This is a genomic window from Pseudomonas sp. Irchel 3E13, from assembly GCF_900187455.1.
GTDB lineage: Bacteria > Pseudomonadota > Gammaproteobacteria > Pseudomonadales > Pseudomonadaceae > Aquipseudomonas.
On the sequence record NZ_FYDX01000001.1, the window covers coordinates 172588 to 285397 of the forward strand.

At 63.9% G+C, this 112810-nt stretch carries 108 protein-coding genes, 1 pseudogene and 2 riboswitches (2 of these 111 running past the window's edge); of the genes and pseudogenes, 54 read left to right on the forward strand and 55 right to left on the reverse strand.

Translation table 11 applies throughout. The features are described from left to right. A protein-coding gene (locus tag CKW37_RS00720) for a carbohydrate deacetylase (RefSeq protein WP_095153830.1) crosses the window boundary here: on the forward strand, window positions 1-320 show its final stretch. Its footprint begins 448 nt before the window's first position; the window shows 320 of its 768 coding nt (coding positions 449-768); the start codon falls outside the window, past its left edge; its stop codon occupies window positions 318-320. Here CKW37_RS00720 and CKW37_RS00725 read toward each other — a convergent pair. Then, window positions 317-511 carry a hypothetical protein gene (locus CKW37_RS00725; protein ID WP_095153517.1) on the reverse strand — a complete coding sequence of 65 codons (195 nt, stop codon included), beginning with the start codon at window positions 509-511 and terminating at the stop codon, window positions 317-319. The genes CKW37_RS00720 and CKW37_RS00725 overlap by 4 nt on opposite strands. A gap of 110 nt (window positions 512-621) precedes the next feature. Between CKW37_RS00725 and CKW37_RS00730 the strand changes: the two genes are divergently transcribed. After that, window positions 622-4734, forward strand: coding sequence for a dermonecrotic toxin domain-containing protein (locus CKW37_RS00730; RefSeq protein ID WP_095153518.1), 4113 nt, complete (start codon window positions 622-624; stop codon window positions 4732-4734). Window positions 4735-4767: 33 nt separating this feature from the next. On the opposite strand, the gene CKW37_RS00735 is transcribed toward CKW37_RS00730, so the two are convergent. Then, the gene (locus CKW37_RS00735; protein ID WP_095153519.1) at window positions 4768-7011 is read right to left on the reverse strand and encodes a bifunctional diguanylate cyclase/phosphodiesterase; all 2244 of its coding nucleotides are present in this window, start codon (window positions 7009-7011) and stop codon (window positions 4768-4770) included. A 153-nt stretch (window positions 7012-7164) separates the two neighbouring features. Here CKW37_RS00735 and CKW37_RS00740 point away from each other — a divergent pair, with 153 nt between their 5' ends. The 4 genes from CKW37_RS00740 to CKW37_RS00755 all read left to right on the forward strand — a co-directional run bounded on the left by CKW37_RS00740 (window position 7165) and on the right by CKW37_RS00755 (window position 11100). Beyond that, entirely contained in the window at window positions 7165-8784 is a 1620-nt protein-coding gene (locus tag CKW37_RS00740) for an NADP-dependent glyceraldehyde-3-phosphate dehydrogenase (RefSeq protein WP_095153520.1), read from the forward strand. A gap of 145 nt (window positions 8785-8929) precedes the next feature. Then, on the forward strand, window positions 8930-9391 hold the full coding sequence (locus CKW37_RS00745; RefSeq protein ID WP_095153521.1) for a VOC family protein: 462 nt from the start codon (window positions 8930-8932) through the stop codon (window positions 9389-9391). Between the two features lie 96 nt (window positions 9392-9487). Next, entirely contained in the window at window positions 9488-10684 is a 1197-nt protein-coding gene (locus CKW37_RS00750; protein WP_095153522.1) for a hypothetical protein, read from the forward strand. A 92-nt stretch (window positions 10685-10776) separates the two neighbouring features. Beyond that, window positions 10777-11100 (forward strand): hypothetical protein, encoded by a 324-nt coding sequence (locus CKW37_RS00755; protein WP_095153523.1) that lies wholly within the window; start codon window positions 10777-10779, stop codon window positions 11098-11100. Window positions 11101-11158: 58 nt separating this feature from the next. On the opposite strand, the gene CKW37_RS00760 is transcribed toward CKW37_RS00755, so the two are convergent. From CKW37_RS00760 to CKW37_RS00770, 3 genes are all read right to left on the reverse strand, one after another. Continuing rightward, window positions 11159-12586, reverse strand: coding sequence for a sigma-54 dependent transcriptional regulator (locus CKW37_RS00760; protein WP_095153524.1), 1428 nt, complete (start codon window positions 12584-12586; stop codon window positions 11159-11161). Next, window positions 12552-14045 carry a sensor histidine kinase gene (locus tag CKW37_RS00765; RefSeq protein WP_095153525.1) on the reverse strand — a complete coding sequence of 498 codons (1494 nt, stop codon included), beginning with the start codon at window positions 14043-14045 and terminating at the stop codon, window positions 12552-12554. Before CKW37_RS00765 ends, CKW37_RS00760 begins: the two co-directional genes overlap by 35 nt. Window positions 14046-14374: 329 nt before the next feature. Further along, window positions 14375-15829, reverse strand: a complete 1455-nt coding sequence (locus CKW37_RS00770; protein ID WP_095153526.1) for a sensor histidine kinase — start codon at window positions 15827-15829, stop codon at window positions 14375-14377. Window positions 15830-16064: 235 nt separating this feature from the next. On the opposite strand from CKW37_RS00770, the gene CKW37_RS00775 reads away from it, so the two are divergent. The 5 genes from CKW37_RS00775 to CKW37_RS32740 all read left to right on the forward strand — a co-directional run bounded on the left by CKW37_RS00775 (window position 16065) and on the right by CKW37_RS32740 (window position 22064). After that, window positions 16065-17411, forward strand: coding sequence for a hypothetical protein (locus CKW37_RS00775; RefSeq protein WP_095153527.1), 1347 nt, complete (start codon window positions 16065-16067; stop codon window positions 17409-17411). Window positions 17412-17446: 35 nt separating this feature from the next. Next, window positions 17447-19678 (forward strand): Ig-like domain-containing protein, encoded by a 2232-nt coding sequence (locus CKW37_RS00780; RefSeq protein ID WP_095153528.1) that lies wholly within the window; start codon window positions 17447-17449, stop codon window positions 19676-19678. Window positions 19679-19694: 16 nt separating this feature from the next. Next, window positions 19695-20162 carry a curlin gene (locus CKW37_RS00785; protein WP_095153529.1) on the forward strand — a complete coding sequence of 156 codons (468 nt, stop codon included), beginning with the start codon at window positions 19695-19697 and terminating at the stop codon, window positions 20160-20162. 17 nt (window positions 20163-20179) lie between these two features. Then, on the forward strand, window positions 20180-21625 hold the full coding sequence (locus CKW37_RS00790; protein WP_095153530.1) for a curlin: 1446 nt from the start codon (window positions 20180-20182) through the stop codon (window positions 21623-21625). A gap of 154 nt (window positions 21626-21779) precedes the next feature. After that, window positions 21780-22064: a hypothetical protein gene (locus tag CKW37_RS32740; RefSeq protein WP_159985189.1), complete on the forward strand. Its 285-nt coding sequence runs from the start codon at window positions 21780-21782 to the stop codon at window positions 22062-22064. Between the two features lie 89 nt (window positions 22065-22153). Here CKW37_RS32740 and CKW37_RS00795 read toward each other — a convergent pair whose 3' ends face one another. From CKW37_RS00795 to pedF, 11 genes are all read right to left on the reverse strand, one after another. Then, complete coding sequence (locus tag CKW37_RS00795; protein WP_095153531.1) at window positions 22154-23194, reverse strand: Rieske 2Fe-2S domain-containing protein; 1041 nt, start codon at window positions 23192-23194, stop codon at window positions 22154-22156. A 181-nt stretch (window positions 23195-23375) separates the two neighbouring features. Further along, window positions 23376-24764 carry a DUF1329 domain-containing protein gene (locus CKW37_RS00800; RefSeq protein WP_095153532.1) on the reverse strand — a complete coding sequence of 463 codons (1389 nt, stop codon included), beginning with the start codon at window positions 24762-24764 and terminating at the stop codon, window positions 23376-23378. Window positions 24765-24914: 150 nt separating this feature from the next. Next, window positions 24915-26504 (reverse strand): glucan 1,4-alpha-maltotetraohydrolase domain-containing protein, encoded by a 1590-nt coding sequence (locus CKW37_RS00805; protein WP_095153533.1) that lies wholly within the window; start codon window positions 26502-26504, stop codon window positions 24915-24917. Window positions 26505-26731: 227 nt separating this feature from the next. Continuing rightward, window positions 26732-27940, reverse strand: coding sequence for a helix-turn-helix transcriptional regulator (locus tag CKW37_RS00810; RefSeq protein ID WP_095153534.1), 1209 nt, complete (start codon window positions 27938-27940; stop codon window positions 26732-26734). A 136-nt stretch (window positions 27941-28076) separates the two neighbouring features. Continuing rightward, window positions 28077-29051, reverse strand: coding sequence for a YCF48-related protein (locus tag CKW37_RS00815; RefSeq protein ID WP_095153535.1), 975 nt, complete (start codon window positions 29049-29051; stop codon window positions 28077-28079). Window positions 29052-29228: 177 nt separating this feature from the next. Further along, window positions 29229-30437, reverse strand: a complete 1209-nt coding sequence (locus CKW37_RS00820) for an acetyl-CoA C-acyltransferase (RefSeq protein WP_177454385.1) — start codon at window positions 30435-30437, stop codon at window positions 29229-29231. A gap of 11 nt (window positions 30438-30448) precedes the next feature. Beyond that, complete coding sequence (locus tag CKW37_RS00825; protein WP_095153536.1) at window positions 30449-30913, reverse strand: MaoC family dehydratase; 465 nt, start codon at window positions 30911-30913, stop codon at window positions 30449-30451. A 10-nt stretch (window positions 30914-30923) separates the two neighbouring features. Then, entirely contained in the window at window positions 30924-31709 is a 786-nt protein-coding gene (locus tag CKW37_RS00830; protein WP_095153537.1) for an SDR family oxidoreductase, read from the reverse strand. 80 nt (window positions 31710-31789) lie between these two features. Continuing rightward, window positions 31790-32716 carry a quinoprotein relay system zinc metallohydrolase 1 gene (locus tag CKW37_RS00835; RefSeq protein ID WP_095153538.1) on the reverse strand — a complete coding sequence of 309 codons (927 nt, stop codon included), beginning with the start codon at window positions 32714-32716 and terminating at the stop codon, window positions 31790-31792. 8 nt (window positions 32717-32724) lie between these two features. Further along, window positions 32725-33480: a quinoprotein dehydrogenase-associated SoxYZ-like carrier gene (locus CKW37_RS00840; RefSeq protein ID WP_095153539.1), complete on the reverse strand. Its 756-nt coding sequence runs from the start codon at window positions 33478-33480 to the stop codon at window positions 32725-32727. Between the two features lie 4 nt (window positions 33481-33484). After that, window positions 33485-33922, reverse strand: a complete 438-nt coding sequence (gene pedF / locus CKW37_RS00845; RefSeq protein WP_095153540.1) for a cytochrome c-550 PedF — start codon at window positions 33920-33922, stop codon at window positions 33485-33487. Between the two features lie 315 nt (window positions 33923-34237). On the opposite strand from pedF, the gene exaA reads away from it, so the two are divergent. Together exaA and CKW37_RS00855 are read left to right on the forward strand one after the other, a co-directional pair. Beyond that, complete coding sequence (gene exaA / locus CKW37_RS00850) at window positions 34238-36067, forward strand: quinoprotein ethanol dehydrogenase (protein WP_256587670.1); 1830 nt, start codon at window positions 34238-34240, stop codon at window positions 36065-36067. Between the two features lie 191 nt (window positions 36068-36258). Further along, entirely contained in the window at window positions 36259-36918 is a 660-nt protein-coding gene (locus tag CKW37_RS00855; protein WP_095153542.1) for a pentapeptide repeat-containing protein, read from the forward strand. Window positions 36919-36960: 42 nt separating this feature from the next. Here the strand turns inward: CKW37_RS00855 and CKW37_RS00860 are convergent, their stop codons facing one another. After that, a complete protein-coding gene (locus tag CKW37_RS00860; RefSeq protein WP_095153543.1) occupies window positions 36961-37617 on the reverse strand; it encodes a response regulator transcription factor in 657 nt (218 codons plus the stop codon). A 158-nt stretch (window positions 37618-37775) separates the two neighbouring features. On the opposite strand from CKW37_RS00860, the gene CKW37_RS00865 reads away from it, so the two are divergent. The 13 genes from CKW37_RS00865 (at window position 37776) to CKW37_RS00925 (ending at window position 51766) form a co-directional block, all read left to right on the forward strand. Continuing rightward, window positions 37776-38324: a PQQ-dependent catabolism-associated CXXCW motif protein gene (locus CKW37_RS00865; protein WP_177454386.1), complete on the forward strand. Its 549-nt coding sequence runs from the start codon at window positions 37776-37778 to the stop codon at window positions 38322-38324. Between the two features lie 46 nt (window positions 38325-38370). Beyond that, the gene (locus tag CKW37_RS00870) at window positions 38371-39036 is read left to right on the forward strand and encodes a response regulator transcription factor (RefSeq protein WP_095153544.1); all 666 of its coding nucleotides are present in this window, start codon (window positions 38371-38373) and stop codon (window positions 39034-39036) included. Between the two features lie 539 nt (window positions 39037-39575). Then, entirely contained in the window at window positions 39576-40658 is a 1083-nt protein-coding gene (locus tag CKW37_RS00875) for a 3-deoxy-7-phosphoheptulonate synthase (RefSeq protein ID WP_095153545.1), read from the forward strand. Between the two features lie 112 nt (window positions 40659-40770). After that, window positions 40771-41052, forward strand: coding sequence for a peptidylprolyl isomerase (locus CKW37_RS00880; RefSeq protein ID WP_095153546.1), 282 nt, complete (start codon window positions 40771-40773; stop codon window positions 41050-41052). Window positions 41053-41118: 66 nt separating this feature from the next. After that, the gene (locus tag CKW37_RS00885; RefSeq protein ID WP_095153547.1) at window positions 41119-42966 is read left to right on the forward strand and encodes an extracellular solute-binding protein; all 1848 of its coding nucleotides are present in this window, start codon (window positions 41119-41121) and stop codon (window positions 42964-42966) included. Further along, the gene (locus tag CKW37_RS00890; protein ID WP_095153548.1) at window positions 42963-44015 is read left to right on the forward strand and encodes a microcin C ABC transporter permease YejB; all 1053 of its coding nucleotides are present in this window, start codon (window positions 42963-42965) and stop codon (window positions 44013-44015) included. The genes CKW37_RS00885 and CKW37_RS00890 overlap by 4 nt, the downstream gene beginning before the upstream one ends. After that, window positions 44015-45037 carry an ABC transporter permease gene (locus CKW37_RS00895; RefSeq protein ID WP_095153549.1) on the forward strand — a complete coding sequence of 341 codons (1023 nt, stop codon included), beginning with the start codon at window positions 44015-44017 and terminating at the stop codon, window positions 45035-45037. Before CKW37_RS00890 ends, CKW37_RS00895 begins: the two co-directional genes overlap by 1 nt. Before the next feature lie 27 nt (window positions 45038-45064). After that, window positions 45065-46459, forward strand: a complete 1395-nt coding sequence (locus CKW37_RS00900) for a sigma-54-dependent Fis family transcriptional regulator (RefSeq protein ID WP_095153550.1) — start codon at window positions 45065-45067, stop codon at window positions 46457-46459. Between the two features lie 277 nt (window positions 46460-46736). Beyond that, entirely contained in the window at window positions 46737-48128 is a 1392-nt protein-coding gene (locus tag CKW37_RS00905) for a GntP family permease (RefSeq protein WP_095153551.1), read from the forward strand. A gap of 10 nt (window positions 48129-48138) precedes the next feature. Further along, complete coding sequence (hbdH, locus tag CKW37_RS00910) at window positions 48139-48909, forward strand: 3-hydroxybutyrate dehydrogenase (protein ID WP_095153552.1); 771 nt, start codon at window positions 48139-48141, stop codon at window positions 48907-48909. 67 nt (window positions 48910-48976) lie between these two features. After that, window positions 48977-49456 (forward strand): serine protease inhibitor ecotin, encoded by a 480-nt coding sequence (gene eco, locus CKW37_RS00915; RefSeq protein ID WP_095153553.1) that lies wholly within the window; start codon window positions 48977-48979, stop codon window positions 49454-49456. Between the two features lie 34 nt (window positions 49457-49490). Continuing rightward, window positions 49491-51452, forward strand: a complete 1962-nt coding sequence (locus CKW37_RS00920) for an acetoacetate--CoA ligase (protein WP_095153554.1) — start codon at window positions 49491-49493, stop codon at window positions 51450-51452. A gap of 38 nt (window positions 51453-51490) precedes the next feature. Next, entirely contained in the window at window positions 51491-51766 is a 276-nt protein-coding gene (locus CKW37_RS00925; protein WP_095153555.1) for a peptidylprolyl isomerase, read from the forward strand. Between the two features lie 24 nt (window positions 51767-51790). Here CKW37_RS00925 and CKW37_RS00930 read toward each other — a convergent pair whose 3' ends face one another. From CKW37_RS00930 to CKW37_RS00980, 11 genes are all read right to left on the reverse strand, one after another. Continuing rightward, window positions 51791-52045: a DUF1652 domain-containing protein gene (locus CKW37_RS00930; RefSeq protein ID WP_371864248.1), complete on the reverse strand. Its 255-nt coding sequence runs from the start codon at window positions 52043-52045 to the stop codon at window positions 51791-51793. A 163-nt stretch (window positions 52046-52208) separates the two neighbouring features. Further along, a complete protein-coding gene (locus tag CKW37_RS00935; RefSeq protein ID WP_256587658.1) occupies window positions 52209-53321 on the reverse strand; it encodes a hypothetical protein in 1113 nt (370 codons plus the stop codon). A gap of 199 nt (window positions 53322-53520) precedes the next feature. Then, window positions 53521-54147: a LysE family translocator gene (locus tag CKW37_RS00940; RefSeq protein WP_095153557.1), complete on the reverse strand. Its 627-nt coding sequence runs from the start codon at window positions 54145-54147 to the stop codon at window positions 53521-53523. A gap of 94 nt (window positions 54148-54241) precedes the next feature. Further along, the gene (locus CKW37_RS00945; RefSeq protein WP_095153558.1) at window positions 54242-56686 is read right to left on the reverse strand and encodes a TonB-dependent receptor; all 2445 of its coding nucleotides are present in this window, start codon (window positions 56684-56686) and stop codon (window positions 54242-54244) included. Between the two features lie 75 nt (window positions 56687-56761). Then, on the reverse strand, window positions 56762-57589 hold the full coding sequence (locus tag CKW37_RS00950; protein ID WP_095153559.1) for a FecR family protein: 828 nt from the start codon (window positions 57587-57589) through the stop codon (window positions 56762-56764). Further along, window positions 57586-58107: an RNA polymerase sigma factor gene (locus CKW37_RS00955; protein ID WP_095153834.1), complete on the reverse strand. Its 522-nt coding sequence runs from the start codon at window positions 58105-58107 to the stop codon at window positions 57586-57588. Before CKW37_RS00955 ends, CKW37_RS00950 begins: the two co-directional genes overlap by 4 nt. Window positions 58108-58227: 120 nt before the next feature. Further along, the gene (locus tag CKW37_RS00960) at window positions 58228-59169 is read right to left on the reverse strand and encodes a LysR family transcriptional regulator (RefSeq protein ID WP_095153560.1); all 942 of its coding nucleotides are present in this window, start codon (window positions 59167-59169) and stop codon (window positions 58228-58230) included. After that, a complete protein-coding gene (locus CKW37_RS00965) occupies window positions 59166-60140 on the reverse strand; it encodes a quinone oxidoreductase (protein ID WP_095153561.1) in 975 nt (324 codons plus the stop codon). Before CKW37_RS00965 ends, CKW37_RS00960 begins: the two co-directional genes overlap by 4 nt. Before the next feature lie 133 nt (window positions 60141-60273). Beyond that, a complete protein-coding gene (locus CKW37_RS00970) occupies window positions 60274-61701 on the reverse strand; it encodes a hypothetical protein (protein WP_143501851.1) in 1428 nt (475 codons plus the stop codon). A gap of 15 nt (window positions 61702-61716) precedes the next feature. After that, a complete protein-coding gene (locus tag CKW37_RS00975) occupies window positions 61717-63177 on the reverse strand; it encodes a DUF4105 domain-containing protein (RefSeq protein ID WP_095153563.1) in 1461 nt (486 codons plus the stop codon). Next, entirely contained in the window at window positions 63174-64064 is an 891-nt protein-coding gene (locus CKW37_RS00980) for a PEGA domain-containing protein (RefSeq protein WP_095153564.1), read from the reverse strand. The genes CKW37_RS00975 and CKW37_RS00980 overlap by 4 nt, the downstream gene beginning before the upstream one ends. On the opposite strand from CKW37_RS00980, the gene CKW37_RS32280 reads away from it, so the two are divergent. Together CKW37_RS32280 and CKW37_RS00985 are read left to right on the forward strand one after the other, a co-directional pair. Continuing rightward, a complete protein-coding gene (locus CKW37_RS32280; protein ID WP_143501853.1) occupies window positions 64063-64263 on the forward strand; it encodes a hypothetical protein in 201 nt (66 codons plus the stop codon). The genes CKW37_RS00980 and CKW37_RS32280 overlap by 2 nt on opposite strands. Window positions 64264-64361: 98 nt before the next feature. Continuing rightward, window positions 64362-65156 carry an alpha/beta hydrolase gene (locus CKW37_RS00985; RefSeq protein ID WP_095153565.1) on the forward strand — a complete coding sequence of 265 codons (795 nt, stop codon included), beginning with the start codon at window positions 64362-64364 and terminating at the stop codon, window positions 65154-65156. Here the strand turns inward: CKW37_RS00985 and CKW37_RS00990 are convergent. Continuing rightward, entirely contained in the window at window positions 65135-65833 is a 699-nt protein-coding gene (locus CKW37_RS00990; protein WP_095153566.1) for a metallophosphoesterase, read from the reverse strand. The two genes, CKW37_RS00985 and CKW37_RS00990, sit on opposite strands and share 22 nt — an antisense overlap. An 86-nt stretch (window positions 65834-65919) precedes the next feature. Here CKW37_RS00990 and CKW37_RS00995 point away from each other — a divergent pair, with 86 nt between their 5' ends. Both CKW37_RS00995 and CKW37_RS01000 read left to right on the forward strand, forming a co-directional pair. Then, on the forward strand, window positions 65920-66417 hold the full coding sequence (locus CKW37_RS00995; RefSeq protein ID WP_095153567.1) for a DUF3016 domain-containing protein: 498 nt from the start codon (window positions 65920-65922) through the stop codon (window positions 66415-66417). Between the two features lie 87 nt (window positions 66418-66504). Continuing rightward, window positions 66505-66732 (forward strand): hypothetical protein, encoded by a 228-nt coding sequence (locus CKW37_RS01000; RefSeq protein WP_095153568.1) that lies wholly within the window; start codon window positions 66505-66507, stop codon window positions 66730-66732. A 12-nt stretch (window positions 66733-66744) separates the two neighbouring features. On the opposite strand, the gene CKW37_RS32905 is transcribed toward CKW37_RS01000, so the two are convergent. Both CKW37_RS32905 and CKW37_RS01005 read right to left on the reverse strand, forming a co-directional pair. Continuing rightward, window positions 66745-66918, reverse strand: a complete 174-nt coding sequence (locus CKW37_RS32905) for a hypothetical protein (RefSeq protein WP_177454387.1) — start codon at window positions 66916-66918, stop codon at window positions 66745-66747. Window positions 66919-66972: 54 nt separating this feature from the next. Then, window positions 66973-67479: a GNAT family N-acetyltransferase gene (locus tag CKW37_RS01005; RefSeq protein ID WP_095153569.1), complete on the reverse strand. Its 507-nt coding sequence runs from the start codon at window positions 67477-67479 to the stop codon at window positions 66973-66975. A gap of 205 nt (window positions 67480-67684) precedes the next feature. Between CKW37_RS01005 and CKW37_RS01010 the strand changes: the two genes are divergently transcribed. Then, window positions 67685-67969: a hypothetical protein gene (locus tag CKW37_RS01010; RefSeq protein WP_095153570.1), complete on the forward strand. Its 285-nt coding sequence runs from the start codon at window positions 67685-67687 to the stop codon at window positions 67967-67969. Between the two features lie 4 nt (window positions 67970-67973). On the opposite strand, the gene CKW37_RS01015 is transcribed toward CKW37_RS01010, so the two are convergent. Further along, window positions 67974-68324 carry an SH3 domain-containing protein gene (locus tag CKW37_RS01015; RefSeq protein ID WP_218241179.1) on the reverse strand — a complete coding sequence of 117 codons (351 nt, stop codon included), beginning with the start codon at window positions 68322-68324 and terminating at the stop codon, window positions 67974-67976. 34 nt (window positions 68325-68358) lie between these two features. After that, on the reverse strand, window positions 68359-69447 hold the full coding sequence (locus tag CKW37_RS01020) for a PDZ domain-containing protein (protein WP_095153572.1): 1089 nt from the start codon (window positions 69445-69447) through the stop codon (window positions 68359-68361). A gap of 166 nt (window positions 69448-69613) precedes the next feature. Between CKW37_RS01020 and CKW37_RS01025 the strand changes: the two genes are divergently transcribed. Beyond that, a complete protein-coding gene (locus CKW37_RS01025) occupies window positions 69614-69940 on the forward strand; it encodes a DUF2388 domain-containing protein (RefSeq protein WP_095153573.1) in 327 nt (108 codons plus the stop codon). Window positions 69941-69942: 2 nt separating this feature from the next. On the opposite strand, the gene CKW37_RS01030 is transcribed toward CKW37_RS01025, so the two are convergent. The 3 genes from CKW37_RS01030 to CKW37_RS32750 form a co-directional block, all read right to left on the reverse strand. Beyond that, the gene (locus tag CKW37_RS01030) at window positions 69943-70317 is read right to left on the reverse strand and encodes a hypothetical protein (RefSeq protein ID WP_095153574.1); all 375 of its coding nucleotides are present in this window, start codon (window positions 70315-70317) and stop codon (window positions 69943-69945) included. Between the two features lie 69 nt (window positions 70318-70386). Then, window positions 70387-70563: a hypothetical protein gene (locus tag CKW37_RS32745; RefSeq protein ID WP_159985191.1), complete on the reverse strand. Its 177-nt coding sequence runs from the start codon at window positions 70561-70563 to the stop codon at window positions 70387-70389. A 116-nt stretch (window positions 70564-70679) separates the two neighbouring features. Beyond that, a complete protein-coding gene (locus tag CKW37_RS32750) occupies window positions 70680-70841 on the reverse strand; it encodes a hypothetical protein (protein ID WP_159985193.1) in 162 nt (53 codons plus the stop codon). Between the two features lie 106 nt (window positions 70842-70947). On the opposite strand from CKW37_RS32750, the pseudogene CKW37_RS33480 reads away from it, so the two are divergent. From CKW37_RS33480 to CKW37_RS01045, 3 genes and pseudogenes are all read left to right on the forward strand, one after another. Further along, window positions 70948-71298 (forward strand): annotated as a pseudogene (locus CKW37_RS33480) (integrase). 32 nt (window positions 71299-71330) lie between these two features. Further along, window positions 71331-72917: an ABC-F family ATPase gene (locus tag CKW37_RS01040; protein ID WP_095153575.1), complete on the forward strand. Its 1587-nt coding sequence runs from the start codon at window positions 71331-71333 to the stop codon at window positions 72915-72917. A 164-nt stretch (window positions 72918-73081) separates the two neighbouring features. Then, window positions 73082-74272 carry an MFS transporter gene (locus CKW37_RS01045; protein WP_095153576.1) on the forward strand — a complete coding sequence of 397 codons (1191 nt, stop codon included), beginning with the start codon at window positions 73082-73084 and terminating at the stop codon, window positions 74270-74272. Here CKW37_RS01045 and CKW37_RS01050 read toward each other — a convergent pair. Next, the gene (locus tag CKW37_RS01050; RefSeq protein WP_095153577.1) at window positions 74266-75297 is read right to left on the reverse strand and encodes a dienelactone hydrolase; all 1032 of its coding nucleotides are present in this window, start codon (window positions 75295-75297) and stop codon (window positions 74266-74268) included. The two genes, CKW37_RS01045 and CKW37_RS01050, sit on opposite strands and share 7 nt — an antisense overlap. 134 nt (window positions 75298-75431) lie before the next feature. Beyond that, the gene (locus CKW37_RS01055; RefSeq protein ID WP_095153578.1) at window positions 75432-76043 is read right to left on the reverse strand and encodes an FMN-dependent NADH-azoreductase; all 612 of its coding nucleotides are present in this window, start codon (window positions 76041-76043) and stop codon (window positions 75432-75434) included. Between the two features lie 119 nt (window positions 76044-76162). Here CKW37_RS01055 and CKW37_RS01060 point away from each other — a divergent pair, with 119 nt between their 5' ends. Further along, window positions 76163-77071, forward strand: coding sequence for a LysR substrate-binding domain-containing protein (locus CKW37_RS01060; protein ID WP_095153579.1), 909 nt, complete (start codon window positions 76163-76165; stop codon window positions 77069-77071). Next, window positions 77064-77426 carry an MmcQ/YjbR family DNA-binding protein gene (locus CKW37_RS01065; protein ID WP_095153580.1) on the forward strand — a complete coding sequence of 121 codons (363 nt, stop codon included), beginning with the start codon at window positions 77064-77066 and terminating at the stop codon, window positions 77424-77426. Before CKW37_RS01060 ends, CKW37_RS01065 begins: the two co-directional genes overlap by 8 nt. A 21-nt stretch (window positions 77427-77447) precedes the next feature. Here the strand turns inward: CKW37_RS01065 and CKW37_RS01070 are convergent, their stop codons facing one another. Next, a complete protein-coding gene (locus tag CKW37_RS01070) occupies window positions 77448-77822 on the reverse strand; it encodes a DUF1294 domain-containing protein (RefSeq protein ID WP_095153581.1) in 375 nt (124 codons plus the stop codon). Next, complete coding sequence (locus tag CKW37_RS01075; RefSeq protein WP_095153835.1) at window positions 77822-78652, reverse strand: undecaprenyl-diphosphate phosphatase; 831 nt, start codon at window positions 78650-78652, stop codon at window positions 77822-77824. The genes CKW37_RS01070 and CKW37_RS01075 overlap by 1 nt, the downstream gene beginning before the upstream one ends. 295 nt (window positions 78653-78947) lie before the next feature. Between CKW37_RS01075 and CKW37_RS01080 the strand changes: the two genes are divergently transcribed. After that, complete coding sequence (locus CKW37_RS01080; RefSeq protein WP_095153836.1) at window positions 78948-80582, forward strand: methyl-accepting chemotaxis protein; 1635 nt, start codon at window positions 78948-78950, stop codon at window positions 80580-80582. A gap of 55 nt (window positions 80583-80637) precedes the next feature. Here the strand turns inward: CKW37_RS01080 and CKW37_RS01085 are convergent, their stop codons facing one another. After that, the gene (locus CKW37_RS01085) at window positions 80638-82047 is read right to left on the reverse strand and encodes a DUF2599 domain-containing protein (RefSeq protein WP_095153582.1); all 1410 of its coding nucleotides are present in this window, start codon (window positions 82045-82047) and stop codon (window positions 80638-80640) included. A 265-nt stretch (window positions 82048-82312) separates the two neighbouring features. Next, window positions 82313-84043, reverse strand: a complete 1731-nt coding sequence (locus CKW37_RS01090; protein ID WP_095153583.1) for a DUF2599 domain-containing protein — start codon at window positions 84041-84043, stop codon at window positions 82313-82315. Between the two features lie 219 nt (window positions 84044-84262). Here CKW37_RS01090 and pnuC point away from each other — a divergent pair, with 219 nt between their 5' ends. The 8 genes from pnuC (at window position 84263) to CKW37_RS01130 (ending at window position 90621) form a co-directional block, all read left to right on the forward strand. After that, the gene (gene pnuC, locus CKW37_RS01095; protein ID WP_095153584.1) at window positions 84263-84829 is read left to right on the forward strand and encodes a nicotinamide riboside transporter PnuC; all 567 of its coding nucleotides are present in this window, start codon (window positions 84263-84265) and stop codon (window positions 84827-84829) included. Then, window positions 84826-85377: an AAA family ATPase gene (locus CKW37_RS01100; RefSeq protein WP_095153585.1), complete on the forward strand. Its 552-nt coding sequence runs from the start codon at window positions 84826-84828 to the stop codon at window positions 85375-85377. The genes pnuC and CKW37_RS01100 overlap by 4 nt, the downstream gene beginning before the upstream one ends. Before the next feature lie 297 nt (window positions 85378-85674). After that, window positions 85675-86133: a hypothetical protein gene (locus tag CKW37_RS01105; RefSeq protein WP_095153586.1), complete on the forward strand. Its 459-nt coding sequence runs from the start codon at window positions 85675-85677 to the stop codon at window positions 86131-86133. Window position 86134: 1 nt separating this feature from the next. Continuing rightward, window positions 86135-86707 carry an adhesin gene (locus CKW37_RS01110; RefSeq protein ID WP_095153587.1) on the forward strand — a complete coding sequence of 191 codons (573 nt, stop codon included), beginning with the start codon at window positions 86135-86137 and terminating at the stop codon, window positions 86705-86707. A 52-nt stretch (window positions 86708-86759) separates the two neighbouring features. Further along, the gene (locus tag CKW37_RS01115) at window positions 86760-87743 is read left to right on the forward strand and encodes a heme utilization protein (protein ID WP_095153588.1); all 984 of its coding nucleotides are present in this window, start codon (window positions 86760-86762) and stop codon (window positions 87741-87743) included. A 57-nt stretch (window positions 87744-87800) separates the two neighbouring features. After that, complete coding sequence (locus CKW37_RS01120) at window positions 87801-88490, forward strand: C39 family peptidase (RefSeq protein WP_095153589.1); 690 nt, start codon at window positions 87801-87803, stop codon at window positions 88488-88490. Between the two features lie 33 nt (window positions 88491-88523). Continuing rightward, window positions 88524-89267, forward strand: coding sequence for a hypothetical protein (locus CKW37_RS01125; protein WP_095153590.1), 744 nt, complete (start codon window positions 88524-88526; stop codon window positions 89265-89267). Between the two features lie 49 nt (window positions 89268-89316). Beyond that, window positions 89317-90621, forward strand: coding sequence for a transporter (locus tag CKW37_RS01130; protein WP_095153591.1), 1305 nt, complete (start codon window positions 89317-89319; stop codon window positions 90619-90621). A gap of 72 nt (window positions 90622-90693) precedes the next feature. Here CKW37_RS01130 and CKW37_RS01135 read toward each other — a convergent pair whose 3' ends face one another. Further along, window positions 90694-92019: a sigma-54 dependent transcriptional regulator gene (locus CKW37_RS01135; protein ID WP_095153592.1), complete on the reverse strand. Its 1326-nt coding sequence runs from the start codon at window positions 92017-92019 to the stop codon at window positions 90694-90696. A 325-nt stretch (window positions 92020-92344) separates the two neighbouring features. Here CKW37_RS01135 and CKW37_RS01140 point away from each other — a divergent pair, with 325 nt between their 5' ends. After that, window positions 92345-92611, forward strand: a complete 267-nt coding sequence (locus CKW37_RS01140) for a hypothetical protein (RefSeq protein ID WP_095153593.1) — start codon at window positions 92345-92347, stop codon at window positions 92609-92611. 70 nt (window positions 92612-92681) lie between these two features. On the opposite strand, the gene CKW37_RS01145 is transcribed toward CKW37_RS01140, so the two are convergent. From CKW37_RS01145 to cobW, 4 genes are all read right to left on the reverse strand, one after another. Next, window positions 92682-93272: a VWA domain-containing protein gene (locus CKW37_RS01145; protein WP_256587660.1), complete on the reverse strand. Its 591-nt coding sequence runs from the start codon at window positions 93270-93272 to the stop codon at window positions 92682-92684. A gap of 95 nt (window positions 93273-93367) precedes the next feature. Next, window positions 93368-94378, reverse strand: coding sequence for an ATP-binding protein (locus CKW37_RS01150; RefSeq protein ID WP_095153595.1), 1011 nt, complete (start codon window positions 94376-94378; stop codon window positions 93368-93370). Between the two features lies 1 nt (window position 94379). Then, a complete protein-coding gene (gene cobN / locus CKW37_RS01155) occupies window positions 94380-98141 on the reverse strand; it encodes a cobaltochelatase subunit CobN (protein WP_095153596.1) in 3762 nt (1253 codons plus the stop codon). Between the two features lie 3 nt (window positions 98142-98144). Next, the gene (cobW, locus tag CKW37_RS01160; protein WP_095153597.1) at window positions 98145-99212 is read right to left on the reverse strand and encodes a cobalamin biosynthesis protein CobW; all 1068 of its coding nucleotides are present in this window, start codon (window positions 99210-99212) and stop codon (window positions 98145-98147) included. A 96-nt stretch (window positions 99213-99308) separates the two neighbouring features. After that, a riboswitch (cobalamin riboswitch) is annotated at window positions 99309-99517 on the reverse strand. Window positions 99518-99573: 56 nt separating this feature from the next. After that, a riboswitch (cobalamin riboswitch) is annotated at window positions 99574-99761 on the forward strand. A 97-nt stretch (window positions 99762-99858) separates the two neighbouring features. Here cobW and CKW37_RS01165 point away from each other — a divergent pair. The 5 genes from CKW37_RS01165 (at window position 99859) to CKW37_RS01185 (ending at window position 102261) form a co-directional block, all read left to right on the forward strand. After that, a complete protein-coding gene (locus CKW37_RS01165; RefSeq protein WP_095153598.1) occupies window positions 99859-100041 on the forward strand; it encodes a CbtB-domain containing protein in 183 nt (60 codons plus the stop codon). Window positions 100042-100052: 11 nt separating this feature from the next. Beyond that, window positions 100053-100745 (forward strand): CbtA family protein, encoded by a 693-nt coding sequence (locus CKW37_RS01170; RefSeq protein ID WP_095153599.1) that lies wholly within the window; start codon window positions 100053-100055, stop codon window positions 100743-100745. After that, window positions 100745-101170 carry a cobalamin biosynthesis protein gene (locus CKW37_RS01175; protein ID WP_095153600.1) on the forward strand — a complete coding sequence of 142 codons (426 nt, stop codon included), beginning with the start codon at window positions 100745-100747 and terminating at the stop codon, window positions 101168-101170. Before CKW37_RS01170 ends, CKW37_RS01175 begins: the two co-directional genes overlap by 1 nt. A 28-nt stretch (window positions 101171-101198) precedes the next feature. After that, window positions 101199-101945, forward strand: coding sequence for a precorrin-4 C(11)-methyltransferase (cobM, locus tag CKW37_RS01180; protein ID WP_095153601.1), 747 nt, complete (start codon window positions 101199-101201; stop codon window positions 101943-101945). A 70-nt stretch (window positions 101946-102015) separates the two neighbouring features. Beyond that, complete coding sequence (locus CKW37_RS01185) at window positions 102016-102261, forward strand: DUF1272 domain-containing protein (RefSeq protein WP_095153602.1); 246 nt, start codon at window positions 102016-102018, stop codon at window positions 102259-102261. A gap of 116 nt (window positions 102262-102377) precedes the next feature. Here the strand turns inward: CKW37_RS01185 and CKW37_RS01190 are convergent, their stop codons facing one another. Then, window positions 102378-102674 carry a hypothetical protein gene (locus CKW37_RS01190; protein ID WP_371864249.1) on the reverse strand — a complete coding sequence of 99 codons (297 nt, stop codon included), beginning with the start codon at window positions 102672-102674 and terminating at the stop codon, window positions 102378-102380. 168 nt (window positions 102675-102842) lie between these two features. Further along, window positions 102843-103265: a homoprotocatechuate degradation operon regulator HpaR gene (gene hpaR / locus CKW37_RS01195; RefSeq protein ID WP_095153604.1), complete on the reverse strand. Its 423-nt coding sequence runs from the start codon at window positions 103263-103265 to the stop codon at window positions 102843-102845. A gap of 378 nt (window positions 103266-103643) precedes the next feature. On the opposite strand from hpaR, the gene CKW37_RS01200 reads away from it, so the two are divergent. Further along, window positions 103644-104456 carry a gamma-glutamyl-gamma-aminobutyrate hydrolase family protein gene (locus CKW37_RS01200; RefSeq protein WP_095153605.1) on the forward strand — a complete coding sequence of 271 codons (813 nt, stop codon included), beginning with the start codon at window positions 103644-103646 and terminating at the stop codon, window positions 104454-104456. Between the two features lie 236 nt (window positions 104457-104692). Here the strand turns inward: CKW37_RS01200 and CKW37_RS01205 are convergent, their stop codons facing one another. The 3 genes from CKW37_RS01205 to CKW37_RS01220 all read right to left on the reverse strand — a co-directional run bounded on the left by CKW37_RS01205 (window position 104693) and on the right by CKW37_RS01220 (window position 109089). Beyond that, on the reverse strand, window positions 104693-105718 hold the full coding sequence (locus CKW37_RS01205; protein WP_256587661.1) for a hypothetical protein: 1026 nt from the start codon (window positions 105716-105718) through the stop codon (window positions 104693-104695). 491 nt (window positions 105719-106209) lie between these two features. Beyond that, entirely contained in the window at window positions 106210-107769 is a 1560-nt protein-coding gene (locus tag CKW37_RS01215) for a methyl-accepting chemotaxis protein (protein ID WP_095153607.1), read from the reverse strand. Window positions 107770-108384: 615 nt separating this feature from the next. After that, window positions 108385-109089: an alpha/beta fold hydrolase gene (locus CKW37_RS01220; RefSeq protein WP_095153608.1), complete on the reverse strand. Its 705-nt coding sequence runs from the start codon at window positions 109087-109089 to the stop codon at window positions 108385-108387. A 107-nt stretch (window positions 109090-109196) separates the two neighbouring features. On the opposite strand from CKW37_RS01220, the gene CKW37_RS01225 reads away from it, so the two are divergent. Beyond that, complete coding sequence (locus CKW37_RS01225; protein WP_095153609.1) at window positions 109197-109901, forward strand: SDR family oxidoreductase; 705 nt, start codon at window positions 109197-109199, stop codon at window positions 109899-109901. A gap of 33 nt (window positions 109902-109934) precedes the next feature. On the opposite strand, the gene CKW37_RS01230 is transcribed toward CKW37_RS01225, so the two are convergent. From CKW37_RS01230 to CKW37_RS01240, 3 genes are all read right to left on the reverse strand, one after another. Further along, the gene (locus tag CKW37_RS01230; RefSeq protein WP_095153610.1) at window positions 109935-111833 is read right to left on the reverse strand and encodes a M14 family metallopeptidase; all 1899 of its coding nucleotides are present in this window, start codon (window positions 111831-111833) and stop codon (window positions 109935-109937) included. Between the two features lie 76 nt (window positions 111834-111909). Then, on the reverse strand, window positions 111910-112539 hold the full coding sequence (gene ureG / locus CKW37_RS01235) for an urease accessory protein UreG (protein ID WP_095153611.1): 630 nt from the start codon (window positions 112537-112539) through the stop codon (window positions 111910-111912). Between the two features lie 10 nt (window positions 112540-112549). Beyond that, on the reverse strand, window positions 112550-112810 hold the end of the coding sequence (locus CKW37_RS01240; protein ID WP_095153612.1) for an urease accessory protein UreF. It continues 414 nt past the right edge of the window; only the last 261 of its 675 coding nucleotides appear in the window; the start codon falls outside the window, past its right edge; the stop codon is at window positions 112550-112552.

Here is a 112810-nt window from a genome sequence, read left to right on the forward strand (position 1 = left end):
GCGAGGGCGTGCCGGTCAGGCTGGCGCGCAACCTGGGGCGCAACATCGGCCCGGCCAAGCGCGTGTTCAAGACCTTGCTCAACCGCCGCTTGCGCCATTTGGCCGGGTCGACCGCCGATTACGTCTGCACGCCGGTCGACCTGCGCGACGGCCTCGCGCCGCGCCACGGCTTGCTGGAAGTGGTGGCGCATCCCAGTGCCTTGGGCAGCAATGATTTTGGCGACGCCTACCTGAGCGCCGGGGAATCGCTGGCGGGGTTGCTGGAACAGCAACTGCGAGCGGCGCCGCGTGTTGGCTATCGGGTGTTGGCGGAGGGCTAATCACCCTCGCCGGTCTTGGGAAAATGCCGGCAACTCTTGCGCTCGGCCATCTGCCGGTCGGTGGGGCGCTCATCGACGAAACGCGGCGGCCCATCGCTATGGATTTCCAGGAAACCCCAACGCAGGTCGGCTTCGGTCTGCCCGGGCTTGGGCGGTTCGAACCACCAGACTTCGCGGCTGATCAGGGCCATGGTCGATTTCCTCGGGTGACGGTCTGTTGCTCAAACCATAGATAACTATTTGCCACCGCTCCATTCGCGCTTCGCGGTGTGCTTGCGCTCCCTTACATGGAGCGCCCGTTATGCCACAACTACCTCACCCCGCTGCGCCCGCCGCCGACGTCCACCGGCAGCTCATCAAGGAGCGCCTGCCGGGCTGGATCCGCCACCTCAACGCCGAGCAGATCGATAGCCTGGAGTACCTCGCCGATGCCAGCGAACAGCCCTGGCTGCGCAACGCCCTGCCGACGCTGCGCGAAGCGTTCGAACAGGCGCAACGCCGGTTACACCGCTCGACCGTGGCCCTGGCCAACGCCATGCAAGACCTCAAGCCCCTCGCCGACTTCGCCACCCCTTTGCTCGAAGAGCGCCTGCACACAGCCTTTGGCCTGCAAGGCGATATGCGCCGGCTGAAACTGGTGCGTTTCAGCCGCGACTGGAACTGGATGTCGATGCAGGCCGAGCTGAACCACGAGGCGGAGCCGCTATTGCAGGCGGCGCTGCAAAACTTCCCGCGGGACCTGGAGTGGCAACCGGAAAGCGTGGCCATCGACGGCGAGTTCGTTGTCGGTTCGCACCTGGGTTACCCGCGCTATCACTACACCGGCCTGCCCTTCACCGCGCAGCAATTCGCCAGCGAATGCCATGCCCTGGACCTCGGCCAACGCTACCAGCAACACCTGGACGGCGTGCTCGGCCGGACGCAGGTCCGCGCCCTGGCAATCGAGGTGCGCAAACAACAACTGCACCTGGACCTGTTGCTCGCCCGCATCTGCTACAACCTTCGCGATGATTGCGAGCGGGTCCAGAGCCTGATCGTCGACAGCACGCCCAACATCAGCCCGCACTCGCCGCGTTGTCACCGCCTGAGCCTGTTCGGCATCGACATTCTCGACGCCGTGCTGATCTACCCGGCCCCCGACTCGACCGCCGTGATCTTGTACCTGCCCGGGGTCAAGGATGGCGCGCTGACGCGCTACCCCACTCCCGGCGCCTGCCAGCACGACCTCGCGCGACGCCTCTGCGAACCCGCGCTCCGCCAGCGCTTCATGCGTTTTATCCAGCATGACAAGGCCTACCATTTCGCCAGCGTGCTGCAACGCACGCTCACCGGACAAAGCCTGCCCGGCGATCGCGATACCTCGTGGCAGGCGGCTCCCGACGCGGACCTGCACTGGAACGAAACCGCGATTGACGGCGAACTGTTCGGCTACCTGCAAGACCGCCATCACCGGCGCCTGCTCAACGAAGCCCGGCAACTGGCGGTGCCCAGCGCCGATGCCGACGAGGCGGCGCGCCAGCAACGCCTGCGCCACTGGGAGGCGCTCGGGCTGGACCTGCTTGGCGTCGCCGCGTTCTTCATACCCGCCGCCGGGCAATTGATGACGCTGGTGTTCGTCGCGCAAGTCCTGGACACCATTTATGAAGGCGTGGAGTCCTGGCGACAGGGCGACATCGATGCCGCGCTGAACAGCATCAAGGCCGTGGCCATCGATGGGGTTACGGCGGTGGGCGGCGGCGTGCTGTTTCACTATGTCAGCCGCTTTACCGGCAAATGGATCGAGGTCATGCGCCCAGACGGCAGTCCCCGTCTGTGGAACGCCGACCTGGCGCCCTATGAAGTGCCTGCGCCGCCCGCCGATACCGTGCACAACTCGCTGGGCCAGCGGGTTGTGGACGGTCGTCCGCTGCTGCCGCTGGACGGCGCGCATTACCCGATGACCGCGCATGCCGACGGCCAGCGCTGGCAACTCGTCCACCCCGACACGCCGCGAGCCTTCCAGCCGGTCTTCGAACACAACGGCCAGGGCGCCTGGATCGGTGCCCACGAGTCGCCGCTGGACTGGCCGCGACACACGTTGCTGCGGCGCATCGGCCATCAAGTTGGCGCCTACAGCGATCAAGAGCTGGAAATCGCCAGCCGGATCAGTGGCGTCAACCGCGATGAACTCCTGGATATCTACCTGCGCGGACGCCCCACCCCCGTCAAGTTGATCGACACCTTGCAGCGCTTGCGCGGCGACGTGCCGGCCGAAGACCGTCTCGACGCCGCGCTCGACGGGCTTTACCTGCCGCGGCGGCGCTGCACGGCCAGCGACCGCCTGGCGTTATGGAGCCTGCCGCGGGAAAGCGCCTGGCCTGCCAACACCCGGCTCGAGTTGCGCGGCGGTGGCGTCACCGGTCCGTTGCTGGAGCGCGCCGGCGAACGCCACGCCAGCGACCTGCGCCTGATCCTCAAAGCCGCCGATGGCTACCGTGCCGTAGTCCGTGATCAACCCGGGGCCGTCACTGAAGACGTGTTCGAGGCGCTGGCCCAGGTCATGCCCGAGTTCAACGGCGATACCGAGGCGCTCAAGGCCCGGATGGCCGAACACGCCCTGCTGGACCGTGAAAGCACCCAGCGCTGGCTCTGGTCCGGCCACGAATACGGCTGGGCTGATGACGGCCGTCTTCTCGGCGGATCCGACCGGCCGGAGGTCTACCCGTCGTCGAGCACCCACGGCAATCCGCTGATCGCCCGCTACCGTCGGTTGTACCCGCGGGCCAGCGTCGCATCTGCGGAGATTCAACTGGATCAATGGCGGGCCGCTGACCGGCCGCCGCACCTGGAACTGCGCGCCCTGGAGCGACAGCTCGAATACCTGCGCACCACGCTGGGCCAATGGGCGGAAGACCGGCCCGCACGCAACCGGATCCACGACAGCCTGTTGTCCAACTGGCATCGCCAGTCGGACATCCCGTCGGTCCTCGACCTTTCGGCGTTGAACCTCGTCGACAGCGACTTCAGTGACTTTCCTCACCTGGCCGATGCCTTCACGCATATCACTGAGCTGAGCGTGGACAGCAACGAGCTTCAAGGCATGCCCCTCCTGCTGATCAACCAGCTACCCGCGCTACGCTGCCTATGGGCCGCGTCCATGCGCCTGCAACACATGCCCGAAGGACTCGGACCGCAATTGACCACCCTGGAAATGACCGACAACCAGATCACCTGGAGTGCGGCCTCGCAAGCCACCCTGGAACAATGCACCGGGCTGCAGGTGCTCAACATGGCCGGCAACCCGCTCGGTATCCCGCCGGATATCAGCCGGCTACCGGAGATACGCGACCTGGGGCTGTTCGACGCTGACCTGCACGAGTTCCCGGCGGGCCTTGACCGGGCGGAACACCTGGAACACGTCGAGCTGGCGGCAAACCTGATCACTGATCTGCCCGAGCCCTTGGGCATGACCCGCGCGGCGCAACTGGCCCTGAACATTGAGCAAAATCCGCTCACCCCGGCCGCGCAGGAGCGGATCCAGGCGCACTTCAGCGCAACCGGCATCGACCTGATGGTTCCGGATGTGGATTACGCGGAACTGCTGCTGGAGGCCGATGAACCGACCCTGGCGTGCTGGGAGCGGGTCAGCCGCCAACTGCCCTTGCAGTACCGCCGCGACTTGCGGGAATTGGCCGCGAGCACGCTGTTCCAGGTGGCCCCGGCCACCACCCGGCGTCGCTTCTGGGTCATGTTGCGCTGGCTGGAGACGCCCCTGGCAATGGCATCGGCGACCATGATCGATGCGCGCGCCCTGCTGGCGTTCGAGCTGGCCGCCGACCTCTGCGAAGCGGTCGCGTTTCCCGGGGAGGAGCTCAGTGCCCGGCAGCAGACCGAGCACATACTGAGCGTGGCGGTGGCCGCCATTCGCTACCAGGCGGTCAACGATGCACTGCGCCTGAAATTCCCGGTCATCACCGAGCTTGAGTTCGAGATCTTCCGCGCCCGCACGCTGCAACGGGTGGCTGTCGACATGCAGATGCGCCTCGCGCCGACACCGACCGAAACCGTCTATACCCGGCTCGGCGGCGGACGGCTGCAGTCGCTCGACGCGCAGTGGACCACGCAACTGCATGAGCAACTGCGCGAACTCGGCCCGAGCACCGTGACCGGGCGCAGCGCCCTGTGGAGCGAGCTGCCGGATGGCGAATATGCCTATTCTTTCTGGGTCAACCACCTGCGGCTGCGCTATGCCACCGACTTCGAACAGTTGCAGGAACAGGCCGATGCGCTGCTGGAAGCCGCCGAAGCCGAGATGAACGAAGGTGATTACCTGATCGAAGCCAATCGCTTGCGCCTTCAATACGAAGCCGATCAGCGGGCGCTGCTCGATGACCTGACCCGCCGCATCGCCGACGGCACCCAGACCCGCTGGTAACCCACCCCCCGGCCAGCCGCGCTGGCCGGGCACTCAATACTCCACGGCGGTAAAACGCTCTCCCGCGAGCCAGTGCTCGAACAGGTCGGCCGGCATCGGCCGACCGAGCAGGTAGCCCTGGCCATGATCGCAGCCGGCATTGCGCAGGAACTGGTACTGGGCGTGGGTCTCGATGCCTTCGGCGGTAATGCGATAGCCCAGGGCATGGCCGAGGTCGATGATCGCGCGGGTGATCGCCACATCGTTGTCGCCGTGGGGCAAGTCCTTGATGAACGCGCGGTCGATTTTCAGGTGGTTGATCGGCAACGATTTCAGGTACGCCAGCGACGAGTAGCCGGTGCCGAAGTCGTCCACCGCCGTGGCTACGCCAAGCGCCTGCAAACGCGCCAGGACATCGCAGGCATGCTGCTGGCTTTCCATCAGCAGGCTCTCGGTAATCTCCACTTCCAGCAGATTCGGGCTCAGGCCGTGGCGTTCCAGGGACTCGGTCAGGCTGCGCACATAGTCGCTGCGCTCGATCTGCAAGGCCGCGACGTTGATCGCGATCGGCCCGGGCAGCAGCTCGCGGTCGCGCCACTTGCGGACCTGCGCGCAGACCAGCTCCAGCACGTGCTCGCCCAAGGGAATGATCAGGCCGGTGCGTTCGGCCAGGGGAATGAAATCCAGCGGCGAGATCAGCCCTTTCTGCGGATCGCGCCAGCGCAACAGCGCCTCGGCGCCTTCGACCCGGCCACTGAACAGGTCAATACGCGGCTGATACCAGACCTCGAATTCGTGCTGTTCCAGCGCGCGGCGCAATGCCCGCTCCAGGGCCAGGCGTTCCTGCAGGCGCGCGGTCATGTCGCCGTGGTACAGGCGCCAGGCATTGCGCCCGCTTTCCTTGGCCGCGTACATCGCAGTGTCGGCATGGCGCAGCAGGCTTTCGGCGCTGTGCCCGTGCTCCGGGCCCAGGGCGATGCCGATGCTGCCGGTGACCAGCGCGGCGTTGCCCTTGAGGTCGAACGGCTGCTGCAAGGCACGCAGCAGGCCATCCACCACCTGGCAGGCCTGCTGGGGCGTGCTGATGCGGGTGAGGATGAAGGCGAACTCGTCGCCGCCGAGGCGGCAGACGGTGTCTTCGGCGCCAACCCCGTCTTTCAGACGCTGCGCCGCCTGCGCCAGCAACAGGTCGCCGAGGGCATGGCCGAGGCTGTCGTTCACCAGCTTGAAGCCGTCGATGTCCAGCACCAGCACCGCCAGTTGCACCTTCGGCGCGGCCAGCGCCTGTTGCAGGCGGCGCTGGAACAGCACGCGATTGGGCAGGCCGGTGACCGCGTCGAAATGCGCCAGGTGCTCGAGTTGCGCCTGGGAATGCTTGAGCTCGCCGTTGCGCAGGTTGATCAGGCGATTGCTGCGGTTCAACTGGGCGACGAACAGGCTGAACAGCCCGGTGGTGGCCAAGGCGAACAGAAACAGCGGCGAGCTGAACAGGCTCATCGACGACCCGCCTTCCCGCGGCGTCGCCGCCAGTTGCCAGATGCCACCGGGCACATCGACGTTGAGCGTCACCGACGGCTGCTTGAACATCGCCGGCTCGCCCCAGATCATCGCCCCGGCCGCGCCTTCGCCGTCACCGCCACGCAACGCCAGGTGGAAGTTGGCGTCCTCGCCGACCCCGGCCGCGCGCAGCAGGCTGTCGATGTCCGCCACCACCGAGACATTGCCCCAATACAGGCGCACGCCCTTGTGCCCCTTGAGGAAAACCGGACGCCGGTAGATCAGCGCCCGCCCACCCTGATAGAGCTGCACCGGGCCCGCGAGCACCGGCTCGGCGCTGTCGCGCGCGCGCTGCACCAGCGGGTATTGCGCCGGCAGCGTGCGGTAATTCAGGCCGAGGATGCTTGCGTTGTTGTGCAGCGGGTAGACATCGGCGATGACGTCGTTGGGCGCCAGCGAGACGTGGCGGATATAGCGCACCGACTCCATGGCCTGGCGCGCCATGTCATGGAAATGCGCGGCAGAAATATCGCCGTCGGCACTGAGCAACTGTGCTATGCCTTCAGTCTCGCCAAACGCCGAGCGCATCTGCGCCTCCAGTCCGGCGCGGATGCCAGACAGGCGCATGCTTGCCGTCGCGATCATTTCGCTTTCCTGGCGCTGCATGTCCAGGCGGCCAAGGGCCACGGACAGTCCGATGCCAATCACGGCAAAACCGATGGGAAGCAGGCGGTAAGCGGTGGAACGCACGCTGGTGGGTAGGCTGCGGGGGGCTTCGAGGGCGAAAATTCTTATAGTCATACGCCGAGCTGCTGGCATCGAATTACTCGGGTTATCGGCGGACGAACGGCAATGTTGAGGCGGGCTGGCTTTTTTTTGCGGCGCGGGTTTATTCTCGACTGAAACGTTTCATCTATCTGTTTCACCATTCGAAGAACAAAGAGGTGTCGTGCCATGGATCGTCTGCTGGATACGCTGTTTCCCACTGCCGAGGAGATTCCCGAGGCGTACCGCCTGGGTGAGCCGCTGGAGCAGCGCGATTACCTGGTCAACGGCGAATTGCGCCGCTGGGACGGCCCGCTGGCCACGGTGCGCAGCCCGGTGTGGCTGCGCGAAGGCGATGAAGAGCACCAGGTGCTGCTGGGCAGCGCGCCGCTGCTCGATGCCGACACCGCCCTCACCGCCCTGGACGCCGCCGTGCATGCCTACGACAAAGGCCGCGGCGCCTGGCCGACGATGCGCGTGGCCGAGCGCATCCGCCATGTCGAAGGGTTCCTCGGACGCATGCGCTTGCAACGCGAGGCGGTGATCAAGCTGCTGATGTGGGAAATCGGCAAGAACCTCAAGGACGCCGAAAAAGAATTCGACCGCACCTGCGATTACATCGTCGACACCATCGGCGCGCTCAAGGAACTGGACCGCCGCTCCAGCCGCTTCGAACTGGAACAGGACACCCTCGGCCAGATCCGCCGCACCCCGCTGGGCGTGGCGCTGTGCATGGGCCCTTACAACTATCCGCTGAACGAGACCTTCACCACCCTGATCCCGGCACTGATCATGGGCAACACCGTGGTGTTCAAACCGGCCAAGTTCGGCGTCCTGCTGATCCGGCCGCTGCTCGAAGCCTTCCGCGACAGCTTCCCGGCCGGGGTGATCAACGTCATCTATGGCCGTGGCCGCGAGACCGTCAGCGCGCTGATGGCCAGCGGCAAGATCGACGTGTTCGCCTTCATCGGCACCAACAAGGCCGCCAGCGACCTGAAAAAACTCCACCCGCGCCCGCACCGCCTGCGCGCCGCCCTCGGCCTGGACGCGAAGAACCCGGGCATCGTCTTGCCCGACGCCGACCTCGACAACGCGGTCAGCGAGTCCATTACCGGCGCACTGTCGTTCAACGGCCAGCGCTGCACCGCGCTGAAGATCCTCTTCGTCCACGAACACGTAGTGGACAGCTTCCTGGAAAAATTCCAGGCCAAACTCGCCGCCCTCAAGCCCGGCATGCCCTGGACCCCGGGCGTGGCACTGACGCCGCTGCCGGAGCCGGGCAAGATCGATTACCTCAATGGCCTGGTCAGCGACGCCGTCAGCCAGGGCGCGCAGGTGCTCAACCCCGGTGGCGGGCAGAGCCGTGGTTCGTTCTTCTATCCGGCGCTGCTCTACCCGGTGAACCCGGCGATGCGCGTCTACCACGAAGAGCAGTTTGGCCCGGTGGTGCCCGTGGTGCCGTATAGCGACCTGCAAACGGTGGTGGACTACGTGCTCGATTCGGACTTCGGCCAGCAACTGAGCCTGTTCGGCAATGACCCGGAAGCGATCGGCCGGCTGGTGGACACCTTCGCCAACCAGGTCGGGCGGATCAACATCAACGCCCAATGCCAGCGCAGCCCCGACACGTTCCCGTTCAATGGCCGCAAGAACTCCGCCGAAGGCACGCTCTCGGTGCATGACGCGCTGCGGGTGTTTTCCATCCGCACGCTGGTGGCCACGCGCTTCCAGGACAGCAACAAGCAGTTGATCAGCGAGATCATCCGCAACCGCCAGTCGAGCTTCCTGACCACCGATTACATCTTCTGAAGACCGTTCGGCGCGTCGCATGCCATCCGTCCCGCGCAAGCGGCGACGGATTTGCGCTTTTGCCATTCCTGTACAAACATACAGCGATACGCCCGGGCATCGTGCCCGGGTGCTCCGTTGGCATTGGCTACAGGAGGAACACGCAATGACCGCAAAACCCATTCCCGAAGGTGCCCACAGCATCACGCCGTATCTGGGCATCAAGGACGCGCATAAAGCCATCGATTTCTACAAGGCCGCCTTCGGCGCCGTCGAGATGTTCCGTCTCGAAGGCCCGGACGGCCGCATCGGCCACGCAGAGCTGAAGATCGGCGACTCGTCGATCATGCTCGCCGAGCCCTGCGACCAGGCCGCACTGGTCAGCAGCCAGTCGCAACCCGGTGTTTCCGTGGGGCTGCACCTCTACGTCGAAGACGTCGACGCCCGTTACGCCCAGGCGATCAAGGCCGGGGCCACCGAGGTCAATCCGGTGCAGGACCAGTTTTACGGCGACCGTAGTGGCACCTTGAAGGATCCGTTCGGTAACCTGTGGTTCATTTCCACCCACAAGGAAGACCTCTCGGTGGAAGAAATCCGGGCCCGGGCAGCCAAGTTGTTTGGTGGCTGATCGCCGGCTTTTTGATAGTGTGCCGGGACCGCTTCAGCGGCCCATCGCGACGGTTCGGCGCGATGGGCTGCAAAGCAGTCCCTCATGGAATGGGCAATGCGAATAATCGAAAAAAGCGCCACCCTGGTGCGCACCCTCACTCCCGCTGAAGACGATCTTCTGCGCGGTTTCAACCGCGGCACCCTGGAAGGCCCGCGCCTGTTGCAGGCCAACCAGTTGCTGATTAAGGTCCGCGCCGCCGGTCACTGGCTGGCCTGTGACTGTCAGGCCAAAGCCATGCCGGTGCTCAATGTCACTCTCAACAGCCACACCGGCACGCTGTTCCTGAAGAACAACCCCGGCACCGCCGAGCACGCCGCTGACTGCCCGTTCAGCAAGGACGAGCGCGAAGCCGGCGACACCGACGCCCAGGACACCCCGCCCGCCGCCTGGCTGGCGCCGGACACGCCGCTGCGGCTGATTGGCGATTTTCGCCGCGCTGGCAGCGATGAGTCCACAAGCGCCGGTGCCGGCGCGGGCGACAAGCGCGAACAGCACCGCCTGCTGTCGCTGCTGCTGACCCTGATCGAGGCCAGCGGCCTGAACGTCTACGCCACCCACCTGAAAAAGGACCTCACCGGCCAGTTTGCCGAGCTGCGCGGTGTGGCCGGGCGTTACCCGCTGATCGAGCGGGTGCCGGCCAGCAACTACCTGGAAACCCGCCTCGACATGAAGCACATGATGATGCTCAAGGCGCGCCTGCGGGAATCCACGGTGTTCGGCAACCATCGCCGCCACGGCCTGTTGCTGGACTGCGTCAGCCAGATCAAGGCGCGCAAGGTCTACACCGAACGCAGCGAGGACGGCTTCGACTTCCAGGGCCACCACCTGCTCTGGGGCGGCAGCCGCACGCCCGGGCCGTTGCTGGCCCTGGCGATCTACTCGCCGGCCAGCGCCGGCAGCCATTTCTACGAACTGATCCATGTCGCCAGCGTGCCGGTGCTGTCCCGCGGCCATCTGTTCCCGGTGTACCGCGATGAAGAGCGCGAGCCGCTGAAAATGCTCGTCTCGCTGATCGACTGGATGGCCAGCAAGGGTGTGCGGGTGATCATGCGCAGGCCGGTGATCGGCGGCCAGGTAATGGACGAACTGCTGCTCAGTTCCGACCAGGACCGGGTGCTCTCGGTGTCCCTGACCGAACAGCCGCTGGGGCCGGAGCCGGAGGTGGAGAATTTCCGCCGCTATGCCGACTTCAAGAGCCTCGAAACCTTCCGCAAATACGTGGCGGGCTTTTTCATGCGCGGGCGCGAGTAAGCGCCGCTGGTCGCCGCGGGGAGTATCCGGATCGCACCCTCATGCGAGGGCACGGCCCAATACCAGGTATACCCGCGAAAAGGAGTTTGACCATGAAGCGTTCTGCCTTTGCCGTACTGCTGTTCAGCGCCCTGCTCGGCACCCATGCCCTGGCCGACAACGGGCCGACCAATCCCAATCCGCCGTCCTCTGGCGCCGGCGCCAACGCCACTGACGTGCCAATGCCCAACGGCACCGACCCGCGCACCCAGGGCAGCGACCCGGGACGCCAGGGTGGCGCGACCACCGACGGCACCGACCGCAGCAAACCCAACGCCATCGACGGCACCGGCGCGGAAAACGGTGTGGGCAAAGGCGGGATCAACGGGACCGGTGGCAGCAATACCGGTGGCGGTGGGTCCGGTAGCGGGCAGTGAGGGTCCGGTTCTTCGGTAGCAGCGAGCTTGCTCGCGAAAGCCGCGAAACCGGCTCACCTCACCACTGCCGCTTATCCGGCCGGGTCAGCCCCAGTTTTTCGATCCGGTAACGCAACATGTCCCGGCTCAACCCCAGCAGCCGCGCCGACTTGGTGACATTCCAGTCGGTGCGGTCGAGCATCTTGCGCACCATGTCACGCTCCACTTCCGGCAGGTTCATCGACTCCAGCGGATCCGCCGGCGGCCGCGCAGTGAAGGTCGGCGCCGTGGGCATCGCCAGCGATTCTTCCACCAGGCTCGGGCACACATTCAGTTGCTGCGGGCCAATCACCTCGCTACCCGTCAGCAACACCGTCTGCTCCAGCATATTGCGCAGCTCGCGCACGTTCCCCGGCCAGCCGTAACTGAGCATCAGGTCCTCGGCTTCCGCACTGAAGCGCAACGGCCCCTTGCCGTAGCGCTTGGCGTGCTGGGCGAGGAAATGCCGGGCCAGAATCAGGATGTCTTCGCCACGGTCATACAGCCGCGGCACCTTGATCGAGATGATCCGCAGGCGAAAGAACAGGTCACGGCGGAACTTGCCCTGCTGCACCATCTGCTCCAGGTTGCAGTTGGTGGCGCTGATGATCCGCAGGTTGACCTTGCGCTCCTTGACCGCACCGATACGGCGGATGGTGCGGTCTTCCAGCAGTTTCAGCAGCTTGGCTTGCAACAGCAGGTCCATTTCGCCGATCTCGTCGAGAAACAGGGTGCCACCATCCGCCGCTTCGACCAGGCCGACCCGGCGCTCGCGCGCGTCGGTAAAGGCGCCTTTCTCATGGCCGAACAGTTCGGCTTCGAGCAGGTTGGCCGGAATCGAGGCGCAGTTGAATTCGATGAACGGCCCCTTGCTGCGCGGCCCGTCGAAGTGCAGGGCGCGAGCCACCAGTTCCTTGCCGGTGCCAGTTTCGCCTTCCACCAACACGGGCGGCAGGTCGCCGCCGGTCATGCGCTGTTCGGCATCGAGCAACTGCCGCACGGTGTGCTTGAGCCCGAGCATCGTCGGCGATTCGCCGATCAACGCCTGGATTCCCGATTTCGACGCCTCGCGCTCCTGATAGAACGACAGGGTTCGCTCCATCCGTTCGGTGGCCAGGGCCTTGTCCAGCATCAGTTTGAGTTCGGCCAGGGCCACCGGCTTGGTCAGGTAGTGGAAGGCGCCCTCCTTCATCGCCGCCACCGCGTCTTCGACGTTGCCGTAGCCGGTCATCATGATGACTTTCAGCTCCGGGGCCTGGGCGACCAGGGTGCGCAGCAACTCGTGGCCGTTCATCCCCGGCAGCGAGTTGTCGGTCAGCACCGCGTCGGGCTGGATATGCTGCAAACGCTCCAGAGCGTCTTCGGCGCTGTGGCAAACGGTCACCTCGAACTGCTTGCGCTCAAGGTAGGTCTGGATGTTCTGCGCAAGGAGTTCATCGTCCTCGACCAGCAGGATGCTGTGTTCCATGGTCCCCTCCGGCAACATTGAAAATCAGGCTGACACGGGTTCCTTCCTCCTCACGGCTGGTCAGGCTGACCGAACCACCGAATCGTTCCATGATGCGTTTGACCAGTACCAGGCCGACCCCGAGGCCGCCCTGCTTGGTGGTGAAAAACGGCTTGAAGACCATCCGCTCCTGTTGCTGGCTCATGCCCTTGCCGCTGTCGCTCACGACCATTTGCCACTGCCGCCCGCCCTGCTCCGGGCTCACTTCAATACCCAGCCGACCGCCCTTGGGCATGGCTTCCAGGGCGTTGGCGAACAGGCTGTTGAGGATCTGCGTCAGCAGCATCGGCTGGATCGACACGCTGGCGGCGGCGGGCGTGTCGACCCGCACCTCGACCCGCGAACGCTCGATCTGCCCGGCGAAACTGACCAGGGCATCGTCGATGGCGCCCAACAGGTCCACTGCCTCGGCCTCGTCGCTGGCCGGGCGCAGCGACACCAGCAACTCGCGCACCCAGCGCGACATGCGATCGACCTGGCCGATGATGTCGGCGATGTTCTTCTGCGCCGGCTCGCTGGCAACCTCGTGGGCCAGTTCGGCGCTGGAACGGATGGTCGCCAGCGGGTTGCGCAGGCTGTGGGCCACCGCCGAGGACATTTCGCCGAGCGCGGCGAAGGTCTCGCTGATCACCAGCCGGCGTTGCTGCGACGCGAGCATGGCGGCGCCGCGACGGACGATCCAGAACAGCCCGAGGTAGATCAGCACGCCACCGATGATGCTGCTGCTCCAGATCAGCACATAGCCGCGCTGGATCCGCCGCACCAGATCCTGCGGCTCCTTGTACACCTCGACCATCGACACCACCTGGGTGCCCGAGGCGTCGAACATCGGGATGTAGTTTTCGATGAACAGGTAGCGCGGCTCGCGCTCGAACTGCTGTTCCTCGCGCTCCTCGGCGGCCTTGTGGTAGCTGGCCGAGACCGGCGTGCGCGAGGCGAAGGATTCATCGAGGTCATCATCGCCCTCGATCTTGCGGCCGATCAGTTGCGGATTGGTCGACCAGACGATGGTCCGGTCCAGCGCGTAGACATTCGCCAGCAGCGTGTCCGGCAGGTGCTCGACATGATCGAGGAACTCGATCCGCGCATCCGCCACCACCGAAGCCTCCAGGCCCGGGTGCAGGGCGTCCAGTCGCGGGTCGAGCAACTCGCCCATGGTCACGCTCGCGGGGATGCGCGCATGGCGCACCTCGGCCTGGGCCATGGCCTGGATGAACTGGGCGGTGAGCATCGCGTCGCGCTCGACGCTGTCGTTGACCACGAAGCGGGTGGAGACATAGCCCAGCGCGGCGGCCACCGAAGCGATGATCAACAGGCTGACCAGGGAAAACCAGCGCAGCAGATTGAACGGCTGCTGATTCCGGGCAAGGCGTGCATCGGGCTGGCCGGAAACGGCCGCGTCATCGCTGTTCAGCACCATCGGACCGCTTCCTCGCAGGATGCCCGTGTCAGGAACTTATAGCCCAGCCCGTCCGTGGCGTGAGTCAGCCGTGCCGCCTGTGCGACGCACGGTGATGCCATTTCGCCTTTCCGCCCCCCTCCGCCCCCCATTCCCTGAACCCCTGAACCCCTGAACCCCTGAACCCCTGAACCCCTGAACCCCTGAATCCCTGAATCCCTGAATCCCTGAATCCCTGAATCCCTGAACCCCTGAACCCCCGAACCCCCGAATCCCGTAGGAGCGAGCTTGCTCGCGATGGGGCCGGTGGGGTCATCGCGAGCAAGGGGTTCAGGGACAAGCCTCAAAAATCACGCCTTCACCCGCCGCAACGCCACCGTCACCCACGTGCCCTGCCCCTCGCGGCTGCCCAGCTTCACCGTTCCGCCAAAGCGCTCGACAATCCGCCGCACCAGCACCAACCCCACCCCCAGCCCACCGCGCTTGGTGGTGAAGAACGGCTTGAAGGCCATCCTCAATTGCTGGCTGCTCATGCCCTTGCCGGTATCGGCCAGACGGATGCTTACCAAGCGCCGCGTGCGGGCCTGCACCCGCACGCTGAACCGCCCGCCCTCGGGCATGGCTTCCAGTGCGTTGCTGATCAAGCTGTTGAACACCTGCGCCAGCATCACCGGCTGGCCCAGCACGCGAATGCCGGCCAGGTCGTCCAGTTCCACCTCGACCCGCGCCCGGATGATCTGCGCGGCATGCGCCTGCACGCAGTCGCGCACAATGCCGTCCAGCGCCACCGGCTCGGCCTCGTCGCTGAGCGGGCGCAGCGATTGCAGCAGTTCGCGGACCCAGTGCGACATGCGATCGACCTGGCCAATGATGTCATCGATATTTTTCCGCGCCGCGCCGTCATCGAATTCCTGGGCCAGCTCGGCGCTGGAGCGGATGCTCGCCAGCGGGTTGCGCAGGCTGTGGGCCACCGCCGAGGACATCTCGCCCAGCGCGACGTAGGTTTCGTTGTTCACCAGTTGCTTGTGCTGCGCCGCCAGCACCCTGGCCGCACGCCGCACGATCAGGAACAGCCCGCAGTAAACCACCGTGGCCCCCAGCGCGGTGCCGAGCCAGAGCAGCAGCAAACCACGCTCGATCCGCGCGATCAGGTCGCGGGGCTCCTTGTAGATTTCCACCATGGCGGTGACCTGCTCGCCGCTGGTGTCGAACAAGGGGATGTAGTTTTCGATGAACAGGCGCTGCGGCGGCACCAGGAATTTCTGTTCGGAACGGGCGTCGTCGATGTCGTGGTAGCTGGCCGAGACGCGCATCTTGTAGTCGAAGGCCCGCTCCAGGTCGTCATCGGACTCGATCATGCGCCCCACCAGCGCCGGGTTGCTGGACCAGATCACCATGCGGTCCGGCGCGTAGATATTGGCCAGGAGCATGTCCGGCAGGTGGGCGATATGGTCGAGGAATTCCCAGCGGGCCATCTGCCGGACCTGCGCCGGGACGTCGCTGAACGAGGCGTCCAGCCGCGGATCAAGCAGTTCGCCCATGGTGCGGATGTTCGGCACCGCGACGTGGCGCACCTCCGCCTCGGCGATGGATTGGATGAACTGCGCGGTAAGCAACGCGTCGCGCTCGACGCTCTCGTTGATGATGAAGCGGCTGGACACCAGCCCGAGGCCGATCGCCACGCTGAGAATCACCGCCAGGCTCACCACCGCGTACCAGCGCAGCAGGTTGAATGCCGGGCGCTCGCCTTCGCCGTCGAGGGCGGCAGTTTCCAGCGATTGGGCGGCAGGCGGCTGCAGGGTCATGGCGAATCCCCGGGCGGATGCCTTTAGGTATAGCGCAATGCCATGAATGCGGAATCTGCCCCACGCCACATTCCCCAATGCTGGGGCCAGTGCCCCGCCAGACGGCAGTGGGGAAAACCGGGGAAATCCGCTGCAGGCCAAGCCTGGCAAGGCTTTCGCCGCGCTGGTACGGATGTTGCCGATGCTCGTGCAGACGACCCAATTTCCTGGGCCCGCTTGCAAGAGGAATACGCTCATGCACCGTCCAACGCCCCATCCGCTGGCTTTGCTGGTTCTGGCCGGCCTGCTCCAGGCGCCCGCCCAGGCGGCGCTGTTCGATGTCGACCCGGGCCCTTATCTGCATGCCACCGGCGGTTTCGCCGCCTGGTATCAGGACAGCCATGGTCGGGTTCTCGACCTGTGCCTGTCCAAGGCCGTCAGCTCGCGGGTGCCCGGCACCGCCGCGGCGCCTTCGTACATGTGCACCCTGCTGCCCACCCCCGGGGTGTTCGACGACACCCAGGCGATCAACTTCCCCAGCAATTTCCCCGATGAAGCCTTCTGGTTTACCGCCGATGCTGCCCTGGTCGATGCCGCCCGCGGTATCGACCTGAGCTTCGGCACGGCGATCGAAGCCGCCTTTGCCGCCGAAGAACCGGTGGACGGCGATCAGGTCAGCTTTGCCCGGGTGCGCATCCGCGTCGATGTGGCCGCGCCGGGCACCTACGTGATCACCCATCCCTACGGCGTCGATGTGTTCGACGTGCCCGTCGCCGGACGCCGGGCGATCAACATGACCCGGGATATCGGCATCGGCGCGCCGCAGACCTACACCGGCGCGCTGAAAGGCGATGTCGGACCGTTCCTGCGCAGCGTCAACGGCCCCTACAGCGAAACCAACCCGCTGACCGGCGCCAGCGAGCGCTACATCGGCGACCCGAATCTGGAAGAAGCCGTCACCGGCAGCCCGTTCAACACCAACTACGTGCGCATCGAAGGGCCCAACGGCCTGGACCTGCGCACCGAGGTGTTCTCGGTGTCCGGCAAGCTGTCCAGCGTCAACCGGCCAACCCCGCTGATCCCGCAGCGCAGCACCTACTCGCGGCGCACGGTCAACGGCAACCCGGTGGCCCAGCAGGACGTGTTCGTCCAGGCCCCGCCGCAGCCGGCCACGGTCACCCTGACCAGCCAGAGCCCCAACCTGCCGCTGAGCGAGGCCAACCACACCGGCGCCTGGTATGCGCAGTCGGCGCTCAACCCGACCCTGCCGGCGCTGCTCACCGTGGCGGCCGACAACACCCCGGCGATCCCCAGCAGTACGCCGAGCACTGCCAGCCTGCCGCTGGTGGACCTGGTCACGATCCAGCGCGCCGAGTACAGCCTCGGCTCCGGGCAACTGACCCTGATTGCCGCGACCAGCGATGAAATCACCCCACCCACCCTCACCGCCCACACCGGCCATGGCGCCGCCATCGGTGCGCTGGGTGGCGAAGGCGCGGTGAAAACCCTGACCACCGGCCTGTCGCCGATTCCGCCAGCGACCGTCACGGTCACCAGCAGCAATGGCGGCAGCGACAGCGAAGAAGTGGTGATCCTGCCATGAACGCATTCACGCCAAGACCCGCCGCAGGAGGCAACATGAACAGATGGCCCCGCCTGGCGCTGTGTGCCGCCGGACTGACCCTAACCCTCGGCAACAGCGCCTGGGCCGGACTCGCCGCGGTCGATCCCGGCCCTTACACCCTGGCCACCGGGCGCTACCCGATGTGGTACCAGGACGACGGCGACCTGTCGCTGGAGCTGTGCCAGTCGCGCGCCGCCAGTTCACGGCTGCCGGCGGCCACCCCGCCCAACTACATGTGCACGCTGCTGCCTGAGCCGGGCATCTACGACGACGCCCTGCCGCTGGTGTTCCCCGACAACTGGCCGCCGGAGATGTTCTGGTTCCTGGCCGAGACCTCGATTCCCGCCGTGGGCAACAGCGGTTATGAACTGGAGGTCTACGTCGCCGGTATCGAAGCCGCGTTTGCCGCCGAGAATCCGGTGGACGGCGACCAGCAGAGCTTCGCCCGCATCCGCATCCGCGCCTCGGTGCCCAGCGCTGGCACCTACACCGTGACCCACCCCTACGGCGTCGAAACCGTCACCGTGGCCAACGGCGGGCGCCGCGCGATCAACATCACCCGCGATATCGGCATCGGCGCGCCGGGCGATTTCAGCGGCGCCTTGAACGGCGCGCTCGGGCCGTTCCTGCGCAGCGTCAACGGGCCGTATACCGAGATCAACCCGGACACCGGGGCGTCGGAAACCTATATCGGCGACCCGAATCTCACCGAAGCGGTGACCGGCAGCCCCAACAACACCAACTTCGTGCGTATCCAGGGCCCGGCCGGGACGATCCAGACCAACCTGTTCAGCGTCTCCGGCAAAGTGCTGGACGCCCGCACCCAGACCGCCGCGGAACTGGACCGCGCCACCTACCGGCGTACCGCCGCCGGCAGCCGCGTCGAAGTGTTCGCCCGCTCCGCCAACAGCGCCAGCCTGTGCCTGCGCGAAAGCGTCGCACTGGTACCCGGCACGCCGCCGTCGCCCTGCCAGTACAACCTGCTCGCGGACAACAATGGCCTGTTCTTCGCCCAACGGCTGCTGCCCGGCGCGCCGCCTGCCGTGGTGGTGCTGACCGCCAGCAGCCCGACCGGTGCGACCCGGCCGACCTCGCTGTCGAGCAAGCTCAGTGACGTGGTGAAGATCCAGACCGCGCGCTATGACTGGGCCAACAAACGCCTGACCCTGCAGGCCAGCTCCAGCGACGAAGTGCTGGTGCCGGATCTGGTGGCCCAGGGCTACGGGCGCCTGTCCAAGTCGGGCACGGTGCAGACGCTGACAGTCAACGACCTGGCGCAACCACCGGCCAGCGTGACGATCAAGTCCGCCGCCGGCGGCAGCGACAGCGAACCGGTGCAGGTGCTCGGCAGCGCACCGGCGCCGGTGGCCAATCAGGCGCCGATAGCGGTGGCCGACAGCGGCAGCACCAGCTTCGGCGTGCCGCTGACCCTCAATCTGGTGGCCAACGACAGCGACCCGGACGGTGACCTGCCGCTGAGCGTCGCCGACCTCACCCAGCCGGCCAACGGCCAGGGCACGGTGGCGCTGAATGGCAGCACCTCGGTGACCTACACCCCGCCCGCCGTGGTCAACGCGCCGATGCAGGCCACCTTCAGCTACCGCGCCCAAGACAACAAAGGCCTGAAATCGGCGGTGGCCACGGTGACCGTCACGGTCGCGCCGAACCAGCCGCCGGTGCCGGTCAACGACAGCGTCGCCACCCTCGGCGTGCCACTGGCTATCGACGTACTGGCCAACGACGGCGACCCGGAAGGCAACCTGCCGCTGGACATCGCCAGCGTCACCCAGCCACCCGCCGGGCGCGGCAGCGTGGCGATCACCGGCAATCAGGTCACCTACACGCCACCGGCCACCGTCACCAGCGCGTTCAGCACCAGCTTCGGCTATGCCATCCGCGATTCGCTGGGGGCGCTGTCGGGGCAAGCGACGGTGAGCGTGCAGGTGTCGCCGCGACCAGCCCAGGAAACCTTCGCGGTCACCGCCGCGGTGGTCCAGGCCCGCTCCAACAACCGCTTCAATTGGGATATCTCGGGGACCTCCTCGGTGACCACCGGCAACACCATCACCGTGCAGGTGACCACGCCGGGCGGCCTGGTGACCCTCGGCACCACCACGGTGCCGGTGACCGGACGCTGGCGGCTGGTGGTGGCCAACAGCACCACCGTCGTGCCGAGCGCCAACCCGAGCGCCACGATTCGCAGCAGCCAGGGCACGGTGCGTACCGTCCCGGTTGTCGTGCAGTAACAAGGAGGATCGCCGCATGCCGCGCCTGACCCCACTGCTGCTGTGCCTGGCCCTGCTCGGCCAGGCCACGCAGGCCGACGACCTGATGGACAACGCCGACCTGGCCCCCGGCGTCGACCTTGGCGAATCGCTGCTGCCGCAGATGGCCCAGTCAGGCCAGCATGCGCTGATCGAGCAACACGGCCAGGCCAACCGCGCCGTCATCGAGCAGAGCGGGCAGAACCTGCTGGGCACCATCGTCCAGTCCGGTAGCGCCCAGGAAGCCTGGATCCTGCAACAGGGCGCCGACCTGATGGCTGCCATCAGCCAGCAGGGCCAGGGCAACCAGGCGGCCATCGTGCAGAACGGCAGCCACAACCGCGCCGAGATTTCCCAGGCCGGCAACAGGAACAGCGCGACCATCCAGCAGACCGGCACCGGGCTCTCCAGCACGGTGATCCAGGCCGGCAATGGCCAGAACGTGTCCGTCAACCAATACCGCTAAACCCTGGAGGCATCACCATGTTCAAGCTCGCTCCCCTAAGCGCCGCCATTGTCCTGGCGCTTGCCGGCCAGGTCATGGCCGATGACAGCGTGTCGAACCAGAACCAGCTCGGCACCGAGAACATCGCCGAGGTCAAACAACTCGCCGCACCCAACAGCACCAGCAACCAGCAGCAAACCGGCCTGGGCAACAACGCCGCAAGTCTGCAGGACGGCGCCACCGCGCAAATCCTGCAACAGCACCTGGGCGAGTACAACGCCGGTTACGCCGAGCAGTTGTTCGAATCCGGCAGCCAGATCAACCAGCAGCAGACCGGCAGCCTCAACACCACCCACGCCAGCCAGTCGATCGGCTACGAGAACCAGGCGACCCAAATCCAGTCCGGCAGCGGCAACTTCGCCTTCATCTACCAGGACACCCAGGAAGGCAGCCAGGCCCTGACCCAGCAGTTCGGCGCCGGCAACAGCGCCTTCGCCGAACAACTGTTCGGCGGCATCGCCAACCAGTCGCAGACCCTGCAACAGGGCAACGACAACTACAGCGCCGCCGAACACATGCTTCACGAGAACGGCCAGATCACTATCCAGCAGTCCGGCGAAGGCAACTGGGCCTACGGCGAGCAGAGTTCGGGACAAGGTGGCGAGGTCAACATCGGCCAGAGCGGCGGCTGGAACAGCGTGCAGGTCTGGCAGGACACCCAGGTTTCCAGCCAGGCCAACGTCGCCCAGTACGGCCAGACCAACGAAACCGTGGTCGACCAGACCTTCGGCGAAAACAACCTGGCCAGCGTGATCCAGGCCGGCGACCTCAATGCCTTCTACGTCGATCAGTTCGAATCGCTGCAATCGGTGGCGACCCTGTACCAGACCGGCTCAGGCAACGTCGGCTTCAGCTACCAGAGCGGCGACGGCCACCAGCTCAGCGTCAACTCCACCGGCAGTGGCAACCGCATTCTCGCCAGTAACTGGAAAGGCGAGCGCCTGGGCGGCCAGTTCGGCACCCAGCAACGGGCCCAGCTCAACCAGAACGGCAGCGGCAACAGCGCCAACCTGACCCAGAACGGCGGCAACCAGTTGGCCCGCCTCAACCAGAACGGCACGGACAACGAAGCGCGGATCGACCAGGCCGACAGCAACAACGAGCTGTATTTCGAGCAGAACGGCAGCGACAACCTGCTGATCGCCGAGCAGCGCGGCACGCTCAACTACGCCACCGGCAGCAGTACCGGCAGTGGCAACAGCGTGACCCTCGAGCAGAGCGGCAGCGGTAACCAGAGCTACACCTGGCAGCTTTATGGGCAGGGCAACGAGGCGAGTATCAAGCAGACTGATGGGGTCAATGTGGCCTATGTCACCCAGGGCGGTACGGCCAACCAGGCTACGGTGGACCAGAGCGGCATGAACCAGACCGCAACCCTTCAGCAGTTCGGCACTGGAAACCAGGCTAGCGTGCTACAGCAGTGAGATTCCCGCTTGGCCGCGGCTGGCGATGGGCTGGTCGCGGTCTTTTTTTGCCGTGTGGTGGGTGGAAGGCGCTAGCCGGAAGTTTTCTAGCGTTCTCAAGATCGAGCGCCGCCCGGGCGGCGCTCGATCTTGAGAGCGCTGAAAAACTGTCGGCATGCACCTGGTCGCCATAACCCGGTCTCACGGCCGCCGCCAGACCGAACAACATCGTTGCCCATGCCGGCCAATTCGCTGGCAAGCCAGCTACCACAGTGTTCAGCTCACCACTCAAACACCCAAAACAACAACCTATCGCAAACTCGGCCACCCCTGGAACGACGCCACCACACTGACGCAACCCGGCATCTGTCGGCAGGCCTTGACGCTGCGTGGTTCCGGCGGCACCGAAACCAGCACCGTCAACACCACGAAAAACAAAATGGACAGCGGAACACTGTAGGCAAGAAGGCTTTTTATTTTCATTGTCGGCATTCTCCAAACCCGTGGTTCGGTCGGGGCCCGCCGGCATGGCGCCGGACCCCGGGTGTCTCAACGCTCGTCGACGGTGACGATCTCGCGGCGCGAGGCCATGCTCGCCGGCACTTGGTCCTCGTCGGTAAAGAACTGCTCGTACCACTCGCGCAACTGATAGACCGGGCCATCGGTCTCGGCCAGCACCGGTTTGTCGATGCGGATCTTGTGCTTCCAGATGTCCACGTCCTGGTAGAACGAGGCGCGGTTGCCCATGACGTAGGCCTTGGCCACTTCCTGGTTCTGCTCCTCGGTCCAGCCCGGCACGCGCTGGACCATGCAGCCGAAACGCAATTCAAAGCTGTTGGGGCCGACGGGAACGTGGCTGTTGAGCAGGATGGCGTGGATGCGCACGTCGCCGAACATCGAGCTGAGGTGGGTGAAGTGGGTCGCCGGGCCGTAGTAGGCCGACTCGGCGATCAGGTCGCCCCCCAGACGTTCGGAGTCACCGTGGAAGATCTGGTGGCCGATATGGCCTTCGAAGATGTTGGAGAAAAACTTGGTCGGAGTGCCGTGCACCGGGCCGAAGTGCTGGGCATCCACCAGGTTGTCGACCAGCTCGCGCGGGTTGGTCTCGATCAGCATGGTGTCGATGTTCCAGTCGTGGATCCAGTCCGGGCTGTCCATCACGGCCAGGTGCGGGATGACCACGCCTTCGCTCGGGGCCTTGCCTTCCGGGTTGTTCCAGATGAACAGCAGGTTGTTTTCCACGCAGGTCAGCCAGGCACGGGTCTTGGCTTTCGGCGGGATGCGCTTGCAGTACGGGATCTCGACGCACTTGCCAGCGGTGTCGTATTTCCAGTGGTGGAACGGGCAGACCACGCGGTCGTTCTCGATGGTGCCCTGGGACAGGTCGGCGCCCATGTGCGGGCAATAGGCATCGAGGATGCTGATGGTGCCTTCGCTGGTAGCAAAGGCCACCAGGCGGGTGCCAAAGATGTTCAGCGTGTGCAGCTTGCCATCGCGGTAGTCGGCCGCGTTGCCCAGGCAATGCCAGCCGCGGGCGTAGCGGTGAGTGCGCTGGGCATTGTCGAGGGAGATTTCAGCGAGTTTGGTCATTTTGTTGTTGTCCTCGGGTGAAAACCTGGGGGGCGGCTAATACCCCCTTTCTGAATGGGTGAATTCATGACCGCCATGATTGGGCAGATGCGCCAGGGCTTCATCCTCCAATTGGACTAGGCGGTTTTGCAGCGTTCTCATCGCCGGCAAACCGGCGATGAGGCCCTTGGAAATCAGGCGATCACTGACCGAAACGCCGCGCCGCCTCCGGTCCGAAATCCTTCGGACTGAAGCCCGGCTTGTTCAACTGGTAGCCGTTGCGCTGTTCGTTGATCAGGTTGAACGCCAGGTAGCTGCCGGCATTGAGGTCGTGGTACAGCCCTACCCCGGCCTGCTGGCCGAAGGACTCGTAGGCGTAGAAGTAGTTGACCATCGAGGTGCGCCACAGCTCGCCACGGTTGTCGTAGTTGTCGGCGAGCATCGGGAACCAGGTGTCTTCGTCGATGTACAGCTTGCGTTTGCCGTACAGGTGGCGATAACCGGGCTTGAGGGTGCCTTCCAGTTCCCACACGCGGTGGCGCTCGTAGCGCATGGCATCGGGGTTGATATGCCCCGGGGTCAGCAGGTCGGCGTATTTGAGTTGCGGCGAATGCAGGCGGTAGGCGTTGTAAGGGATGTACATCTCGCGCTTGCCGACGATCTTCCAGTCGTAACGCTGGCCGGAGCCGTTGAACAGGCGCACTTCGTCCACGGTGATCGAGCCGCCGCTCCCCGGGAACGACATGTCGAAACCGTAGCCCGGCGACTGGCGCACGCGACGGGTGCCGGGGTCATAGCGCCAGGCCTGGCGTGGCTCGGTCTTGTCGTTCCAGAACTCGGTGCCGGTGTTGATCTCGCCCTTGTCACGCTGCGGCAGCAGGGTTTCGTTGAGGTAGAACGAGGAGTTGCCGGTGGTGTCGCCGATCTTGCCCGGTTCCAGCGACGGCGCCAGGTTGCGCGAGTGCACGCGGCCCCAGTTGATGTTGCCGTCCTTGAGCACGTAGGCGTTGTCGGAGATGTATTCCTCGGTCCAGGCGCGCAGAGTGAAGGTCGAGGCGTTCTTCAGCAGTTCCAGGCCGCTGCGCGGTACCGGGAACGGCGTGCCGCCGGTCTTGCCGACCACGCCTTCGCCGTCGTCCACCAATTTTGCGATGGCGGCGTTCTCCTTGGTGGCCTGACACACCGTGTCGCTGGGGCGGAAATCCCGGTGGCTGGGGTAGATCGGCATTTTGAAGGTGGTCGGGTACAGCTTGAACAGCGCCTTCTGGCCATCAGACAACTGGTCGGCGTACTGCGCCAGGTTGGCCGCGGTGATGACGAACAGCGGCTTCTCGTCCGGGTACGGGTCGATCGGGTGGTTGCCGGTGCCTTTGAAGTCGACCTGAGGCGGTACGCCCAGCCACTTGCCGGAATACGCTGGAATGCTGCCATCGGCGTTACCGCTCTTGTCGGCGCCCAGGCAGGTCAGCTCGGCGCCCAGGCGTGGCACGTCTTCAGGGGCGGCGCTGGCGGGGGCGATGGCGGTGCAGCCAAGCAGGGCCGCGAAAGTCCACGAAGCCAGGCCACGGGGGGCCAGGTTACTGCCGGTCATTGTTGTTCTCCTTGGAATACCGATAGCGGGGAGCCCAGTATCGGCAGGCGCCGGAGGCGGCAGCATCGTCCGTGCGGACTAACGCATTTTGGGAGGTTCGGTGGTGGGGAGCCGCCCCTGTGGTGGGGCAGCCCATTTGGCATTCATCGCTCAAAAGCTGCCGGTGCTGCTGGCGCCTTCCCCAACCTTCAGCACATTGTTGTTACCCGGTTGCCAACGCGGCTCGCTGTTGGCGTCGGCCTCCCGGCGCACGATGCACTTCCATTCCAGCGTCTGTTGATCCGGTACACGGACTACCCCCTTCCAGCTCGGGTATGCACTTGTGTCCGTCAGGCGAATGGCATGCGCAGGCTTCCACTCACCCAGTTCCGCACTACTGCCCACTACGTAGACGCTTTCCCCTGGTTGAGTGATGCTTTGATTGCAGGTAAAGGTGACCTCAACGGAAGCCTGGGACTGCGCAGACCGCCACACCCGGATCTGACCGTTGTCGGCATCGAGCACTGAGGTGAATCCAGCACCGGCAGTGCTGAGGTTTGACCCCAGTGCGATCAGCAGCGTGCCTTTGCCTCCGGTGGTCCGTGCGACCAACCCGGAGTAGTTGCCCAGAAACGAAATAGCCGAGTCGGCTTTGACACCGGCGTCGCGACGAATCCTGATCAACTTGCGAATCAGCTCGCCCCGTGGCCAGTCGTACATGTCTGGCCAGTACACGGTCGGTGTGCCGGGGCTGGTCAGGATGTACGCATACGCTTGATTGCGGCGCTCTTCAGGCAGAGCCCAATGGTGCTGCCCGCCATTGGGCCCTGGCGAATAGCCCGTGTCGTGGTTGTCGACGAACGTGACGGCTACCTCCCTCCAGCGTGGGTCAGGATTGCCGTTGAGCCCATGGCGCCAGTCGGCGATTGCGCCATTTTGCATGCGCTCCTTCAAGGCAAAGTCGAACACCGTGCAATGGGCGCGATCCGACCAGTCCTTCAAGGCATCCTGCCAACTGGCCTTGCTACGCCAGTCATCGCTGGCGTATTCGTTCGGTGCCTTCCACAGCTCGCCCACGCAGAAGCCTTGGGTGCCGAACCCTTGCATCCAGCTGTCGACACGCTCGGCCGCGTAGCCTTTGACAAAGTCAAAGCGAAGCCCCTGCGCACCGTAGTGATCCCGCAGGTTGGCGAACTCATCCTTGAACATCTCGAACACACGCGGATTGGCGGTATTGAGGTCGGCGTCTCCCGTCATGAACCCCTCGCCGTCATCACATTTGCTGACGGGCTGGCAATCGTCGCGCCAGAAATTCTGCCCTTTGGGTAGCTGAACTTCCTGGCCCGGAAAATTGCCGTTCATGTGATTGGGAACCACGTCATAGATCGGCTTGACGTGGACCTTGTTCAACGCCGCGGCGGCTTGCTTGAGCTGGTCATCACTGCCGTATTGACTGTTTTTGTTGAAGTCTTGCCAGAAGTACCCTTCGCCGCCGCCCGAGGTACCCGACGCGGCATCAGCCCACTTGGAGCCATCTCGCCAGGGCGGTGGCATCCAGATCGCGGTGAAGCCATCCTGCGCGATGGTTGCAGCCTTGGCCGCCAGGATCGTGTACCAGCTTTCGCCCGAAACACGGCTGGAGTTCCAGTGAAACCCCTGCAGGATGATTTCATCACCACCGTCGTTACGTACTGAGCCGACGGTATTGCCTTGAAGGTCCTCTCTTGCCAGTGCAGCGTTGTGAGTACCCAGCAAAGACATAAGCAACAACGAGCAAATCGCAGCCTTCATGGTGGCCTCCCAGGTGCCATGGCCTTAACCAGACAAAACCAGACAGCGCGCCAATGGACGCTGTCCGCTGGTAGACGAAATCAATATGGGAGATATCCAGACACTCAACTACTGGCAAAAATGATAGTTCTCAGCGGTATTGGTTACCGCTGATCTGCTTTTTTCAGGCGATCACCTGAAATCCGCAACAACACCCCTCACACCGCGCTAGCCGGCAACGGCAGCGTCCCCGGCTGCCCAAGGGCAACCACGCTGTTGAGCATGATCCGCACCAGTTCGGTCTGCCGTCGCACACCGGTCTTGGAGAAGATCGACCGCAAATGCGCCCGGGCAGTATTGCGACGGATATTGAGCAACTCCGACGCTTCTTCCAGCGACAGACCATTGGCCAGCTCCAGCGCCAGTGCCGTTTCCGCCGGGGTCAGGTGATAGAGCTGCGAGGTCACCACCGTGCTGACCAGGGATTTGCCCACCGCATCGCGCACATAGACCATCACCGTCGGCTTGCCCTTGCCCTCCAGCAATTCCTGCGACGGAATCAACTCCACCACCACGCCCAGGTTGACCTGCCCGGACGGCCGCGACACCGACATGGCCTCCGCGCCCTGGCGGTCGCCCTCCCCTTGTTTGGCGCGGGTGAAGGCATTGCGCACGAGTCGGCTGAGTTCCCGATTGTCGCTCGGGTAAGTCGCTTCCAGCCGGCCGCCCACCAGTTTGAGTCCGTCATTGCTGTCGAGGATTTCCCGCGCCACCGGGTTGAGTTGCAGCACGCTGCCGCTTTCGTCGAGCACGATGGTGGCGACTGCCAGGCGGCTGATGGTCTGGCAATACAGGCTGCCCAGCGACTCGCTGCGGTCCAGCAGCGAATGCATGTGCAGGGCCCGGCGCAGGTGCGGGATGAGCATCGCGCACATGGCCCGCTCGGTGTCGCCGAAGCGCGCCTGCTCGCGGGTGCGGTTGATGCGCAGGCGCAGGATGCCGCCGTCCGGCATGCTGATATCGACGCCGAGCATCTGGTGGCAACCGTAGGGTTCGCAGTACAGCAGGTAGAACGACGAACCCAGCCATTCGGCTTCGGTCATCAGGTCGTCGATGGTGAACACCTGGTCGGAGGGCAATCGGTCGAACAGGGTCGATTTGGCGTAGTAGGCGTAGTGGTTGACGCCGCCCTCGCCCAGCTCGATGTCGCCGGCGACCATCATCGGCGACAGGAACGGTTCGTCCGCCACCCGCAGGATCAGGGTGACGAAATTGGCCTGGAACAAGGCGCGGACCTGTTGCAGCGACTCGGTCATGCAACGGGTGTCCATCGCCGCGTCGTACATGTTGCCGATCAGCCGCTCGTACTCGGCCAGCTCCAGTCCCATTGTTTCCAGGACACGGGCGTTGGGCATCACGGTTTGCATGGTCAATCCCCCACGGGCCCGGCCCCCCGGAGCCCGCAACATTGTTTTTATTGTGGTGGAGCATCCGGGCGAGGTCGCCCGGCAGCACGCCGGCCCTGGCGCACGGGAAACGCCAGGCGGTTCATCAACAATCGTCTTACTTCACGGCGGCCAGCGCGCTGTCGCCACTGCCCTGGAACACGCCGCGCTCGCCGGCCACCAACAGGTGGCGGGCATTGAGCACCAGCGCCGAGGTCAGGGTGCCCAGGCCCATGCGCTGCGAGCTGTCGAGCAGAGTGCCTTTGGCATCCAGGCGGATCAAGCGACTGCCGGCACCCACCAGCACCAGGCCCTGATTGTCGGGTAACAGCGCGTGGCCGTAGATCGGTTGGGTGCTGCCGACATCGACCGGCTTCCAGCTCTCGCCGAAGTCGGTGCTGAGAAACACGTTGCCGCGCATGCCATACGCCAGCCAGCGCTCGGCGGACAAGCGCACCACGCCAAACAGCGAGCCGCTGTAGAACGGCGTCAGGCTCTGCCAATGCTGGCCGGCATCGCTGGAACGCAGCACCAGGCCCTGTTCGCCGACGAGCATCTGCCGGCCATCGGCACCGCCGTCCAGGCCGTTGAAATGCGCGCCGTCGCCGGGCATTTCGCGCGCGCTCCAGTGCTGGCCGGCGTCGCTGGACTCCAGGTATTTGCCGTAGCTGCCGTAGGCCACCACGTGTTGGCCGTCGCTGCTCCAGACACCCAGCAGCGGCTCGCCCAGTTCGGCGTCGTAGTGCATTTCCTGCCATTGCTGGCCGCCGTCGGTGGAACGCAGGATCCAGCCGTCGTGACCGACCGCAATCAGCAGGCCGGGAGCCAGGGCGGTGACCGCGGTCAGCGTCGCTTCGCGCTCGCCGCCGACCTGGCGGGTCTGCCAGGACCGTCCGCCGTCGTCGCTGGTGAGGATCGTGCCGCGTTCGCCGACGCCCAGCAGTTGCGGGCCGTCGGCCACCAAGGCGTTGACCTGGACGCGGTCGGCGTTGATCTGCGAGACCGCCAGCGGCGCCGGCTGGCGAGGAGAGAAGGCCAACGCGACGGCGGCGATGACGATGGCGCTCATGGCGTATCCGATCAGATTGCGCATGACGGACTCCATGACGACAGGTGCGGGCACGGTGCAGGCTTCATCGGGTGATCCTCTGGTTTTTTCTTGTCAGCGGATCATCTGACCGGGTGGTCGCGGAGGCATCGTCCAAATGGGGTAGCTGGTTGTTCCAAGGGCCGTCATCGCTGGCTCGCCAGCGAGGACGGCCGGTAAAGATCAAGGAAGCTCGAACAACCCCGCCGCCCCCATCCCGCCACCAATGCACATGGCGACCACCACATACCGCACGCCACGCCGCCGCCCTTCCAGCAGCGCATGCCCGACCATCCGCGCCCCGGACATACCGAACGGATGGCCAATGGCGATCGCGCCGCCGTTGACGTTCAGCCGCTCCGGCGGGATCTCCAGGGCATCCCGGCAATGCAGGACCTGGCAGGCAAACGCTTCGTTGATTTCCCACAGGCCGATGTCCGCGACATTCAAGCCAAAGCGCTTGAGCAGTTTGGGGATCGCCACCACCGGGCCGATGCCCATTTCTTCCGGCGCGCAGCCGCCCACGGCGATCCCGCGGTAGATGCCCAGCGGTGTCAGCCCGCGACGCTTGGCCTCGGCGCTGCTCATCAGCAGGCTGGCGGCGGCGCCGTCGGAGAACTGCGAGGCGTTGCCGGCGGTGATGAACTCGCCCTGCCCGATCCATTTGCCGTCCTTCCACACCGGCTTGAGCGCGGCGAGGTCGTCCAGGGTGGTGGCGGGCCGGTTGCACTCGTCGCGTTCGACGATCACCCGCTCGTGGCCGGCAGGCTGGCCTTCTTTGTCGAACAGCAGGCGGTCGGCGGCGAGCGGCACGATTTCGTCATCGAACAGCCCGGACCGTTGCGCTGCCGCGGTGCGTTGCTGGCTTTGCAGGCTGTAATCGTCCTGGGCGGCGCGGCTGATGCCGTAGCGGCGCGAGACGATTTCGGCGGTTTCCAGCATCGGGATGTAGGCGGACGGCATCACCTCCAGCACCGCCTGGGACTGGGCGCGGTAGGTGTTCTTGTGTTTGGTCTGGGTCAGCGACAGCGATTCCACACCGCCGCCGATGGCGATGTTCATTTCTCCGGCCATGATGCCCTTGGCCGCCACGCCGATGCTCATCAGGCCGGACGCGCACATGCGGTCCAGGGCCATGCCCGGCACGCTGTCCGGCAGGCCGCCGGTGTAGGCGCACAAGCGGCCGATGTTGTAGGCCTGGGTGCCCTGCTGCACCGCCGCGCCCATGATTACGTCTTCCACCGCGTCGGCTTCGATGCCGGCGCGCTCCACTACCGCCCGCACCACATGGCCGCCCAGCACCGGGGCCTCGGTGTCGTTGAAGGATCCACGGAAGGATTTCGCCAGGGCGGTACGCGCCGTGGCAACGATTACGACTTCATTCAGGCTCATGACGGGCTCTCTCAAACAGGATTGAAGGTGTAGCGGCTGATGGTGTCGACCACGCAGCCCGGGCGGCTTTCGCCCTCGATTTCGACGCTGACGCGGACCACCGCCTGCACCGCCTCGCCCAACGACTCGACGCGCAGGATCAGGCCATGCCCGCGCACGCGCGCGCCGACCCGCACCGGGGCCGGGAAGCGCACGCGGTCGGAGCCGTAGTTGACGCCCATGGCCATGTTTTCCAGGGTCATCAGTTGCGGCAGGAACAGATTGGCCAGCGACTGGGTCAGGTAGCCGTGGGCGATGCACACGCCGAACGGCCCGCTGGCGGCGCGCTCGGGATCGACGTGAATCCACTGGTGATCGCCGGTGGCTTCGGCGAACAGGTCGATGCGCGCCTGGTCGATCGTCAGCCACTCGGTGCGGCCCAGGTCCAGGCCCTCGGCATCGAGCAGCGCCCGGGCGCTGCTGAAGGTTTGGCTCATGGCGGACTCCTCAGGCCTGTTGCGAACTGACGGACAGCACTTCGCCGACCATGTACGAGGCGTAGTCGCTGGCGAGGAACATCATCACGTTGGCCACTTCCCAGACTTCCGCGGCCCGGCCGAAGGCTTCGCGCCCGGCGAGGCTGGCCAGCAGTTCTTCGCTGGAGGCTTTCTTGAGGAAGTCATGCAGGGCGATGGACGGCGACACCGCGTTGATCCGCACGCCGTGTTCGGCGGCCTCGAGTGCGCTGCAGCGGGTCAGCGCCATGACCCCGGCCTTGGCCGCGGCGTAGTGGGCCTGCTCCTTTTGCGCACGCCAGCCAAGCACCGAGGCGTTGTTGACGATGGCGCCGGCGCCGCGGCGCTGCATGTGCGGGAGGATGGCGCGGGTCATGCGGAAGGTGCCGGTGAGGGTCACGTCGAGCACCCGCGACCATTCTTCGTCGCTCATCTCGACCACGGTTTTCTGGCCACCGAGGCCGGCGTTGTTGATCAGCACATCGACGCCGCCGAGCTGGTGTTCGGCGGCGTCGACCAGGGCCTGGACCTCGGCTTCGACGGTGACGTTGCACAACTGGCCGTAGATTGCCTGCAGACCGGTTTCCGACTTCAAGCGCTCCACCGCTTCTTCCAGTCGGCGCGGGTGGATATCCGAGATCATCAACGCCCGGCAGCCTTCCTCGGCGCTGCGCCGGGCCGCCGAATAACCGATCCCGGCGCCGGCGGCGGCGGTGATCAGCACCGATTTGCCGGCCAGCAGCTGATGGCCGGGTACATAAGGGGGAGCTTGTTTCACAGCGGTTACCTCCAGGTAAATAACCCTGAGAGGTATACGGGGGCGGGATCAGGTGGGCATCGTCAAAACGGGGTATGGAATCACTGCTCCACCCGACTCATCACCGCCTGCTCATACCGCGGATACAGGTGCGTCACGCTGCGAATCAACTCGTACTTGCTCAACTTGACCGACGCAAAGCGCTCGGGAATCGGCGTCGCGATCACTTCGTTCATGTCCAGGCCATGCACCGCGCTGTCGCGCAGCAGGTCGTCCAGCCAGCCGAGGTAGTCGACCATCTGGTCGAACGGCGCGCGATCGTGGCTGACCGGGCCATGCCCCGGCACCAGCACCTTCCACGGCAAGCGCTGCAACTGTTGCAGGTCATCGACCCACTGGTTCAAACCCGGGCTGTGCGGCGTGGTCAGGGCGCGCTGGTAGAACAGCAGGTCACCCGCAAACAGCACGCCGGTCTTTTCGTCGAGAATCGCCAGGTCCGCGCCGCTATGCCCGCTGAACGCCAGTAGCTTCAACGGATGCGAACCGAAGGTCTTCACCCCCGGCTGCAACACCTGCTCCGGCAGGCGCACCTGGGTGCCGCGCATCCAGTCGCCGACCATGCGGTACATGTTCTCGCTGAGGGCATCGCCCTCTTTCTCCAGTTGCTCGCGGGTGCCGGGCAAAGCGCCGATCGGCACGTCGGCGAACGCCTGACTGCCCAGCGCGTGGTCGGGGTGGTGATGGGTGATCAAGACCTGCACCACCGGCTTGTCGGTGACTTTGCCGATGGCCTGGCGCAGGGCCTGGCCGTAACGCAGCGACGGCCCGCTGTCGATCACCACGACACCGTCCTCGCTGACGATGAACCCGGTGTTGACGATGTTGCCGCCGTTGTCGCGGGAGAAGTTGTCGGTGCTGCCTTCCAGCACGTAAGTGTCCGCCGCCACCTGGCGCGGTTCGAGTCGGTAGTCCAGCTCCGCCAGGCTCGGCAGGCTGACAAGGCTCAACAGGCACAACAAAGCACGCATCAGCGACCTCATTCGATAGCGGCGTCGAACGCATTGCCGTTGTTGTCACGCAGGCTCAGGCGTACCGGGCCCGGACGGCGCAGGTCGAACGACAGGCTGGGGTTTTCGCTCACGGCCGGGAACAGTTCCAGGGTCGCCAGCGACTGGCCCTGGGCGTCGAACAGTTCGGCGTGCTCGATGAAGAATTCCGGAATCCCGGCCATCAGGCCGTTATCCATGGGGTGCGAGACCGACAGGCGCAGGCGGCTGTAGTCTTCGCGCGGGTAGCGGCCACCGAGCACCTGGCCCAGCCGCTGTTCCCAACCGGGCTGGCTGCGCGCCACGCTGGGCGCGGTGCAACCACCACCGGCGGCCTCGATCAGCGTCGAGCCGACATGCCAGACGCCCTCCTCGGTCTGCACCGCGGCCCGCAACGCCGTGGCCTGTTCGATACGCACGCGGATCGCCAGCCAGGGCAGTACTTCGGGACCGGGAGCGAAGTCGACGATGCGCGGAATCGGGTTCAGTTCGGCCCATACCAGCATGCGTTTGACCTTCCCCGGCAGGCCGCGCGCATCGATCTGCAGCGGAACCTGCCGGGCGTCCTCGGCGAACGGCGGCGCGATGACCTTGATCCGCTCGTCGAAGCGGTAAGGCTCATCGCCAATCCATTGTTTTCGGTAAAACTCCCACATCACCGAGGGCACCGGGTCGGGGCCCGGATCCAGGGCGTATGCCGGGGCGCCGACGAGCAGCGCCATCAGCAGGAACGGCACCCGGCCCATGGCATCACTCCTCGACGTGCACGCTGTCGAGGTAAGTACGGATCGCCCAGAGCGCTTCCTGGCTCAGGTAGTCCGCCATTTTCGGCATGTACACGCGACCGTCGCGCACCGAACCGTGCCGCACGCGCTCGACGAACCACTCATCGCCCACCGCGCCTTCGTCCAGCATGCGCAGGTCCGGGGCGATACCGCCGGACTTGGCTTCCAGGCCATGGCAAGCCGCGCAGTTCTGGTTATAGGCCGAAGCACCGATGCTCAACGCTTCGTCGTGATTCTTGCCCGTGCGGTACGGGTTTTCCGTACGCCATTCCTCGCCGAGCTTTTCCAGGTTGCCGGTATTGACCGCCGTCGGCGTCACGTTGCCGTGGGCCATGACCGCCCCTGCGCTCATCAGGCCAGCCATAAAGATGGCGCTCATCCAGGCGTTTTTCACTGTTGTCATTGTTTTGCCCTCGACTACTTCAGGTTGCACGATTTGCACGCGAAAACCTCTCTGGCGAAAGGTTCTGCCGGCCATCTTAGGAAGCGCGTCGTACAGCCCCCATGCTGCTTTGGTGGTCGCGACCCAGTGCTTTGGTAGTAGCGCTTGTGGGGCAGTGCCAAATCATGTCCGAACCGGGAAGTTTTCCCGGCAAGGGCGGGAGTTTTTCCGTTTCTCGAAGGGCGTTGGCGTTCCAGTCTATGCAGGCCAAAACCTCCATTGGGAAACACCAACATGACAATAAGATCGTTACCCGCCGCTCTCTCTCCTCTGTCCATGGCCGTCCAGGCCGTGCTGCTGGTCAGCACCCTGGCCATGGCGCCTGCCAGCCAGGCCAAGCCTGTGACCTGGGAAGACATCGCCGACGACCACAAGACCACCAACAACGTGCTGCAATACGGCATGGGCACCAACGCCCAGCGCTGGAGCCCGCTGGCTGTGGTCAACGACAAGAACGTGTTCAAGCTGACCCCGGCCTGGTCGTACTCGTTCGGTGACGAGAAGCAGCGTGGACAGGAGTCGCAAGCGATCATCCATGACGGCGTGGTCTACGTTACCGGTTCCTACTCGCGGGTCTTCGCGCTGGACGCCAAGACCGGCAAACGCCTGTGGACCTACAACCACCGTCTGCCGGACGACATCCGTCCATGCTGTGACGTGGTCAACCGCGGCGCCGCCATCTTCGGCGACAAGATCTACTTCGGCACCCTCGACTCGCGCGTCATCGCGCTGAACAAGGACACCGGCAAGGTCATCTGGAACAAGAAATTCGGCGATCACAGCGCCGGCTACACCATGACCGGTGCGCCGACCCTGATCAAAGACCAGAAGACCGGCAAGGTCCTGCTGATCCACGGCAGCTCCGGTGACGAATTCGGCGTTGTCGGCCAACTGTTCGCCCGCGACCCGGACACCGGTGAAGAAGTCTGGATGCGTCCGTTCGTCGAAGGCCACATGGGCCGCATCAACGGCAAGGACAGCACCCCGACCGGCGATGTGAAAGCTCCGTCCTGGCCGGATGATCCGACCACCGAAACCGGCAAGGTCGAGGCCTGGAGCCACGGCGGTGGCGCCCCTTGGCAGAGCGCGAGCTTCGACGCCGAGACCAACACCATCATCGTCGGTGCCGGCAACCCTGGCCCATGGAACACCTGGGCACGGACCTCGAAAGACGGCAACCCGCACGACTACGACAGCCTTTACACCTCCGGCCAGGTCGGCGTTGACCCAACCACCGGTGAAGTGAAGTGGTTCTACCAGCACACCCCGAACGATGCCTGGGACTTCTCCGGCAACAACGAGTTGGTGCTGTTCGACTACAAGGACAAAGACGGCAAGCAGTACAAGGCCACCGCCCACGCTGACCGTAACGGCTTCTTCTATGTGGTCGACCGTACCAACGGCAAGCTGAAGAACGCCTTCCCGTTCGCCGACAACATCACCTGGGCCAGCCACATCGACCTCAAGACCGGTCGCCCGGTCGAGAACGAAGGCCAGCGTCCGCCGAAGCCAGAGCCAGGCGAAACCCGCGGCAAGTCGGTCGAAGTCTCGCCGCCGTTCCTCGGTGGCAAGAACTGGAACCCGATGGCCTACAGCCAGGACACCGGCCTGTTCTACGTGCCGTCGAACCAGTGGAAAGAGGAATACTGGACCGAGACCGTCAACTACAAGAAAGGCTCCGCGTACCTCGGCATGGGCTTCCGCATCAAGCGCATGTACGAAGACCACGTCGGTTCGCTGCGCGCCATGGACCCGACCACCGGCAAGATGGTCTGGGAACACAAAGAGCGTCTGCCGCTGTGGGCTGGCGTACTGGCGACCAAGGGCAACCTGGTGTTCACCGGCACCGGTGACGGCTACTTCAAAGCGTTCAACGCCAAGACGGGCGAAGAGCTGTGGAAATTCCAGACCGGTAGCGGCATCGTTTCGCCACCGATCACCTGGGAACAAGATGGCGAGCAGTACATCGGCGTGACCGTCGGTTACGGCGGCGCTGTTCCACTGTGGGGCGGCGACATGGCCGAGCTGACCAAGCCAGTGGCACAGGGCGGTTCGTTCTGGGTATTCAAGATCCCTGCCTGGGATACCAAGACCGCACAACGTTGATCTGAGCTGAACGAGGGGGCCTGACAGCCCCCTTTCGCTTTCGACTTCAGGGCTCGCCACCCGCCCCCCTTGTAGGAGCGAGCTTGCTCGCGATGGCGATCGACAGACAGCCACGGTGGTGGCGTCTGACGCCATCGCGAGCAAGCTCGCTCCTACAAGGAAGGCACGGCACGCCTTCTAAGGAGCTATCCATGAAATACCTCCCGCTACTTCTCGCCATTGCCATTTCCCCTGCCTTCGCCGCTATCGCCAATGACGACGGCGGCGACGACCAGCCACTGACTATCAATGGCTGCGTGATCCAGCCGGGCAGCCAGTGCCCCAACGCCAACCTCGAAGGCGCTGACCTGAACAACCAGGACATGAGCAAGATGAACCTGGCCGGCGCCAACCTGCGCAACGCCAACCTGCGTCACGCCAAGCTCGACCTGGCCAATCTGGAAAAGGCCCAGTTGCAGGGCGCCAACCTCAACCGCGCCAGCCTGCAACAGACCAACCTGCGCATCGCCGACCTCACCGGTGCCAGCCTGGTGGCCGCGCAAGCCTGGGGCATGTTCGCCCAGGGCGCGAAATTCAACGACGCCAATCTCAGCGCTGCCTACCTTGAATTCGCCCGCCTTTCCGGGGCCAAGATGCACAACACCAACCTGCAAGCCGCCGACCTGGAAATGACCTGGCTGAGCCGCGCCGACATGAAGGGCGCGATCCTCGCCGACGCCAACCTGCAAGAAGCCAAGTTCGGCGAGAGCAACCTGGAGAAGGCTGATCTGCGCGGAACCCGCAAGCATTACGCGAACTTCCAGGATGCCAACATGGAAGGCTGTGAAGGCTGTCCGAAGACCTGGGACTGACGGCAACTTCAAGCTGCAAGCGACGCGGCTCGCCGAGCGCGCTTAACTTGCAGCTTGCAGCTTGAAGCTTGTCACGTCGCGAAGCAGCCCCGTCTGGATCGCCAGGTGCACCATCTCCGCATGGGAACTCACCTGCAGCTTGCTCTTGAGCAGGGTCAGGTAGTTGGAAACCGTCTTGCCGCTCAGGCACAGGTGTTCGGCGATCACCCGCATAGGCGTGCCCTTGGCGAGCATCAGAAAGATTTCCGTCTCGCGCTGGGTCAGGCCATTCAGCCGCGCGTCCTTGTCCTGTGCCCGCTGCGGCTGGGTTGCCAGTTGCGTGGCGAGGGCCTGTTCGATGTAGGCATGGCCGGACAACACCCGTCGCACCGCTTCCAGCAGCGTGGCAGGCGCCACCGACTTGGACAGGAAGCCGCAGGCGCCAGCGTCCAGCGCCTGGCGCACCAGGCCCAGTTCGGTGTGTTCACTGAAGAACAGCACGCGCAGTTGTGGCAGGCGCTGGCGCAGGCGGCGGGTGGTTTCCAGGCCGCTGATGCCGGGCAGGTCGAAATCCATCAGCACCAACCCCGGCACCTGTTCGTGAACCCGTTGCAGGGCTTCTTCGCCCGAGGCGGCTTCACGCACCGGCAGTTCCTCGGCGAGCACGGCACTGAGGCCCAGGCGCAGCATGGGGTGATCGTCAACCAGCAGGATGTCCATCGGCGTGGTTCTCGTTGTTGTTCGCCAAACCCCATGCTAGAGCCCTGCCCGGCCTGCCCGGCTACTACTTTGGTAGCGCTTTTGCTGTCGATGGTCGCATTCACAAAGCCGCGCTACTGACCTGTAATACCGGCATAACAAAAATGAGACTGCCGACCATGCTGCCCCGCGTCCTGTCCGCCCTCGCCTGCCTGACGTTTTCAGGCCTGCTCGCCAGCACTGCCCTGGCCGACACCCCGTTGTTTTCCGCCGACGGCTACCGCACCACCCTCTACCGCAGCCCGACTCCGGCCAGCGCCGAGGGCGCGCAAACCCTCGACACCCCCGGACTCCAGGCACTGCTCGCGGCCCAGCCGCAGCCGCTGCTGATCGACGTCTACAAACGCCAGTGGCTGCACGGCCAGTTCATCGACAGCGAAGCCCACGCCAACCTGCCCGGCAGCCACTGGCTGGCCAACACCGGCGACGGCGAGCTGAACCCGCAGTGGTCGGAGTATTTCAGCCGCCACCTGCAACGCCTCAGCAACGGCGACCGGCAGCGGCCGATCGTCTTCTATTGCCGCTCCGATTGCTGGCTGAGCTGGAACGCGGTCAAGCGCGCCACGGCGCTGGGCTACACACGCCTGTACTGGTACCGTGACGGCCTGGATGCCTGGGAAGCCGCCGGCCTGCCCGTGGTTGCCGCCACGCCCGAGGTCTTTCCCTGAACGACGATTCCTTGCGGTCAACGCCAAAACAATAAGGTGCAAAGCCATGTACAAGATTCTGATCGCTGACGACCATCCGCTGTTTCGCGAAGCCATCCACAACGTCATCAGCGATGGTTTCCCCGGCAGTGAAGTGATGGAAACCGCCGACCTCGACAGCGCCCTGGCGCTGACCGGCGAACACGACGACCTCGACCTCATCCTGCTCGACTTGAACATGCCCGGCATGCACGGCCTGGGCGGGCTGATCAACCTGCGTAACGAAGCGCCGACCATCCCGGTGGTGATCGTTTCCGCCGAACAGGACAAACAAGTGGTGCTGCAGGCCATCACCTACGGTGCGGTGGGCTTTATCACCAAATCGTCGCCGCGCTCGCAGATGACCGAAGCCATCGAGCAGATCCTCAATGGCAACGTCTACCTGCCACCGGACATCATCCGCACCCAGAAGAGCGGCAGCCGCCGTAGCCAGAACGAAACCCAGGGCTTTGCTCCGGAACTGCTGCAAGCGCTGACCCGCAAGCAACTGCTGGTACTGGAACGCATGACCAAGGGCGAGTCGAACAAACAGATCGCCTACAACCTCGATATCGCCGAAACCACGGTCAAGGCCCACGTTTCGGCGATCCTGCGCAAGCTCAACGTGCACAACCGGGTTCAAGCAATCCTCAGCGCCGGCGATATCGACTTCACGGCCTACCTGCGACGTTAGGCGTAATTAATCGTTTCGATTGAAATTAATCGTTGAAACACGCAGTTACGCTGAAGTAAGCTCGAACGCATTCAACTGGAGCACACCATGCAATCCACCCCTCACAACCACGCACAACACACCGGTCGCCTCGCGCGCGCCGTCGTGTCCGTGGCTGCCTGCGGGACGGCTGCTCCAGTCGGCTTTTATTTTGGGTATTGGTTTAGCCAAAGGCGCCGCTGATACCCACACCGGCGCCCACTCAAAGGGGCCGCCGAATACGAGAATACTCAAACCCCCGGTCGGCCCCGCCCTCCGGGGGTTTTGTTTTTTTGGGCCAGACCACACCGACACCATTGAGGAACGACAGATGAACACCACCACTGACTACCGTTACCAACGCTCTGCCTGGCGATTTAGCCACTTCCGTTCGGGCCAGCCAGCCGCCTCCGACCGGTCCAGTACAGGTGGCAATCACACACTTACACGTATCTGTCGAACACAGCGATAGGGCCGAAGGCGCGGGACAGAACCCGCCTTCCGCCCAGGGAAATCCGAACATGCAAGCGTCCAGCCAAGCACTGCCCCTGAACACCAACGCCGCGGCCAACACTCCGGTCAGCCTGCGTCTGCCAAGCCCCATGCAACTCAAACAGCAGTTGCCGCTTTCCACGGCCCTCACGGCCCAGGTCCAGCACCACCGCCAGGCGGTGAAAAACATCCTCGACGGCAACGACCCGCGCCTGCTGGTAATCGTCGGCCCCTGCTCCCTGCACGATCCCCGCGCCGCCCTCGAATACGCCGAACGCCTTGCCGCGCTGTCGCAGCGTGTCGGCGACCAGTTGTTGCTGGTGATGCGCGCCTACGTCGAGAAACCGCGAACCACCGTCGGCTGGAAAGGCCTGGCCTACGACCCGCACCTGGACGGCAGCGATGACATGCACGGCGGCCTGCGCCTGTCCCGCGAATTGATGCTGGGAATGCTCGAACTCGGCCTGCCGGTCGCCACCGAACTGCTGCAACCTATGGCCTCGGGCTACTTCGACGACCTGCTGAGCTGGGCGGCAATCGGCGCACGCACCACCGAATCGCAGATCCACCGCGAGATGGTCAGCGGCCTCGGCCTGCCAGTGGGCTTCAAGAACGGCACCGACGGCGGCGTCGGTATCGCCTGCGATGCGATCCGCAGCGCCGCCCATCCGCACCGGCATTTCGGCCTCGACGCCCAGGGCCACCCGGCCATCGTCGAAACCCTCGGCAACCCCGACACCCATTTGGTATTGCGCGGCGGCCACAAGGGCCCGAACTACGACGCGGCAAGTGTCGAGCAAGCGCGCCAGGGGTTGGCCAAGGCCGGGATCGCGGCACGGATCATGGTCGATTGCAGCCACGCCAACAGCGGCAAAGACCCGCTGAAACAGCCAGCGGTGTTCGATGACGTGCTGCGTCAGCGGCTGGACGGCGACCGCTCGCTGGTGGGCGTGATGATCGAAAGCCACCTGTTCGACGGCTGCCAGGCGCTGGGCAAGGGGCCGCTGGAATACGGCGTATCGATCACCGATGGCTGCCTGGGCTGGGAAGGCACCGAGGCGATGTTGCGCAAGGCGGCGTGTGAATTGCGCAAGCAACGGGCGGGGCACTGAAGCCCGGACGTTCAGCACAAAGCCCTCAGTGCGGAGTCTTACCACAAGGTTTCAGGAGAAATCGCCAAACAATTGCGTTAGGCTCTGGCTTTTCCCAACAGGAGTACCCCCCATGGCCCGAGCCAGCGCACGCCACATCCTCGTCAGCAGCGAAGACAAGTGCAACGAACTGAAAGCACAGATCGAAGCCGGCGCCGACTTCGCGGACGTTGCCAAAGCCAACTCCACTTGCCCGTCCAGCCGCCAGGGCGGTGACCTGGGTTCGTTCGGCCCAGGCCAGATGGTCAAGGAATTCGACACCGTGGTCTTCAGCGCGCCGCTGAATGAAGTACAGGGTCCGGTGAAGACCCAGTTCGGTTACCACCTGCTGGAAGTGACCAGCCGCCAGGACTGATCGGTCTTGCGCCGATACCAGGGACCGCTCTGCGGTCCTTCGCGAGTGAACTCGCTCCTACAGAAGATGTTGCGCAATACCATCACTGTAGGAGCGAGCTTGCTCGCGACGGCGCTCTGCCTGACTGCCCAGGCCGCCCCTTCTCACGCCCTCACCGTCTACGACGAAGCCCCGCGCTATGCGGAGCATTTCCGTCACTTCGACTACACCAACCCTGACGCCCCCAAAGGCGGCAGCCTGCGCCGCTCGGCCATCGAGATCGGCCAGTTCGACCATATTCTTCCGTATATCGACAAAGGCATCGGCGTCAGTGAAATCGACGGCTGGCTTTACTCGCCGCTGGCAGTACGCTCGCTGGACGAGCCCTACACCGTCTACGGTCTGGTCGCCCGCCGCATGGAACGGGCCGCCGACGGCCTGTCGCTGCGTTTCTACCTCGACCCGAAAGCCCGCTTCTCCGACGGCAAGCCGATCCGCGCCGAAGACGTGCGCTTCACCTACGACCTGCTGCTGCGCGAAGGCAACCTGAAATACCGCACCCAGTTCGCCGATGTCGCCGATGTGGTGGTGGAGTCGCCGACGCAAGTGCGCTTCGACTTCAAGACCAACCAGAACCGCACCCTGGCCCTGGACCTCGCGTCCCTGCCGGTGCTGCCCGAACACTGGTGGCGCGACCGCGATTTCGCCAACGGCGGCGGTTTCGAAGCGCCGCTGGGCAGCGGGCCGTACCGCGTGGCGCGGATCGACAACGGCCGCAGCATCACCTTCGAACGCGACCGCGACTGGTGGGGCAAGGACCTGGCGGTCAGCCGTGGCCGCTACAACTTCGACCAGTTGCGCATCGAGTACTTCGGCGACACCGACGTCGCCCGCCAGGTCCTGCGCGGCGGCGGCTACGACTACAACCGCGAGTTTTCCGCCACCGGCTACACCATTGGCTACAACGGCCCGGCCCTCGACGACGGCCGCCTGCAACGCGCGCACCTGGCCAAGGACATGGCGCAAAGCGCCCAGGGCTATGTGTTCAACCTGGAGCGCCCGATGTTCCAGGACCGCCGTGTACGCCAGGCCCTGGCCCTGCTCTGGGACTTCGAATGGAGCAACCGGCGGATGATGCGCGACCTGTACATCCGCCAGCAGAGCTACTTCGCCAACAGCCCGCTGGCTGCCCGCGAATTGCCGGACGCCGACGAGTTGAAGCTGCTGGAACCGCTACGCGGAAAAGTCCCCGATGAAGTCTTCACCCAGGTGTTCGAGGCGCCGAAAACCGATGGTTCCGGCTTGATCCGCGACAAGCAGTTGCAGGCCCTGGCGCTGTTGCGGGAGGCCGGCTGGCACCCGGACGGCGACCGCCTGGTGAATGCCCAGGGCGAGCCGCTGAGTTTCGTCTTCCTCAATGGCCAGAACGGCCTCGAACGCTTGCTGCTGCCATGGAAACGCACGCTGGCGCAGATCGGCATCGACATGCAGATCCGCCGCGTCGACGCAGCCCAGTACGTCAACCGCCTGATGGCCCGCGACTACGACATGATCGTCACCGGCTACCCGGTGTCGCCCTCGCCGGGGCTGGAGCTGTACAGCTACTTCGGCTCGGCGGCGGCCAACGATCCCGGTTCGAACAATTTCATGGTGCTCAAAGACCCGGTGGTGGATGGCCTGATCGACGGCCTGGTGCGCGCCGCCACTCAGGCCGACATGCAGCGCCACGCCCACGCCCTGGACCGGGTGCTGCAATGGAATTACTACTGGATCCCCAACTATTACCCGCCGGGCACCTCCAGCGTCTGGTGGAACCGCTTCGGCCTGCCGAAAATCCCGGCCGCCAATGACCCGGCCCTCGACACCTGGTGGGAAGTCAGCCCGACCCCGCTGACCAACGCGCAAATGGCCGAACGCAGCGGAGCCGCGAAATGACCGCCTATATCCTGCGGCGCCTGCTGCTGATCATCCCGACATTGCTGGTGATCCTGCTGGTCAACTTCGTCATCGTCCAGGCCGCCCCCGGCGGGCCGGTGGAACAGGCGGTGGCGCGCCTGCAAGGCATCGGCGGCGGTGCGCCAGGCTCGTCGTCGCTGCAGGTGGATTCGCGGGCCAGCCGCGGCCTCGACCCGGCCCTGCTGGAAACCATCAAAAAACAATACGGCTTCGACAAATCGGCGCCGGAACGGCTCTGGCTGATGCTCGGCAACTACGCCCGCCTCGATTTCGGCGACAGCTTTTTCCGCGGCGCCAAAGTCACCGACCTGATCCTCGACAAGATGCCAGTGACGATCTCCCTCGGCTTCTGGGCGACCTTGATTACCTACCTGGTGTCGATCCCGCTGGGCATCCGCAAGGCGGTACGCCATGGCAGCGCCTTCGATGCGTGGAGCAGCAGCCTGATCGTGATCGGCTACGCGCTGCCGGCGTTTCTCTTCGCCCTGCTGCTGATTGTGCTGTTCGCCGGCGGCACCTCGCTGAACTGGTTCCCGGTGCGCGGGCTGGTGTCGGAAAACTTCGCCGAGTTGAGCCTGATCGGCAAGGTCGCCGACTACTTCTGGCATTTGGTGTTGCCGGTGGGCGCGCTGGTGATCGGCGGTTTCGCCACCCTCACGCTGCTGACCAAAAACGCCTTCCTCAACGAAATCACCCGCCAGTACGTGGTCACCGCCCGCGCCAAGGGCCTCAGCGAGCGCCGCGTGCTCTACGGTCATGTGTTCCGCAACGCGATCCTGCTGGTCGTCGCGGGCATTCCGCAGGCGCTGATCACGGTGTTCTTCGCCGGCTCGCTGATGATCGAAGTGATCTTCTCCCTCGACGGCCTCGGCCGCATGAGCTACGACGCGGCGGTGAGCCGCGACTATCCGGTGGTGTTCGGTTCGCTGTTCATCTTCACCCTGTTCGGCCTGCTGATCCGCCTGCTGGGTGACATCTGCTACACGCTGGTGGACCCGCGCATCGACTTCGCGACGAGGGCCCGCTGATGTTTCGTTTGTCGCCGCTGGGCCGGCGCCGCCTGCAGAATTTCCGCCGCAACCGCCGTGGCTGGTGGTCGCTGTGGATCTTCGCCGCCTTGCTGACCCTGAGCCTCGGCGCCGAGCTGATCGCCAACGACAAGCCGCTGCTGCTCGGCCACCAGGGCAGCCTGTATTTCCCGGCGTTCAAGCGCTACACCGAGCAGCAGTTCGGCGGCCAACTGCCGTTCCAGCCGGACTACCGTAGCCAGTACGTGCGTGAACTGATCGAGGGCGACGGCGGCTGGATGCTGTTTGCGCCGGTGCCGTTCAGCGCCGACACGCCCAACTACGATTTGCAGGTGCCGGCCCCCAGCCCGCCCAGCGCGAGCAACTGGCTGGGCACCGACGACCAGGGCCGCGACGTGCTGGCGCGGGTGCTCTACGGCACGCGCATCTCGATCCTGTTCGCCCTGGCGTTGACCGTCATCAGCACGCTGATCGGCGTCACCGCCGGTGCCTTGCAGGGCTATCACGGCGGCTGGGTCGACCTGGTCGGCCAGCGCCTGCTGGAGGTCTGGTCGGGGCTGCCGGTGCTGTACCTGCTGATCATCCTCAGCGGCTTCGTCGAGCCGAATTTCTGGTGGTTGCTGGGGATCATGGCGCTGTTTTCCTGGCTGGCGCTGGTGGACGTGGTGCGCGCCGAGTTCCTCCGCGGGCGCAACCTGGAGTACGTGCAGGCGGCGCGGGCCATGGGCCTGCCGGACCGGCTGGTGATCGTCCGGCACATCCTGCCCAACGCCATGAACGCCACCCTCACTTACCTGCCGTTCATCCTCACCGGCGCCATCTCGACCCTCACCGCGCTGGACTTCCTCGGCTTCGGCATGCCTGCCGGCAGCGCCTCGCTGGGCGAGCTGGTCAACCAGGGCAAGCAGAACCTGCAGGCGCCGTGGCTGGGTTTCACCGCGTTCTTCGCCCTGGCGCTGATCCTCACCTTGCTGGTGTTTATCGGCGACGCCCTGCGCGAGGCCTTCGACCCACGGGCCTGATCACCTTTTTCTTTGACGGAACACCTCATGCACGACAGCGACAGCCTCAAGGACTACCAGCGGGTGCGCAGCCTGGCGATCAAATCGCTGTTCGAAATCATCGAGCAGTCCAGCGAAGGCACGGTGATCGTCGACCGCGACGCGCGGATCGTCTGGATGAACGAGCGCTATGCGCGACGCTTCGGCCTGACCGATGCCAGCGCCGCCATCGGCCAGCCGTGCGAGCAGGTGATCCCCGGCAGCCTGATGCGCGACGTGGTCACCCAGGGTCGCCCGGCGCTGCTGGACATGCTCGACACGCCGAAAGAGCCGCTGGTGGTGATGCGCCTGCCGATCCACGACGCTGGCGGCGCGGTGATCGGCGCCATCGGTTTTGCCCTGTTCGACGAATTGCGCAGCCTGTCGCCGCTGCTCAAGCGCTACGCCAGCATGCAGCAGGAGCTGGCTTCGACCCGCTCGCTGCTGCGTGCCCGCCAGGCCAAATACAGCTTCAACCAGTTTATCGGCACCAGCGCGCAGAGCCTGGAAGTCAAACGCCGCGCCCGGCGCGCGGCGAGCAGTGATTCGGCGGTGTTGCTACTGGGCGAGACCGGCACCGGCAAGGAACTGCTGGCCCACGCCATCCACGCCGCCTCGCCGCGGGCGCACAAAGCCTTTGTCAGCATCAACAGCGCGGCGATCCCGGAAACCCTGCTCGAAGCCGAGTTCTTCGGCACCGCGCCGGGCGCCTTCACCGGCGCCGAGCGCAAGGGCCGCGCTGGCAAGTTGCAGCTTGCCGAGGGCGGCACGCTGTTTCTGGATGAAATCGGCGACATGCCGCTGCCGTTGCAAAGCAAGCTGCTGCGGGTGTTGCAGGAAAAGGAATACGAGCCGGTGGGCTCCAACCAGATGCTGCAGAGCGACGTGCGCATCATCGCCGCCACCTCGCGGGACCTGCAGGCGGCCATGGCCCGGGGCGAGTTCCGCGCCGACCTGTATTACCGACTGAACGTGCTGCCGATCGAAGTCCCGGCGTTGCGCGAGCGGCTGGACGATTTGCCGGCCTTGAGCGAGACCATCCTCGAGGAACTGGGCAGCCGTCATGAGCTGGAACACGACGCCCTCGCCCTCTTGGGCCGGCATGCCTGGCCGGGGAATATCCGCGAGTTGCGCAACGTGCTGGAGCGGGCGACGTTGCTGGCGGATCAGGCGCGGCTGGGAGTGACGGATATCCAGTCGGCGCTGGGGCCGTTGCAGCCGCTGGCGGTGGTGGATGCGCCGGTGCAGGGCTATCGCGAGGCGTGCGAGGCGTTCGAGCGGGAATTGCTGCAGAACGCGCTGGCGCGGTGTGCCGGGAATGTGCCGGAGGCGGCGCGGCAATTGGGGTTGGGGCGGTCGACGTTGTACAAGAAACTGGTGGCGCTGGGGATTTCGTCTCCATAAAGAGATTTGTATCTCTTTTTTGGGATTGGACTTTCTGGCCCCATCGCTAGCAAGCTAGCTCCTACAGGGAATCGGGTGCCCGCCCCCCTTCTGTAGGAGCTAGCTTGCTAGCGATGAGGCCCTCAAACCCTAAAAAATTCTCACTTAAGAGACAAATTCGTCCACCCAGACCAAACAACAAACTTTTCCCCTTACAAATCAGCCACTTAACCAATTGGCACGATTCCCGCTATCTCCTTGAACCCAACAAAAACAAGATTCACCAAGGAGACACTCGATGAGTGTGATCATTGCCCTCGCAGCCCTGGCGCTGCTGATGCTCGCTGCCTATCGCGGTTACAGCGTCATCCTGTTTGCCCCCATCGCCGCCCTCGGCGCTGTCCTGCTCACTGACCCGTCCGCCGTCGCGCCCGCCTTCACCGGGGTGTTCATGGAGAAGATGGTCGGCTTCATCAAACTCTATTTCCCGGTGTTCCTGCTCGGCGCGGTGTTCGGCAAGCTGATCGAGCTGTCGGGCTTTTCCCGCTCCATCGTCGCCGCGGCGATCCGCCTGCTCGGCACGCGCCAGGCAATGCTGGTGATCGTGCTGGTCTGCGCCCTGCTGACCTACGGCGGCGTGTCGTTGTTCGTGGTGGTGTTCGCGGTCTATCCGTTCGCCGCCGAGATGTTCCGCCAGAGCAATATCCCCAAGCGACTGATTCCGGCGACCATCGCCCTGGGCGCGTTCTCCTTCACCATGGACGCCCTGCCCGGCACGCCGCAGATCCAAAACATCATCCCTAGCACCTTCTTCAACACCACGGCCTGGGCCGCGCCGTGGCTGGGGCTGATCGGCACGCTGTTCGTGTTTTGCAGCGGCATGCTTTACCTGCAACGCCAGCGCAACAAGGCCCAGCGCGCCGGCGAAGGCTACGGCACCGAACTGCGCAACGAGCCGGAAACCGCTGACGACCTGAGCCTGCCCAACCCGCTGCTGGCGCTGTCGCCGTTGCTGCTGGTGGGCGTCATGAACCTGCTGTTCACCCACTGGATTCCTGAGTGGTACGGCAAGAGCCACAGCCTGCAACTGCCGGGCATGGCCGCGCCGGTGCAGACCGACATCGCCAAGCTCACCGCAATCTGGGCGGTGGAAGCGGCGTTGCTGCTGGGCATCCTGCTGGTGCTGGTGGCGGGCTTCAAGGCGATCAAGAGTCGCCTGGCCGAAGGCACCAAGAGCGCGGTCGGCGGCGCGCTGCTGGCAGCGATGAACACCGCGTCGGAATACGGCTTCGGCGCGGTGATCGCCTCGTTGCCGGGCTTCCTGGTGCTGGCCGACGCCCTGCGCGCGATTCCCAATCCGCTGGTCAACGAAGCGATCACCGTGACCCTGCTGGCGGGGATCACCGGCTCGGCATCCGGCGGCATGAGCATCGCCCTGGCGGCGATGTCCGACAGCTTCATCGCCGCGGCCAATGCCGCCAATATCCCGCTGGAAGTGCTGCACCGCGTGGCCGCCATGGCCAGCGGCGGCATGGACACCCTGCCGCACAACGGCGCGGTGATCACCTTGCTGGCGGTGACCGGCCTGACCCACCGCGAAGCCTACAAGGACATTTTCGGTATTACCCTGATCAAGACCCTGGCGGTGTTCGTCGTGATCGCCACTTTCTACGCCACCGGCATCGTTTGAGGAGCCACACATGAGTCTTCACGGAAAAACCGCACTGGTCACCGGTTCCACCAGCGGCATCGGCCTGGGCATCGCCAAGGTCCTGGCCGCCGCCGGCGCCAATGTGCTGCTCAACGGCTTCGGCGACCCGACCGCGGCGCTGGCCGAAGTCGCCGGCCATGGCGGCAAGGTCGCCCATCACCCGGCTGACCTCGGCGACGTCGCCCAACTCGAAGCGCTGTTCGCTTACGCCGAAGCGGAATTCGGCGGCGTCGATATCCTGGTCAACAACGCCGGTATCCAGCATGTCGCGCCGGTGGAGGAATTCCCGGTGGAGCGCTGGGACTCGATCATCGCCCTCAACCTCTCGGCGGTGTTCCACTGCACCCGCCTCGCCCTGCCGGGCATGCGCGCGCGCAACTGGGGGCGGATCGTCAATATCGCCTCGGTGCATGGCCAGGTCGGCTCGGTGGGCAAGGTCGCTTATGTGGCGGCCAAGCACGGTGTGGTCGGGTTGACCAAAGTGGTCGGCCTGGAAACCGCGACCACGCCGATCACCTGCAACGCGATCTGCCCCGGCTGGGTGCTGACGCCGCTGGTGCAGAAGCAGATCGACGACCGCATCGCCAACGGCACCGACCCGCAGCAGGCGCAACACGATCTGCTGGCGGAGAAGCAGCCATCCGTGGCCTTCGTCACGCCGCAACATCTGGGTGAGCTGGTATTGTTTCTCTGTAGTGAAGCCGGCAGCCAGGTGCGCGGCGCCGCCTGGAACATCGATGGCGGCTGGCTCGCCCAGTGATCGACGGGGCGAGCGACGCCCGCGGCTGACCGGCATGACTGACCCGAAAAACCTGCAAGGAGCCGCTATGCGCCCGCTTTCCCTGACTGCCCTGTTCACCTTGTCGCTGGCGATCAGCCCGTTCGCCGTGGCCGCCAGCCTCAAGGATGTCGCCCCCTACCCGGAGGCCGAAAAAGGCTTCACCCGCCAGGTCATCCACCTGCCCGCCCAGGAAGACGAAAGCGCCTTCAAGCTCGAAGTGCTGGCCGGCAAGGAACTGCTGGTGGATTGCAACCGCCAGCGCCTCGGCGGCACGCTCGAAGAGAAAGACCTGCAAGGCTGGGGCTACCCCTACTACCGGCTGGAAAAAGTCTCCGGCCCGGCGTCGACCCTGATGGCCTGCCCCGACAAGAGCAAAACCAAAGCCTTCGTCCCGGTGATCGGCGACGGTTTCCTGCTGCGCTACAACAGCAAGCTGCCGGTGGTGGTCTACGTTCCTGAAGGGGTCGAGGTTCGCTACCGGATCTGGTCGGCCTCCACCGAGGTGAAAAGCGCCAGCGTCGAATAAACTCAGAACAGGCCGTTGAACAAGGGGAATCGGCATGAACGATGTGCTCTGGCGCCCAAGCGAGGCGCGTATTCAGGCAAGCCACATGGATCAGTTCCGCGGCGAGATCAATCGCCGGTTCAACCTCGGACTGGCCGACTACCACGACCTGCACCGCTGGAGCATCGAGCAGCGCCCGGCCTTCTGGCAGGCGCTGGCCGAGCGCTTCGGCGTGCGCTGGCAGCAACCTCCCACCCAGGTGCTGGAAGAAGGCCCGCGGATGCCCGATGCCCGCTGGTTTCCCGGCGCCACCCTGAATTTCGCCGAGCACCTGCTGCGCCGCCGTGATAACGCCACGGCACTGGTTTCAGTCCGCGAAGACGGCCAGCGTGTCACCCTCACTTACGCGGAACTGGCGGCTGAGGTTGCCGGTTTGCAACGGGCCTTCAAGGCCATCGGCATCGGCGTCGGCGACCGGGTCGCGGCGTGCATGCCCAACTCCTGGCAGACCGTGGTGGCGATGCTCGCCTGCACCAGCCTCGGCGCGATCTGGTCCAGTTCGTCGCCGGAGTTCGGCACCCAGGGCATCGTCGAGCGCTTCGGCCAGATCGAGCCGAAACTGCTGCTGGTCTGCGCCGGCTACCAGTACGCCGGCAAATCCCTGTCCCAGGTGGACAAGATCAACGAGGTGCTGGCGGCCCTGCCCGCCCTCGAGCAGTTGCTGGTGGTGCCGTACAGTCGGGACGATATCCGCCCGGACGCCTTCCGTACCCCGGCCCGCATCAGCCTGTGGCAGGACTTTTATCAACGCGGCGACGAGCCCGAATTCGTCGCCCTGCCCTTCGATCATCCGCTGTACATCCTCTATTCCAGCGGCACCACCGGCGTGCCCAAGTGCATCATCCACAGCGCCGGCGGCGTCTTGCTCCAGCACCTCAAGGAACACGGCCTGCACAACGACCTGCGCGAGGACGACTGCCTGTTCTACTACACCACTTGCGGCTGGATGATGTGGAACTGGCTGGTCAGCGGCCTGGCCCTCGGCGCCACGCTGGTGCTGTATGACGGTTCGCCCTTCCACCCGGCGCCGCAGCGCCTGCTCGACCTGATCGACGCCGAGGGCATCAGCGTCTTCGGCACCAGCGCCAAGTACCTGGCCGCGCTCGAACAGGCCGGCCTGCACCCACGCCACAGCCACCGCCTGGAGCGCCTGCGCCTGCTGCTGTCCACCGGCTCGCCGCTGTCGCCGCACAGCTACGATTATGTCTACCGCGACATCAAGGATGATATTTGCCTGGTTTCCATGTCCGGCGGCACCGATATCGTCTCCTGCTTCGTCCTCGGCAACCCGACCCTGCCGGTGCGCCGCGGCGTGATCCAGTGCAAGGGCCTGGGCATGGCCGTCGAGGTGTGGAACGACCAGGGCCAGCCAGTGCTGGACGAAAAAGGCGAACTGGTCTGCATTCGGCATTTCCCGGCGATCCCCCTCGGTTTCTGGAACGACCCCGACGGCGAGCGCTTCAAGGCCGCGTATTTCAGCCAGTTCGACGGCGTCTGGTGCCAGGGCGACTACGCCGAGGAATTCAGCAACGGCAGCCTGGCGATCCATGGTCGCTCGGACGCCGTGCTCAACCCCGGCGGCGTGCGCATCGGCACCGCAGAGATCTACCGTCAGGTGGAAAAGGTCGAGCAAGTGCTGGACAGCATCGCCATCGGCCAGCAATGGCAACACGACGTGCGCGTGGTGCTGTTCGTCCGCCTGGCCGACGGCATGCAACTGGATGACACCCTGCAGGCGCGGATCCGCAAGGTGATCCGCGACAACACCAGCGCCCGCCATGTCCCGGCGGTGATCGTGCAGGTGGCGGACATCCCGCGGACCATCAGCGGCAAGATCGTCGAGCTGGCGGTGCGCAACGTGGTTCACGGCCTGCCGGTGAAAAACACCGACGCCTTGGCCAATCCCCAGGCGCTGGAGCATTTTCGCGACCGCATCGAGCTGCGCGATCAGGCATAATCGCCGGCTTTTACCCGCAACCCCGAGGCACCCGCATCATGAAAGCACAGGCCCGACACATCCTGGTCAAGACCGCAGAAGAGGCCGAGCAGCTCAAGCAGCGCATCGCCAAGGGCGAAGCCTTCGACGTGCTGGCGAAGAAATACTCCACCTGCCCGTCGGGCAAGCGCGGCGGCGATCTGGGTGAAGTACGTCCGGGCCAGATGGTGGGCGCGATCGACCAGGTGATATTCAAAAAGCCCCTGCGCACCGTGCATGGTCCGATCAAGAGCAAATTCGGCTATCACCTGGTGCAAACGTTCTATCGCGATTGAGCACACTACAACGCGGGGGTGCAGTTACCCGGCGTCGCGCAGTTGAACCACATTGTTCTGCTTGTCCAGCAGATCGCAGCGCAACTTGCTCACCAGGCTGGAAATGGCGCGGCTGCTGTTCAACTGCTCGACACGAATGCCGTTCACCTGCAGGTCGACGCGCTGGCTGCGGTCGAACAACTGCACAGTCAGCGAATGATCAGCGGCCAAGGTGCAGCGGCAGCGAACCGGTAAAAAACTCTTCTCGACGATATCGCGCAGTTCCAGCGTAGATAGCATGTCCATGACTCCCTGACTGTTGAAGGACTGCAGCTCCGAGCTCGCAGTGCGTCTTCAAGGATAGGCCAGCGCCTTGTTTGGTCTCAGAACATTTCCCAATAAGACATTGGGTTTTTCCGCTCACCTGATATTTCTGGCCGGCATCGTCCTGGCAAATCGTCTTTCAACGCCCCGCTGACCTCAGGTAATTATCTCCGGATGAAGAGACCCGGGTTTTTATGGCCAAGGCAAATACACAACCCTCCAGATAAGGCTTGACCTCGGCCCAGGACTTCTTATCGGCAAAAAGACCTCTTAGCCTCTTCCCGGCGTCAACCACATCAGGATCATGTCTCATCAGCGTTTGCCTGGCGCTTTCGCTCGCATCGTCATCCTTGTGCTTGCCATGGTCCTGCCCCGCATAAGAGTGAAACTCTCTGATTCGCCCGAAGACCGCCTGTGTGCCGTCCGCGCATTTTTCCCCATTGATTTCTTCACGACGGTCCACGTGCCCTTCGGCAAAACTGTCCTGGACAAGGTGCATCAGACTGCCGAGTGCCACTTCGTTGACATGAGCCCGCAGCCACGGGCGACCTACGGTGAACAGATCCTGCACCGTCTGGTCATTGCTGAAGTGCCGCTCCCAACCCTCGATGGGAATGTCCTTCAAGTAGGTTCCGAGCGAATAGGTGCCGTCCGCCACACCCCATGCGAACTCAGCCCACATCAGGATCTCAGCGCGAGTGACCTCTGCTGGCACCCCGTCCTGCGAAGCCATGGCGTGGAGAAATTGCAGATCACCAAAATGCGAACGGCTGATGTAATTGCCCTTTCCCATATACGCCTGCGGGTTGCTCGCACTCTCCTCCTCGGCTTTGTTGAACAGATTGATCCAGCAGCGCGTCTGGGTGATGAAGCCAACCGAGTATTTGCCATTGCAGCCGCGTGTCTTCCCATCTTCGAGGCTGGGCATAAACACCGGGTCATCATTCCAGCGCACGCCTGCGATCACATAGGGGCCAGCGTTCTCCAGATCCGGTGTATTGCAATATTTCCAGTCACCATCGCAGCCGAAGATTCGCTGGGTCAGTGCTTCATGCGCAGGATCGGCAAAGCTGTGTACTGCGGCGTCAAGGAACGGGACGGACGCTTTATAAATGACCCCCTGTGTCCTGGCCATTTCCCGTTCAGCAACTGTGCCGTTGGGAGAAAGCTGGAATGCGTGAGCCTGAAGCGCACAAACCGCTACAGAAAAGAAGCCAGCGGTTTGTCCCATTATTTTGATTGTCCGCTTCATCAATACCGTCCTGGAAAAGTGGTAGCACCATGACGCCGCCGGCACGTCATGCCTGAGCTTGATTGCAACTAGATTGCGGCGAAAAGCCATCAACGCAGAATAGCTCGGCACCTTGAGGTGTCGAAGGCAGGCTCCCCAAGGGGAGCGCATCGTACAGGCCAATGAATGACGGCCCGGAAGGGCCGCCGTCGAGCACATCTCAGCCCCGCCGCGCCGCCAGCAACCCCAGCCCCGCACAACCCAACAACCCGGCGCTGACCCGGTTGAACACCCGCCGCGGCCCGGGCTGGTTGAACCAGCGTTGCAGGTAGGCGCCGAGCCAGGCGTAGATGCCGATCGCCAGCCATTCCAGCATCAGGAACATCACGCCGAGCCAGAGCAGTTGCTCGCTGACTGGCACGGCGCTGTCTATCACGACGAACTGCGGCAGGAAGGCGGTGAAGATCAAGATGGCTTTCGGATTTCCCGCCGCCACGAAAAACTCCTGCCGCGCCAGCCGCATCACCCCGCCGTTGCGCTCTCCCACCGGTCCGCTCTGCCCGACCGGCGCCCGCCACAGTTGCCAGGCGATGTAGAACAGGTAGAACGCGCCCACCACCTTGATTACCAGGAACAGGTATTCGCTGGTGTGCAGCAGCACCGCCAGGCCCAGCGCCGCCAGGACGATCATCCCGGCGAAGGCGAACAGCCGGCCGACGCCCGCCGCGCAGGCGGTGCGCAAGCCGTAGCGGCTGGCGTTGTTCAGCGATAGCAGGTTGTTCGGCCCGGGCGCCATGTTCAGGGCGAAGCAGGCGGGGATGAATAGCGCAAGGGTGGCGAGGTCCATGGCGGGCTCCTGTGGGTGATGGGCAAGCTTCCCCGGCGCGCTGGCCCACCGTCAAGTGCGGTGAAGCCAACGCGTCATGCACCTGCCGCGGCACTCACCACTGATGCGTGTAGCTCGCTGTCAGCACCGTGCCCGGCGCCGGCAGGTGGCTGGTGTTGGTGCTGTTGCGCATCAACTGGCTGTACAGCGGGTAGTAGTCGCGGTTGAACAGGTTCTGGATGCCGACGCTGACCTGGTCATCGGCGCTCAGCCGGTATTGGCTGATGAGGTCCACGGTGGCATAGCCGTCGACCTTGCGCCGGCCAAAGCTGGCAACGCCGTCGAGGCGATAGTCGTCGCTGTCGAACCAGGTCAGCTGGGCACGGTGGCTCCAGTCCTCATCAGGTTTGTACTGCACGTAGGCCGTGACTTTCAGCGGCGGGATGCGGTAGCCGGTCATGTCTTGCCAGTCGCCGTTGTCCGGTTTCTCGCGGCCCTTGAGCCAACTGAACGAGCCGCCTGCGCCCCAGCGTTCATCGGCGGTCAGCCAGTCGGCGCTGCCTTCGACGCCGTAGATGCGCTCCTGGGTGCGAGTGAGGATCAGGCCGTTGTTGAAGCTCTGCACGTCTCCCAGCTTGGAGGTGGTGTAGAACAGCGCGAGGCTCGCCAGGGTCTGTTCACCCACGGCGCCACGCCAGCCGAGCTCGTAGTTGTTGGTCTTGACCGGCTCCAGGTTCGAGGAGTCGATATCGAAACCGCGTCGGGCGTTGCGTATCTGCACGCCGATGTCCGGCAACTGGAAGCCCTGGCTGAAGGCCGCGTACAGCGTCTGCCCCGCCACTGGCGAGTAGCTGAGGCTGATGTTGGACAGCAAGGCGTCGTAGTTGACCTCGCCGCCGGCGACGGTCACCGGCGAAGTGGCAGTGGATTCCGAGAGCGGCACAAAGTCGTCGTAGCGCGCCGTGGCGTACTCGTAGCGAATGCCGCCCTCCACCGACCATTGCTCGTTGAACTTGTGCTGCAACTGGGCGAAGCCGCCCAGGCTGCGGGTGGTCAGGTCGGGCATGTAGCTGAGTTTGCCGATCTTCTCGAAGACCCGGCCGCCGCTGGCATCGAATACCCGTGGATCGAAGATATCGATGGGCATGTCGCTGCGTTCATGGTTGAAGTCCGCGCCCCACAGCAGTTCGGTGTCGCCGGCTTGGCCCAGCGGCGTGCGCAGGGTCACGCGGCTGCCGAACACTTCGCTGTTCTGCGTCACCTGGTCGACATTGCGCCCGCGCGTGGCCACGCCGCGGGCGTCGAACGGGGTAAAGCGGGTGAAGAAGTCACGGTAGTAAATCTGCGCGTTGAGCGTACTGCCGAGCACATCGGCGTGGGCATATTCCAGGTTGAGCAAGGTGTTCTTGATCTGGTTCTGCTCATCCAGCGACAACCCGGACAGCGGCTGCGCCGCCACCGAGCCAGGCGGCAGGCGTGACACGGAGGGATCGGCGGTGTAGTCGGTGTCCTGGTCGGCGTTGTAGTGGCTGGCGGAGAGCTGGATGCGCTGCTCGTCATCGATGCGCAGGCCCAGTTTGCCGCCGATGTTGAAGGCGTTGGCATCGAACAGGTCGCCCTGGCTGGGCTCGGGGGCAATGCGTTTGCCGTTGGCATCGTAGGACGCGCCGATATGCCGGGCACCGAAGTCCAGCGCGTAGTCCACCGGCCCTTGCGCGCCGGAAAAATGCTGCTGCAACTGACCGCCAAGGCCGTCGCGGCCCAGCCGGCTAAGGGGCGACACCGCCGTCAGGCTGGTCTCGGCGCGGGTTTCGCCGCCCGCCGGGCGAGTGGTGATGGAGATGATGCCGCCGGTTGCGCCCGCACCGTAGATCGCGCTGCTGCCACGAATCACTTCGACACGCTCGATCAACGCCGGGTCAATGTTCGCCAGGTTGCGCGACGAGTCGCGGTTGGTGTTCAGCGGCACGCCGTCCACCAGCACCAGCATGGTCCGCCCGCGCAGGGTCTGGCCGTAGTCGGTAATGGTGCGGCTGGAGTCGGCCATGCCGGGAATGCTCTTCGCCAGCACGGTGGCCAGGCTGTCCGAGCCCTGGCGCAATTGCTCCAGTTGCTCACGCTCGAGCACATTGACTTGGCGGGCCTGCGGCACTAGGTTGCTGCTGGTCCGGGACGAGGTGATTTCCAGGCTGGACAGCTCGACGGCAGCATCCGCGCTGGCCGGCACTTCCACAGGTTCCGCGGCGCCCGGCACGACGATGAAAGTGTGCTCGTCACGCTCCTGCGCTTTCAGGCCGCTGTTGCCCAGCAATTGGCGCAGGGCCTGTTCCAGGGTGTAGCGCCCCTTGAGCGCCGGGGCCGCCTTGCCCGCGGTCGCCTCGCCAGCGAAGAGGATCTGCGCATTGGCCTGGCGCGCCAGGGTGTTGAGCGATTTTTCAAGCGATGCCGCCGGCATGTCGACCTCCAGCACCGCGGACTGCGCCAGGGCGAACGGACTCGAGAGCAGGCCGGCAGCCAGCAGTGACAGGGGCAACGGCGCGCGTAAAAGGAACTGACTCACGTACTGCACTCCACGAAATAAGGGGACATGGAGATAGCCGTCACCAGTCGCGCGCAACCCTACCCCGTGACGACATTATTTTTTCACCCGCGCCGTGATCAGCACCGAACCGTCGGCGGCAGTGTTCACGGTCAGCGGCAGAATTCCCGGCAGCAAGGCCAGCAGCCGGTCGACATGGCCGCTGTCGAACACGCCGGACACCGGCAGGCTGTCCAGCCCCGGGCCGCTCAGCCGGATCGGCTGCGCGTGGTAGCGCTGGATGACGCCGATCACTTCGGCCAGCGGCGTGCTTTCGAAGATCAGTTGACCGTTGCGCCACGCCCCCACCTCACCGGCGTCGGCCCGCGCCACCGGCTCCAGTCGCCCCGCATGCACACGCACCTGCTGGCCAGACTCGAGCAGACTGGACGCCTCGCCAGCACGCACCGCGACCCGCCCTTCGGCGACGGTGACCCGCACATCGTCGCCCTGGCGACTGACATTGAAGCGCGTGCCCACTACCCGCACCTGCGCGGGCCCTGCGTCCACCAGGAAAGGTCGGTAGACCCTCGGCGACACCTCGAACAGCGCCTGCCCACGGCGAAGTTCGCTGCGGCGGCTGAGCAGGTGCCAACTGACCGTCAGCTCGCTGGCACTGTCCAGCGCCACCTGGCTGCCGTCGGCCAGTTGCAGGGTCTGCCGTTGGCCGACCTGGGTCAGGTAATGCTCGCTGTGATACGCCGGATCGAGCCAGGCCACTCCCGCCAACAGCGCCAACGACAACAGGCCGACGTGGGTCGCCTTGAGCCGCTTCTTGCGTGGCGCCGGGTCCGGCATCGGGAAGCGCTGCTTGAGCGCCTCACGCAGTTGGGCGATGGCCTGGTCTTCCTCGATGTACTTGCCCGGTCTGGGGTTACCGCTCATGAAGCCACCTCGCGGCCCAAATACTCGCGGCAGGCGGCCATGCCCAGGCGCAGGTGTTTTTCGACGGTCTTCAGGGAAATACCGAGACGTTCAGCCACCTCGGCTTGCGGCAGTTCATGGATCTTGTGCATGACAAACACCATCTGGCAGCGCGGCGGCAGGTTCTCGACGGCCTGGATCAGCCGGTCCAGGGTTTGCGCGGCGTCCAGTTGACGCTCATGGCTGGCGATCCCGGCATCCACCTCGGGCAACTCAGGCACCGCGACAAGCCAGGTCTGGCGGCGGCGGTCACTGCGGTAGCGGCTGACGGCGTTGTCATGGGTGATCTTGCGCAATAGCGCCAGCGGCGTGCGCACGCCCTCTTTCTCGTGCTTTTCCAGCAGTTGCACGCACACGTCGTGGACCACTTCGCGAGCGAAGCCCCGCTCACCGAAACGGCGGCGAACATGCTCCACCAGTTCGTCGTAATGACGAACCAGGGTGGACAACAACGAGGGTTTCGGGGGATCGGCCTGCACGGTGACCTGCACGGGGAAACAAGGCCCGGGGTGGGCATTGGGTGCAGGAGTATAAATACGAATCTATTTCATTTGAATAGGTTTGTGTCGGGACGGGTGTGCTGACCGAGTGCTGAGTGCTCACTCCGACTTCTTTATCTCGATCCACGGCGCCACCGGGCTGAAGCGCGCTTCGATCCAGTGCTTGAACGCCAACACCGTGGCCGCAGGAAACCGCGCCGATGGCCGGACCAGAAACACCCCACCCGTGGGGTCCAACTGCCAGTCCGGCAACACCCGCACCAGGCGCCCGGCGGCGATATCGCGGCTCATCAGCCACTCCCCGGCGCCAAGAATGCCGGCATCATCACGCGCAGCGGCGAGCAGCGATTCACTGTCGTTGGCAGTCAGGCTGCCTTTGGGCGTCACCGTGTGTTGCTGGTCCCCGGCATACAGCCGCCACTGCGGAAACGATGCCAGCCCGCTGAAACGCAGGCAATTGTGTTCGGCGAGTTGTTGTGGCGAATGCGGTACGCCGTGGCGTTGCAGATAGCCCGGTGAAGCGCAGAGGATCCTTCGGTGATCGCAGAGCTTTTTCGCGATCAGGCGGTTGTCGTCCAGTTCGCCGATGCGGATGGCGATATCGAAGCCTTCCTCGATGATGTCCACCAACCGCTCGCTGTAGTCGGCGACGATCGACACCTGCGGGTACTCGCGCAGGAACGCCGGCAGCATGGGTCCGATACACAGCCGACCCATGGCCGCCGGCAACGCCAGGCGCAAGACGCCGCGCACTTCGCTCGCCCCGGAAATCGCCTGTTGCTCGGCCTCGGCGATCATGCCGAAGGCCGCGCGCAGGCGTTGTTCCAACTTCTCGCCGACAGGCGTGACGCGCACCTGCCGGGTCGAGCGCTCGATCAGGCGCACACCGAGACGCTTTTCCATCGCCGCCACGCGCTTGGACACCACCGTGGGATGGCGTTGCAGCAAGCGCCCGGCGGCGACGAACGAGCCCTGCCCGGCCACGGCAAGAAACGCCGCGATCTCGTCGCTGTGGGTGTTGTCCAATACATCGCTAGTCATGGTGTAAGAATGATCGCTCCGCTAGATCGCCCGTTTTCCAGATCGGCGTGGGCCCGCGCCGCATCGGCCAGGGCGTAGCGGCCCCAGATCCGCGGCGTGATGATACCGGCGCTGACCGCCGCCAGCACATCGGCGGCGCGTTCCTGGTATTCCGCGTGGGTGGCGGTGTGGGCGGCCAGCGATGGCCGGGTGATGAACAACGAGCCCTTGCTGTTCAGCGTGGCCATTTCCACCGGCGCCGGGGCGCCGCTGGAGGCGCCGAACGGCACCATCAGCCCGCGCGGGCGCAAGCTGTCCAGCGAGGCTTCGAAGGACACCCGGCCAATCGGGTCATACACCACATCCACCTTCTTGCCGTCGGTAATGCGGGCGACCTCGGCGGCCAGCGTGGCGGGGTCGAACACCAGCACTTCGTCACAGCCGAGCGTCCTGGCCTTGTCCACGCTGGACGGCCGCGAAACCACGCCGATAACGAACGCCCCCAGGTGCTTGGCCCACTGCGCCATGATAGAGCCCAACCCGCCCGCCACTCCGTAGAGCAGCAGCGTGGTGCCCGGACCTACCGGATACGTCGACTTGAGCAGGTACTGCGCGGTAATGCCCTTGAACAGCACCGCCGCGGCGTCCTCCGACGACAGCGAATCCGGCAACTTCACCAGCCGCTCGGCGGGAAACAGCCGGGCACTCGCGTAGGCCCCCAGCGGTCCGGTGGCGTAGGCAACGCGATCACCCTCGGCCACGTTGCTCACCCCTGCGCCGACCCGCACCACCCGGCCAGCGCCTTCCAGCCCAAGGCCTCCGGGCAGCGGCAGCGGTGCCGCGCCCTTGCGCTGGGTGACATCGAGGAAGTTGACGCCGATGGCGTCCTGCTCCAGCCAGACTTCGCCAGGACCAGGCGCGGCTCCGTCGACCGTGCGAAGCTCCAGCACCTCAGGGCCGCCAGTCTGGTTGATTCGAATTGCTGCCACCATTGCCATGCTCCTTCGCCCTAATGCGGGCCTGCGTTCACGATGGGGCGAAGTATGTGAACTGACGGAATAGGCAACAAGATAGCCGGTTTGCAGTTCATTGCTGCACGGATTGCAGCAATGAACAGTTGAACCCTTACTGTTTGTCCTGGCCGGTGTAGGGAATGTCGCAACGCCCGCTGGAGAAGGCCTTGCAGATGTAGGAGCGACGCGGGGTGACCATGTTGTAGCGTTTGGCGACGTCATAGTCGCCCGGTCCTACACCGTGACCGCACTGGTAGGCCTGCCATTGCTGGCCTTTGATCACCGGGCCACCGACAGTCGGCGTGCCGCCCGAGCAACGCTGCCGCGCAAGGGCACTTTCCACGGTGGGCTCGTCGACCAGCGTCTGATTGTCCAGGGCGCCATTGCATTCCCACATTTTGCTTTTCTCGGATTGGCGGCAGATCGCCAGCGCCTCCTCTTGCACTGCGCCCCACTGGCTTTTCTGGCCGCCTGCGTCAGTAGATGAGGTGCCGCCTTTCTTGCCCGGCGCCGTGCTCGATCCGCCCGAGCTGGAACCCGCACCAGAATGTCCGGCACCGCCACTGCCCTGCTCGGTCGGCGCACTCGCGACCTGCTGGCCCGCGCCACTGGTGCCGTCCTTGAGGCAATACGCCGCGCCGGAACCGGCGGTGACCGTGGTGCCATTGGGATTGCGGGCAGGCGACGAACCGGCCGGGCATTCTTCGCGCCACGTCGGCAGCGTTACGTGCTGCGGCACGTACTGGACGATCTGCGGCTGCGGCCGGCTACTGGCGGAGTTGCTGGCAGCGGCCGCTGCCGTGGCTTGATCCTGCCGGGCCTGCTGGCGGGCTTCGGCCTGCAACCGCGACTGTTCCTGCGCATCGGCGCGGGCCTGCTGTTGCTGTTGTTGCTGGCGTTGTTGCAGCTCACGCTGCTGGGCGCGCAGGTTTTCCCGCTCCTGCGCCTGGCGGCTCTGGTCCTCGCGGATACCTTGCACAGCGGAGTTGAAGTTGCTTGCGTCGGAGCCCTGGGAATAGCTGTCGCGCTGGATTGCAGCCATCAACTGGGCCTGGCGCTCCGGCGACAACTGCCCGCCGCCGCCCAGCGCAAGCCCGGCGGCCATCGCCGCGTATTTGTTGCGCTGGTCCTGGGCTGCACGCTCCTCGGCCAGTTCCTGGGCGCGGACGGCCCGCTCCTCGGCAATCCGGTCGGCTTCTTCCGCTTCCTTCTGCTCGCGCCGCGAGCGCGCCTCGGAGGCGACCAGTTCCTGCTCCATCTGCAGGTTGTCGCGGGTCAGTTGCAGCGCGGCCTTGTCCTGGGCGTTCTTCGCCACGCGCTTGGCCTGGGCGATGTATTTCTCGGCGCAGTCGAAATTCTGTTGCTGGACGCAGGCGTTGGCCTTGGCGTTGCGTTCGAGGAAGTCCTGATGGTCCAGCTCATCGAGTTGCGCGAGCTGGTCGAGCATCTGCTGTTGCTCGGCGGTGGAAGCGGCCATCGCCGGCGCTGCCGCCGACAGGCAGAGCGCAAGAGCAAATCCGCGGGTTGTTCTTGTAAGCATGGGCTGTCCTTCCGGCTAGGGGCGAAGTTGTCGGAGAAATACGATGTTGTCGAGGGTGTCTGCCCGGTAACGGGTCAGGCGGTTCAATTGTTGCCACTGTTCGCTGCCGTCGTCCGCGACCGTCAACATGGCCTCGGTCAGCAGGCGGCGGGCCTGTTCTGAGCGGCACTGCGCGGCGAACGCGGGAAGATCACTGAAGCGGTCGGCACTGTCGGGAATACCCGAGGTGCGCCGTGGCGGGCCGATGCGTTGGCGCAACGGGCGCAGGAAACAGGCTTCGAAGATCTCACCATGGGCCGGGTCCAGCACCGTGGCCCTTGCCGAGAAATCCTGCCGACGCAGGTACTGCGCCGCCTGCCCAAGCAGCAGCCGCTGGCTGCTGAACAAGGCGTACTCCTCCAGCATCAACTGTGCGTCGAGGGTGCGCGATTCCGCCGTCAGGCGCTCGGCGTAGGCCGGGTCTTGCAGCGCAGTGCGGCGGATCTGTGGCGCAATCTCGATGTAGTCCCGCAGGCTGGAAAACCCCTCGCCGGGCATGTGCTGCCGAACGCGGGACAGCGCCTCGTCGTAGAACGGCCGGGTGCTGGAGAAGTAGAAACCGTCATGCTCCGCCTGCTCCAGCGAGGCCAGCGCGGCGCCTTCGGCCAACGGGCTGTCACGAAGTGCGGCGAACAGGGTGTCCGGGCGCAGGAAACGCTCGGCCATGTCTGGATTCTCGGCGTACTCGCGCCAGGTCGCGCGCAGCGCTTGCTGCAGCAGGGTCGCGCAGTTGCGGGTGAAAAAGTCGTAGCTGCCGGAAAACTGCCAATGGATCTGCGCCATGTCGCGCACCAGCGCCTGTCGCTGCCCGGCATCCAGGCGCAACGGCAGGGAGTACAGTTCGCGGAACTCACCGATGGCGTACTGCTCGTAGCTGTCCATGAAGCGGCTGGCGAACAGGCGCGCCTGGTATTCGCCGCCCAGCGCCTTGAGCACATCGAGGGTGAAGTCGTCGACATGGGCCTGGAAACTCAGGACCAGGTGCTCCGCAAGGTTGCTGTCGCAACTGGCCGGCGAGCTGTCCGCAGCGGGGCAAACCACCAGGCGCAGCGCCACATGGCCGAAGCGCGAGGCCGGGCTCGGGCTGTTGCCGGCAAACAGCAAGTGCACCGCGCTGACCCGCGCCGGATCGATCCAGACCACCCGCACGCCCTCATCCGGCGTCTGCACGGCAAACGGCACGCTCGCCGCGCACGGCACCGGCGCTGCCGCAGCAACGCCCTGGCGTAGAAACCACGCGGCGTAAAGCGGCTGGCGACAGGCATAGGCCGGATCGTGTTGGTAGCTTTGCAACTGGTGTTGGTAGTCCGCAGACGAAGGCGCCGCTGCGCCGGTCGCCACGGCGGAAACCGCGGCGAAATCCGGGTCTACCGCCTGTGGCTTGAGCGCACAGCCCGACAGCGCGAGCACCGCGAGCAGGACAAGCAGCGGCCTCATTGGCTGGCGAGGACCGCTTCCTGGCGTTGCGCCGCGCGGGCGATCATCGAGTCCGGGTTGCCGAAGGTCGCGGGGCGCATGACCGCTTCGCTGCGGATGCGCATTTGCCGGCTGGTGACGCTGGGGCTTTCGATGACGCCGATAAACAGCGAGGTGGGCACCAGGGTGGTACTGGAGGTGAACATGCCCGGGTCGTTGAAGTTGTAGTGCTTCACGTCATTGAAGAAGCCGTTGGCCTGCAATTGCTGGTTCAGCGAGGTGTCCTTGGCCCGCTGGCGCCAGGCGGCGGCCTTGACCGGGTCCTGAGGGACACCATTGCCGGACTGGTAGGCATTGGCGACAGCGTACATGGCAGCCACATCACCACCGCTGGCGCGTTGCACGGTGGCGAGGAATTCGTCCTGGGCGACCTTGAGTTTTGCCTGGGTCGCCATGGTTCGCCAGTGCTCGGCCTTGGTCGGGCTCTTGTCCACGCCCTGCCCCGCGTCATACAGCGCGGCCATGGCGTTCATCGCATCGACGTCGCCGTTCTGCGCCGACTCCAGCACTTGCGCGGCGTTCGCCTGGGCCTTGGCCTTCACCGCGCTGGCGGTGAGTTTCGGCGCCGACAGTTCGGCGTCCACCGATTGCGGGCGACCGTCCACCAGGGTGACTTGTTTCTCGAAAACCTGTTCCTTGTCGCTGCCTACCGTCTTGACCACGCGCACTTGGTAAGTACCCGCCGGCATCGCGGTAATGACCGGGCAATTGCCCACCGCGTTGTTATCAATCGATACGACCGCATCGCTATCTTCATCAGCGCACGTCACGCGCAGCAGGCTGTCCGCGTGGGCGAACGAACTTGCCAGCATTGCCACACAGGCAAACTGTTTGATTGCGAACTTCATGCTGCTCCCCGAAATGAAAAAGACCCTGACGGCCCCGGTTTTATTGGATTTTGGCGGAGCATCGCACTGGCTAATAGCCCTTGGCTACCTATTTCGTAACAACGCTGAAAAAGCCATCAAACCTATTGAAAACACAGAATTACTGGCGGCGGCAATTTGGCGAAAAAGTTGTTGGAACAGTCAAACTTTTCGGGTTTGATTTATTCGTTGCGGGTGGCACTTGCGTACAAAATCCGTTTGCGAGCGCGGTCAGGTTTTGTTACTTGTCTGGAACAAGAACCTGAATCGGAACGCCCTATGTCGCCTGTTACAACGGAAGTCTTCTGGATCGAAACCCCGCAGGGTCGCCTGTTCGCCCGGCGCTGGTTCGCCACTCCCAACGTCTCGGACAAACCGGTCATCGTGCTGTTTCATGACTCGCTGGGCTCGGTCGAACTGTGGCGCGACTTCCCGCAGCAACTGTGCGAAGCCACCGGGCTGGACGTTGTGGCTTATGACCGGCTCGGCTTCGGCCAGTCGGCGCCTTATCCGGGCCACCTGCCGCTGACCTTCATCCAGGACGAAGCCGAGCGCTTCTTCCCGCAACTGCGTGAAGCGCTGGGCATTGAGCGCTTCATTGCCTTCGGTCACAGCGTCGGCGGGGCCATGGCCAGCCACTGCGCCGCAAACAACCCACGCGATTGCCTGGCGCTGATCACCGAATCGGCCCAGGCCTTCGTCGAGGACCGTACGTTGCAAGGCATCCGCACCGCCAAGCAACAGTTCCAGGCGCCCGGCCAACTGGAGCGACTGGGCAAATACCACGGCGACAAGGCGCAGTGGGTGCTGGATGCCTGGACCGAAACCTGGCTGTCGGCGGCTTTCAGCAACTGGACCCTGAAACACAGCGTGGGCTCCGTGCACTGTCCGCTGCTGGCACTGCACGGCGATCTGGACGAATACGGCTCGGTGCTGCACCCGCAACGTATCGCCGCGCTGGCCGGAGACCGCGGCGAAGCGGTGATTCTCGAAGGCTGCCACCACGTGCCGCACCGCGAGGACTCGGCGCGGGTTCTTGCCAAGGTCATCGACTATCTGGGGCGGATCGGCTGAGCGATTTCCAGTGTGGCCAGGTCCAGCAGGGTGAAATGGCCCTTGGACCAACCGCCCGTGTCGATATGCCAGACATTGCCCAGCACCCGCACCGCCTGCAGCGGCGTGTGCCCCACCAGCAAGGCGCGCAGGCCCTCGACACCGCGCGCGTCTTCATCGCGCAAGCGCTGCCGCGACCATTGGCAGACCTCCTGCACCTTGGGCGGCACAGGCGTCTGCTCCAGCAGTGGCAACAGGTCGCTCCAGCGCAGGCACGGACAATCGGCGTGGAGGATGCCGATCGGGCCTTGCGCGGTGTCGACTTCCAGCGCCAGCGGCATCAACGCGAAGCGCTCGGCGAAATGCGCTTGCCGCGCCGGGGCCAGATCGAGAAACCAGGCACCGCCGGCAGCCCGGTACATCGCGTAATCCAGCCACTCGCCACGCACATGCGATACCGCCAGGGCTTCGTGATTACCTTGCACGGCGTGAAACCAAGGCTGCGCCAGCCACTCCAAGACCTCTTCGCACTCAGGCCCGCGATCGACGAGATCACCGACGCTGAACAGCCGGTCCCGCGCCGGGTCGAAATCCACCGCCTCCAGCGCCTCGCGCAGGCGGGAAAAATGCCCATGCACATCACCGACGGCCAAGTCCCGCCCAAGTGGATTGCGCGCTACACGAACAACAGTGTTCATCGCCTCTCTCCTGCTCCATCCGAGGATCACGGGCGTACAATAAACGCGGCTGCGCTTCGCAGTCCTGCGCTCCCGGAGGTGTCATCATGCGCCTGGCCCTGACTTTCGCCACCCTCGTCATGCTGGCTTTAAACAGCATGGCCTACGCGGCCTCGCCGAGTGTCGAGGTCAACTTCATCCAGCCGGAGAAATTCCGCGACGCCAGCCTCAGAAGCAACGGCTACGAGCGCGGCGCCGACGAACAGGTCATGAAAGCACTGCGCAGTTATCTGGAATCCCTTGGCACGCGCTATCTGACTGCCGGACAGACCTTGCGCATCGATATCCGCGATATCGACCTGGCCGGACGCTACGAACCCTGGCAAACCAACGCCAACTCGGTGCGCTTCATGCGCGACATCACCTGGCCAAGCATCGACCTTCACTACACCCTGCAACAACAGGGGCAGATAGTGAAGCAGGCCGACGTGCGAGTGGACGACAAGTTCTACCTGCAACGCCCCGGGCGGGTAGGCACAAGTGATCAGTTGTATTCGGAAAAGGCGATGCTCAACGATTGGTTCCGTAACCTGGTCAAGCCCTGACGCAGCGCGGTTGCGTGCCGACGGCTGGCACCCGGCCAGTTCACCAGGGTGCTGCTACACTGAATTCGCTTACAGGAGGAATGAGTCATGTCCGACAAAGACATCAAAACCCTGCTGACCGTCATCAACCATCGGCAAGACAAGCTGGCCAGTGCCTGCAAGGACATTGCCGACTGGATCGACCGTCAAGGCGATGACCCGGTAGCCGGCAAGATCCGCGAAAGCCTGCGGGCTGTCGAGGCTGACGAAGTGCTGGTCAAACGCACCCTGACGAGCCTGCAACTGGAGCGACCGCTACCGCGCTTCCGCCCCTAGACTGAGGGTTGCTCACCAGTCCTCGTGATCCTCGTCGTCCAGCACATCGAGGCCGTATTCCTCGTCTTCGTCCTCGACGTCGTCGAACATCGGGTCGGCCTGGGTTTCGCGTTCGTCATCGTCATGAAATTCATGGTCGAGCAGGTGGTCATGCTCGGGTTCGTGAATATCGTCTTCATCATGCATGGGAAGTTTCCTGCTGCGGGTACAGATTGACCGCGCCTGTATAGGCCGTCGCTGTCATGCCGTCAACGGCGTGAGGTCTGCCGGCAACAACGATTGCTTCATCTGCACCAGCGCCACGCGATGGCCGGCCGGGTCCTGACGCTCCTCGATGCCGAACGGCACGAAGCCCAGTGCCGGGTAGAGCAACAAGCCGGCGGTGTTGTGATTGAAGCAGGACACTTTCATTTCCCGCGCCTGATGCCGACTGCGCGCCACCTCGATCATCTGCTGAACCAGGTAACGTGCCACGCCCCGTCCACGCGCGGCGGGCGAGACCAGCACATTACCCAGCGAGCAGGTGCCGCCCTGCTCCCACTGGTAGAAGTTGGCGAACGCCAGCACCTCGTCGCCCTCGACCACCACCGATGAGTCGCTGCGCTGCGCGATGGCCGCGGTCATTTGCTCGGGCGTCACCGGAAACGTGCACTTGGGAAAGAAGAAAAACGCCTCGTCGGCGGTCTGGGCGAAGCTGCACACGGTTGGGATATCGCTGGCCTGCACGGGGCGGAAACTCAAGGTCACAGCTAGTTGCCTCAAGACGGATGGCTAGGTGCCACGGCAAGTCAGTTAACTACAGCGGCGAAGCCCTGTAAACGCTGGGCAATTGATCTGCGCCGCTCTATCACAGGCAATTCGCGACTAGTGTAAGACCATGCGCCAATGTCATTACGTCAGCGCTAATGATAATATTTCGCAATTCAAGGACGTTCAGCCTACAGGCAGGGACATGCAGGACAAGTACGAGATTCACTATGTAAAGAACGGCCTGAAGAAGGTCGTCGTTACCGATCGCAACGGCATGAGCTGGCTGGAAGCCTGGAAAGCCGCGCTGCTGATCGACGGCGCCTGCGTCGGCGCCACCGTGGGCCTGCGCTGCATCACTGACGCTATCGCCCGCGCCGAAGAAAATGGCATCAGCAAAGTGCGCTGGAACAAGGCCAGCCACACTGCCTCCTGGAGCGAACGTGCGCGGATGAACGAGAGCAAGCTGCTGGTCAAACAACTCGATTGAGGCGTCAGTCGCCGTCGGCCCGCAGATTGCGTAGCGGTACCCAGCCGGATTCGGCGTGCCGATCACACCAGACCCAACCATTGAGTTGCCGTCCGCCCAGCAACCGCTGGCCCACCTCGACCTCCAGCTCCCGCGCCGTGTAATCCTCCCGCGCCACGCCCTGTCCCGGCGCCAGCATCCGGATCACCTGCGCCGGCACCCAACCGCCACGCTGCCCTGCGGTTTCGCAGAAATACCAGTGTTCCCAACCTTCATCGCCCTCATAGGCCTCGCCCACCTGCAGCGAGGTGCCCTCCGTGAAGGTGATGGGTTCGGGGAACTCGCTGCGATGGGGCTCCATAACAATGAATTTCAACCAGGCCTCCTTGCCTTGGCGACGGGCCTGCGTGTCAGGGCTGCCAGAGGATCTTCACGCTGGTGGAGTTGGTGGCCAGGAACGCAGGGTGCTTGCGCGAATTTTCTTCGGCTTCGAGGAAGGTGTTTGCGTTGCCGATGCCCTGGCTGCAGATGCCGAACGCCTCCTTGACCGTCTCGGGATTCACGCCCTGGCTCAGCAGGTACTGCTTGAACTGCTGACCCACCACTTTCCCGCGCTCGGCGGCATTGCTGACCGTTGCGCCCGGCAAGGCGAATGGCGTGCTCAACCAGTAACTACCGCCGCCGGGGATGAGTGTGCCGGGCATCGCCATGGCATAGCAGTAGATAAGCGAACCCGTCGCCGCGTAAATCGGCGGTGGCTGGTTGCCTGCCAAGGTCGCGACAAGGGTGATGCTGCTGCGGTTGCGCCATAGTTTCAGGGTCACCGGAGTGCCCGCCTTGTTCGAGGCAAGGTAGGCGATCAACTGGGTGGTCTGGTCGAACACCTGGCCATCGATGGACTGGATCACGTCTGCGGCCTTGATCCCGGCTTGAGCCGCAGCACTTCCCGGGATGACACCGGTTACCAGCACGCCGTGGCTGTCGGGCAAGCCCAGGTCCCGAACCAGGACGTCGTGCAGCTTGTCGGCAGGAAGCAACGAGGCACCCAGCCAGCCCCTTCCGGACGTTGGCGGAGCGACATTGACGGTAAGCGGCGCCCCGTTTGCAGTTGACGCCGTATTGGTGGCAGGCACCGTATTTACAGCCGGTGCCGTGGCCGGTGCCACTGTCGCAGCGACTTGGGCCTCGGCCGGACAGCCTTTTTCCGCCTTGACCTGGCGGATGGCTTCCAGCGCCGTCGGCACGATATTGTGCTCGCCGGGCTCGCCCAGATTGGTTCTCAGCGCCCCGTCGGTGACGTCCAATTGTCGACAATCCTGCCCCCTGTACATGTCCTTGAGCGGGGTCAGGTGGTCGATAGGCTCCGGATCATCCGGCGTATAGGCGGCCTGGGCCAGGGTCAGGCCGATGCCCGCGGGATCGAGCATGCAGCCATGCAGGCTGGACAATGCCGCCCCAACGGCCAGTAGCCGAACACCTTTTACCAGCAGATTCGCCATGTTCCTTGCCCCGGACGCGATGATTGTCACAGAACGATAATGGCAAGATGCCTTATGTCAATCCGTTTGCGGTGAAATACCCCAAATGGCCGGCCTTATTGTTTCTCGCGAGCCTCCGCCTTGCTATGGTGATGCCCCTCGATAGCAACCCAGGACGCGGCACGGAATGGACTCATGGAAAACGCTGATCATCGCCACCCTGGTAATGCTCAGTCCTCAAGCCCTGGCGGATGAGAACAAGGGCTCGTACGACAGGTCGATGCTGCTGGTACTGCTCTCCCCAACCTTCCTCGTTTCAGGAACCACCGGGCTTAGCGAACTGGCGGTGCACAACTTCAAGCCTGCCAAGGCCGATGCCCTCGCCTTCATCGGCTCAAGTGGAGAAATCCGGGGGGCGCAGTTCGAACAAGCGACTCGCTACTACCACGCGGCCTACGCCCCGCCACACATGAACGACGAGCAACTTGCGCTGGCAATCGCAACAACGTTTTGAACTTACTCGGCAAACGACTCTGGCTGGGCAACCTTCAGGTATAGAAAGCACCCTCTATGCATGTCGTTGGTGAATTTATCGGCGACTGCCATTTTCTTCTCTTTCGTGCTTTCTATGGGGTAGTCTTCGGCCATCTTGGTGAACTTTTCCCTCATCTTTTCATGGATATCGGAATACGCCTCATAGGCATATGACAGCGGCGTACCCATTTGCCTGCTGTACATGATAGCGGCAGCATCCATCGTCCCTGCCTCGCAGAAATTCCGCTCAGCCGCATTGAACTGGATGACGTCGCCCTTCATATACCAGGACCACGCATTGGTACACGTCATGAGGGCGGCACCGGCCAACACTACGGATACCCTGTTGATCTTCATGATGTGGTCCTTCACTGCAAAACCGCGATGCTAGCAGACTGAACTACTCAAGGAGCACCAGCATCTTCCCTACACTGTCCGAAGCCTGGAGGCCATGTTCCAGAGCGACACGGCAAGCACCAAATAAATCGGCGTTGCCGCCAAGTACCAATGGTTTTCGGTGAACCCCTTCCAGACAACCACGGCGCCGGACAAGGCCGACAGCACTGCGCCAACGGTGAACGCCCAATACTTAACCTTACTCATCCATTCCTCCTATAGGCCAGGGCGCGACGGTATCAGGGAGAGGGGTGAACCACAAATGAGCGACTCTCACTAGCGATGATGCGGGCGCAACACACCAGTGAAAGCCCTTTCCATAGTTAGCTTACAACTCGACCTGCCGGATCAATAACCCGGGCAAACGGATACTTCGCCCTCAACCGAGAAAGCTCCTGCATACATCCCATTTCGGAGCCATAGGTTTTAGTTTGCCACTGCTGATTTGCAGAGGATTTGTACTGCGCTTGATAGTTAGTCGACATGGCAGCGTCCTTGGCAAAAGGCTTGTATAGCACAAAGCCTCGATTCCCCGTTCCACCCCATACTGAAAGCTAAATAATGCGCCTGAGGGATGCAACGCTGCACCGCATGACCTCCAAGTCGGCGGGCCTGGTCAGCCCTTTCGTGCTTCAACCGAGCAAAGGTGGGCTGTGGATCAACGAGCCAGGTGTTACAATCCGCGCCTTCAAATCAGCGCTCAAGGCGCTGAGCATCCGTGAACGCCGTCAGTAAGACACCCGCCACACCTACGCAACTACGTGCCTGATGGCCGCGATGAACCCTGGGCTCATCGCGAATCAGCTTGGGCACAGCGTCTGGATGTTGCCTTCTACCTACGCGAAATGGATCAGCTCCTCGTCTGACTGGAGGGAGCTGGAGAAGCTGCCGCCTAGCGTCGAATTGGCCCAAGATTGGCCCAACGCTGACACGAGCGACTAAATACACCTCTGGAATCCCCGCAGGACAAGCACTTGATTTCTACCGCTAACATCACCATGCAGTTCGGCGCCAAACCTCTGTTCGAGAACGTCTCGGTCAAGTTCAACAACGGCAATCGCTACGGCCTGATCGGCGCCAACGGCTGTGGCAAGTCCACCTTCATGAAGATTCTCGGTGGCGATCTGGAGCCGAGCGGCGGCCAGGTCATGCTCGAGCCGAACACCCGCCTCGGCAAGCTGCGCCAGGATCAGTTCGCCTACGAGGAGTTCACCGTGATCGACACGGTGATCATGGGCCACGAGGAGCTGTGGAAGGTCAAGGCCGAGCGCGATCGCATCTATTCGCTGCCGGAAATGACCGAGGAAGACGGCATGGCCGTCGCCGAGCTGGAAACCGAATTCGCCGAGATGGACGGCTACACCGCCGAATCCCGCGCCGGTGAGCTGCTGCTGGGCCTGGGTATTCCGCTGGAACAGCATTTCGGTCCGATGAGCGAAGTCGCTCCAGGCTGGAAACTGCGGGTGTTGCTGGCCCAGGCGCTGTTCTCCAATCCGGAAGTGCTGCTGCTCGACGAACCAACCAACCACCTGGACATCAACACCATCCGTTGGCTGGAAAGCATCCTCACGGCGCGTAACAGCACCATGATCATCATTTCCCACGACCGTCACTTCCTGAACAGCGTCTGCACCCACATGGCCGACCTGGACTACGGCGAGCTGCGCCTGTTCCCGGGCAACTATGACGAGTACATGACCGCCGCGACCCAGTCCCGCGAGCAGTTGCTGTCGGACAACGCCAAGAAGAAAGCCCAGATCGCCGAGCTGCAGACCTTCGTCAGCCGCTTCTCGGCCAACGCCTCGAAAGCCAAGCAGGCCACCTCCCGCGCCAAGCAGATCGACAAGATCCAGCTGGCCGAGGTCAAGCCGTCGAGCCGGGTCAGTCCGTTCATTCGTTTCGAACAGACCAAGAAGCTGCACCGCCAGGCCGTGACCCTGGAGAAAGTCTCCAAGGGCTTCGACGGCAAGCCGCTGTTCAAGGACTTCAGCTTCACCATCGAAGCCGGCGAGCGCGTCGCGATCATCGGCCCGAACGGTATCGGCAAGACCACCCTGCTGCGCACCCTGGTCGGTGAAATGACCCCGGATGCCGGTGCGGTGAAATGGACCGAGAGCGCCGAAGTCGGCTACTACGCCCAGGACCATGCCCACGACTTCGAAGACGATGTCAGCCTGTTCGACTGGATGGGCCAGTGGACCCAGGGCGAGCAAGTGATTCGTGGCACCCTCGGCCGCATGCTGTTCTCCAACGACGAGATCCTCAAGTCGGTGAAGGTGATCTCCGGGGGTGAACAGGGCCGCATGCTGTTCGGCAAGCTGATCCTGCAAAAGCCCAACGTGCTGGTGATGGACGAACCGACCAACCACCTGGACATGGAATCCATCGAGGCGCTGAACCTGGCGCTGGAGAACTATCCGGGCACGCTGGTGTTTGTCAGCCACGACCGCGAGTTCGTTTCGTCGCTGGCAACCCGCATCATCGAGCTGAGCGCCACCGGCGTGGTGGACTTCAGCGGCACCTACGACGATTACCTGCGCAGCCAGGGCGTCGTGGTCTGATCCTCGCTTAGCGGTAATACAGCGGGCCGGCCCGTCCCATACAGCGGGAACGGGCCGGCCCGCTGTTGTTTTCGGCTGCCGATTCATTCGTTAGCCTGCTTTCTTTTCTTCCCGCCTGCCGCCATGATGTAACGCTTCAACCGCTTGCCTGCGAACGAAACCCCATGCCTGCTTCACCCTCCGCGACGCCCACAACGCCTTCGGTCACCCTGCAGATCCTGTCGATCGTTTTCTACACCTTCATTGCCTTCCTCTGCATCGGCCTGCCGATCGCGGTACTGCCGGGCCATGTCCACGATGTGCTGGGCTACAGCGCGATAATCGCCGGCCTGACCATCGGCATCCAATACCTGGCGACCCTGCTCAGCCGGCCGATGGCCGGGCGCCTTGCCGACAGCCTCGGCACCCGCCGCACCATCGCCTATGGCCTGGCCGGGATAGGCGTCAGCGGCCTGTTGACCTGGGGCTCCGCGCTGTTGGTCAGTGTGCCGTTGGCGAGCCTGACCCTGCTGCTGGTGGCGCGCGTGCTGCTGGGCATCGCCCAGGGTTTGATCGGCGTCGGCACGCTGAGCTGGGGCATTGGACAGGTGGGCGCCGAACACACGGCGCGGGTGATTTCCTGGAATGGCATCGCTTCCTACGGCGCGATCGCCATTGGTGCGCCAGTCGGCGTGTTGCTGGCGCAGGAAACCGGCTTCTACAGCATCGGCCTGGCGTTGACCGCGTTGGCCGTGTTGGCGCTTTTGGTGATTCGCACCCAGCCATCGCTGCCCGTCATGCGCGGTGAACGCCTGCCGTTCTGGGCCGCGTTCGCTCGCGTGGCGCCGTGCGGGGTGGCGCTGACCCTGGCGTCCATCGGCTATGGCACCCTGACCACCTTCGTCACGCTCTTCTACCTGGAGCGCGGCTGGACCGGCGCGGCCTGGTGCCTGAGCGCCTTCGGCGTGTGCTTTATCGTTTCCCGATTGATGTTTGTGAATGCCGTCAACCAGTGGGGCGGCTACCGCGTAGCGATTGCATGCATGGCGGTGGAGACGCTCGGCCTGACGCTGCTGTGGCTGGCACCGTCGCCGCTGTTGGCGCTGCTCGGTGCGGGGCTGACCGGCTTCGGGCTGTCGCTGGTGTACCCGGCGCTGGGGGTCGAGGCGATCAAGCAAGTGCCGCCGACCAGTCGCGGCGCCGGGCTGAGCGCTTATGCCGTGTTCTTCGATCTCGCCCTGGCGATCGCCGGGCCGGTGATGGGTGCGGTCGCGGCCCATCTGGGTTACGCCTGGATTTTCTGTGTGGCGGCGCTGCTGTCGCTGCTGGGCGTCGGCCTGACCCTGACGCTGCTACGCCGCTCGCCCCCTCACTGATCGGCGGTATGCAGTCCCGCGCGACTGGGCACGCCCAGCGCGCGATTGAAGAAGTGCGACGTTTCGGACTGTAACGACAGGTGAATACCCACCCGATCAACGCCGTCGGCATCGGTACATAGCGCCGCCATGCGCTCGCGCTGGGCTGCGTCACAGGGCGACATGAAGACGAAATGCCCGGCGCCGGCCAGCCGCCGGTAGTTGGGCGTGACCGGCAGCTTGCGCGCCAGGGCCTCGGCGTTCTTGTCGATGGCCAGCAACTGGTCGTGGTCACCGCTGTAGATCAATGACGGCACCTTCACCTCGGCCAGCGCCTGGCGACCGAACATCAGGCTCAACGGCGCCATCAGCACCAGGGCCCTCACCCGCGGATCGGCCTCGGGCAACAAATCGTCGCGGTCAGCGACCAGTTCGCCGTGGCGTGTGCAGGCGTCAGCATCCAGCGGACGTTCCTCACAGTAACGTTTCAGTCGCTGAAGATCGGGACGTGCTCCGGAAAGAATCAATGCGGTTTCGGCACCCGCCGAATACCCGATCATGCCCACCTGTTCGCCGCTGACATAGGGCGCCAGCAGTGAGTCCTCCAGCGTGGCGCTGATCGCAGCGCTGATTTGCAACGGACGGCCATAGAGGTTGCTCAGGGTGCCGAGTCGGCTGTGGTCCTTGGCGTTGTCGCCGGGATGGACCGCCGCAACCACCACAAAGCCGCGCCGCGCCAGGGCGCTGGCCAGGTCATGCAAGGCCAGGGGCGTGCCGGTGTTGCCGTGGGACAAGGCGAGCAAGGGAAAACGACCCATCACCACCGGTGCTTCGGCGGCGACATTGAGGCGATAACCGTCGATCCGGCGCCAGTGCGCCAAGCCGCTCGAGGGGTAGAACACCAGCACCTGCATGGGCTGGCCGTCCAGCGGATCGGGAATGCTCATGCGGTGCAGGCCGACGTTCCACTGTTGCGCCGGCTCGGCCTGCACCACAAGGCTGCAGCACAACGCACCGAGCACCAACAACGTCCGAAGAACCTGCATTTGCTTTCACCCTGACCCAATGGCGATGACCCGCCTAATGCAAAGCATAGAGCGGGCCACATTGGTGCAGATGAAAGCTCGATGAAACTCCTGACAGCCAGGGCGGGCATCTACTGCCCGCGAAGGCCGGAGACTCAGGCCGCGGCGAACAGGTCGTTGGCGATCTGAGCCTGGGCAGCCTGCAGCGCGTTGTTGCGTGGCTCGTCGCCGTAGGCCAGACCGTGGGCGCGGACGAATTCGATGTCGGTAATGCCGATGAAGCCGAGGAACACCTTGAGGAAATCTTCATGGCCGACACCAGTAGGCTGACCGACATGCAGACCGCCCGCGGTGGAGACCACGATCACTTTCTTGTTACCGCACAGGCCTTCCGGGCCGGTTTCGGTGTAGCGGAAGGTCTTGCCGGCGACAGCGATGCGGTCGATCCAGGCCTTGAGCTGGCTGGCGATGCTGAAGTTGTACATCGGCGCGCCGATCACCACGGCGTCAGCGTCGAGAAACTCCTGCAGGGTCTCGGCGCTCAGATTGGCTTCGTGGGCCAGAGCGGCGTCGCGTGCTTCTTCCGGAGTGCCCGCGGCCAGCAGGGTGGCGGAGGAGAAATGGCTGATGGCATCGGCGGCCAGGTCACGGTAGACCACCTGAACCGATGGCTCGGCGGCTTGCCAGGCCTGGACCACTTGCTGGCTCAGTTGGCGCGAAGCGGAGTTGTCGCCGAGGATGCTGGAATCGATGTGCAACAGTTTCATGGGGCTCTCCTGAATGAGGACCACTGGTCGGCGGTCACGATGGAGACAATCCTAACGGCACAACCAATAGCTGATAAGCTCGCAAAATTGCGTTAGTTCGTCCCACTGATGGAACAATCATGCAAGACCTCAATGACCTGTTCTACTTTGCCCGCGTGGTTGAAGCTGGTGGCTTCGCCGCCGCCGGGCGCCAACTGGGGATTCCCAAGTCGCGATTGTCGCGGCGGATCGCCGAACTGGAAGAGCGCCTCGGTACCCGCTTGCTGCAACGCACCACCCGGCAACTGAAGCTGACCGCCGTGGGCGAGCGCTACCTGCGCCACTGCCAGGCGATGCTGCTGGAGGCGGAAATGGCCGACGAAGCGGTCGCCAGCATGACCAGCGAACCGCGCGGACGATTGCGCGTGTCCAGCCCGGTGGGCCTGGCCCACGCCTTTCTGCCGGAGGTGATCACCCGCTTCCTGGCGCTGTACCCGCACGTGCAACTGGAAATGGTCCTGGTCAACCGCCGTGTCGACCTGATCAACGAAGGCATCGATGTCGCCCTGCGCGTGCGCGACCTGGGCGATGAAGACCCGGCACTGGTCACCCGCCGCCTCAACCGCGCGCAGATGCAACTGGTAGCCTCCCCCGACTTTGCCCGCCAGCACCCGGTCCAGCACCCGAACGAATTGGCCGCGCTACCAGTCCTCGGCGCGGTAGAGGCCGACCGGCTGGTGCACCTGCGCCTGATGGACAAGGACGGCCAGCGTGAAGAGCTGAGCCTGGAAGCCCGCCTGGGGATCGACGATTTTGTCGTACGCAAGGCCGCGGTGCTCGCCGGCCTGGGCTTCACCGCCCTGCCCTTGCTGCACTGCGAAGCCGAACTGGCCAGCGGCGAGCTGGTGCGCCTGTTGCCGGACTGGTCGATGCCCAGCGGTTACCTGCAAGCGGTCTATCCGCATCGGCGCGGCGTACTGCCGGCGGTGCGGGCGTGGATCGACCATCTGGTCGCTTCTTTCGAGGAATGTGGAGAGCGTTATGTCTGAAAAGACCCTGAACCAAGAACAGGTCGCGGAATTCTGCCTGACGCTGCCTGGCGCGCGGGAAGACTATAAGTGGGGCGGCGTGCGGGTGTTTTCCGTGGCCGGCAACAAGATGTTCGCAGTGCTCGACCTGGCGGGTGCGGGGCTGTCGTTCAAGGTCGACAAGGACCTGTTCCTCGGCTACGTCGATATTCCCGGGGTTCGTCCGGCGCCGTATCTGGCCAGGGCACACTGGATCAGCGTCGCCCCGCCCTACGCATTGGGACGCCAGACGCTTGAGGACATGTTGAGGCGGTCGCACCAGTTGGTGGTGAAGAAGTTGCCGAAGTGGCTGCAGGTGGGGTTGTTGCTGGATTGAACCGGGGCGTTGAGGCGGCGGCTAGAAGATATGCCGCCATTGGCCCAGAAACAGCACATCGACCCACACCACCTGGTGCACCAGCACGATCAGCAAGAACACCACTTGATAGGACAGCTTGCGCGTCTTGTGTCGCCACAGTTGCTGCGCCACCAGCGCGCCCGGCCAGCCGCCGAGCAGTTCGCTGAGGTGCAGCAGCTTTTCCGGAATGCGCTGGCCCTGGACCAGCGCCTGGCGCTTGTCGTGCCAGTAGAGCCCGGCACACACCAGGCTCGCCGCGATATACAGCAGCGCAGGGAACCAGAACTGTTCGGCGAGGCCCGTTTTCAGGGCCCCGCCCAGCGGCAGCAGGCAGAGCATGGCGAACGCCAGCAGCTTGAGCCGTGGATAGCGCATCAGCCGTGGGCCACCGACCAGTCGACCACACCGAAGGCCCAGGTCCCGAGGATCACCAGACCGAAGACGATGCGGTACCAGGCGAACGCCGCGTAGCTGTGGCTGGCGATGAACTTGAGCAGGCCGCGTACAGCGATCATGGCGAAGATGAACGAGACCACGAAGCCGATGGCGAAGACCATGAAGTCGTCCGGCTGGAACAGGTCACGGTATTTGTAGCCGGAGTACACCGCGGCGCCGACCATGGTCGGCATGGCCAGGAAGAACGAGAACTCGGTGGCCGCCTTGCGCGACAGGCCGAACAGCAGGCCGCCGATGATGGTCGAGCCGGAACGCGAAGTCCCCGGAATCATCGCCAGGCACTGGGCGCAGCCGATTTTCAGGGCGTCGGTCCAGTGCATGTTGTCCACCTCGGCAACACGGATCACATGCTCGCGACGCTCGGCCCAGAGCATGATCACGCCGCCCACCACCAGCGCCGCGGCCACGGTGATCGGGTTGAACAGGTACTCGTGAATCAGATCGGCGAAGGCCACGCCCAGCACCACGGCGGGCATGAAGGCGATCAGCAGGTTGACGGTGAAGCGCTGTGCCTCACGCTGGCGCGGCAGGCCCACCACCACGTCGATGATCTTGCGGCGAAACTCCCACACCACCGCCAGGATCGCACCCAGTTGAATGATGATGTTGAAGGCCATGGCCCGTTCACCGCCGAAGTTGATCAAGTCGGCCACGACTATCTGGTGGCCCGTACTGGAAACCGGCAAAAACTCTGTCAGACCCTCGACGATGCCGAGAATCACTGCCTGCATGGCGGTCCAAAAATCCATCATTCCCCCGTAAGGCGATGCGCGTGGCATGCCCCGTTCTAGTTTTCGATACGCTTTGGTTTTTCAAGGCCCAGGCATGCGACGGCGACCATAAAACGGAAACGGCCACATTAATCGCGACATACCCTTCAGATTTGGCGCAGAAAGGCCGAAATCCTATCAGACCTATGGGATAAACGCTGCCCGGTCGTACTAATGGAGCCAGCCGAATCAACCACTTAGCCATTGGTCGAGTAGGTGGACGCGCTAAAGCATGCTTGGATGCTCAAAATAACAAGAACTCGAGATGACCTTCATGAAGACTTTACGCAGTATGTCGATCAGCCGGCGCCTGTGGCTCATCCTGGTGCTGGCCGTGGCGATGTTGGTGACCCTCGGGTTGCTTATGCTCAATCAGATTCACACTGACCTGTACCGGGCCAAGGCGGAAAAGACCCGCCATGTGGTCGAGACCGCCGCCGGGATCCTGACGTACTACCAGGGTCAGGAAGCCGCTGGCAGCCTTAGCCGCGAAGCCGCACAGCAACAGGCGCTGAGCGCGGTGCGCGCGCTGCGCTATGACCAGAACGACTACTTCTGGATCAACGACCTTGGGCCGAAGATGCTCATGCACCCGACCAACCCCAAGCTCGAAGGCCAGGACCTCTCCGGCATCCGCGATCCCGACGGCTTTGCGCTGTTCAATGAAATGGTCAGCCTGGCCAAGACCCGCGGCGCCGGCAGCATCGACTACCGCTGGCCCAAGCCCGGCGCCAGCGACCCGGTGGAAAAGACGTCCTACATCCAGTTGTTCAAGCCCTGGGGCTGGATCATCGGCTCTGGCATCTATATCGACGACATGCAGGGCGAGTTCTTCCGTCAATTGCGCGACGCCTCGCTGCTCGGTGCCGGCATCGCGGTAGTCCTTACGCTGCTGGTGCTGCTGATTTCCCGCAGTATCGTCCGCCCGTTGCAGGAGGCTGTGGAGGCCATGGCCACCATCGCCAGCGGCGAAGCCGACCTGACCAAGCGCCTGGACACCCACGGCAACGACGAAATCACCCGCCTCGGCCAGCACTTCAACAGCTTCACCGGGCAGTTGCAGCAGGTGGTCGTGCGTCTCCAGGAAGCGGCGCGAGAACTGGGCCATTCGGCCGGCGAGGTCGGTGATAACGCCGGGCAGACCCAGCAGCGCAGCGACCAGCAGTCGCAGCAGATGGAACAAGTGGCCACCGCCATCAACGAGGTGACCTACGCCGTCCAGGACGTGGCGAAGAACGCCGAGCAGGCTTCCAGCGAAACCAGCGAGGCGCAGGAACGCGCCCGCCAGGGCCAGCAGAGCATTCACGGCAGCCTGCGCAAGATCGACGAGCTGTCCGCCACCATCGACCAGGCGGTCCATGTGATCCAGGCCCTGGCCGGCCAGAGCACCCGCATCGGCAGCGTGCTGGAAGTGATTCGCGCCATTGCCGAACAGACCAACCTGCTGGCCCTCAACGCCGCCATCGAGGCCGCCCGTGCCGGCGAGCAGGGTCGCGGTTTTGCCGTGGTCGCCGACGAAGTCCGCCTGCTGGCGCAGCGGACGCAACAGTCCACCGCCGAAATCCAGGCGATGATCGAGCACCTGCAAGGTCAGTCGGAAGCAGCGGTCAAGGCCATCGACGCCAGCAGCCTGGCCTCGCGGGAAACCGTCGAGCAGGCCAGCGAAGCGGGCGCCAGCCTGGATGCCATCAGCCAGGCGCTGCACAACCTGACCTCGCTCAACGCCTCGATTGCCAGCGCCACCTTGCAGCAGGCCCATGTGGTGGAAGAGATCAATCGCAGCGTCACCGAAACCGCCGACCTGTCGCGCCAGACCGCCGTCGCCGCGCAGCACTCCAGCAAGTCCGGCCACGCGCTCAACCGCCTGAGCGCGCATCTCGAGCAGGTACTGGGGCAATTCCGGGTGTAAAAAAACCTGCCGCTACCATCGGGTAGCGGCAGGTCCAACGCGGCACAAACGGCGATTACTTGCCTGGGTTACACGGCGAAGGCAGTTTCAACGAGTCCTTGTAAGGCACCATCGGGCGAACCGGTTCGAGGTTCATGACCTCTTTGCCCGGGTATCCGACGACATGGCAATAAAATTGCTCGCGCATCGATCCACCGTTGTTGGCGTACTGCTTCCATTGCGGATCATTTTTGTGTTTTTCATACAACTCGGCATACATGCGTTCCCAACCGACTTCATTGAGTTTTTTAATGGAGCAAGTGGGGTTGGTGGTCAGCGAAAGCGACAGCGTGTTAGGCCCGAACACCGGATCGTCGCGAGAAATCCACTCGCTCTTGGTGAAGTAAGGGGTGCAGTACTTCGACTCGGCCAGGTTCGCGTCGGCAAGCGCGGCGGCGGCAGCGGCCGCGGCCGCCTGGCTGGCCTGAGCCTGAGCGGGCGTCTGGGTCGGTCCTGAACCAGTGCCTGGCCCGAAGCCAGGGCTCGGTGGTTTACCTGTGCGACAAAAACCCGGGCTCGCACTATTCGCCGGAGGCGCCATCTGGTTGGCAGCACAAGAGAAGGTGGCGACGTCACTGGCATGAAGTGGAAACTTGATATTGATGATCGGTCGGTAGTTACCGGTTTTCTTCAGGTAATCCTGTTGATTTAACCGGGCAGCGGCATCGCCGCGTGAATCACTGGTGAAAAAAGCCAGGACAGCACGTTCATTGGGCTCGGTGAGGGAAAGTCGCAGTTCTGTCTGGGTCTGGAATTCTCGGTTGTTTATCAACTTGCGCGCATCCAGAAAATTCTTGAAGGCAGTGGTGCGGTCGGCTCTGCTCACGCCTTTTCTCATGTCGAAACCGCATTGATAGATGTCCTGGTAAGTCTGGTTATTATATTTATTGAAGTGCGCGAGCCACTGGGCGCCACTGTTCACGCCCATTTCCTTGCAGGTACCTTCAATCTCTTTTGAACCCGGACTGTTGCCACGCGGCTGGCTGTCTCGACAGCCTTTGTCCGTCCGCATGTCGGTCCAGGCATCGTTCGGAAAGGCACATTGCAGATGACCGCCCTGCTTGCCCTGACAGAGAAGATCAAAGGGGGTGGTGATATAACCGTTCTGCGTCTGCATGCCAGGGTTGTCGTATTTAATGTCTTTGCGCATATAGGAAAACGCTTCGCTCTGCAGCTCCTGCGCTCTCGGGCTCGGGTTCCACACATCCCACGCCTGGCCCTTCGCGGGGTCCGCCCGGTGCGTGCCTCTGATCAGCAGGCCGGAACAGTCCGAGGCCGGATCGTCGCCACATTTATCGACAGTATTGTTGTACAGCTCCTGAACAACCTTCAGCGTTTCCTCGCAGGTTTCCGCGTTGGCCAAGGGCACCCCGAATAGCAGGGGACATATAAGTAACGGGGCTATTTTCTCGACAGTCTTTCGCATGACACACACCTCCAGAAACGATGAGTACACCGCTCATTGATTTGGCGTGAACACGACTGAATGCCACTACCGACCGCCTGCCCGGAAACTGCCACACCCCACTCTTTTGCGAAACTGACAAAAATGTCAGGTGGGTCGCCAAAAAACGGCGCCGCGCTTGTCCGCTGAAACCATTCGAACATGAAAAAACTGCCGATATCCGCGGGATATCGGCAGTTCAAGTGGCTCAAACAAGCCTGGTCTCAATCAATGAGCGCCGTCGTTATCATTTGTGGTTGCAGTCCGCTGCGTTGACTTGCTCCTGACTGGCTTCGTTCGGCCTGATCGACTCCAGATACACCGGGTTCTTCTTGGTGTACTTCTGGGCAAGGCAAATACTCTGGCGGCGCATCGAGATGTCCTTGTCACCCCAATATTTTGCGCCTTGAGGGTCGGCCGCCAAGGCTTTCCTCTTCATCTCCGCCATCACTGCATCGGTTTTGTCAGGTCCGAATCCAAGTGCGCAGTCGTTGTAGGTGACCTCGAGTGCCTTGATCTTTTTGCCGGGATATTCCGCATAAGTGCGGTCCATCCATTTGACCGACTTGATGTAGTCGGGACATTGCGCGGGAGCACCGCCAGCGCCACCGGCCCCTCCGTCGACTTTCACAGAGTTGCAACTATCCCTGAGTGATTGCTCGTGCGAGACGTACGGCCTGACGGGCTCAAGGTTCCATGTTTCCTTGTTTCTTACCTGGAAGTCGTTACCTTGTTTATCTTTCTCGACCAGGGTTATATGGCACACCGCCTGACGCCGTAATGTCTGGTCTCTGTCGCCCCAGTACTTCGCCCCGTCTTTTTCTGCCAGGGCTTTCTGTTTCATCTCGGCAATCAGTTTCTCGGTCTGGTCCGGTCCGACCTCGCGACCGCACGCAGTAGGCGTTACCGAGAGCGACATGACTTCTTTATTGAAGCCTGGGTCCCACCGCGATATCCATTTCACCGAATCGATGTATTGAGAGCATTGTTTCGGATCGGTCCCCGTGCCCCAGCCGCCGGCGACCGGTTTATCGGGCTCGATTACAGGTTCTGGCTTAGGTGCAGGTTTGGTCGCGCAAGAGAATGTTGCCTTGCTGCTCGGGTCATTCGGAAAGTTGATCTTGATGACCGGCCGCTCCTCGCCCGTCACCTGTTTATATTCTTCGGCATTCTTCCAGGCGTCCTCGACGTTGGTGCCGGTTTCTTCACTGAAGAAGAACGCCATTACAGGCGCTTTGTCCTTCTCGGGGTTCTTGAAGCGCACTTCCGTCTGCCAGAAGAATGCGCCTTCAGAGCCTTCGATTGACTTCCTGGACTGCATGAACTGCTGGAAGGCATCCGTGCGCTGTTCGTCGCTCAGCCCGCGCATATCGAAGCCGCACAGGGACATGTTTCTTGCAGGGTCTACACCGCCGAACGGGTCGAACTCGCTGGCCTTCCAGTTGGAACCATTGACGCCCTCTTGCTGGCAGGACTTCTCCACATTCGGCGTTCTGTCATTGTCGCCGCAGCCATTATCGTTGCGGGAATCCGTATAGCCATCGATGGGGAAAGCGCAATCAATATTCACCGGGGTTTTACCCGCCGGGGTGTAATGAGTCGGGTACAGCAACATGCCGTTGTGGTGGCTGACACCGGGCGTCTGATATTTGATGTCAGAGCGCATCCAGGAGGCCGCCGTGGTTCCCAGCTTCACTGCCGTAGGACTCGAATTCCACACGTAATAGGTGCCGGCAGGCTGAGGTGTTTCCTGCCGCTCGGGCCGCATCGTGCCCCTGACAAGCAGGCCGGAACAGTCCGATGCCGGGTTCCTGACCGATCTATCACCGGTCAGCGACATACAGTTGCTCGCCTCGTTGTTATAGAGTTCCTGAACCACTTTCAATGTTTCTTCGCAGCTTTCCGCATGAACAAACGTCGCCTGCAGCATGAACGGTAACGCCAATAGCGGAATAAGCCTGTCAATACGCCTTCTCATCGCCGTGTCTCCTGAAATCGTCGGGATCTTTCTTCAATGAGTGGATCGACGTAACAACGACTGAACAGCCACAACTCGACGCCGCAGAAATAATCTGCCTGCAAACGCAACGGCGCGAAACTGACAGAAATATCAGGTGCAAGCGGAAAACCCGGCTGGCGGCTACTTGCCTAACAGGTACAATCCCCGCCCCTCTTTCCTTGCTGTAAAGGAGCGCCGATGTCCGGCCTCGAACTGTTCGCCGCCGTACTTGGCGCCCTCTCCGTCTGGCTGACGGTCAAGCAGAATCCGTGGTGCTGGCCCATCGGCCTGGCCATGGTGCTGCTTTACAGTTGGGTGTTCTTCGATGCCAGGCTCTATTCGCAAATGCTCCTGCAAGGGGTGTATGCCGTATTGCAACTGTATGGCTGGTGGCAGTGGACCCGGCCGGACAGCGTGCGCGAGGCGCGCAAGGTCAGCCTGCTGACACCCGGCCAAGTCAATCTCGGGTTGCTCTTCGGCCTGCTGGGCAGCCTGCTGATTGGTGGCGCCATGAGTACCTGGACCGATGCCGCCCAGCCCTGGCTGGACGCGACCATCACCGGCTTCAGCCTGGTGGCGCAAGGCTGGATGGCGCAGAAGCGCGTGCAGTGCTGGGCCTTGTGGATCGTGATCGACGCGGTCTGCGTCGGCTTGTTCCTCTATCAGGGGCTGTACCTGACCGCGGGTCTGTATGCGTTGTTCACGCTGATGGCGATCCAGGGGCTGCGCGAGTGGCGCCGCGATCCCGCAGTGGTGGCGGCATGAAGGTCCTGGTGCTGGCAGGCCCCGAGTCCAGCGGCAAGAGTTGGCTGGCAGGGGAAATCCAGGCGCATTTCGGTGGCGAGCTGGTCGGCGAATATGTCCGCCATTTTATCGACGAGCAGCAGCGCGACACCTGCTACGCCGATATCCCGGCCATTGCCCGCGGCCAGTTGGCCTGGGAAGACGCCGCCCGCCAGCGCCAGCCGGAGTTGCTGATTCTCGACACCCACCTGCTGAGCAACATCCTCTGGAGCCAGACGCTGTTCGCCGCTTGCCCCGACTGGCTGGAGCAGGCGCTGCTGGCGCGGCACTATGACCTGCACCTGCTGCTCAGCCCCTACGGCGTGCCGTGGATCGGCGACGGCCAGCGCTGCCAGCCGGACCTGGATGAACGCCGGGCCTTCTTCGACTCCAGCCGGCAATGGCTGGAACAGCATCGTCAGCCGCTGATGATCATCGAAGGCGACTGGGTCCACCGCCGCGCCATCGTTCTGGCCACGGTCCAGCGCCTGCTGGAAGGTAAAGCCCCAGCCTGCGCAACCGAGTGTTAACTCGCTGATACACCCTTCGCGACCCCAGCCCGCGGCGCAGAGCCCGCCGCGCCATCCGGGAGTCGACTGTCACGCCGCTGATACAGTGGCCGCCCCGCCCCGGTTTATCGACTTCCCGTACCACGCCCCGCCCGCGCCGCCGCCCGGTCGTCTCACCGGCGTTACAGGCAGCGCGAAGCGTTCTCCCCGGATTCATGCAAGTCGTTGATTCAACACGGCAAACAAAAAGCGGCACAGCTTCTGCTCTCTCTCTCGCAACGCTGAAGGGCCAGCGCATAGAAAGAAGGAACCGCCGCCGTGGGGAATCACAACAATAAGCTGCTTCGCCTTATGGTCATCGGATGCGCACTCAGCGCTTCCCTTCTCGCCGCCCAGGTCCAGGCGGGTGGCAACGGTGTGGTCGTCCTGACCCGTGACGTCAAGACCCGCCCGGCCATTCGCAACGACCATCCAGATCCGAGCCCCACCACCGTCAACACCAACGCCTCCAATCGCATCGTCTCCCAGACCAACAACGAACTGAGCGACGGTGACTTTGCCAGCGTCGCCAGTGGCGCCACGATCAACCGTTTGTTGGTCCCTGATGCTGCCTCGGGTGGTGTGCGTGGAATCAACGCGGTGCCCAGCACCCTGCCGGGCCTTGGCAATGCCACGGGCGGCGGCGGTGGCGGCGCGGGCGGTAGCATCTCCAACTCGGTCAACTCGGGTATCCAGCGCGGCCTCGCCCCGCTGCAGATCCTGACCGGAGGCAAGTGAGATGAAAGCCTCCCTCCTGTTTATCGCCTTGTTCTGCAGCGGCACCGCACTGGCTGCCTCGCCCGTCGAGGACAACGCCCGGATCGACAGCAGCGCCCAAGGTTACAAGGGCAATCTTTCGATCAACCAGGCTGCCGGCGACCAGCAACAACAGAACAACAGCCGGGCCATCGCCATCGGCCACGAGGCCCAGGCCACCACCCGGATCAACCAGAGCATCGATACGGCCGCAAGCCGCGCCATCGATGCCAACGCCAGTATCGGCGGCACTTCCTTCAGTAACGGCAACGGCATCCTGGGCATCAACCAGTCCGCCGGTGCCGGTACGCAACAAGCCAACGCGGTACGCATCGGCATCAGCGCCGTACCGCAAAGCATCGATGACAGCGTCCTGCTCCAGCAGAACGTGGCGCTGTCCAACAGCTCCGACTCAACCGACCACACACCCGGCAGTCGCCAGGTCAGCACCAGCGACCAGGCATTCACCGGCAGTCGTGGCGTGGTTCAGTTGAATCAGAGCGCAGGGGTGGGAAACCGAATGGCCAACACCCTGAGCGTACGGGTCGCTGACTGACCCGATAAGGCAACACAACACTTAACAATCATAATTAATGCGGAGAAACACCATGAAACCCACAATGGCACTCAAGCCTCTGGTATTCGCACTCGCAGCGGTCATGGCAGTTGCTGCACAAGCAGGCGGACGTAACGACGACCATGGCGGTGGTCGCGGCCACGACGATCACGACAGCACCCAGACCCTTCTGCTGTCCCTGCTGATCAACGCTGGCTCCGCCGCCACGGTGATCGATACTCAAAACAACAGCGGCAACTGGGTCAAAAACGAAGCCACCCGCAACGACGCCAAGATGGACAATTCGGCCAATGGCTCGCAGGGCAACCTGGGCGCCAACACCGCAGCCGGTGACGGCAACCAACAAGACAACGTCGCTGCAATCGCCACCGCCGACGAAAGCTTCATCTTCGGCAGCGCGCTCGCCGTCTCCAGCGCAACCCAGAACAACGTCGGCAACACGGTCAAGAACTACTCCACCCGCAACACCGCGACCCTCAACAGCTCGGCCAACGGCAGCTCCGGCAACATTGGGGTAAACGTCACCGCCGGCGACTTCAACCAACAGAAAAACAACCTGGCCATCGCCGTGTCCGGCGGCCGCGTCGCCGCAGCCAGCGCCGCTGCCAATCAGAACACCACTGGTCTGAAAGTGACCAACGAAGCCGACCGTACCTACGACACCAAAACCCTCTACTCCGCCTTTGCTGCCTACGGCCAGTACGAAGGCAACGGCGTTGGCTACGTAGAAAGCAAGAAAGACGGCGGTCATGACAGCCATGACCGTGGTGGCCAAACCCAGAAAGATCCGCTTAAGTTCCACGAAGAAGGCGACTTCGCGCTGTACGGCGTAGCCTCCTACCAAGTGCTGACCCCAAGTGGCTGGGTCAACCCTGTGACCAACACCGCGTCGCTGACCAACTCGCTGAACGGCGTGTCGGGCAACGTCGGGGCCAACGTCTCGGCAGGCTCGGGCAACCAACAAAGCAACTCGCTGTCCATCGCCGCCGGCTGCCGTGCCTGCACTGGCATGTAACAGCCTTGATCGGGGTCCTTCGGGGCCCCTTTCCTAATTTACGGGATGGGGAACATCATGCGTGCGCTCCTGCTAACGCTGCTGGTAGTCCTGAGTGGTCAGATCGACACGGCAAACGCCGCACAGATGGCGGTCGCCGCCCTGCCAGGCGGAGTCACGATCTACAAGCCAGTACAGAGCATCCGTGAACGCCGCTTCGCCAACCTGGTTCAACAAAAGACCGACTTCAGTTGCGGCGCCGCCGCACTGGGCACCATCCTCAAACAGGCCTACTGGCTGGACGTGGATGAAAGCCACATCATCGAAGGCATGCTCGCCCACTCCGATCAGGACATCGTCCGCGTCCAGGGCTTCTCGATGCTCGACATGAAACGCTACGTGGAAAGCCTCGGCATGCGTGCCCGGGGTTACAAGATCCCGCCGGAAAGCCTGCATGACGTGAGCATTCCGGTCGTGGTGCTGATGGATATCCGTGGCTACAAACACTTCGTCGTGCTGCAACGCACCGACAAGGACTGGGCCTACGTCGGCGACCCGGTACTGGGCCACAAACGCTACAAGTTCGATGACTTCGTCAAAGGCTGGAACGGCATCATCTTCGCCGTCATCGGCCCCGGCTACGACAAGGCCAACGCCCTGCTCAACCCGCCGGACCCGCTGACCGCCAAGAACCGCGTCAACAACTTCCAGCCCATCGACGATGCGCAATTGATGGAATTTGGATTCATCCAGAGCGACTTCTTCTAACAACAAGCGAGCATGGAGCTCCGGGAGCACCCGATGAAGACTTCAAGCTGGCTGATCGCCGCGTGTCTCGCGGCCAGCCTTCCTGCCCAGGCGCAGGCGTTCAAACCCATCGAAGTCAAGGATCAGGAACTGTCTCAACTACGCGGACGCTACGTGATGCCAGGGCGCATCATCAGTTTCGGGGTGGTCATGAACAGCACCTGGCAAAACGCCAATGGCGACCGCATCGGCGCGACGGCCTCGCTGCAGGTGCAGCAGTCGACCTTCAAGCCGCAATTCTATGTCTCCCTGACCGGTGAAAACGGCACGGGCACCTCCACCGCCCAAGGCACTGGCACCGTCACCGGTGGCGCTGGTCTGGGCAGCGGCCAGGGCGTGATCCAGGTGAACCGCTCTGCCGGCGACGGCAACACCACCTCCAACAACTTCCAGGTCAATGTCAGCGAGGCCAGCCAGGCACCGCAAATGGCCGCCCAGCAAGGCCAGGCCCTTGCCAGCGGCGCCACCATCAGCGCCAGCAACAACGCCGGCACCCTAAGCGTCGCCTCGACCTCCGCCGGTATCCAGATGAGCATCCAGGCCGCCAACAATCAGGGCGCCAGCCTCCAGCGGCTCGCCGATGGCGGGCTGATGCAGGCCACCACCCTGCTCGGCGGCAGCAACGCCGTCAGCAACATCACTCAGCTCAATGTGGTACTGCGCGACAACATGCCCACGGCAGGCGCGCTGAACTGCAATCTGGACCAGTTGAAGGGCCTTCGTATCTCCGGATATTGATCTACGCTCTGTTTCAACTTATTGCGCAGTTGGAAAGGATGGCTAACCTATGCACCGGAAGTTTTCATTCAATGCAGTCGTCTGTCTGAGCACCCTGGTTCCTTCAACGATGCTTTTCGCGGCACAGGACCCGCAGGTGGAGGCGCTGAAACAGGAGTTGCAAGCCCTCAAACAACGTTATGAACAGCAGCAACAAGCCTTGATGGTCCTCGAACAGCGGGTCCGCCAGGTCGAAGACCAACCCGCAACCCCAGCCCCCAAACGCCTCGTGCGTTCCCCTGCAACCAAGCCAAGCCAGCCTTCCGGGCAAGGCCAGGCGGTCGCGGCATCGGGTAGCGGTGCTTCCTACGGCGAATCGCTGAAAGACGACTCGGCCCCGGCACAGAGCGTCACCAACCTGTACGACGAAGCGAGCGGCTTCTTCGGCGGCGGCAAGTTCAGTGTCGAGACCGGCATCACCTATGCCCGGTACGACACCAAGCAACTGCTGCTCAACGGCTTCCTGGCGCTGGACTCGATCTTCCTCGGCAACATCAACCTCGACCGGATCAAATCCGACACCTGGACCCTTGACCTGACCGGGCGCTACAACCTCAACCAGCGCTGGCAGTTCGACGTCAACGTGCCGGTGGTCTACCGCGAGTCGACCTTCCAGTCCGGAGGTGCCAGCGGCACGCCCAACCAACCCGGCGGTGCCGGCACCGCGCTTTCCGAACGCACCGTTACCCGCGACCCGACCATTGGCGACGTCAACGTCGGCGTTGCCTACAAATTCATGGACGAGTCGGATTACGCCCCAGACGCGGTGTTCACCCTGCGGGTCAAGGCGCCCACCGGCAAGGACCCGTTCGGCATCAAGTTCCGTACCGATCCGCAAAACAGCAGCCTGCAATACCCGGAAAGCCTGCCGACCGGCAACGGCGTCTGGTCCATCAGCCCCGGTATCTCGCTGGTCAAGACCTTCGACCCGGCAGTGCTGTTCGGCAGCCTGTCGTACACCCACAACCTCGAGGATTCGTTCAGCGACATCAGCTCGACCGAAAACCAGAAAATCCCGGGCAAGGTCAAACTGGGTGACAGCTTCCAGCTCGGCGCCGGTGTCGCCTTCGCCCTCAACGAGAAGATGAGTATGTCGTTCTCCGTCTCCGACCTGATCGTGCGGCGCTCCAAGACCAAGGAAGACGGCGGCGACTGGGCCACCGTCACCGGCAGCGACGCCAACGCCGCCTACTTCAACGTCGGCATGACCCTGGCCGCCACCGACAAGCTGACCATCGTGCCGAACCTGTCCATCGGCCTTACCGACGATGCGCCGGACTTCACCTTCAGCCTGAAATTCCCGTACTACTTCTGATCGGTTTCACACACAAAAGCCCGTGGCTGCTGTTGCAGTCACGGGCTTTCTGGTTTCTGGCAGGGAATGGCCTCAGCGAATCTGATGCTTATGCAACAAACGGTAGAACGTCGGCCGCGAAACCCCCAACACCTTCGCCGCGATGCTCAGGTTGTCGCTGTGCCGGTTGAGCACATCGCACAGGGCCTGGCGCTCCGCCTGGTGCTTGTAATCCTCCAGCGTGCCGATCGGCGCCAGTGTGGAGGTCTGCTCTTGCAGGCCAAGGTCGCGGGGCTCGATCTGCCGCCCCTCGGCCAGCACCAGGCCGCGGCGCACGCGGTTGGCCAGTTCGCGGACATTGCCCGGCCAGTCGTGCTTGCCCATGGCACCGAGGGCGTCCTCGCTGAAGGTGCGCGGACGGCGTCCGGTTTCCTGGCTGTAGAAACGCGAGAAGTGGCTGGCCAGCATCGACAGGTCACCGTGACGATCACGCAACGGCGCGGTCACCACCTGCAACACATTGAGCCGGTAATACAGGTCTTCACGGAACCGGCCACTGACGATGGCGCTTTCCAGGTCCACGTGGGTGGCCGCCAGCACCCGCACATCCACGGCAATCGGCTGGCTGCCGCCCACCCGCTCGATGTGCTTTTCCTGGAGAAACCGCAGCAGGTTGGCCTGTAACTCCAGCGGCAGGTCGCCGATTTCATCGAGGAACAGGGTGCCGCCATGAGCCGCCTCGATCCGCCCGACCTTGCGCTGGTGCGCGCCGGTGAAGGCACCCTTCTCATGGCCGAACAGTTCGGACTGGATCAAGTGTTCGGGAATCGCCCCGCAATTGATCGCCACGAATGGCTTGTCGTGGCGCTGCGACTGGCGGTGCAGGGTCCGCGCCACCAATTCCTTGCCGGTCCCGCTTTCGCCGCGGATCAGCACCGGCGACTCGGTGGGCGCCAGCTTGCCCAGCAGCTTGCGCAGCTCACGGATCGGTCGGCTATCACCGAGCAGCTCGTGCTCCGGCTCATCGACCGGTGCCGGGCCCTTGCCCCGCAAGCGCGCCATGCCAAACGCCCGCCCCAGCGTCACCTGGACCCGGGACACATCGAACGGCAGGGTATGGAAATCGAAGAACCACTCGCAGACGAAGTCGCCGATCTTCTGCGCCCGCAGTTCCTGGGGGCTAAGCACGGCGATCCACTCGGCGCCGCTGCGCCCGATCAGGTCCTTGACCGCCTCGGGGTGCTGCAGGTGCGACGCCTGCAAACGCAGGAGCCCGACATCACAGGGATGCTCCAGGGCACTGCTCAACGTGCAGCTATGAACATCCCAGCCAACACTGCGTAATCCGGGCAACAGGCGATGGCAATCATCGCAAGGATCGACCACCAGCAAACGACGGTTCTGTGCGGGTTCGAGCATGACCGTTCCTTGACGCCAATTATTGGAAAAGTGAGTAGAAACAGCATCTTGGCAGACCCGTTTGTAACAGTAGCAATGAACGACTGTTGGCCCACTACCGTCTGTCCGTCGAGCACTGGCGTTATTTTTCACCCTCGGGAATTTTCCTGTTAATTCAACGTCTCAAGCGCCAGGAAAAAAACAATGTGCGAAGCGCGAATAAAAAATTTTCGCGAACGGTGTGACTTCACCTGTTACTTCGGACATCAGTACAAGTAACCTGCCGCTGCGAACAACCGCCGGCAACTTTCATTTTGATGTTTGGGACCATAGAGAGACCGAACCCATGAACGCTCCGCTGCGTGTCAACGAAGCACTGCTGATTGCCGACCACGCCTTCGAACCCTTCCAGTGTGTAGCCTGGGACGCGCCAAACGGTACCGGTGAGCTAAGCCTGGCAGTGATCGACCGGACCAGCACCCGGATTGGCAGCAAACAAGTGTCCAGCAGCACTTACTCCGACCCGGCGCAGTGGGCGCACCTGCTCGAAGAAGTACGCGCCGAGTTGCGCCTGAAAGGCTACGACCTGCAACCCTGGACCATGCCGAAGTAACTTCCAGCGTTTTCAGACCAATAAAAAAGTGCACCTCAGGGTGCACTTTTTGTTGTCGCCAAGTTGTACTTTATTGTCGCTGCGGCAATGCGCCACAGGCCGCGCTATCCAATTGATCCATATGCCAATAATCGGCCTGAAGTTGTTCCGCAAGTTGCCGCGCACGGCCCAGGCGCACCGGCCCGCTTTCCATATCGATCAGCACACTGGCACACGGCAGCGGCACCAGCGCCGCGCTTTTACTCAGGCGACCATCGGTCAGCAGCAGGCAGCGCTGTTGCTCGCCTGGAAATTGCTTCTGCCGCCGCACTAACCATTGCCGCGCTTCCTGCAACGCCGCCAGCAGCGGTGTGCCGCCACCCGCCCCCAGCTCGGCCAGCCATGGCTGCAACGCCGCGGAGGCCTTCAACCCATGGCGTTGCCAGCGAGGCGCAGTACCGCTGGCCGTGAGCAAGGCCAGACGAGCACGGGCGCGGTAGGCCTGATCGAAAAAACTCGCCAGCAGCCCCTTGGCCCGGCTCAACGCCTGATAACGGCGGGTCGAGGCCGAGGCATCGACGATCACCAGCCACAATTCGGGACTGGACGCACTGCGCTGGCTCCAGCACAGATCGGCGCGCTGCCGTGGCCGGCCCTTGAGCAAGGTCGCCGGCCAGGCCACCTTGCCCTGCCCCGCGCTGCGCCCACGGCCGCGCGGCCCCTGATCGAGCCGGCCAGCCTTGGGCCTGGCATCCGCGGCGGCGCGGGCGCGGATGCTCAGGGCTTTTTTGGCCAGGCCGGCACCTCGCGCCGGGCACCCACCGCCACCGGCTGCGCCGGCATTTCACCCCACTGGCCGGCGCCTGTCGCGTCTTGTGCCGGGGGTTGCTGGCCGGTTTGCGGCGCTGGCGCCGGAGGCTGGCTGCTGCCGGCCTCCGGCTCGCGACGACGATGGCGCAAGGCAAACTCCGCCACCGCGTCGATATCCTCATCTTCGATAACACTGGCGCCACGCCAGGCGGCATGGGCGCGGGCCGCGCGCCACCAGACCAGATCAGCGCGCAGACCGTCCACGGCAGCGGCGAAGCAACGCGCGGTAATCAGCTCCAGCGAACGATCATCCAGCTCGATCGAGGCCAGACGCTGGCGCGCCGCCTGACAACGCTGGCGCAGCTCGGCCTGGGCCGGCGCCCACTCGGCGCAGAACGCCGCCGGGTCAGTGTCGAAGGCCAGTCGCCGGCGCAGGATCTGCCCACGCGCCTCTGGCAGCGGCTGGCCGTGCAGGACGACGTTGAAGCCGAAGCGGTCGAGCAATTGCGGACGCAACTCGCCCTCTTCCGGGTTCATGGTGCCAATCAGCACGAAGCGCGCGCTGTGCCGGTGCGACAGGCCATCGCGCTCGATGCGGTTGGTGCCGCTGGCGGCGACGTCCAACAGCAGGTCCACCAGATGATCCGGCAGCAGGTTCACTTCGTCGACGTACAACACGCCGCCATCGGCCTTGGCCAGCACGCCGGGGGAAAACTGCACCCGGCCCTGCCCCAGCGCGGCATCCAGGTCGAGGGTACCGACCAGGCGTTCTTCGCTGGCGCCCAGCGGCAACGTGACGAACGGCCCTTCACCGAGCAGGTCCGCCAGGCCACGGGCCAGGGTGCTCTTGGCCATGCCACGCGGCCCCTCGATCAGCACGCCGCCGATCTTCGGGTCGATGGCGGTCAGGCACAGCGCCAGTTTCAGTTCCTCGGCGCCCACCACGGCGGCCAGGGGAAAGTGCACGGGTTCGGTCATCTCAAGTCTCTTCTTCGCCGTCCAGCAACTGTTCTTCGAGGGCTTCGCGGTATTCACCCGGCTCCTCCCAGAGCCCGCGCTGCTGGGCCTCGATCAAGCGCTCGGTGATATCTCGCAGCGCCTCGGGGTTGTGCTGGCGGATAAATTCGCGGGTCGCGGCGTCAAGCACATAGGCGTCGGCCAGCGATTGGTAATGATGGTCATCGATCAGGTGCGTGGTGGCATCGAAGGCGAACAGGTTGTCCACCGTCGCCGCCAGCTCGAACGCGCCCTTGTAGCCGTGACGCTTGACCCCGTCGATCCACTTCGGATTCAGCGCCCGGGCACGGATCACCCGGTTCAGCTCTTCCTTGAGGGTGCGGATACGCGGACGGTCCGGCTGGCTGTGGTCGCCGTGATAGCTGGCGACCGGTGCGCCGCCGAGGCTTTCCACCGCCGCGAGCATGCCGCCCTGGAACTGATAGTAGTCATTGGAATCGAGCAGGTCGTGCTCGTGGTTGTCCTGGTTCTGCAGCACCGCCTGCACCTGACTCAGGCGCCTGGCGAAATGGCCGCGGGCCTCGGTGCCATCGTCGGCGCCACCATAGGCGTAGCCGCCGTGGTTCAGGTAGACCTCGGCAAGGTCCTCACGGCTGTGCCAGAGGCGCCCGTCAATGGCGTTCTGCACCCCGGCGCCATAGGCCCCGGGCTTGGAGCCGAAGACCCGCCAGCCCGCCTGACGCCGCGCCTGCTCATCGTCCAGCCCGCTGGCGAGCAATTCGGCGCGCTCGCTGCGCACCCGCGCCGCCAACGGGTTGAGGTCATCCGGCTCGTCCAGCGCCGCCACCGCCTGCACCGCGGCATCGAACAGCTTGATCAGGTTGCCGAAGGCATCGCGGAAGAACCCCGACACCCGCAGGGTCACATCCACCCGCGGCCGGTCCAGCAGGCTCACCGGGAGAATCTCGAAGTCATCGACGCGGTGGCTGCCGGCCGCCCATACCGGGCGCACACCCATCAGCGCCATGGCCTGGGCGATATCGTCGCCGCCGCTGCGCATGGTTGCCGTGCCCCACACCGACAGGCCGAGCTGGCGCAGGTGGTCGCCGTGGTCTTGCAGGTGCCGTTCGAGAATCAGGTTGGCCGAGGCGAAACCCAGGCGCCAGGCGGTGGCCGTGGGCAGGTTGCGCACATCGACGGTGTAGAAATTGCGCCCGGTGGGCAGCACGTCCAGGCGCCCGCGGCTTGGCGCGCCACTCGGCCCGGCGGGGACGAAACGTCCGTCGAGGGCGGTCATTACGCCGTGCATTTCGGCTTCGCCGCAGGCATCGAGCTGCGGGGCCACCTGTTCGCGAAGCGCGGCCAGCAAGGTCCGCACCTCGTCCCACTGCGGCTCGGCCGGCACATCCGGCTCACCGGCCAGCGTTTGTTCGATCAGTTGCGCGCCCAGCCATTCCAGGCGTTCGCAGGTGTCGCCGTGGGTGCGCCATGGCGCTGTGTCGAGCAAGGCCAGACGCTCCGGGCGCGGGCCGTCCCACGGCTGGCCGAGGTCGCAGTCCAGCGGATCGAAACCCAGCGCCAAGGCTCGGGCCAGTACACGCGGCAGGCTGGCATTGGCACCGCGGCCATCGCCACGGGCAACCCGCAGCAGGGCCTGCAAGGTGTCGATGCGCAGGCGCCCGCCGGGCGACTCGCCGAAGACGTGCAAGCCATCCCGGATCTGCGACTCCTTCAGGTCGCAGAGGTAGGTGTCCAGCCGCGGCAGCCAGACATTGGCGTCATCCAGCGCGCCGTCCAGTTGCAGCTCGCGGTCGATATGGTTGTCGCGCACCAGTTGCAGGATCTCTTTCTGCAATTCGATGGCGCGGCGCGGGTCCAGCAATTGCGCTTCGTAGTACTCGTCGGCGAGCAGTTCGAGGTTGCGCAGCGGCCCATAGGTTTCGGCGCGGGTCAGCGGCGGCATCAGGTGATCGATGATCACCGCCTGGGTCCGCCGCTTGGCCTGGGCGCCCTCGCCCGGGTCGTTGACGATAAAGGGATAGATATTCGGCAGCGGCCCGAGCAGCGCGTCCGGCCAGCATTGCGCGGACAGGCCGACGCCTTTGCCCGGCAGCCATTCGAGGTTGCCGTGCTTGCCGACATGGATCAGCGCATCGGCGGCGAAACCGTGGCGCAGCCAGAAATAGAAAGCCAGGTAGCCGTGCGGTGGCACCAGGTCCGGGTCGTGGTAGACCGCGCTCGGGTCGAGCTGGTAACCCCGCGCTGGCTGAATGCCGACGAAGGTCAGGCCCAGGCGCAGGCCGGCGACCATCATCCGCCCGCCGCGAAACATCGGGTCTTGTTGCGGTTCGCCCCAGCGCTCGCGCACCGCCTGCTGATTGGCCTCGGGTAATTGCGCGAACGCCGCGAGGTAGTCGTCCAGCGCCATGCTCTGGGCACAGGGGCGCTGGTCGAGGCTGTCGAGGTCGTTGCTGACCCCGCCGAGCAGGTCGTGAATCAGCGCGGTGCCGCTGTCGGGCAAATCGCCCACCGGGTAATCCTGCTGTTTCAAGGCGCGCAGGATGTTCAGCGCCGCCGCGGGCGTGTCGAGGCCGACGCCATTGCCGATGCGGCCATCGCGGGTCGGGTAGTTGGCGAGAATCAACGCCACCCGCTTCTGCGGGTTGGGCAGCCGCGCCAGTTCGCACCAGCGCCGCGCCAGTTCGGCGACGAAATCCATGCGCTCGGGATGCGCGCGGTAACAGACCACATCGGACTGGCTGCGCTCGCTGCGCCAGGCCAGGTCCTTGAAGCTGATCGGCCGGGTGATGATGCGCCCGTCCAGTTCCGGCAAGGCGATGTGCATCGCCAGGTCGCGGGCCCCAAGGCCCTGCTCGCTGGCGTGCCAGCCGGGTTCATTGTCCTGGGCGCAGATCGCTTGCAGCACCGGGATGTCGCGGCGGAACGGGCGCAGGTGCGGCTGCTCCGGGCTGGACTGGGCAAAACCGGTGGTATTGAGGATCAACGCCGCGTCGGTTTCGTCCAGCCAGGCCTCGACCTGGGCCAGGCAACCGGCCTCCTTGAGGCTGGCGACCGCTATCGGCAGCGGATTGAGCCCGGCGCCGATCAAGCGCTCGCAGAACACGTCGACGAAGCCGGTATTGGCCGCCTGCAGGTGCGAGCGATAGAACAGCAGCGGCACCACCGGTTGCCCGGCGCACCAGTCGGCCCGCCAATCGGCGAGGTCCGCCTCGGCGTGATCCGGGTGATAAAGGCTGGTACGCGGCAGTTGCCGGGGCTCGTCCCAGGGGTAATCACGGCCCAGCCAGAGATTGGCCAGGCAGTTGAACAAATTCAGGGCGTTGGCCTTGCCGCCCTGGCGCAGGAAGTGCCAGAGCCGCTCGGCCTGCTCGCCGGTGACCGTGCCCAGGCTGCTCAGCTCCGGGTCCGGGCGGTCGTCGCCCGGCACCAGAATCAATTGCACACCGCGCTCGGCCAGGGCGACCAGTTGCTCGACGCCGTAGCGCCAATAGCCGATGCCGCCATGCAGCGACACCAGGATGACCTTGGCGTGGCGCAGCACCTGATCGACATAAAGGTCGACCGACGCATGGTTCTGCACCTGCATCGGGTTGGCCAGGCGCAGGCTGGGGTAGTCGTCCGCCAGCTCGCGGGCGGTTTCCGCCAGCAGCGCCAGGTGCGAGTCACCGCTGCAAAGGATCACCAGCTCGGCGGGGGTCTGCCCGAGGTCGGCAATGCTGTCGTCCGGCACGAAGCCGCCGGGCTGGGTCCGCAGCAGGTGCATGGATCAGGCGCCCAGGGCCGCGCGCAGACGGGCTTGCAGCGCCTCGGCGTCGAGTTCCTGACCGATCAGCACCAGGCGCGTGACCCGCGCTTCGTCACTGCGCCAGGCGCGGTCGAAGTGTTTGTCGAAGCGCGTACCAACGCCCTGGATCAGCAGGCGCATCGGCTTGCCGGGAATCGCCGCGAAACCCTTGACCCGCAGAATGCCGCTGTCCACCACCAACTGGGTGAGGGCGTCGAGCAGCAGGGCTTCGTCGGCTTCGGGCAGTTCCAGGGAAATGGAATCGAAGGCGTCGTGGTCGTGGTCGTCGTGGTCATCACCGTCGTGATGGCTGTCGTGGTGGGTACGGCGGCCGTCGATATGGGCTTCCGACTCGGCGCCCAGGCCCAGCAGCACTTCCAGCGGCAGCACGCCTTTGCTGGCTTCGATCACCTTCACGGCAGGCGGCAGCTCTTCAGCCACTTCGGCGCGCACGGCGGCCAGGGCATCGGCAGCGATCAGGTCGGCCTTGTTGAGGACGACGAGGTCGGCGCTGGCCAGTTGGTCGGCGAACAGTTCGTGCAGCGGGGATTCGTGATCCAGATTCGGGTCCAGCTTGCGCTGGGCATCGACCTGTTCCGGGAAGGCAGCGAAGGTGCCGGCGGCCACGGCCGGGCTGTCGACCACGGTGATCACCGCGTCAACGGTGCAGGCGTTGCGGATTTCCGGCCACTGGAAGGCTTGCACCAACGGCTTGGGCAGCGCCAGGCCGCTGGTTTCGATCAGGATGTGGTCGAGGTCGCCACGGCGGGCGACCAGTTCACGCATGACCGGGAAGAATTCTTCCTGAACGGTGCAGCACAGGCAGCCGTTGGCCAGTTCGTAAACCCGGCCGCTGGCTTCTTCTTCGGTGCAACCGATGCTGCACTGCTTGAGGATTTCGCCGTCGATGCCCAGCTCGCCGAATTCATTGACGATCACCGCGATGCGGCGGCCCTGGGCGTTGTCCAGCATGTGCCGCAGCAGGGTGGTTTTGCCCGAGCCGAGAAAGCCGGTAACGATGGTGACGGGGAGTTTGGCCAGTGTTTTCATGTCGGATGCCCTTGGCAGGATGGCGGGCATGCGGGACGGGAGCCACAGGCCATGCAGCCTGGGCGCGTTCGCCACCGGATCACCCCGCCCGGTTGAAAGTCGGAAACTGAACGAGGCAGGTCTCCTGGCTCGCGCTGTGCCCTTCAGGGCGACATCGACGCCTTCCCGCCGGTTCGGCAGTGGCTGTGTCGATGGGAGCAGCGCTTACAGTTGCGGGGGCAGCCGCGGCCTGGCCTGAAAAAGGCGCACCGCGTTCCCGTCTTAGCTCCGGCCCGTGCCAGAGAACCTCGAACCGGCAAGGCTACGCAGTGCCCCGAAGCCGGTCAACCGCTGTATTGACGGATGTCAACGCGCGTGATTTCCTAGCGCGATTCGTTTGGGTGCCTTTTTGTTACAAGGTGAAACGGGAAACCGGTAAATTCCGGTGCTGCCCCCGCAACGGTAAGTGAGGAAAGCGTCAGGACCACTGTGCTCGCGGGCATGGGAAGGTGACGCAACGGCTAAATGCCCTCATGAGCCCGGAGACCGGCCCGACGCAAGAATTGACCAAACCCGCGGTGGGCGGGCGACGTTGCAACCCCTGGGCGATTCCGGCCTGGGGTTCTTCGCGCTTGCCTGTTGCCGACAACACCAAGAGGAAAGCGCCATGCCGATCATCGCCAGTCACGCCATCGCCACCCCGACCACCCTCAGCCAGCGCATCGTCGCTGCCGTCAGCGCCTCGGTGCTGGGCCTGTGCCTGGTCTACTTCGCTGGCTTCTCGCACATCGAAGCGGTGCACAACGCCGCTCACGACACCCGTCACAGCGCCGCTTTCCCTTGCCACTGAGGCCTGCCCGAATGTTCATGCGCATCGCTCGCACCGCAGGCTTCGCCGGCCTGCTGGCCGCACTGCTGCTGACCCTGCTGCAAAGCTTCTGGGTCGCGCCGCTGATTCTCCAGGCGGAAACCTATGAAACCGCGGCCCCGGCCGTACAAGCACACGAGCACGCCGACGCCGCGGCCGGCGCGGAGCATCATCACGACGCCGAAGCCTGGTCGCCGGAAGATGGCTGGCAGCGCGTGCTGTCCACCACGGGCGGCAATCTGGTGGTCGCGGTCGGCTTTGCCCTGCTGCTCGCCGCCATGTACACGCTGCGTCGCCCAGGCCGCGTCACCACGGGTGCGCTGTGGGGGCTCGGCGGTTTCGCCGTGTTCTGCCTGGCGCCGAACCTGGGCCTGCCGCCGGAACTGCCGGGTACCGCCGCCGCCGACCTGGCCCTGCGTCAGTACTGGTGGATTGGCACCGCCGCGGCGACCGCCGTTGGCCTGGCGCTGATGGTGTTCGCCGGTAACTGGCTGCTCAAGGCCGTGGGCCTGGTGCTGCTGGTGCTGCCGCATGTGATCGGCGCGCCGCAACCGGAAGTGCACGAAAGCCTGGCACCAGAAGCGCTGGAGTCGCAGTTCATCGTCGCTTCGCTGCTGACCAATGCGGCGTTCTGGGTCGCCCTCGGCCTGATCAGCGCCTGGCTGTACCGCCGCCAGGCTGCCTGATGCCCTTCCCGCCCGGCGCAACCCCGCTGTTCGCCGGGCTGGGCTGCCGCCGCGGCAGTCCGGTCGATAATCTGGCCGGGCTGCTAAGGCGGACCTTGCAAGCCCATGACCTCCCTCTCGAAGCCCTCGCCGGCCTGGCCAGCATCGATCTCAAGCACGACGAACCCGGCCTGCTGCAACTGGCCGCGCAACTCGACCTGCCGCTGAGTTTCTTCAGCGCCGCGCAACTGGCGCCCTTCGCCGCCCGCCTCAGCCACCGCTCGCCGGTCGCCTTTCGCCACAGCGGCTGCCATGGCGTGGCCGAGAGCTGTGCCCTGGCGCTGGCCGAACAGGTCACCAGCCTTCCCGCACAACTGCGGGTCACCCGCATCGTCCAGGACGATATGACCCTGGCATTGGCCTGGGCGCCGTCGTTTGGCGGATAATCCGCCCCCTCTCGTTCAAGGATTTGCCATGACCGTCTATTTCATCGGCGCCGGCCCCGGCGACCCGGAGCTGATCACCGTCAAGGGCCAGCGCCTGATCCGCCAGTGCCCGGTCATCATCTACGCGGGCTCCCTGGTGCCCGCCGCGGTGCTCGAAGGGCATCAGGCCGAGACCGTCATCAACAGCGCCGAGCTGCACCTGGAGCAGATCATCGCGGCGATCAGCGCCGCCCATGCCAAGGGCCAGGACGTGGCCCGGGTGCACAGCGGCGACCCCGCCCTGTACGGCGCCATCGGCGAGCAGATTCGCCATCTGCGCGAGTTGGGCATTCCTTACCAGATCATCCCCGGCGTGACCGCCACCGCCGCCAGCGCTGCGCTGCTCGGCTGCGAGCTGACGCTGCCGGACATCGCCCAGAGCGTGATCCTCACCCGCTTCGCCGACAGCTCCCCTATGCCCGAAGGTGAAGCGCTGGCCAGCCTGGCCAGCCACAAGACAACCATGGCGATTCACCTCGGGGTGCGGCATCTGCCAAAGATCGTCGAGCAACTGCGCCCGCATTACGGTGGCGACTGCCCGATCGCCGTGGTCCATCGCGCCACCTGGCCGGATCAGGACTGGGTGCTGGGCACGCTGGACGACATCGTCGAGCAGACGGAACGCAAAGGCTTCCGCCGCACGGCGCTGATCCTGGTGGGCCGGGTGCTTGCCAGCGACAATTTCAGTGAGTCCGCGCTTTACCGGGCGGGCCACGCGCATCTGTACCGTCCCTGACCGCGCTATTGCATTGCCATCAGCGTTGCTTCAATTTAACGCTTCGGCATACCTCAAAGGACTACCTTCAATGCTTGAACTGCGCCCCTGCTGTGAATGCTGCGCCACCGACCTGCCAGGCGACAGCCGCGATGCACTGATCTGCTCGTTCGAATGCACCTATTGCCGCAGCTGTGCGGAAGGTCAGTTGAAGGGCAAGTGCCCGAACTGCGGCGGCGAGTTGCAGCCAAGGCCTGCCAGGGTGGGCGAGAAGCTGGCGCGCAATCCGGCAACGACGGTGCGCACGGTGAAGGCCGAGGGTTGCCCGACTCATTGAAGAAAGGGCCTACGATGCAGTAATGCCCTTCGCGAGCAAGCTCGCTCCTACAGTGTAGGAGCGAGCTTGCTCGCGAAGGGTCTCGACGGGCTTAACTGACTGGCCCTATTTTGTGGCTAATGCGGCTGCAGTTTGTTCTTGATCAGCCCGACGATAAACGTCAGCACCGCCCCGCCAGCCCCGCCGCCCACCACGCTGCTGATGATCGCGGGCAAATCCAGGGTGCCTGCCGCGCCAGCCTGGGCCAGGCTCTGATCGCCGGTGAATGACGCCAGGATCTGCCCCAGCACCACGCCACCCACCCCGCCAAGAATCGAATTGAGCAGCGGCCCCATGCCTTGTTTGCTCATGCCCGCCGCGTTGCCGCCTACCACACCGCTGATGATCTGAATGATCAGACTGATGATATCCATCGCCATAGCCTCTCTTAAGCGCCTGAAATGACGACTCGCGAGCGGGTTACTTCAGATACGGCCACTACCACCGGCGTTGAGACGTCGTGGTCCGACCAACGACGGCAAGCTGTTGCGGATAACCGACAGTATATGTAGGACTTTTCAGTTGCGCGAACAGCCGCTCTCTCAGGGCTTGACGTTCTTCAGCTCGTTGAGCAACCCCAGCAGCGTTTGCAGCTTGGCGTCGCCGAACTGTTCGAGGATGCGCTGGTAGTTGCGCTCCATGTCTTCGCTCATGTCCACGAAGCACTGCTGGCCCTGCTCGGTGAGGCTGACAAAGACCCGGCGCTGGTCCTGCACGGATTTCTTGCGCCGCACCAGGCCGTCGCGCTCAAGGCGACTCAGCACGCCGGTCATGCTCGGTTTGAGAATGCAGGCCTGTTCGGCCAGTTGATGGCTTTCCAGCTCGCCTTGCTGGCGCAGGATGCGGATCACCCGCCACTGCTGCTCGGTGAGGCCGTGTGCGTTGAGCGACGGGCGGAAGAAGGCCATGGTGGCTTCGCGGGCTTGCAACAGCGTGAGGGTCAGGGACGGTCTTGGACTAGGCATTGGCAGGCTGATATCAACGGAGGTTCTGAAGCTTAAGAGCGGGGCTTTCGGGCCGCAAGGCCCGTAATGGCCACGGTGCGGACAGCGGTGAAAGGCTCGTCAAATATAATGAACTGCCGTGTCCGCTAAAAATCACATTTACCTGAGACCAATCAGAGAGTTAAACGATAAATCAAAGGCTTTACGTTAAAAAATATGCACACGAAACGGTTAATCCGCTTGATATATTTAACGGCTCTGGCAAGCTATGCGGCAGGTTTCGACCGGGAATCGACGTTCGCGTGCACACCCGGCAGTGCTCGAAACCTCGGGTAGCGCCCCGCAGCAATCGGCGCGCCTGCACAACAATGACAGGCCGCGCCTGTCCCAAGGTGACATATGCCCAACAGCAACATTGGCAATAAGAATCAAAAAGCCCGCAAACCTGTCGTCCTGATGACCATGGGCTCTCAAGAGCGCAAGGGTCACGACTATCAAGTGATGACCCACAAGTACATCGTGCCGCTGGTCGAACACGCTGACTGCGTCCCCCTCCTGGTTCCGACCTGCTGCGGCACCGAAGACCTCGAACAGTATCTGGACATGGCTGACGGTGTGTACCTGACTGGCGCCGGCAGCAATATCGACCCGGCCCTCTACGGCCAGGAAAACCAGACTCCAGGCAAGGGTCAGGACCGCAACCGCGACCTCTTCGACCTGCCGCTGGTGCAGTTGGCCATCGCCCGTGGCCTGCCGATCTTTGGTATCTGCCGCGGCATGCAGGAAATCAACGTGGCGCTGGGTGGCGACATCTACCAGAAGGTCTACGCCGAGCCTGGCTTCAACGATCACCGGGAAAACCCGGAAGATCCGGTGGAGGTGCAATACAGCGCGGTGCACAGCGTGCGCATCGAGCCAGGAAGCTGGTTGCAGGAACTGCTGCAAAGCGACGAGATTCGCGTCAACTCGCTGCATGGCCAAGGCCTGAAAACCCTGGGTGAAGGCGTCGAGCCGCTGGCCCGTGCCGAAGACGGCCTGGTCGAGGCGATCCATGCGCCAAGCCTGTCGCCGTTCCTGTTCGCGGTGCAGTGGCACCCGGAATGGCAAGCCGCGAAGAACCCTGACTCGGTCAGGATGTTCGAAGCGTTCGGTGACGCCTGCCGTACCCAGGCGACCAAACGGCAACAGAGCAAGACCCAAAGTCTTGCTTGAGAAAAGCCACGCAATACCATGATTTAGTTGATTTTTTAATCATGAAAAAAGCCGCATCAAGGACACCTTGATGCGGCTTTTTTGTCTGACTCAAAATCCAATCAACATTAACTAAATCATTCAATCTGCTGAAATATAAGTATTTTTACGATAAAAGCACTGGGTTAGATTGTTCTTCTTTAACCTCACAAAACAAATCAATAAAAGATCATAACTATTTGTTTTTAATGATTTATCTAAGGAAAAGCATCCATCCTCGGCGCCATTTCCGACTGCGCCCCCAGGCGCCCTTCGATCTGTCCCGCCATCGACCACACCCCCGCCATTACCCCAGAGGCATGATTCTCCATCAGGCTCTGCCACTCCTCGTTCAGCGCCACATTGAGGATCACCCGCAACTGCTCGACCATTTCCGGCCGGTCACTCTCGTGCATCATCGCGCCGATCCCGGCCGAAGCCACGGAGATCAGCAGACCAGCCGCCTTGCCGACCGCCGCGGCTACCGCGCTGGCCGCGCCGCGCGGGGCCAACGTCGCTTCAAGACGGGTGCTGGCCTTGCTGGCCACCGACGACAGGCCGGTGTCCGAAGCCGTGGCATTGCTCGCCGCAGCCTTGCGGATCTGTTCGTCGAGCGCGAGCCAGGCGGGAAGCTGCAGGAACGGCCGCGCCGCAAGCGCCTGTTGAATGCTGGCATCCCGTGCTGGCGGCGGGCCCAGGGCAATCGCGGGAATACGGTTCAGGTGCAGGGCGAACTGCTCCGGCGGCGCCCGATAGCGCTGGGCAATGCCCTGCACTTGCTGGCCGAGCAACTGCACATAGAGTTCAGTGGCGCGTTCGCGGATCAGGTCGGGATTGATCTCTTCAGCCACCGGCTCCAGCACCCGTTCGCGGTACTGCTCCTGCAGGTACAGCGCCAGGCGATTGTCCGGCTGGGTGTCATTCTTGTTCTGGCTCATCTTGTACCAGGCGACCTTGAGGGTCAGCCATTGCTGGGTCCAATAACCGGTGAACCAGGGAATGAAGTCTTCTTCGGTGCGGGCTTGTACGCGCTCGCGCCAGACCCGCATGGAGCGGCGCGCATAATCCCCCGCCGAGCCCGTGGCGCCGCGCGAGGCCACGACGATTTCACGATCCACTTGCTGCCAGGCAGCCTGCGACAGCACCACCGGAGGTGGCTCCGGCGTGCGAGATCTGGAGCCGCAGCCACCCAGCGTCAACAACACGCCGACGAACAAAGCGACAGACAGCACAGGCTGTTTCACGATTGCGCCCCGCCGGAATCGAGGGACTACACCGGGGCACCCTGCACGGGCGCCCGCCCCGGACGCGGTTCAGCGTCCGTTTTTCGAGTATAGAAGTGGCCCGTCAGGACGGTGGCGACAAAACACCTTACCCGGCCCGCAACGGCCACTGCCGGACGGCCTGATAGCGCCCCTTGGACGATTCGTACAGCACAAATGCCTCGGCCAGCGGGCGAAACTCCCGCGGATCGACCTCCGTTTTCAATGCTTCAAACCGGAGAAATCGTCCCCAACGCGCCAATCAGAATCGCCAACGCCAGAAACCCGAACAGAAAAATCGCCATCTTGCCCATCACTGCCTCCGATTACCTAAACAACGGTTCAGACGGGAGCAGCGCAACAACCGCCGCCAACCACGCCTTTACGGGGCTTATTGTCGGCAAGCGGCTGTTTGCATAACAGAGGCAGAAAGCACTGAAAAATACGGATCAGATGCGCCGGCGCAAAGCGCTTCAGAAACGGAAATGCCCGACCATCCCGTGCAACCGATTGCTCAGGTGCTTGAGTTCGGTGCTCGCCGCGGAGATTTCCGCGCTGGCGGTGGCGGACTCCTCGGCGGTTTCCCGCACGCGGGTCACGCTCTGGTTGATCTCCTCGGTCACCGCCGCCTGCTCTTCCGCCGCAGTGGCGATCAGTTCGCTCATCTGCTGGATATTCGACACCTGGCGGGTGATGTGTTCCAAGGCCATGCCGGTATCGCGCACGCCGGTGACGGAGGCGCTGGTCTGCTGCAGGTTGGTCTTCATCATCCCGGTACTTTCGTCGGCGATGTGTTGCAGCGTGACGATCAGTTGCTCGATCTCGCTGGACGACGCCTGGGTCCGTTGCGCCAGGTTGCGCACTTCGTCAGCGACCACGGCGAACCCGCGCCCGGCATCGCCGGCCCGTGCCGCTTCGATGGCAGCGTTGAGCGCCAGCAGGTTGGTCTGTTCGGCCACGGCCTTGATCACATCAAGGATCGCGCCGATACGCCCGCACTCCTGTTGCAGACGCCCCAGCGACTCCGCCGAGGTGCCGACGCCGCTGGCCATTTCCTCGATCTGGCGGATCGCCTGTTGCGACATCGCCAACACGCTGCTGACCTCGTGATCGGCGCCCTTGGCGGCGCTGGCCGCCTCTTCCGAGTTCTTCGCGACTTCCTGCACGGTCATGGCGATCTCGTTCATCGCGGTGGCCACCATGTCGGTCTCGTTGCGCTGGCTGTCGATACCTTCCTGGGTGGTGCTGGTGATCGCCGCCAGTTGCGAGGCCGAAGCCGCCAGTTGCTGCGAGCCACAACCGATTTGCGAAATCACTTCGCGCAGGCTGGCGTTCATGGTGTTCAACGCACCCAGCAACACGCCCAGTTCGTCACTGCGCTCGACCTTGATGTCAGCGGTGAGGTCGCCGCCGGCGATACGCTGCGCCGCCTGCACGGCCTGGCGCAGCGGGTAGACGATCTGCCGGCTGATCAGCAGCGCGACGGCGATGCCGCAGAGGATCGCCACCAGGGTCACGACGGCCAGCCCCATATGGGTGCTCTTCACTTGCTCGGAGGCGCGCGCTTCTTCGGCGTAATACAGTTCGTTGGCGCCGTCCTGCAGACGTGACAGCAACTGGTTGGCGGCGGTCAGCTCGGCCACCGAACGGGCCTGGTCGCGAGCCTTGGAGTAGGTGTCGAGGTCGGCGCGCAGCTTCTGCGCGGCGCCGAGGTCCTGGGCCGGCCAGCGGCCTTCGCGGGCATCCAGCACCAACTGGTCGAAACCTTGTTTGAGCTTGGCGTGGTGTTCCTGGTGCAGGGCCTGGTGCTGGGCATCGCTGCTCAGGGCGAGGTTGTAGTTGGCTTCGCGGGTGAAGACGATCTCGTCGAACAGGCTACTGATGAAACTGATGCGCTTCAGCGACGCACTGCTGTTCTGCAGCCCGAAGCCCCCCAGCAGTGACAACAGCAAGGCAAACGACAACAGCAGGCCGAAACCCAGGCCGAGTTTGCGGGTAACGCTGAGGTTCTTCAGCGTGAATGCCTGTGACATACCTTTCTCCAACCTGTGAATTCATCCTCGCCGGTCCGCAGGTAACGGTAATCGGCAAGCCCAAAAAACCGGGAGTAATGTCATGACGCTGAAGCCGTGGGGAATCAGGCCGTGTACGAAAAAGCCCGTACAGACCCTGGTGCGCAGAGGTGTTCCGAAGGGATTCACACTGGCATCCGTGCAGTTCCCGAGCGCGGGAACCGGGTGTACTTGGGCATCCGTTGCCCTGTTTTTGCCCATACTTTCAGTAAGGGAATAGTAACATTCGCAAACGATTGATCTCAATATGACACTAATGTCTGTTTGCCGCTATTGGTCCCCCTGCCCTGAGCCGGATGCGGTTACCCTCAGCGCCTCGCAGATCCGCGCGAACAACCTTCGGAGCTGTATGCCGGCGACCGTCCAACAGCCCCCGCGCAAGAGGCAAAAGACCTTACTGATCATGGCTTTATCGATACACGAAAGCGCGCCGAACGGGCCATCGCAGGCGTCCCCGGAGTGAATGCCCCGCTGCTGGTCCGAGACGGATCGGACAGGCTGGCGGACGCCTTGAACGGTGGGATAAGCCCGACGATTCCGGAGGGACATAGAAAAGAGTTGCAACAATTACCCAACTCAGACGCCCATGCAGTCGATCAAACGCCGCAGAAACACGCCGCGCCACCGGGGATCATCCAGCATCCGCGCCAGCAACCCACTGTGCGGCGCATCCGGGACAACCAGCAGCGAGCGCCATTCGGCATTGACCGCCGCGTCGTGCAGCCGTTGCGGAATCTCCGGCGGCACTATTTCGTCCTGGCCGGCAGCGATCACCAGCAGGCGGCCGCGGAAACGCGAAAGCGTCATCCAGGCATCGCTGTCGGCCCAACTGCGTGGTTGGCGGATCAGTCGGGAAAATGCCGGGCCGAATGGCACGTCGTAGGCCTCAGGGCAATAAACACCGGGGACCACCAGCACCAGCGCCCGCAAATCAACGGTTTCGCTGAGACAGATCGCGTTGTAGGCGCCCATGCTCGAACCGATGATTGCCGTCGGTCTTCGGGTTGCTTCGATTACCGCTCGGGCCTGGGCAGTGCGGTCCTGCAGCGAGGTGCCGAATTTGTCACCCCCGGTCCGGCCGTGACCGATGCAATCGAATGCCGTGGAACCCACCCCGTGCTGCGCCAGTTCAGCGCGCACGCCATCGAATATTCCCGCCTGCGCCGCGCCGCCACCGTGAATCGCCAGCAGGTGCGCCGAACCGCTGCCGGAGCGGTGATCGACAAACAGCCGATCATGACCGTGAGCAACCTCGAGCGTGACGAGCGACTGTTCTGGCATGGCGATAGATTTTCTACTGGCTGGACGATGGAAAACTGACTCTCTGGCCGGTCGCGTGGCTGCTAGCCTTGGTCCAGCTTAAACCTCGAATCACAGGAGCATGATCAATGACGGTAGAAAAAGTGGCGATCATCACCGCCGGCGGCAGCGGCATGGGCGCAGCGGCGGCACGCCGGCTGGCGGCGGACGGCTTCAAGGTCGGCATCCTCTCCTCCTCCGGCAAGGGCGAGGCGCTGGCCGAGGAACTGGGCGGCATCGGCGTGACCGGCTCCAACCAGTCCAACGACGACCTCAAGCAACTGGTGGACCAGGTGCAGGCGCGCTGGGGTCGCATCGACGTGCTGGTCAACAGCGCCGGCCATGGCCCGCGGGCGCCGATCCTGGAAATCAGCGACGACGACTGGCACCGCGGCCTCGACACCTACCTGCTCAACGTGATCCGCCCGACCCGCCTGGTGACGCCGATCATGCAGCGCCAGCGCGACGGCGTGATCATCAATATCTCCAGCGCCTGGGCGTTCGAGCCGAGCGAGATGTTCCCCACCTCCGCCGTGTTCCGCGCCGGCCTGGCCGCGTTCAGCAAGATCTTTGCCGACACCTACGCCCGCGACAACCTGCGCATGAACAACGTCCTTCCCGGCTGGATCGACAGCCTCCCGGCCACCGAAGAACGCCGCGCCAGCGTGCCGTTGCAGCGCTACGGCAGCAGCGAGGAAATCGCCGCCACCGTGGCTTTCCTCGCCTCTCCGGGCGCGGCCTATATCACCGGGCAGAACCTGCGCGTTGACGGCGGGATTACCCGTTCGGTGTAAGCCATGCCGGTCCCGCGGCGGGACCGGCGCGCCTCAATACACCACGCCGACCGGGTACACGAAGGCGTTCACGTCATAGAACGGCGTGCGCTGATAGAACCAGCTCAAGCGCGCCCGCGGGTCGGCGGCGAACGCCGGATCGTCGTTGAGCTTGCGGTCAAACTCGACCTTGAGCGCCGGGCTTTCCTCCAGCATCTTCCGCGCCATGGGCTCCATCACGTACTCCTCGGGCTCTTCCGCCACCACCAGGGTCGAGTTGAAAAAGCCCCAGGCCCAGAACGAATCGGGACTTTCCGGGTACAGCAGGTTGATCGCCAGCACACCGAGCGGCTGGTCGACATTGATCACCACCGACCCCGCCGGGAAGGTCTGCAGTCGCTCGAACGGTTTGGCCACGCCGCTGACCAGCAGATGCCCCTCGTAGCCGGGAATCTCGTTGCTCTTGGCCCGGTCCGGCTCGAAGCCGCCCGCCACTTTCACCTCGTCCATGCGGTACAGGGTCACCGCCACGGCGGTGGGCTTGTCGAGGGTGCGCATGTCGATGCCATGGGCCTTGAGCCGGGCGATCACCTCGCGCCACTGCGCCGGCACGATGTACTGCTTCGGCCGTTTGGTGATCAGGTCCGGCTCGCTGTTACCGGTGACCGGCACTTCGAGGCTCTTCGGCTGGTTGCTCCAGACGATGGTCTTGGCCCCGGTGATCGGCGAGGTGTCGTAGCGATAGTCGCCCACGGTGAACGGCACGGTCTCGGCCTTGCCGGGCTTCCAGGTCAGGATCACGTTCTTCTGCGCAGCCAGGCGGGCGCGGTCCTTGGCGATGGCGGCGCGCAGCGAAGTCGACTGCTCGCCGATCACCTGGAACATGCGTTTGAGCATCACGTAGTTGCCCAGCACCTGGGTCTTGTACGGGTGCAAGGCGTGCTGTTCGATGAGGATCGACGGCACGTTGCGGATATCGCCGTACTGGTTGGAGAACCGCGCCAGATCGGTGCGGTACGGGTAATAGCCCTGGGTCGGATCCTGGTTGTCGTTGAAGCTGATGCACTCGTGGACCACATGGCCTTCATCCTGCAACGCACGGTACACCGGCGCTTTCATCACCTCGTCCATCCACGCGCTGCTGGCCGGGGACCAGCCGTTGCCGTTGTGGCAATACGAGCTGTCGTAGGGGTACATGGCGCCGTCGGTGGAATGGGTGTCAGCGAAGAAGCTCAATTCGTAGGTGTTGAACACCCAGGCGACGTTGCGGATCTCCGCGCTGTCGAGCTTGGTGAAGTCGCGGTTGAGGTTGTAGTTCAGGCCATTGACCCGCCAGCCGCTGACGTCCGGGCCGTTCTGGTTGATGCGGCCGTAGGGGCTGCGGCGCACGTCGCCGTCGATATTGACGGTGGGAATGAAGAGGATATTGACCCGGTCCAGCAGCCCGGCCAGCGCTTTGTCGCCGCTGGTCATGTCGCGCAGCAGCATGAACATGGCGTCCTTGCCGTTGGACTCGCCGGGGTGAATCTCGGCCTCGACGAAAATGGTCGGCTTGCCGGACTTCTTCAGCCCGGCGGGTGACTTGTCGGCGCTGGTGGAGGCGACCGCCAGCAGCATCGGGTAACCTTCGGCGCTCTTTTCCGGCAGGTCGCTGAGCACCACCCGGCCACCGGACGCGGCGGCCAGTTTTTTCAGCCAGGCGCGGGTTTGTTCGTAGGTGCTGGTCTGGTGGAAATCACTGGCTTCGGCCACCGTGATCAGCGGGTTGTCGGCCTTGGCGATGTACTGCGTGCTGGTGAGTTGCTGTTCGAACATCGCCGGCAGGATGCGTTGCTTCGCCGCTTGCAGGTAGCCGCTGTCGTCGATATAGGCCGGCGCGCCGGGCAAGGCGGCCTGGACCGGCAGACTGGCACCGAGCGACAGCGCGGCGAAAAGCAGGTGCGGGTGCTTCATCTTGAGTTCCTTCTCACACGGGGACTGGCAACCTTAGAACACATCGGGTGAAGGCCGCCAGATCTCCCTCAGCCCGTCACCCCACCTTCGCCGCCTCCAGCATCCCCCGGTCAACGATGAAGTCGATCAGCGTCTGCAAACCATGCCCGGTCTTCAGGTTGGTGAACGCCCACGGCCGTTCGGGGCGCATGCGCTGGGTGTCGCGTTCCATCACGTCCAGCGAAGCACCGACATACGGCGCGAGGTCGATCTTGTTGATCACCAGGAAATCCGACTTGGTGATGCCCGGCCCGCCCTTGCGCGGGATTTTCTCGCCTTCGGCGACGTCGATCACGTAGACCGTGAGGTCCGCCAGCTCCGGGCTGAAGGTGGCGCTGAGGTTGTCACCACCGCTCTCGACGAAGATCACGTCCAGGTTGCCGAAGGTGCGCGCCAGTTCTTCCACCGCCGCCAGGTTCATCGAGGCGTCTTCGCGGATCGCGGTGTGCGGGCAGCCGCCGGTTTCCACGCCGACGATGCGCTCCGGCGCCAGGGCGCCAGCCTCGGTGAGGATGCGCTGGTCTTCCTTGGTGTAGATGTCGTTGGTCACCACGGCGATTTCGTAGTGGTCGCGCATGGCCTTGCACAGCGCTTCGAGCAGCGCGGTCTTGCCGGACCCGACCGGGCCGCCGACGCCGACGCGCAGGGGTTGTTTGTAACTTTGCATAGGGGATTCCTCAGGATCGGAACAATCGGGTGTATTGGGTTTCGTGCCGGGACGAGGCAATCGCCAGCAGCGGCAGGCCGCCGCCGAGTTGCTCGTCAGGCAAGGCCAGGGCCCGTTCGAGGACCGCGGGCAGTTCTTCGGAAAGATCACGCAGCAGCGTCTGCGCCGCCTGCTGGCCGAACGGCACCAGCTTGACCCCGGCCATCACCGCGCCTTCCAGCCAGATAAAGCCATGCCCCAGCGCCAGGTCGCGCAGCGGGATCTGCCAGTG

What these genes read in the sequence shown, in the direction of transcription:
- CKW37_RS00725 (WP_095153517.1), bottom strand. Translation starts at nt 511, where the DNA reads ATGGCCCTGATCAGCCGCGAAGTCTGGTGGTTCGAACCGCCCAAGCCC.
- CKW37_RS00730 (WP_095153518.1), top strand. Translation starts at nt 622, where the DNA reads ATGCCACAACTACCTCACCCCGCTGCGCCCGCCGCCGACGTCCACCGG.
- CKW37_RS00735 (WP_095153519.1), bottom strand. Translation starts at nt 7,011, where the DNA reads ATGACTATAAGAATTTTCGCCCTCGAAGCCCCCCGCAGCCTACCCACC.
- CKW37_RS00740 (WP_095153520.1), top strand. Translation starts at nt 7,165, where the DNA reads ATGGATCGTCTGCTGGATACGCTGTTTCCCACTGCCGAGGAGATTCCC.
- CKW37_RS00745 (WP_095153521.1), top strand. Translation starts at nt 8,930, where the DNA reads ATGACCGCAAAACCCATTCCCGAAGGTGCCCACAGCATCACGCCGTAT.
- CKW37_RS00750 (WP_095153522.1), top strand. Translation starts at nt 9,488, where the DNA reads ATGCGAATAATCGAAAAAAGCGCCACCCTGGTGCGCACCCTCACTCCC.
- CKW37_RS00755 (WP_095153523.1), top strand. Translation starts at nt 10,777, where the DNA reads ATGAAGCGTTCTGCCTTTGCCGTACTGCTGTTCAGCGCCCTGCTCGGC.
- CKW37_RS00760 (WP_095153524.1), bottom strand. Translation starts at nt 12,586, where the DNA reads ATGGAACACAGCATCCTGCTGGTCGAGGACGATGAACTCCTTGCGCAG.
- CKW37_RS00765 (WP_095153525.1), bottom strand. Translation starts at nt 14,045, where the DNA reads ATGGTGCTGAACAGCGATGACGCGGCCGTTTCCGGCCAGCCCGATGCA.
- CKW37_RS00770 (WP_095153526.1), bottom strand. Translation starts at nt 15,829, where the DNA reads ATGACCCTGCAGCCGCCTGCCGCCCAATCGCTGGAAACTGCCGCCCTC.
- CKW37_RS00775 (WP_095153527.1), top strand. Translation starts at nt 16,065, where the DNA reads ATGCACCGTCCAACGCCCCATCCGCTGGCTTTGCTGGTTCTGGCCGGC.
- CKW37_RS00780 (WP_095153528.1), top strand. Translation starts at nt 17,447, where the DNA reads ATGAACAGATGGCCCCGCCTGGCGCTGTGTGCCGCCGGACTGACCCTA.
- CKW37_RS00785 (WP_095153529.1), top strand. Translation starts at nt 19,695, where the DNA reads ATGCCGCGCCTGACCCCACTGCTGCTGTGCCTGGCCCTGCTCGGCCAG.
- CKW37_RS00790 (WP_095153530.1), top strand. Translation starts at nt 20,180, where the DNA reads ATGTTCAAGCTCGCTCCCCTAAGCGCCGCCATTGTCCTGGCGCTTGCC.
- CKW37_RS32740 (WP_159985189.1), top strand. Translation starts at nt 21,780, where the DNA reads ATGCACCTGGTCGCCATAACCCGGTCTCACGGCCGCCGCCAGACCGAA.
- CKW37_RS00795 (WP_095153531.1), bottom strand. Translation starts at nt 23,194, where the DNA reads ATGACCAAACTCGCTGAAATCTCCCTCGACAATGCCCAGCGCACTCAC.
- CKW37_RS00800 (WP_095153532.1), bottom strand. Translation starts at nt 24,764, where the DNA reads ATGACCGGCAGTAACCTGGCCCCCCGTGGCCTGGCTTCGTGGACTTTC.
- CKW37_RS00805 (WP_095153533.1), bottom strand. Translation starts at nt 26,504, where the DNA reads ATGTCTTTGCTGGGTACTCACAACGCTGCACTGGCAAGAGAGGACCTT.
- CKW37_RS00810 (WP_095153534.1), bottom strand. Translation starts at nt 27,940, where the DNA reads ATGCAAACCGTGATGCCCAACGCCCGTGTCCTGGAAACAATGGGACTG.
- CKW37_RS00815 (WP_095153535.1), bottom strand. Translation starts at nt 29,051, where the DNA reads ATGCGCAATCTGATCGGATACGCCATGAGCGCCATCGTCATCGCCGCC.
- CKW37_RS00820 (WP_177454385.1), bottom strand. Translation starts at nt 30,437, where the DNA reads ATGAGCCTGAATGAAGTCGTAATCGTTGCCACGGCGCGTACCGCCCTG.
- CKW37_RS00825 (WP_095153536.1), bottom strand. Translation starts at nt 30,913, where the DNA reads ATGAGCCAAACCTTCAGCAGCGCCCGGGCGCTGCTCGATGCCGAGGGC.
- CKW37_RS00835 (WP_095153538.1), bottom strand. Translation starts at nt 32,716, where the DNA reads ATGCGTGCTTTGTTGTGCCTGTTGAGCCTTGTCAGCCTGCCGAGCCTG.
- CKW37_RS00840 (WP_095153539.1), bottom strand. Translation starts at nt 33,480, where the DNA reads ATGGGCCGGGTGCCGTTCCTGCTGATGGCGCTGCTCGTCGGCGCCCCG.
- pedF (WP_095153540.1), bottom strand. Translation starts at nt 33,922, where the DNA reads ATGACAACAGTGAAAAACGCCTGGATGAGCGCCATCTTTATGGCTGGC.
- exaA (WP_256587670.1), top strand. Translation starts at nt 34,238, where the DNA reads ATGGCCGTCCAGGCCGTGCTGCTGGTCAGCACCCTGGCCATGGCGCCT.
- CKW37_RS00855 (WP_095153542.1), top strand. Translation starts at nt 36,259, where the DNA reads ATGAAATACCTCCCGCTACTTCTCGCCATTGCCATTTCCCCTGCCTTC.
- CKW37_RS00860 (WP_095153543.1), bottom strand. Translation starts at nt 37,617, where the DNA reads ATGGACATCCTGCTGGTTGACGATCACCCCATGCTGCGCCTGGGCCTC.
- CKW37_RS00865 (WP_177454386.1), top strand. Translation starts at nt 37,776, where the DNA reads ATGCTGCCCCGCGTCCTGTCCGCCCTCGCCTGCCTGACGTTTTCAGGC.
- CKW37_RS00870 (WP_095153544.1), top strand. Translation starts at nt 38,371, where the DNA reads ATGTACAAGATTCTGATCGCTGACGACCATCCGCTGTTTCGCGAAGCC.
- CKW37_RS00875 (WP_095153545.1), top strand. Translation starts at nt 39,576, where the DNA reads ATGCAAGCGTCCAGCCAAGCACTGCCCCTGAACACCAACGCCGCGGCC.
- CKW37_RS00880 (WP_095153546.1), top strand. Translation starts at nt 40,771, where the DNA reads ATGGCCCGAGCCAGCGCACGCCACATCCTCGTCAGCAGCGAAGACAAG.
- CKW37_RS00885 (WP_095153547.1), top strand. Translation starts at nt 41,119, where the DNA reads ATGTTGCGCAATACCATCACTGTAGGAGCGAGCTTGCTCGCGACGGCG.
- CKW37_RS00890 (WP_095153548.1), top strand. Translation starts at nt 42,963, where the DNA reads ATGACCGCCTATATCCTGCGGCGCCTGCTGCTGATCATCCCGACATTG.
- CKW37_RS00895 (WP_095153549.1), top strand. Translation starts at nt 44,015, where the DNA reads ATGTTTCGTTTGTCGCCGCTGGGCCGGCGCCGCCTGCAGAATTTCCGC.
- CKW37_RS00900 (WP_095153550.1), top strand. Translation starts at nt 45,065, where the DNA reads ATGCACGACAGCGACAGCCTCAAGGACTACCAGCGGGTGCGCAGCCTG.
- CKW37_RS00905 (WP_095153551.1), top strand. Translation starts at nt 46,737, where the DNA reads ATGAGTGTGATCATTGCCCTCGCAGCCCTGGCGCTGCTGATGCTCGCT.
- hbdH (WP_095153552.1), top strand. Translation starts at nt 48,139, where the DNA reads ATGAGTCTTCACGGAAAAACCGCACTGGTCACCGGTTCCACCAGCGGC.
- eco (WP_095153553.1), top strand. Translation starts at nt 48,977, where the DNA reads ATGCGCCCGCTTTCCCTGACTGCCCTGTTCACCTTGTCGCTGGCGATC.
- CKW37_RS00920 (WP_095153554.1), top strand. Translation starts at nt 49,491, where the DNA reads ATGAACGATGTGCTCTGGCGCCCAAGCGAGGCGCGTATTCAGGCAAGC.
- CKW37_RS00925 (WP_095153555.1), top strand. Translation starts at nt 51,491, where the DNA reads ATGAAAGCACAGGCCCGACACATCCTGGTCAAGACCGCAGAAGAGGCC.
- CKW37_RS00930 (WP_371864248.1), bottom strand. Translation starts at nt 52,045, where the DNA reads ATGCTATCTACGCTGGAACTGCGCGATATCGTCGAGAAGAGTTTTTTA.
- CKW37_RS00935 (WP_256587658.1), bottom strand. Translation starts at nt 53,321, where the DNA reads ATGAAGCGGACAATCAAAATAATGGGACAAACCGCTGGCTTCTTTTCT.
- CKW37_RS00940 (WP_095153557.1), bottom strand. Translation starts at nt 54,147, where the DNA reads ATGGACCTCGCCACCCTTGCGCTATTCATCCCCGCCTGCTTCGCCCTG.
- CKW37_RS00950 (WP_095153559.1), bottom strand. Translation starts at nt 57,589, where the DNA reads ATGAGCGGTAACCCCAGACCGGGCAAGTACATCGAGGAAGACCAGGCC.
- CKW37_RS00960 (WP_095153560.1), bottom strand. Translation starts at nt 59,169, where the DNA reads ATGACTAGCGATGTATTGGACAACACCCACAGCGACGAGATCGCGGCG.
- CKW37_RS00965 (WP_095153561.1), bottom strand. Translation starts at nt 60,140, where the DNA reads ATGGTGGCAGCAATTCGAATCAACCAGACTGGCGGCCCTGAGGTGCTG.
- CKW37_RS00970 (WP_143501851.1), bottom strand. Translation starts at nt 61,701, where the DNA reads ATGCTTACAAGAACAACCCGCGGATTTGCTCTTGCGCTCTGCCTGTCG.
- CKW37_RS00975 (WP_095153563.1), bottom strand. Translation starts at nt 63,177, where the DNA reads ATGAGGCCGCTGCTTGTCCTGCTCGCGGTGCTCGCGCTGTCGGGCTGT.
- CKW37_RS32280 (WP_143501853.1), top strand. Translation starts at nt 64,063, where the DNA reads ATGCTGCTCCCCGAAATGAAAAAGACCCTGACGGCCCCGGTTTTATTG.
- CKW37_RS00980 (WP_095153564.1), bottom strand. Translation starts at nt 64,064, where the DNA reads ATGAAGTTCGCAATCAAACAGTTTGCCTGTGTGGCAATGCTGGCAAGT.
- CKW37_RS00985 (WP_095153565.1), top strand. Translation starts at nt 64,362, where the DNA reads ATGTCGCCTGTTACAACGGAAGTCTTCTGGATCGAAACCCCGCAGGGT.
- CKW37_RS00990 (WP_095153566.1), bottom strand. Translation starts at nt 65,833, where the DNA reads ATGAACACTGTTGTTCGTGTAGCGCGCAATCCACTTGGGCGGGACTTG.
- CKW37_RS00995 (WP_095153567.1), top strand. Translation starts at nt 65,920, where the DNA reads ATGCGCCTGGCCCTGACTTTCGCCACCCTCGTCATGCTGGCTTTAAAC.
- CKW37_RS01000 (WP_095153568.1), top strand. Translation starts at nt 66,505, where the DNA reads ATGTCCGACAAAGACATCAAAACCCTGCTGACCGTCATCAACCATCGG.
- CKW37_RS32905 (WP_177454387.1), bottom strand. Translation starts at nt 66,918, where the DNA reads ATGCATGATGAAGACGATATTCACGAACCCGAGCATGACCACCTGCTC.
- CKW37_RS01010 (WP_095153570.1), top strand. Translation starts at nt 67,685, where the DNA reads ATGCAGGACAAGTACGAGATTCACTATGTAAAGAACGGCCTGAAGAAG.
- CKW37_RS01020 (WP_095153572.1), bottom strand. Translation starts at nt 69,447, where the DNA reads ATGGCGAATCTGCTGGTAAAAGGTGTTCGGCTACTGGCCGTTGGGGCG.
- CKW37_RS01025 (WP_095153573.1), top strand. Translation starts at nt 69,614, where the DNA reads ATGGACTCATGGAAAACGCTGATCATCGCCACCCTGGTAATGCTCAGT.
- CKW37_RS01030 (WP_095153574.1), bottom strand. Translation starts at nt 70,317, where the DNA reads ATGAAGATCAACAGGGTATCCGTAGTGTTGGCCGGTGCCGCCCTCATG.
- CKW37_RS32745 (WP_159985191.1), bottom strand. Translation starts at nt 70,563, where the DNA reads ATGAGTAAGGTTAAGTATTGGGCGTTCACCGTTGGCGCAGTGCTGTCG.
- CKW37_RS32750 (WP_159985193.1), bottom strand. Translation starts at nt 70,841, where the DNA reads ATGTCGACTAACTATCAAGCGCAGTACAAATCCTCTGCAAATCAGCAG.
- CKW37_RS01045 (WP_095153576.1), top strand. Translation starts at nt 73,082, where the DNA reads ATGCCTGCTTCACCCTCCGCGACGCCCACAACGCCTTCGGTCACCCTG.
- CKW37_RS01050 (WP_095153577.1), bottom strand. Translation starts at nt 75,297, where the DNA reads ATGCAGGTTCTTCGGACGTTGTTGGTGCTCGGTGCGTTGTGCTGCAGC.
- CKW37_RS01055 (WP_095153578.1), bottom strand. Translation starts at nt 76,043, where the DNA reads ATGAAACTGTTGCACATCGATTCCAGCATCCTCGGCGACAACTCCGCT.
- CKW37_RS01060 (WP_095153579.1), top strand. Translation starts at nt 76,163, where the DNA reads ATGCAAGACCTCAATGACCTGTTCTACTTTGCCCGCGTGGTTGAAGCT.
- CKW37_RS01065 (WP_095153580.1), top strand. Translation starts at nt 77,064, where the DNA reads ATGTCTGAAAAGACCCTGAACCAAGAACAGGTCGCGGAATTCTGCCTG.
- CKW37_RS01070 (WP_095153581.1), bottom strand. Translation starts at nt 77,822, where the DNA reads ATGCGCTATCCACGGCTCAAGCTGCTGGCGTTCGCCATGCTCTGCCTG.
- CKW37_RS01075 (WP_095153835.1), bottom strand. Translation starts at nt 78,652, where the DNA reads ATGGATTTTTGGACCGCCATGCAGGCAGTGATTCTCGGCATCGTCGAG.
- CKW37_RS01080 (WP_095153836.1), top strand. Translation starts at nt 78,948, where the DNA reads ATGAAGACTTTACGCAGTATGTCGATCAGCCGGCGCCTGTGGCTCATC.
- CKW37_RS01085 (WP_095153582.1), bottom strand. Translation starts at nt 82,047, where the DNA reads ATGCGAAAGACTGTCGAGAAAATAGCCCCGTTACTTATATGTCCCCTG.
- CKW37_RS01090 (WP_095153583.1), bottom strand. Translation starts at nt 84,043, where the DNA reads ATGAGAAGGCGTATTGACAGGCTTATTCCGCTATTGGCGTTACCGTTC.
- pnuC (WP_095153584.1), top strand. Translation starts at nt 84,263, where the DNA reads ATGTCCGGCCTCGAACTGTTCGCCGCCGTACTTGGCGCCCTCTCCGTC.
- CKW37_RS01100 (WP_095153585.1), top strand. Translation starts at nt 84,826, where the DNA reads ATGAAGGTCCTGGTGCTGGCAGGCCCCGAGTCCAGCGGCAAGAGTTGG.
- CKW37_RS01110 (WP_095153587.1), top strand. Translation starts at nt 86,135, where the DNA reads ATGAAAGCCTCCCTCCTGTTTATCGCCTTGTTCTGCAGCGGCACCGCA.
- CKW37_RS01115 (WP_095153588.1), top strand. Translation starts at nt 86,760, where the DNA reads ATGAAACCCACAATGGCACTCAAGCCTCTGGTATTCGCACTCGCAGCG.
- CKW37_RS01120 (WP_095153589.1), top strand. Translation starts at nt 87,801, where the DNA reads ATGCGTGCGCTCCTGCTAACGCTGCTGGTAGTCCTGAGTGGTCAGATC.
- CKW37_RS01125 (WP_095153590.1), top strand. Translation starts at nt 88,524, where the DNA reads ATGAAGACTTCAAGCTGGCTGATCGCCGCGTGTCTCGCGGCCAGCCTT.
- CKW37_RS01130 (WP_095153591.1), top strand. Translation starts at nt 89,317, where the DNA reads ATGCACCGGAAGTTTTCATTCAATGCAGTCGTCTGTCTGAGCACCCTG.
- CKW37_RS01135 (WP_095153592.1), bottom strand. Translation starts at nt 92,019, where the DNA reads ATGCTCGAACCCGCACAGAACCGTCGTTTGCTGGTGGTCGATCCTTGC.
- CKW37_RS01140 (WP_095153593.1), top strand. Translation starts at nt 92,345, where the DNA reads ATGAACGCTCCGCTGCGTGTCAACGAAGCACTGCTGATTGCCGACCAC.
- CKW37_RS01150 (WP_095153595.1), bottom strand. Translation starts at nt 94,378, where the DNA reads ATGACCGAACCCGTGCACTTTCCCCTGGCCGCCGTGGTGGGCGCCGAG.
- cobN (WP_095153596.1), bottom strand. Translation starts at nt 98,141, where the DNA reads ATGCACCTGCTGCGGACCCAGCCCGGCGGCTTCGTGCCGGACGACAGC.
- cobW (WP_095153597.1), bottom strand. Translation starts at nt 99,212, where the DNA reads ATGAAAACACTGGCCAAACTCCCCGTCACCATCGTTACCGGCTTTCTC.
- CKW37_RS01165 (WP_095153598.1), top strand. Translation starts at nt 99,859, where the DNA reads ATGCCGATCATCGCCAGTCACGCCATCGCCACCCCGACCACCCTCAGC.
- CKW37_RS01170 (WP_095153599.1), top strand. Translation starts at nt 100,053, where the DNA reads ATGTTCATGCGCATCGCTCGCACCGCAGGCTTCGCCGGCCTGCTGGCC.
- CKW37_RS01175 (WP_095153600.1), top strand. Translation starts at nt 100,745, where the DNA reads ATGCCCTTCCCGCCCGGCGCAACCCCGCTGTTCGCCGGGCTGGGCTGC.
- cobM (WP_095153601.1), top strand. Translation starts at nt 101,199, where the DNA reads ATGACCGTCTATTTCATCGGCGCCGGCCCCGGCGACCCGGAGCTGATC.
- CKW37_RS01185 (WP_095153602.1), top strand. Translation starts at nt 102,016, where the DNA reads ATGCTTGAACTGCGCCCCTGCTGTGAATGCTGCGCCACCGACCTGCCA.
- CKW37_RS01190 (WP_371864249.1), bottom strand. Translation starts at nt 102,674, where the DNA reads ATGGATATCATCAGTCTGATCATTCAGATCATCAGCGGTGTGGTAGGC.
- hpaR (WP_095153604.1), bottom strand. Translation starts at nt 103,265, where the DNA reads ATGCCTAGTCCAAGACCGTCCCTGACCCTCACGCTGTTGCAAGCCCGC.
- CKW37_RS01200 (WP_095153605.1), top strand. Translation starts at nt 103,644, where the DNA reads ATGCCCAACAGCAACATTGGCAATAAGAATCAAAAAGCCCGCAAACCT.
- CKW37_RS01215 (WP_095153607.1), bottom strand. Translation starts at nt 107,769, where the DNA reads ATGTCACAGGCATTCACGCTGAAGAACCTCAGCGTTACCCGCAAACTC.
- CKW37_RS01220 (WP_095153608.1), bottom strand. Translation starts at nt 109,089, where the DNA reads ATGCCAGAACAGTCGCTCGTCACGCTCGAGGTTGCTCACGGTCATGAT.
- CKW37_RS01225 (WP_095153609.1), top strand. Translation starts at nt 109,197, where the DNA reads ATGACGGTAGAAAAAGTGGCGATCATCACCGCCGGCGGCAGCGGCATG.
- CKW37_RS01230 (WP_095153610.1), bottom strand. Translation starts at nt 111,833, where the DNA reads ATGAAGCACCCGCACCTGCTTTTCGCCGCGCTGTCGCTCGGTGCCAGT.
- ureG (WP_095153611.1), bottom strand. Translation starts at nt 112,539, where the DNA reads ATGCAAAGTTACAAACAACCCCTGCGCGTCGGCGTCGGCGGCCCGGTC.